At 64.2% G+C, this 107,912-nt stretch carries 93 protein-coding genes, 3 pseudogenes and 2 riboswitches; of the genes and pseudogenes, 45 read left to right on the top strand and 51 right to left on the bottom strand.

Going from position 1 to position 107,912, the window contains the following annotated elements; translation table 11 throughout:
• The 3 genes from G3N62_RS02940 to G3N62_RS02930 form a co-directional block, all read left to right on the top strand.
• A partial coding sequence (locus tag G3N62_RS02940; protein ID WP_206141137.1) for an alpha-E domain-containing protein occupies window positions 1-613 on the top strand: 613 nt, incomplete at its 5' end.
• A gap of 8 nt (window positions 614-621) precedes the next feature.
• Window positions 622-1,428, top strand: a complete 807-nt coding sequence (locus G3N62_RS02935) for a transglutaminase family protein (protein ID WP_124671164.1) — start codon at window positions 622-624, stop codon at window positions 1,426-1,428.
• Window positions 1,429-1,463: 35 nt separating this feature from the next.
• Window positions 1,464-2,285, top strand: a complete 822-nt coding sequence (locus G3N62_RS02930; RefSeq protein WP_124671163.1) for an IclR family transcriptional regulator — start codon at window positions 1,464-1,466, stop codon at window positions 2,283-2,285.
• A 293-nt stretch (window positions 2,286-2,578) separates the two neighbouring features.
• Here G3N62_RS02930 and G3N62_RS02925 read toward each other — a convergent pair whose 3' ends face one another.
• Together G3N62_RS02925 and G3N62_RS02920 are read right to left on the bottom strand one after the other, a co-directional pair.
• Window positions 2,579-4,057, bottom strand: a complete 1,479-nt coding sequence (locus G3N62_RS02925) for a catalase (RefSeq protein ID WP_034190467.1) — start codon at window positions 4,055-4,057, stop codon at window positions 2,579-2,581.
• A 209-nt stretch (window positions 4,058-4,266) separates the two neighbouring features.
• Window positions 4,267-5,253, bottom strand: coding sequence for an alpha/beta hydrolase (locus G3N62_RS02920; protein ID WP_124671162.1), 987 nt, complete (start codon window positions 5,251-5,253; stop codon window positions 4,267-4,269).
• A 280-nt stretch (window positions 5,254-5,533) separates the two neighbouring features.
• On the opposite strand from G3N62_RS02920, the gene G3N62_RS02915 reads away from it, so the two are divergent.
• From G3N62_RS02915 to G3N62_RS02905, 3 genes and pseudogenes are all read left to right on the top strand, one after another.
• Window positions 5,534-6,517, top strand: a complete 984-nt coding sequence (locus tag G3N62_RS02915) for a GlxA family transcriptional regulator (protein ID WP_124671161.1) — start codon at window positions 5,534-5,536, stop codon at window positions 6,515-6,517.
• Between the two features lie 127 nt (window positions 6,518-6,644).
• A pseudogene (locus tag G3N62_RS02910) lies at window positions 6,645-6,794 on the top strand (integrase core domain-containing protein); the annotation flags it as partial.
• A gap of 217 nt (window positions 6,795-7,011) precedes the next feature.
• On the top strand, window positions 7,012-9,279 hold the full coding sequence (locus tag G3N62_RS02905) for a LamG-like jellyroll fold domain-containing protein (protein ID WP_124671160.1): 2,268 nt from the start codon (window positions 7,012-7,014) through the stop codon (window positions 9,277-9,279).
• Between the two features lie 129 nt (window positions 9,280-9,408).
• Here the strand turns inward: G3N62_RS02905 and G3N62_RS02900 are convergent, their stop codons facing one another.
• Window positions 9,409-10,341: a LysR family transcriptional regulator gene (locus G3N62_RS02900; RefSeq protein ID WP_034190464.1), complete on the bottom strand. Its 933-nt coding sequence runs from the start codon at window positions 10,339-10,341 to the stop codon at window positions 9,409-9,411.
• A gap of 81 nt (window positions 10,342-10,422) precedes the next feature.
• Between G3N62_RS02900 and G3N62_RS02895 the strand changes: the two genes are divergently transcribed.
• From G3N62_RS02895 to G3N62_RS02860, 8 genes are all read left to right on the top strand, one after another.
• Window positions 10,423-11,373, top strand: coding sequence for a 2-dehydropantoate 2-reductase (locus G3N62_RS02895; protein ID WP_034190463.1), 951 nt, complete (start codon window positions 10,423-10,425; stop codon window positions 11,371-11,373).
• The gene (locus G3N62_RS02890; RefSeq protein ID WP_034190462.1) at window positions 11,370-11,762 is read left to right on the top strand and encodes a VOC family protein; all 393 of its coding nucleotides are present in this window, start codon (window positions 11,370-11,372) and stop codon (window positions 11,760-11,762) included. The genes G3N62_RS02895 and G3N62_RS02890 overlap by 4 nt, the downstream gene beginning before the upstream one ends.
• 2 nt (window positions 11,763-11,764) lie before the next feature.
• A complete protein-coding gene (locus G3N62_RS02885; protein ID WP_034190461.1) occupies window positions 11,765-12,223 on the top strand; it encodes a MaoC family dehydratase in 459 nt (152 codons plus the stop codon).
• Entirely contained in the window at window positions 12,223-13,443 is a 1,221-nt protein-coding gene (locus G3N62_RS02880; protein ID WP_124671159.1) for a CoA transferase, read from the top strand. The genes G3N62_RS02885 and G3N62_RS02880 overlap by 1 nt, the downstream gene beginning before the upstream one ends.
• Complete coding sequence (gene aroE / locus G3N62_RS02875) at window positions 13,443-14,276, top strand: shikimate dehydrogenase (protein ID WP_059562215.1); 834 nt, start codon at window positions 13,443-13,445, stop codon at window positions 14,274-14,276. Before G3N62_RS02880 ends, aroE begins: the two co-directional genes overlap by 1 nt.
• Before the next feature lie 19 nt (window positions 14,277-14,295).
• Window positions 14,296-14,739: a type II 3-dehydroquinate dehydratase gene (aroQ, locus tag G3N62_RS02870; RefSeq protein WP_034190458.1), complete on the top strand. Its 444-nt coding sequence runs from the start codon at window positions 14,296-14,298 to the stop codon at window positions 14,737-14,739.
• 206 nt (window positions 14,740-14,945) lie between these two features.
• The gene (locus G3N62_RS02865; RefSeq protein ID WP_049033994.1) at window positions 14,946-16,373 is read left to right on the top strand and encodes an MFS transporter; all 1,428 of its coding nucleotides are present in this window, start codon (window positions 14,946-14,948) and stop codon (window positions 16,371-16,373) included.
• 144 nt (window positions 16,374-16,517) lie between these two features.
• A complete protein-coding gene (locus G3N62_RS02860) occupies window positions 16,518-17,711 on the top strand; it encodes an MFS transporter (protein WP_124671167.1) in 1,194 nt (397 codons plus the stop codon).
• Between the two features lie 29 nt (window positions 17,712-17,740).
• Here the strand turns inward: G3N62_RS02860 and G3N62_RS02855 are convergent, their stop codons facing one another.
• The 6 genes from G3N62_RS02855 to G3N62_RS02830 all read right to left on the bottom strand — a co-directional run bounded on the left by G3N62_RS02855 (window position 17,741) and on the right by G3N62_RS02830 (window position 26,640).
• A complete protein-coding gene (locus G3N62_RS02855; RefSeq protein WP_049028185.1) occupies window positions 17,741-18,652 on the bottom strand; it encodes an ABC transporter ATP-binding protein in 912 nt (303 codons plus the stop codon).
• A gap of 45 nt (window positions 18,653-18,697) precedes the next feature.
• The gene (locus G3N62_RS02850) at window positions 18,698-19,672 is read right to left on the bottom strand and encodes an ABC transporter permease (protein WP_059562099.1); all 975 of its coding nucleotides are present in this window, start codon (window positions 19,670-19,672) and stop codon (window positions 18,698-18,700) included.
• A 65-nt stretch (window positions 19,673-19,737) separates the two neighbouring features.
• On the bottom strand, window positions 19,738-21,606 hold the full coding sequence (atzF, locus tag G3N62_RS02845; protein WP_034190454.1) for an allophanate hydrolase: 1,869 nt from the start codon (window positions 21,604-21,606) through the stop codon (window positions 19,738-19,740).
• Complete coding sequence (uca, locus tag G3N62_RS02840) at window positions 21,603-25,208, bottom strand: urea carboxylase (RefSeq protein WP_124671158.1); 3,606 nt, start codon at window positions 25,206-25,208, stop codon at window positions 21,603-21,605. The genes atzF and uca overlap by 4 nt, the downstream gene beginning before the upstream one ends.
• Window positions 25,205-25,861, bottom strand: a complete 657-nt coding sequence (locus tag G3N62_RS02835; RefSeq protein ID WP_124671157.1) for an urea amidolyase associated protein UAAP2 — start codon at window positions 25,859-25,861, stop codon at window positions 25,205-25,207. Before G3N62_RS02835 ends, uca begins: the two co-directional genes overlap by 4 nt.
• Before the next feature lie 11 nt (window positions 25,862-25,872).
• A complete protein-coding gene (locus G3N62_RS02830; protein WP_034190451.1) occupies window positions 25,873-26,640 on the bottom strand; it encodes an urea amidolyase associated protein UAAP1 in 768 nt (255 codons plus the stop codon).
• 57 nt (window positions 26,641-26,697) lie between these two features.
• Window positions 26,698-26,829: riboswitch (guanidine-I (ykkC/yxkD leader) on the bottom strand.
• A gap of 432 nt (window positions 26,830-27,261) precedes the next feature.
• Window positions 27,262-27,383: riboswitch (guanidine-I (ykkC/yxkD leader) on the top strand.
• Window positions 27,384-27,523: 140 nt separating this feature from the next.
• On the opposite strand from G3N62_RS02830, the gene G3N62_RS02825 reads away from it, so the two are divergent.
• Window positions 27,524-28,546: an ABC transporter substrate-binding protein gene (locus G3N62_RS02825; protein WP_124671155.1), complete on the top strand. Its 1,023-nt coding sequence runs from the start codon at window positions 27,524-27,526 to the stop codon at window positions 28,544-28,546.
• A 136-nt stretch (window positions 28,547-28,682) separates the two neighbouring features.
• On the opposite strand, the gene G3N62_RS02820 is transcribed toward G3N62_RS02825, so the two are convergent.
• On the bottom strand, window positions 28,683-29,441 hold the full coding sequence (locus tag G3N62_RS02820) for a sulfite exporter TauE/SafE family protein (RefSeq protein WP_049035835.1): 759 nt from the start codon (window positions 29,439-29,441) through the stop codon (window positions 28,683-28,685).
• Between the two features lie 477 nt (window positions 29,442-29,918).
• Between G3N62_RS02820 and G3N62_RS02815 the strand changes: the two genes are divergently transcribed.
• Window positions 29,919-31,253: a PLP-dependent aminotransferase family protein gene (locus G3N62_RS02815; RefSeq protein WP_124671154.1), complete on the top strand. Its 1,335-nt coding sequence runs from the start codon at window positions 29,919-29,921 to the stop codon at window positions 31,251-31,253.
• Between the two features lie 304 nt (window positions 31,254-31,557).
• On the opposite strand, the gene G3N62_RS02810 is transcribed toward G3N62_RS02815, so the two are convergent.
• From G3N62_RS02810 to G3N62_RS02800, 3 genes are all read right to left on the bottom strand, one after another.
• Window positions 31,558-34,662: an efflux RND transporter permease subunit gene (locus G3N62_RS02810; protein ID WP_059562112.1), complete on the bottom strand. Its 3,105-nt coding sequence runs from the start codon at window positions 34,660-34,662 to the stop codon at window positions 31,558-31,560.
• Entirely contained in the window at window positions 34,659-35,780 is a 1,122-nt protein-coding gene (locus tag G3N62_RS02805; protein WP_051701044.1) for an efflux RND transporter periplasmic adaptor subunit, read from the bottom strand. The genes G3N62_RS02810 and G3N62_RS02805 overlap by 4 nt, the downstream gene beginning before the upstream one ends.
• A gap of 76 nt (window positions 35,781-35,856) precedes the next feature.
• Complete coding sequence (locus G3N62_RS02800; protein ID WP_049035844.1) at window positions 35,857-36,474, bottom strand: TetR/AcrR family transcriptional regulator; 618 nt, start codon at window positions 36,472-36,474, stop codon at window positions 35,857-35,859.
• A gap of 97 nt (window positions 36,475-36,571) precedes the next feature.
• Here G3N62_RS02800 and G3N62_RS02795 point away from each other — a divergent pair, with 97 nt between their 5' ends.
• The 8 genes from G3N62_RS02795 (at window position 36,572) to G3N62_RS02760 (ending at window position 45,408) form a co-directional block, all read left to right on the top strand.
• Window positions 36,572-38,038, top strand: a complete 1,467-nt coding sequence (locus G3N62_RS02795; RefSeq protein ID WP_124671153.1) for an efflux transporter outer membrane subunit — start codon at window positions 36,572-36,574, stop codon at window positions 38,036-38,038.
• 236 nt (window positions 38,039-38,274) lie between these two features.
• On the top strand, window positions 38,275-39,207 hold the full coding sequence (locus G3N62_RS02790) for an AraC family transcriptional regulator (protein ID WP_080287916.1): 933 nt from the start codon (window positions 38,275-38,277) through the stop codon (window positions 39,205-39,207).
• Window positions 39,208-39,583: 376 nt separating this feature from the next.
• Window positions 39,584-41,053, top strand: coding sequence for a catalase (locus G3N62_RS02785; RefSeq protein WP_124671166.1), 1,470 nt, complete (start codon window positions 39,584-39,586; stop codon window positions 41,051-41,053).
• A gap of 66 nt (window positions 41,054-41,119) precedes the next feature.
• Entirely contained in the window at window positions 41,120-41,761 is a 642-nt protein-coding gene (locus G3N62_RS02780) for an HD domain-containing protein (protein WP_124671152.1), read from the top strand.
• 159 nt (window positions 41,762-41,920) lie between these two features.
• Window positions 41,921-42,667 (top strand): glucose 1-dehydrogenase, encoded by a 747-nt coding sequence (locus G3N62_RS02775; RefSeq protein ID WP_034190443.1) that lies wholly within the window; start codon window positions 41,921-41,923, stop codon window positions 42,665-42,667.
• Between the two features lie 304 nt (window positions 42,668-42,971).
• Window positions 42,972-43,793 (top strand): alpha/beta hydrolase, encoded by an 822-nt coding sequence (locus tag G3N62_RS02770; protein ID WP_124671151.1) that lies wholly within the window; start codon window positions 42,972-42,974, stop codon window positions 43,791-43,793.
• Window positions 43,794-43,909: 116 nt separating this feature from the next.
• Window positions 43,910-44,446 carry a DUF3331 domain-containing protein gene (locus tag G3N62_RS02765; protein WP_185733135.1) on the top strand — a complete coding sequence of 179 codons (537 nt, stop codon included), beginning with the start codon at window positions 43,910-43,912 and terminating at the stop codon, window positions 44,444-44,446.
• Between the two features lie 38 nt (window positions 44,447-44,484).
• Window positions 44,485-45,408, top strand: coding sequence for an MBL fold metallo-hydrolase (locus G3N62_RS02760; protein ID WP_124671150.1), 924 nt, complete (start codon window positions 44,485-44,487; stop codon window positions 45,406-45,408).
• Window positions 45,409-45,783: 375 nt separating this feature from the next.
• Here G3N62_RS02760 and G3N62_RS36365 read toward each other — a convergent pair.
• The 3 genes and pseudogenes from G3N62_RS36365 to G3N62_RS02750 form a co-directional block, all read right to left on the bottom strand.
• A pseudogene (locus G3N62_RS36365) lies at window positions 45,784-46,077 on the bottom strand (VOC family protein); the annotation flags it as partial.
• 692 nt (window positions 46,078-46,769) lie between these two features.
• Window positions 46,770-48,047 carry an ATP-binding protein gene (locus G3N62_RS02755; RefSeq protein WP_124671149.1) on the bottom strand — a complete coding sequence of 426 codons (1,278 nt, stop codon included), beginning with the start codon at window positions 48,045-48,047 and terminating at the stop codon, window positions 46,770-46,772.
• Window positions 48,031-48,780, bottom strand: coding sequence for a response regulator (locus G3N62_RS02750; RefSeq protein WP_185733134.1), 750 nt, complete (start codon window positions 48,778-48,780; stop codon window positions 48,031-48,033). Before G3N62_RS02750 ends, G3N62_RS02755 begins: the two co-directional genes overlap by 17 nt.
• A 313-nt stretch (window positions 48,781-49,093) precedes the next feature.
• Between G3N62_RS02750 and G3N62_RS02745 the strand changes: the two genes are divergently transcribed.
• The 5 genes from G3N62_RS02745 to G3N62_RS02725 all read left to right on the top strand — a co-directional run bounded on the left by G3N62_RS02745 (window position 49,094) and on the right by G3N62_RS02725 (window position 56,169).
• The gene (locus tag G3N62_RS02745) at window positions 49,094-50,338 is read left to right on the top strand and encodes an efflux RND transporter periplasmic adaptor subunit (protein WP_124671148.1); all 1,245 of its coding nucleotides are present in this window, start codon (window positions 49,094-49,096) and stop codon (window positions 50,336-50,338) included.
• 12 nt (window positions 50,339-50,350) lie between these two features.
• The gene (locus G3N62_RS02740) at window positions 50,351-53,548 is read left to right on the top strand and encodes an efflux RND transporter permease subunit (RefSeq protein ID WP_124671147.1); all 3,198 of its coding nucleotides are present in this window, start codon (window positions 50,351-50,353) and stop codon (window positions 53,546-53,548) included.
• Window positions 53,545-54,972 (top strand): efflux transporter outer membrane subunit, encoded by a 1,428-nt coding sequence (locus G3N62_RS02735; RefSeq protein WP_124671146.1) that lies wholly within the window; start codon window positions 53,545-53,547, stop codon window positions 54,970-54,972. The genes G3N62_RS02740 and G3N62_RS02735 overlap by 4 nt, the downstream gene beginning before the upstream one ends.
• A 315-nt stretch (window positions 54,973-55,287) precedes the next feature.
• Window positions 55,288-55,692, top strand: a complete 405-nt coding sequence (locus G3N62_RS02730; RefSeq protein ID WP_049036671.1) for a hypothetical protein — start codon at window positions 55,288-55,290, stop codon at window positions 55,690-55,692.
• A gap of 243 nt (window positions 55,693-55,935) precedes the next feature.
• Window positions 55,936-56,169 (top strand): hypothetical protein, encoded by a 234-nt coding sequence (locus G3N62_RS02725; protein ID WP_124671145.1) that lies wholly within the window; start codon window positions 55,936-55,938, stop codon window positions 56,167-56,169.
• A 183-nt stretch (window positions 56,170-56,352) separates the two neighbouring features.
• Here the strand turns inward: G3N62_RS02725 and G3N62_RS02720 are convergent, their stop codons facing one another.
• The 3 genes from G3N62_RS02720 to G3N62_RS02700 all read right to left on the bottom strand — a co-directional run bounded on the left by G3N62_RS02720 (window position 56,353) and on the right by G3N62_RS02700 (window position 61,023).
• On the bottom strand, window positions 56,353-57,000 hold the full coding sequence (locus tag G3N62_RS02720) for a hypothetical protein (RefSeq protein WP_124671144.1): 648 nt from the start codon (window positions 56,998-57,000) through the stop codon (window positions 56,353-56,355).
• A 184-nt stretch (window positions 57,001-57,184) separates the two neighbouring features.
• On the bottom strand, window positions 57,185-57,682 hold the full coding sequence (locus G3N62_RS02715) for an adenylate kinase (RefSeq protein ID WP_124671143.1): 498 nt from the start codon (window positions 57,680-57,682) through the stop codon (window positions 57,185-57,187).
• Window positions 57,683-60,516: 2,834 nt separating this feature from the next.
• A complete protein-coding gene (locus G3N62_RS02700) occupies window positions 60,517-61,023 on the bottom strand; it encodes a helix-turn-helix domain-containing protein (protein WP_124671141.1) in 507 nt (168 codons plus the stop codon).
• 228 nt (window positions 61,024-61,251) lie between these two features.
• On the opposite strand from G3N62_RS02700, the gene G3N62_RS02695 reads away from it, so the two are divergent.
• The 3 genes from G3N62_RS02695 to G3N62_RS35810 all read left to right on the top strand — a co-directional run bounded on the left by G3N62_RS02695 (window position 61,252) and on the right by G3N62_RS35810 (window position 64,273).
• Window positions 61,252-62,346: an NmrA family NAD(P)-binding protein gene (locus G3N62_RS02695; RefSeq protein ID WP_124671140.1), complete on the top strand. Its 1,095-nt coding sequence runs from the start codon at window positions 61,252-61,254 to the stop codon at window positions 62,344-62,346.
• A 72-nt stretch (window positions 62,347-62,418) separates the two neighbouring features.
• A complete protein-coding gene (locus G3N62_RS02690) occupies window positions 62,419-63,048 on the top strand; it encodes a hypothetical protein (protein ID WP_049036667.1) in 630 nt (209 codons plus the stop codon).
• A 43-nt stretch (window positions 63,049-63,091) separates the two neighbouring features.
• Window positions 63,092-64,273 carry an alpha/beta fold hydrolase gene (locus G3N62_RS35810; RefSeq protein ID WP_049036668.1) on the top strand — a complete coding sequence of 394 codons (1,182 nt, stop codon included), beginning with the start codon at window positions 63,092-63,094 and terminating at the stop codon, window positions 64,271-64,273.
• Between the two features lie 113 nt (window positions 64,274-64,386).
• Here the strand turns inward: G3N62_RS35810 and G3N62_RS02680 are convergent, their stop codons facing one another.
• The 5 genes from G3N62_RS02680 to G3N62_RS02660 all read right to left on the bottom strand — a co-directional run bounded on the left by G3N62_RS02680 (window position 64,387) and on the right by G3N62_RS02660 (window position 69,352).
• The gene (locus tag G3N62_RS02680) at window positions 64,387-65,136 is read right to left on the bottom strand and encodes a glucose 1-dehydrogenase (protein ID WP_034190476.1); all 750 of its coding nucleotides are present in this window, start codon (window positions 65,134-65,136) and stop codon (window positions 64,387-64,389) included.
• An 86-nt stretch (window positions 65,137-65,222) separates the two neighbouring features.
• Complete coding sequence (locus G3N62_RS02675) at window positions 65,223-65,969, bottom strand: SDR family oxidoreductase (RefSeq protein WP_059562228.1); 747 nt, start codon at window positions 65,967-65,969, stop codon at window positions 65,223-65,225.
• A gap of 124 nt (window positions 65,970-66,093) precedes the next feature.
• Window positions 66,094-67,083, bottom strand: a complete 990-nt coding sequence (locus tag G3N62_RS02670) for a zinc-dependent alcohol dehydrogenase family protein (RefSeq protein WP_034190429.1) — start codon at window positions 67,081-67,083, stop codon at window positions 66,094-66,096.
• Window positions 67,084-67,112: 29 nt separating this feature from the next.
• On the bottom strand, window positions 67,113-68,459 hold the full coding sequence (locus G3N62_RS02665) for an LLM class flavin-dependent oxidoreductase (protein WP_124671139.1): 1,347 nt from the start codon (window positions 68,457-68,459) through the stop codon (window positions 67,113-67,115).
• A 56-nt stretch (window positions 68,460-68,515) separates the two neighbouring features.
• Window positions 68,516-69,352 (bottom strand): alpha/beta hydrolase, encoded by an 837-nt coding sequence (locus G3N62_RS02660; RefSeq protein ID WP_059562159.1) that lies wholly within the window; start codon window positions 69,350-69,352, stop codon window positions 68,516-68,518.
• A gap of 180 nt (window positions 69,353-69,532) precedes the next feature.
• On the opposite strand from G3N62_RS02660, the gene G3N62_RS02655 reads away from it, so the two are divergent.
• Window positions 69,533-70,432 (top strand): LysR family transcriptional regulator, encoded by a 900-nt coding sequence (locus G3N62_RS02655; protein ID WP_049036458.1) that lies wholly within the window; start codon window positions 69,533-69,535, stop codon window positions 70,430-70,432.
• A 479-nt stretch (window positions 70,433-70,911) separates the two neighbouring features.
• Complete coding sequence (locus G3N62_RS02650; RefSeq protein WP_051701042.1) at window positions 70,912-71,406, top strand: GNAT family N-acetyltransferase; 495 nt, start codon at window positions 70,912-70,914, stop codon at window positions 71,404-71,406.
• A 160-nt stretch (window positions 71,407-71,566) separates the two neighbouring features.
• Here the strand turns inward: G3N62_RS02650 and G3N62_RS02645 are convergent, their stop codons facing one another.
• The gene (locus tag G3N62_RS02645; RefSeq protein ID WP_049036461.1) at window positions 71,567-72,136 is read right to left on the bottom strand and encodes a GNAT family N-acetyltransferase; all 570 of its coding nucleotides are present in this window, start codon (window positions 72,134-72,136) and stop codon (window positions 71,567-71,569) included.
• A gap of 210 nt (window positions 72,137-72,346) precedes the next feature.
• A complete protein-coding gene (locus tag G3N62_RS02640; RefSeq protein ID WP_124671137.1) occupies window positions 72,347-73,015 on the bottom strand; it encodes a Type 1 glutamine amidotransferase-like domain-containing protein in 669 nt (222 codons plus the stop codon).
• A gap of 729 nt (window positions 73,016-73,744) precedes the next feature.
• Between G3N62_RS02640 and G3N62_RS02635 the strand changes: the two genes are divergently transcribed.
• Together G3N62_RS02635 and G3N62_RS02630 are read left to right on the top strand one after the other, a co-directional pair.
• Complete coding sequence (locus G3N62_RS02635; protein ID WP_011549124.1) at window positions 73,745-73,978, top strand: hypothetical protein; 234 nt, start codon at window positions 73,745-73,747, stop codon at window positions 73,976-73,978.
• 217 nt (window positions 73,979-74,195) lie between these two features.
• Window positions 74,196-74,627, top strand: coding sequence for a GNAT family N-acetyltransferase (locus G3N62_RS02630; RefSeq protein ID WP_034190424.1), 432 nt, complete (start codon window positions 74,196-74,198; stop codon window positions 74,625-74,627).
• A gap of 354 nt (window positions 74,628-74,981) precedes the next feature.
• Here the strand turns inward: G3N62_RS02630 and G3N62_RS02625 are convergent, their stop codons facing one another.
• From G3N62_RS02625 to G3N62_RS02580, 10 genes are all read right to left on the bottom strand, one after another.
• Window positions 74,982-75,713, bottom strand: a complete 732-nt coding sequence (locus G3N62_RS02625) for a transporter substrate-binding domain-containing protein (RefSeq protein ID WP_124609950.1) — start codon at window positions 75,711-75,713, stop codon at window positions 74,982-74,984.
• Window positions 75,714-76,055: 342 nt separating this feature from the next.
• The gene (locus G3N62_RS02620) at window positions 76,056-76,586 is read right to left on the bottom strand and encodes an OsmC family protein (protein WP_049036658.1); all 531 of its coding nucleotides are present in this window, start codon (window positions 76,584-76,586) and stop codon (window positions 76,056-76,058) included.
• Between the two features lie 50 nt (window positions 76,587-76,636).
• Window positions 76,637-77,707: a substrate-binding domain-containing protein gene (locus G3N62_RS02615; RefSeq protein ID WP_034190422.1), complete on the bottom strand. Its 1,071-nt coding sequence runs from the start codon at window positions 77,705-77,707 to the stop codon at window positions 76,637-76,639.
• Window positions 77,708-77,873: 166 nt separating this feature from the next.
• On the bottom strand, window positions 77,874-78,929 hold the full coding sequence (locus G3N62_RS02610; protein WP_049036656.1) for an ABC transporter permease: 1,056 nt from the start codon (window positions 78,927-78,929) through the stop codon (window positions 77,874-77,876).
• Entirely contained in the window at window positions 78,929-80,479 is a 1,551-nt protein-coding gene (locus tag G3N62_RS02605) for a sugar ABC transporter ATP-binding protein (protein ID WP_124671289.1), read from the bottom strand. Before G3N62_RS02605 ends, G3N62_RS02610 begins: the two co-directional genes overlap by 1 nt.
• Window positions 80,480-80,581: 102 nt before the next feature.
• On the bottom strand, window positions 80,582-81,964 hold the full coding sequence (locus G3N62_RS02600; RefSeq protein WP_124671288.1) for an NtaA/DmoA family FMN-dependent monooxygenase: 1,383 nt from the start codon (window positions 81,962-81,964) through the stop codon (window positions 80,582-80,584).
• Window positions 81,965-81,990: 26 nt separating this feature from the next.
• Window positions 81,991-82,758, bottom strand: coding sequence for an ABC transporter permease subunit (locus tag G3N62_RS02595; protein ID WP_034190419.1), 768 nt, complete (start codon window positions 82,756-82,758; stop codon window positions 81,991-81,993).
• Entirely contained in the window at window positions 82,755-83,489 is a 735-nt protein-coding gene (locus tag G3N62_RS02590) for an ABC transporter permease subunit (protein ID WP_049036651.1), read from the bottom strand. The genes G3N62_RS02595 and G3N62_RS02590 overlap by 4 nt, the downstream gene beginning before the upstream one ends.
• A 4-nt stretch (window positions 83,490-83,493) precedes the next feature.
• Window positions 83,494-84,297, bottom strand: coding sequence for a transporter substrate-binding domain-containing protein (locus tag G3N62_RS02585; protein ID WP_049036649.1), 804 nt, complete (start codon window positions 84,295-84,297; stop codon window positions 83,494-83,496).
• Window positions 84,298-84,472: 175 nt separating this feature from the next.
• Window positions 84,473-85,780, bottom strand: coding sequence for an NtaA/DmoA family FMN-dependent monooxygenase (locus G3N62_RS02580; RefSeq protein ID WP_034190417.1), 1,308 nt, complete (start codon window positions 85,778-85,780; stop codon window positions 84,473-84,475).
• A gap of 339 nt (window positions 85,781-86,119) precedes the next feature.
• Here G3N62_RS02580 and G3N62_RS35800 point away from each other — a divergent pair, with 339 nt between their 5' ends.
• Window positions 86,120-86,317: a hypothetical protein gene (locus G3N62_RS35800; protein WP_241012826.1), complete on the top strand. Its 198-nt coding sequence runs from the start codon at window positions 86,120-86,122 to the stop codon at window positions 86,315-86,317.
• A gap of 60 nt (window positions 86,318-86,377) precedes the next feature.
• Here G3N62_RS35800 and G3N62_RS02570 read toward each other — a convergent pair whose 3' ends face one another.
• Entirely contained in the window at window positions 86,378-87,379 is a 1,002-nt protein-coding gene (locus G3N62_RS02570; protein ID WP_124671287.1) for an AraC family transcriptional regulator, read from the bottom strand.
• A gap of 58 nt (window positions 87,380-87,437) precedes the next feature.
• Here G3N62_RS02570 and G3N62_RS02565 point away from each other — a divergent pair, with 58 nt between their 5' ends.
• The gene (locus tag G3N62_RS02565) at window positions 87,438-88,493 is read left to right on the top strand and encodes an aldehyde reductase (RefSeq protein WP_124671286.1); all 1,056 of its coding nucleotides are present in this window, start codon (window positions 87,438-87,440) and stop codon (window positions 88,491-88,493) included.
• A 37-nt stretch (window positions 88,494-88,530) separates the two neighbouring features.
• On the opposite strand, the gene G3N62_RS02560 is transcribed toward G3N62_RS02565, so the two are convergent.
• The 5 genes from G3N62_RS02560 to G3N62_RS02540 all read right to left on the bottom strand — a co-directional run bounded on the left by G3N62_RS02560 (window position 88,531) and on the right by G3N62_RS02540 (window position 92,534).
• A complete protein-coding gene (locus G3N62_RS02560) occupies window positions 88,531-88,992 on the bottom strand; it encodes a MarR family transcriptional regulator (RefSeq protein ID WP_034190413.1) in 462 nt (153 codons plus the stop codon).
• 160 nt (window positions 88,993-89,152) lie between these two features.
• On the bottom strand, window positions 89,153-89,866 hold the full coding sequence (locus tag G3N62_RS02555; protein ID WP_069706427.1) for an SDR family oxidoreductase: 714 nt from the start codon (window positions 89,864-89,866) through the stop codon (window positions 89,153-89,155).
• A gap of 72 nt (window positions 89,867-89,938) precedes the next feature.
• Window positions 89,939-90,313 (bottom strand): hypothetical protein, encoded by a 375-nt coding sequence (locus G3N62_RS02550; RefSeq protein ID WP_124609944.1) that lies wholly within the window; start codon window positions 90,311-90,313, stop codon window positions 89,939-89,941.
• A gap of 33 nt (window positions 90,314-90,346) precedes the next feature.
• Window positions 90,347-91,228, bottom strand: coding sequence for an NmrA family NAD(P)-binding protein (locus tag G3N62_RS02545; protein ID WP_124671285.1), 882 nt, complete (start codon window positions 91,226-91,228; stop codon window positions 90,347-90,349).
• Between the two features lie 382 nt (window positions 91,229-91,610).
• Window positions 91,611-92,534 carry a LysR family transcriptional regulator gene (locus G3N62_RS02540; RefSeq protein ID WP_034190410.1) on the bottom strand — a complete coding sequence of 308 codons (924 nt, stop codon included), beginning with the start codon at window positions 92,532-92,534 and terminating at the stop codon, window positions 91,611-91,613.
• 105 nt (window positions 92,535-92,639) lie between these two features.
• Here G3N62_RS02540 and G3N62_RS02535 point away from each other — a divergent pair, with 105 nt between their 5' ends.
• From G3N62_RS02535 to G3N62_RS02505, 7 genes are all read left to right on the top strand, one after another.
• The gene (locus tag G3N62_RS02535; protein WP_124609942.1) at window positions 92,640-93,374 is read left to right on the top strand and encodes an SDR family oxidoreductase; all 735 of its coding nucleotides are present in this window, start codon (window positions 92,640-92,642) and stop codon (window positions 93,372-93,374) included.
• A gap of 12 nt (window positions 93,375-93,386) precedes the next feature.
• The gene (locus G3N62_RS02530) at window positions 93,387-94,154 is read left to right on the top strand and encodes an SDR family oxidoreductase (protein ID WP_034190409.1); all 768 of its coding nucleotides are present in this window, start codon (window positions 93,387-93,389) and stop codon (window positions 94,152-94,154) included.
• A gap of 27 nt (window positions 94,155-94,181) precedes the next feature.
• A complete protein-coding gene (locus G3N62_RS02525) occupies window positions 94,182-94,778 on the top strand; it encodes an NAD(P)-binding domain-containing protein (protein ID WP_124671284.1) in 597 nt (198 codons plus the stop codon).
• A gap of 330 nt (window positions 94,779-95,108) precedes the next feature.
• Window positions 95,109-96,062 (top strand): transporter substrate-binding domain-containing protein, encoded by a 954-nt coding sequence (locus G3N62_RS02520; protein ID WP_185733145.1) that lies wholly within the window; start codon window positions 95,109-95,111, stop codon window positions 96,060-96,062.
• Window positions 96,059-96,793, top strand: coding sequence for an amino acid ABC transporter permease (locus G3N62_RS02515; protein ID WP_124671283.1), 735 nt, complete (start codon window positions 96,059-96,061; stop codon window positions 96,791-96,793). Before G3N62_RS02520 ends, G3N62_RS02515 begins: the two co-directional genes overlap by 4 nt.
• Window positions 96,783-97,568: an amino acid ABC transporter permease gene (locus G3N62_RS02510; RefSeq protein ID WP_124671282.1), complete on the top strand. Its 786-nt coding sequence runs from the start codon at window positions 96,783-96,785 to the stop codon at window positions 97,566-97,568. The genes G3N62_RS02515 and G3N62_RS02510 overlap by 11 nt, the downstream gene beginning before the upstream one ends.
• Window positions 97,555-98,394 (top strand): amino acid ABC transporter ATP-binding protein, encoded by an 840-nt coding sequence (locus tag G3N62_RS02505; protein WP_124671281.1) that lies wholly within the window; start codon window positions 97,555-97,557, stop codon window positions 98,392-98,394. Before G3N62_RS02510 ends, G3N62_RS02505 begins: the two co-directional genes overlap by 14 nt.
• Before the next feature lies 1 nt (window position 98,395).
• Here G3N62_RS02505 and G3N62_RS02500 read toward each other — a convergent pair whose 3' ends face one another.
• The 9 genes and pseudogenes from G3N62_RS02500 to G3N62_RS02460 form a co-directional block, all read right to left on the bottom strand.
• Entirely contained in the window at window positions 98,396-99,727 is a 1,332-nt protein-coding gene (locus G3N62_RS02500) for an LLM class flavin-dependent oxidoreductase (RefSeq protein ID WP_034190403.1), read from the bottom strand.
• Window positions 99,724-101,091 (bottom strand): MmgE/PrpD family protein, encoded by a 1,368-nt coding sequence (locus tag G3N62_RS02495; RefSeq protein ID WP_124671280.1) that lies wholly within the window; start codon window positions 101,089-101,091, stop codon window positions 99,724-99,726. The genes G3N62_RS02500 and G3N62_RS02495 overlap by 4 nt, the downstream gene beginning before the upstream one ends.
• A 214-nt stretch (window positions 101,092-101,305) precedes the next feature.
• Complete coding sequence (gene ssuD, locus G3N62_RS02490) at window positions 101,306-102,427, bottom strand: FMNH2-dependent alkanesulfonate monooxygenase (RefSeq protein WP_124609936.1); 1,122 nt, start codon at window positions 102,425-102,427, stop codon at window positions 101,306-101,308.
• Window positions 102,428-102,608: 181 nt separating this feature from the next.
• Window positions 102,609-103,406 carry an ABC transporter ATP-binding protein gene (locus G3N62_RS02485; RefSeq protein ID WP_124671279.1) on the bottom strand — a complete coding sequence of 266 codons (798 nt, stop codon included), beginning with the start codon at window positions 103,404-103,406 and terminating at the stop codon, window positions 102,609-102,611.
• Window positions 103,407-103,408: 2 nt separating this feature from the next.
• Complete coding sequence (locus G3N62_RS02480; protein WP_124671278.1) at window positions 103,409-104,773, bottom strand: ABC transporter substrate-binding protein; 1,365 nt, start codon at window positions 104,771-104,773, stop codon at window positions 103,409-103,411.
• A gap of 53 nt (window positions 104,774-104,826) precedes the next feature.
• Window positions 104,827-105,867: a branched-chain amino acid ABC transporter permease gene (locus tag G3N62_RS02475; RefSeq protein WP_124671277.1), complete on the bottom strand. Its 1,041-nt coding sequence runs from the start codon at window positions 105,865-105,867 to the stop codon at window positions 104,827-104,829.
• Window positions 105,868-105,877: 10 nt separating this feature from the next.
• Window positions 105,878-106,759: a branched-chain amino acid ABC transporter permease gene (locus G3N62_RS02470; RefSeq protein ID WP_034190398.1), complete on the bottom strand. Its 882-nt coding sequence runs from the start codon at window positions 106,757-106,759 to the stop codon at window positions 105,878-105,880.
• 26 nt (window positions 106,760-106,785) lie between these two features.
• Window positions 106,786-107,565: an ABC transporter ATP-binding protein gene (locus G3N62_RS02465; RefSeq protein WP_034190397.1), complete on the bottom strand. Its 780-nt coding sequence runs from the start codon at window positions 107,563-107,565 to the stop codon at window positions 106,786-106,788.
• Between the two features lie 15 nt (window positions 107,566-107,580).
• Window positions 107,581-107,912 (bottom strand): annotated as a pseudogene (locus G3N62_RS02460) (dimethyl sulfone monooxygenase SfnG); the annotation flags it as partial.

Below are 107,912 nucleotides of genomic sequence, written 5' to 3'. Positions count from 1 at the left end.
GAACGGCGCGTGGCTCGCGCTGCGCCGCGCGCTGGCGCAGCCGGTGCCGGAGAGCGAGCTGCCGGCCGTGCTCGACGAAGTGAAGCGCGAAACCGCGCTGATCCTCGGCAGCTTCTACAGCACGATGCTGCGCAACGAGATCTTCGATTTCGCGCAGATCGGCGCATTCATCGAGCGTGCGGACAACACCGCGCGGATCATCGACGTGAAGTACCACCTGCTGCTGCCGTCGGTATCGCACGTCGGCACGATCCTCGATACCAACCACTGGGAATCGATCCTGCGATCGGTCGAAGCGCACAACTCGTACCGCTGGGTGTACGGCGTGAAGTACAAGCCGATGAACATCGCCGACTACCTGCTCCTGAACGGCCGCATGCCGCGCTCGCTGCGCCATTGCTACGGGCGCGTCATGTCGAGCCTCAACTTGCTCGTGAAGGAGCATGGCACCGCTCACGCGTGCCACGACACCGCCGCGCAGACGCTCACGATGCTGTCCGACAGCACGATCGAACGCATCTTCAAGAACGGCCTGCACGAGTTCCTGACCGGATTCATTCGGCGCAATCAGCAACTGGGGCTCGACATCGCCCAGGCCTACAATTTCGATTGAGTACCGCAATGCATATCGGAATCGCCCACACCCTGCGTTATACCTTCGACACGCCATTGCCGCAGGCACTGCAGCGCCTTCGACTGCGACCGTTGTCGAATCCCGGCCAAACGGTCGGACGTTGGGAATTGCTCGCAAACGACAGGCAGCCGGAATTGTCGTACATCGACGGATTCGGAAACCATGTCGACCTGGTGCGTCGCCCGAACGACGACCCGGAGATCGTCATCGTTTCACGCGGCGAAGTGACGACGCACAACAAGGACGGCGTGCTGGGCTCCGCGGACGATCGGACCAATCCGTGGCTGTTCCTGCGCGAATCGCCGCTCACGCGCCCCGGGGACTCGCTGATCGAACTTGCGTCGGCCCTGAAGAGCACGCAGAACCGTCTGCTGCAACTACACGAATTGATGGACATCGTGCACGATCGCCTCGCATCGGGGTTCGAGAACGGCGACGACGCCACCGATGCGGAAGCGGCGTGGATCCGTTCCGGCGGGACATGTCGCGACCATGCGCATGTCTTCATCGCCGTGGCGCATCGGCTCGGCCTTCCCGCGCGCTTCGCTTCCGGTTATCTGATCAGCGACGATGACGAAACCGGAGCCGCTGATCATGCGTGGGCTGAAGTTTACGTCGACCCGCTCGGATGGATCGGCTTCGATCCGGCGAACAACCTCTGCCCGGACGAACACTACGTGAAGCTGGCGACCGGCATCGACGCTTGCAGCGCCGCGCCCGTCACCCGCATCCGGTCGAATTCGGGCGCGGAAACGCTGGCTGTGGACATCGCGGTCACCCTGCCGGCCCGATGAGTCGAGCGACGAAAATCCCGGCACTCGCACCGACGATGCAAACGACCCGCGCCCTGCCATCCGACTTCGAGCTGCCGGATTCGATCGACGCGATCGACCGCTATCGCGCCCCGGCGCTCGACAAGGGACTCGACATTCTCGAACTCCTGTCCGAGCAGAAGGAAGGCCTCACCCGCACCGAAATCACGAAGGAACTCGGCCGCAACGCGAGCGAGATCTACCGGATGCTCGAGCGCCTCGTCGCACGCCGCTACGTGATGCGTTCGACCGGCGGCGATCGCTACACGCTCGGCCTCAAGCTGTTCGCGCTCGCGCACCGGCATCCGCCGATGAGTCGGCTGATCGCCGATGCGTTGACGCCGATGCAACGCTTCGCCGATGCGGTCGAACAGTCGTGCCATCTGACCGTCTACGACCGCGGCAACCTGCTCGTGATCGCGCAGGTCGACGGCCCCGGCACGTGGGGTGTATCCGTGCGGCTAGGCTCCCGTATCGCGCTCGCCGATACCGCGTCGGGGCGCGTGATGCTGTCGTTCCAGGGCCCCGAGCAGCGCGCGCACATGCTGGCCGAGCATCGCAAGGTCAAGGGAGAGGCGCCGCTGAACGAGCAGGAACTCGCGTATGCATGCCAGTCCATCCGGCAGTCCGGCTACCTGCGCCAGGACAGCCGTCAGGCCTATGGCGTGACCGATCTGAGCGCGCCGATCCTCGGGTCGTCCGACCATGCGATCGCGGTGCTGACCTGCCCGTACATGCGCCGGATCGACGCGCACATGGCGCCGACGGTCGACAAGGTCGTTGCGGCCTTGCTCCGCACGGCCGATCATCTGTCGATACCCCAAAACACCTCCTGCTGACGGGAAACCCTGCGCGGGAGCCCGGCATGGCGGAAGGTAAGTCGCTGCAAATATATTGCGCAACCTCCATAGGGTCACCTGACACGGCAAAGTACGCCCCCCGCCTACTTTCACACATAAAAATCTACCGAATTTTCAAGATTGAAATTCGACCATCACTTTCATCATAGCATTTACATAAAAAAACCCACCCCAAATCCGATTAAACCCTGGCATAGGGGCGGGGACAGAAAAACAGTAAATATACTAAAAAATAGTGTGTTTCCTCTGTGGATGGTCGAGTATAAATTCGATTATTGTTCAGCGCCATCCAAGGAAATAGCGCTATCGCGCTCTAATTGCAGCAGCGCTGCGGCCACGCCGCCCCCGTATGCAGGGTCAGCCTTGGCACAATTCGCGATGTGGCGCTCTTTGACGACCGTGCTTGCGTCGCCCAAGGCTCGGGCAGTATTGTCAAATAGCTGTTGCTTCTGGTCCTCAGTCATCAACTGAAATAACGCGCGAGGCTGTTCATAGTGATCGTCGTCAACATAGTGATCGAAGCGTCCAGCTGGCCCATCGATCGATAACGGCGGCTCCGCGAATTCCGGCTGATCTCCCCACATTCCTTCAGTGCTCGGCTGGTACGCCGTCGTTCCACCAAGGTTTCCATCCGTTCGCATCGCACCGTCTCGATGGTAGCTATGAAAGGGGCACCGCGGTGCGTTGACCGGAATCTGATTGAAATTCACTCCAAGGCGATAGCGTTGAGCATCACCGTATGAGAACAGTCGAGCTTGTAACATACGATCCGGAGAGTATCCGATGCCAGGAATGATGTTGGCTGGTGAGAACGCGACCTGCTCGATCTCTGCGAAATAGTTTTCCGGATATCGGTTCAATTCCATTACACCGACCTCGATCAACGGATAGTCCGCCTTTGGCCATACCTTCGTAAGATCGAATGGATTGTGTTTGTGGTGTTGTGCCTGCTCCTCGGTCATGACTTGAATATAAAGTGTCCACTTCGGAAAGTCACCGCGCTCGATCGCGTTGAACAAATCGCGACCATGGCTTTCGCGATCAATCGCGATGACTGCCGCAGCCGCCTCATCGGTCAGGTTTTCAATGCCTTGCTGGGTACGAAAGTGAAACTTGACCCATACGCGCTCATTGACAGCATTAACCATGGAAAAGGTATGGCTGCCAAACACATGCATATGCCGAAAGCTTCTGGGAATTCCACGATCAGACATAACGATCGTCACCTGATGCAACGCTTCTGGCAGCAGTGACCAAAAATCCCAGTTACTATTGGCCGATCGGAGCCCCGTTCTGGGGTCACGCTTAATCGCATGATTCAGATCTGGGAAGCGCAACGGATCCCGGAAAAAGAAAACCGGGGTATTGTTGCCTACGATATCCCAATTACCTTCTTCCGTATAAAACTTGACTGCGAAACCACGGATATCACGCTCAGCATCGGCGGCGCCGCGCTCCCCTGCCACGGTTGAGAAACGAACAACCAAGTCTGTTTTCTTCCCAACCTCCGAAAAAATCTTGGCTTTGGTATAACGTGTCACATCACGGGTAACGGTGAACGTCCCATAACATCCCCATCCCTTCGCATGCATGCGTCGCTCGGGGATGACTTCTCTGTCGAAGTGAGCGAGCTTTTCGATCAACCAGACATCTTCCAGAAGCGCTGGTCCACGCCGGCCGGCGGTCAAAATGTTGGTGTTATCTGCTACGGGCGCGCCAGTGGCGTTCGTGAAAACCTTCCTGCTACTCATAATCTGCTTTCCCTTACAGAGATCGAATGCATACGACACCGTGACACCCGTACATCAAGATTGACGACAGCTGCCATAGCGAACTACAGACCAACCACGGTGCCGGTCCTTGAGCAATGAGGACTCGCCCCGGACGCGCCATGATTGCAACGCCGCCTCAGCTACACCAGCGCCGCGCCGGGCACCGAAATACTGTGGCGGCGTCGGCATTACTTGGAATGAAGCGCGGTCTTAAGAGCATCGATCGCGAGCTTACGAGCGACATTCGCCGCTCTTGTGTCGCGCAAGCTATCGAGCAACATGAAGTCGTGCGTTGTGCCGGCAATACGGACTGCAGTCACGTCGACTCCCGCTTCGCGGAGTTTCGACGCGTAGTGCTCGCCCTCGTCACGCAGCACGTCCGCTTCCGCCGTAATCACGAGCGTAGTCGGGAGTCCTTCGAGTTGCTGCAAGGTCGACTGAAGCGGTGCAGCGTGGTGCTCGGTTCGCTGTGCCGGATCGGAGTAGTGGTCCCAGAACCATTTCATGCCATCGCGAGCGAGATACCAGTGCTCGGCAAACTGAACGTACGACGCCGTCTCGAAATCGGCATTGGCGACGGGGTAGAGAAGTACCTGCGCCTTGAGTTTGAGCCCGCCGCGCTCTTTGTTCATCAACGCGAAAACAGCAGACATGCAGCCGCCCACGGATTCCCCCGCTACTGCAACGCGCGACGTGTCCAGACCGTACTTCGCGCCATTCTGGGCAAGCCAGAGACCGACCGCATAGTTTTGCTCGACTTGCGTCGGATATCGAGCCTCGGGGGCGTTTGTGTAGACCGGGAATACGCCGGCCGCCCCCGCTCCGACAGCAAGCTCACGAAACAGTCGGTCATGCGTCTTGTCGTCGCCGAATACCCAACCAGCACCATGGATATAGAAGACAACAGGCAGCGGCGCGGTAGCGCCAATCGGTCGAATGATGCGAGTGGGCACTTTCCCCCACTTTCCGGCATCGATGGTAACCCATTGCTCTTCGACATCCGGTCGATCAACGTTTTTCCCGCTCTGCAGATCACGAAGAATTGCTCGGCCACGTTCGGGCGGCACTTCATAGATGCGGGGATGCGGATCCGTAGCGTCGCAGAGCGCACGAGCTGCGGACTCAAGATACGGTGTGGGCGGAAGAGGGATGGATTCCTGCTTGGTAGTACTCATTTTATGAACTCCTGAAACGACGTTCTGTATCCCTCACGCATCGGCGCAAGGATGACACCGCACTCGCCGAGCCGACCAAAATCGGTCGACAAGACCAACCAGACTTAGTCCAAGAGGAGGTAGAATCTTTGCGTCATGCTCGTCTACGCCCCGTCCACTTTGCTTCGTCACTCGGTGGGTCCAAGTAGAAAGAAGTCCGGTGTGGTGTCAAAAATTCTACGTGAGGGACATCAAGATGGGACGCGTTAATACTGCCAAAAATAGAGTCGAATCTGACAAAATGAGTGCTGCTCCTGAACAAGTGGCAGAAGTTGGTCTACTGATCTATGCGGACTGTCAGATGGCGGCAATTCACGGACTGACAGACCTGTTTAGGATCGCGACCGAGTGGTCCACCCACCTCGGCGCTGCGCTTCGCGGGCGATACATTCGGGTATCGCATTGGAAGTTCGATACGGCCCTGGGCACTGTTTCCTGCGTATGGGACAGCCACCCTGAGCAAGACCATCGGCTAACACACGTTATCCTTCCGCCGAGCGTTGTTATGCCCGACAGAATGCCCTTGACACCTGTAATCGCCTCATGGATGAAGGCCCGTCATGCTGAGGGAGTGACAGTGTGCTCCGTATGTGCCGGCGCCTTCGTTCTGGCACAAACCGGTCTACTGAATGGTCGAACAGCTACGACTCATTGGGCCTTTGTAGACTTGCTCTCAAGCCGCTTTCCTGAGATTGATCTCGTAACACACGATATGGTGATAGACGACGGTGACGTCATTACAGCTGGAGGCATCCTTGCCTGGACTGATCTTGGATTGGCGCTTGTCTCGAAATTGATGGGACCGGCCGTAATGCTTTCGACCGCACGCTTCCTATTGAGCGACGCACCGCGCCGAGACCAACTCGCGTTTCGCACATTCTCACCAAGGTTCGATCACGGCGACACGGAAATAGTCCGTGCACAACATCATATGCATGCCCATCCGGCACAAGATCATTCCATCCAAAATCTCGCTGCTCGAGTACATCTCACGGAGCGAACATTCATACGCCGCTTCACGAAGGCGACCGGGATGCGTCCTACTGAATATATTCAGCAGATCCGCATCATGAAGGCGCGCGAGGAACTGGAGCTCACGAATAAAACAATCAACGATATTGCCTGGTCGATTGGATATTCAGATTCATCGGCCTTCAGGAAAATATTTCGGAAAATAACTGGAGTCCTTCCTAAAATATATCGAGATAAGTTTCGACCACGATAAAGGCCGGGTGACCTGAGACGTTTCTTGTAGCCATCCAGCAAGTGAGTTCTCTTTTATCCCAGGGACGAGGAGGACTCGATGAAGAAGCGATTTATCGACGAGCAGATGCTGGTAATCGACGGCCTGCAGCCGCGCCGATGCCAGGATGCTCATCGAACGCTGGCGGCAGTTCTATAACGAGCGCAGGCCCCACCGCGCTCATCGCTACCAACCTCCGGCCACGGTCCGTCGAGCCTGGCTGGATTCCGACAATATCGACGCGAGACTCACTGCCTGATTGGCTACAAAATCCCGCCGCAGATCAACGTCCCCGCGCGTCTCGATGCCGCTACGTCGCCGACATGACAAACACATGTCATCAGTGAATTCGTTATTTACCTCTTGATCGCCCCCCTGCCCTGCTGGATAGAATATCCAGCCGCTCATAACAAAATACGGAACAGTTAGTACATTTACTAACAATTCGATTACATCAAAAGAAAAGGAGTCCATACATGAGAGACAAGGACACGGCGACACCCTTATCGGAGGAAGTCGCCGGGCTCGGTATCATCGAAAACATTGCGCGGCGCCATTTCCTGATGGGACTCAGTGCAACGCTTCTGGCAGGATGTGGCGGAGACAGTGAAAACGCGTTTGCCGAGGGCGTGCGCGCAGCGCCGACCAGTAGCGGTCAGTCGTCGGGCGCCGTGCCCGCATCGAACGGTAGCGAGGGCGGTACGCCGTCGACCGGCGCCGCTCGAATCCGCACCTTTTCCCATCCCGGCCTACTGCATACCGAAGCGGATTTCGCACGCATGCGCGCCAAGGTCGGCGCACATGCTTCCCCGTGGATCGACAGCTGGAACCTGCTTCTCTCCAACTTCCATACCCGCCTGACGAGCGTCCCGAACCCGCAGCCCGAGATCAGGCGCGGCGGGAGCAACGAGAACTACTGGATCCTCTACGGCGACATCGCCTTCGCCTATGGCCATGCACTGTGCTGGCGGGTATCGGGCGACAAGCGTCACGGCGACAAGGCGGTGGAGTACCTGGACAGGTGGTCGTCGACGCTCACGGCGCTCGGCGGCAACAGCAACGTGGCGTTGGCTGCCGGCATCTACGGCTACGAATTCGCGAACGTGGGCGAGATGATGCGCGGTTACGACGGCTGGAGTGCCAGCGGCCTCGCCGCGTTTCAGAAGATGATGCTCGATGTCTTCCATCCGATCAACCACGAGTTCCTGCACCGCCCCGTCGACCGCCAACGCACGCATTACTGGGCCAACTGGGAACTGTGCAACCTCGCGTCGATGCTGGCCATCGGCGTACTGTGCGACAACGCGGATATCGTCGACGATGCCGTCTCGTACTTCAAGAACGGCGCCGGCAACGGCAGTATCGGCATGGCCGTCTATTTCGTACACCCCGGTTACCTCGGCCAATGGCAGGAAGCCGGCCGCGACCAGGGCCATACCCAGCTCGGCATCGCGCTGACCGGCGCGATCTGCGAGATGGCGTGGAATCAGGGCATCGATCTGTACGGTTACGACAACAACCGCTTCCTGGCGGGCGCCGAATACGTGGCGAAGTCGAACCTCAAGCAGGCGGACGGCTCGTTCTTCCCCGTGCCGTTCGCCACCTACCAGAACGTGGACATCACGCAAACGGCGTTCGCGACCGGTTCGCAAGGCGGCGGCCGCCCTTGCTGGGCCCTGGTGGCAAACCATTACATCAATCGAAAGGGTCTCGCGGCACCTTACACGCAACGCTTTGCCGAATTCGTTGCGCCGGAAGGCGGCGGCGGCAACTACGGCAGCGCCAGCGGCGGCTACGACCAGCTCGGCTACGGCACGCTCACGTGCACGCGCGATCCGGGCGCGCCGGCCCCGACGCCGAGCGGCCTCACCGGCTACACAAGCGCAGACAAGGTCGTGCTGTCCTGGTGGGGATGCAGCAATGCGAGCGGCTACAACGTCAAGCGCGCGACGATCGCCGGGGGGCCGTACACCACCCTCCGCACCAGCGTAACCGATTGGCTGACGCACACCGATACGCCGCCCGGGCCCGGCACGTACTTCTATGTCGTCACGGCGCAAACGCCGGCGGGCGAATCGGCAGCGTCGAACGAGGTGAAGGTGGCAACCTCGACGCTGTTGCTCGCGCACCTGACGTTCGATGAGGGCAGCGGCCTCACGGCCGCCGACCGGTCGGGCAACGGCCACCACGGCACGCTGAACGGGGCGACATGGGCCCCGGGACGCCGCACCCATGCGGTGTCGCTCAACGGAGCCGGCGCGTACGTCGAACTGGCGGGCGAGATTCTGTCCGACGTAGCGGATTTCACGATCGCGGTGTGGGTGTACTGGAACGACCGCGGGCAAAGCTGGGCGCCGATTCTCGACCTGAGCGGCCGCTTCGGCAGCTACGTCACGCTGATGCCGCGTACCGACTGGCGCACCGACAATCAGTCGATGCGCTTCGCGATCGCGGTGAACGGGTTCGGCGACCAGATGGTCGACGCACCGACGATGCCGGACAAGCAATGGGTGCACGTGGCGGTCACGCTCGCCGGCCCGACGGCGACGCTTTACATGAACGGCAAGCCGGTCGCCGGCAACACGGGCATGTTTCTCGCGCCGTTCCGGCTCGGCGGTCTCACGCATAACTGGCTCGGCAAATCGCAGTACCCCGTCTCGACCTTCAACGGCCTGCTCGAGGACCTGCGCATTTACCGCGGTGCGCTCGGCGCCGCGCAGATCGTGGCACTGATGAACGGTTGAGGCCGCCAAGCGCACGCCGTCCGGCCACACGGCGGCACGATCGGTGCATGGAGAACCGGTCGTGCCGTTCGTGGCTGCCGTCCGGCGGTGACGTTCGGTCTCCAGGCACCGCCGAACACGCGCACTTCCCTACGCCGTGGAAGGATGCGATGCACCGAACAACCGGATCACGACACCGCGCAGCCATCGATTGCCGGCCTCGTGGTGATAGCGCGCATGCCAATGCTGCCGAACCGCGAAGCCTTCGACCGGGATCGGGCAGGCATGAACCGCCAGATCGCTCGCCTGAGCCAGGGTCTGGCCGATATGGCGCGGTAACGTCGTGATCAGGTCGGTCGTCTGGACGATCGCACCCAAACCCAGGAAACCCGGCAACTCCAGCACGACGTCTCGCTCGATGCGCGCCTGCCGCAGCGCCTGTTCGAGCAGTTGCGCCCCCGTTCCGCCCGTAATGGCGACATGGCCTTCGGCACGGTACTGCTTCGCGCCGAGGCGGCCGCGAATCCTCGGATGATGCCGGTTGGCCAGACAGACCCAGTCCTGGTCGTACAGTTTCTGCTGATAAATACCGCCGCCCAGCCACGGCACGTAGCCGATCGCGAGATCGGCTTCGCCGGATTCGAGCGCGCGTTCCGTATTGCCGTCGATCCGTGCGGCTTCCAGCCGGACGCCGGGCGCCTGCGCGCGGACATGGGCCAGCAGCCGCGGGAGCAGCGTGACGTGACTCGCGTCGGTCATGCAGATGCGAAACCGTCGCTGGGCCGTCGCGGGATCGAACGCGATCTCCCACGCGGTGAAGCGCCGCAGGGATTCGAGAATTTCCCGGCAGGGCCCGATCAGCGCGTCGGCTTGCGGGGTCGGCGCCATGCCGCCGGGCGTGCGAATGAACAGCGGATCGTGCAGATGTTCCCGCAAGTGCCCGAGCCAGATGCTGACCGTCGGTTGGCTCTGGCCCAGTTGCTCGGCGACGCGCGTGACGCTGCGCACGTCGTACAGGAGATCGAAAAGCTGAAGCAGCTTCAGGTCGGGCAGGTCTGCGGGCATCGTGGCGTTATTGTCCATGGCAATGACGACATTGTATCCATTGCATTGTCGGCATGAGCGGCGACTCCTATCGTGACGCCATACGTCAAGGAGAAGCCATTGAAAATAGCGATTCTGGGGGCCGGCGCACTGGGCTGCGCGATCGGCGCCACCCTCACCCAAGGTGGCCACGAGACCTGGCTGATCGACCGCTCGCCCGCGCACGTCGATGCGATGCGCGATAACGGCCTGCGCGTCGACGATACCGGCGGCACCCGCCACGTACGGGTCCACGCGACGACGCGGGCTGCCGATGTCGGCGTGGCCGACCTGGTGGTCGTGCTGGTCAAGTCGTTCCACACCGATGCGGCCATCCGCGGCGCCCAGTCGCTGGTGGGGCCCGATACCACCGTGCTGTCGCTGCAGAACGGCCTCGGACACGAGGACATCCTGATCGACGTCGTCGGCCGCGAGCGCGTCCTCGCGGGCAAGACCTACGTCGGCGGCGTGCTGCGCGGCGCGGGTCACATCGAATCCGGCGTGATCGGCAAATACACCTATATCGGCGAACTCGACGGCCGCATCACGCCGCGCGTCGAGGCAATCGCCGCCGCGTTCAATGCCGCGGGCCTCGCCACGACGATCAGCGACAACATCGTCGGCACGATGTGGGACAAGCTGCTGGTGAATGTCGCGACGGGCGCGCTGACCGGCCTGACCGGCCTCACCTACGGGCAGCTTTACGACGAGCCGCTGTTGAAGGCGACGTCGCTCGCGGCCGTGGCCGAGGCGATCGCGGCCGCCCAGGCGGCGGGCGTGAAGCTGTCGATGACCGATCCCGAGCAGGCATGGACGTTGGCCGCCGAGGGGCTGCCCGCGAGCTTCAAGACGTCGATGCTACAAAGCCTCGAGAAGGGCTCGATCACCGAAATCGACTTCATCAACGGTTCGGTCGTGCGCTGGGGGCAGCGCTACGGCGTGCCGACCCCGGTCAATGCCACGCTCGTCGCCTGCATCAAGGGGCTGGAACGCGCGATGGCCGACCGTCAACGGAAGGAGACCGCCGCATGAGCGTCCCGAAAGCCTATCTCGAACACGTCGCGATCTGGGTGAAGGACATCCGCTGGCACATCCGTTTCTTCGAGGACGTGCTCGGCATGACCCTGCGCGAAGTGGACGGCACGCTCGACGCGCCGCGGCAGTACTGGACGCTCGGCGGCCTGCAGTTCATCCACGCGCCGGAACACGACGGCCCGGAAGGCCGCCTCGCCCATCTCGGCGTGATGTGCGAGGACCTGGAGGCCGCGCTGGCCGCGGCACAACGATTCGGCGTGACGGAAATGCCGCAGGGACGGAACTGGCTTCGCCTGCCCGACGGGCTGGCGGTCGAACTGATCCAGGCCAGGCCGGCTTCCTGCGTCGCGCAGGCACTGGCGATCAACCCGCGCGCGGAGGCATGACCATGACGATCGTCGAAAAATACTGGGACGACGCCCGCGAGGGCGACACGTGCACGAGCCCGACTTACACCGTGACCAAGGCGCGCATCCTCGCGTACGCCGACCTCACCGGCGACCATACGCCCGTCCACGTGGACGAGGAATACGCGAACGCCAGCCACTTCGGCTGCCTCGTCGCGCACGGGCTGTTCGGCCTGTCCATCGCCGACGGCCTGAAGACGCAGAGCGACTATCGCTTTCTGCCGGGCATGTCGCTCGGCTGGACCTGGGATTTCCTGCTGCCGATCAAGGTCGGCGACGTGCTTCACGTCAAGTTTCGCGTCGGCTCGATGCGGGCGAGCAAGAGCCGCCCGGGCTGGGGCATCGTCGTGCTGCCGTCGGAGCTGATCAATCAGGACGGTCAGGTCGTTCAACACGGCGAGCATCGCCTGATGGTGCCGCGCCGCCCGGAGGCACTGTAATGCAGGCTCGCCCACTCGAAGGCATTCGCGTCGTCGACTACAGCCACTTCCTTGCCGGGCCGTATGTCGGACGCTGTCTGGCGGCGCTCGGCGCCGAAGTCATCAAGGTCGAGCGCCCCGGGTCAGGCGACGCCGGACGGCAGCACGCGACCGTGCTCGACGACCAGCAAAGCGGCTACTTCCTGCAGCTCAACATGGGCAAGCGCGGCGTGAGCGTCAACATGAAGGACGCGCGCGGCAAGGCATTCATGCAGCGGCTGTGCGACTCCGCCGACGTGTTCATCGAGAACTATCGGCCGGGCGCGCTGGACAAGCTTGGGCTCGGTTATGACGAACTGTCGGCGCGCAATCCGGGCCTCGTCTACTGTTCGATTTCGGCGTACGGGCATACCGGTCCCGATGCGCATCGCGCGGGCTTCGGGCTGATCGCCGAGGCCAAGAGCGGGATCATGCAGATGGTCGGCACGCCGGGCGAACGGCCGCCGCTGCTGCGCATCTCGCTCGGCGACATGTACACCGGCATCCATGCGGTCGCGGCCATCAACGCCGCGCTGCTGGGGCGCGTGAAGAGCGGCCGCGGGCAGCACATCGACATGGCGCTGTACGACACGCTGGTATCGATGCACGAATATGCGGTGCAGTGCTACACGCTGCAGGGCGTGCTGCCCGAGCAGACCGGGCACGACATGCCGACCTCGACGCTCTACGGCGTGTTCCGCGCGTCGGACGGCGATCTCGTGATCGCCGCGCAAGTCGACGACGCGTGGAAACGCTTCGCCGAGCTGATCGCGACGCACGGCGGGCCGGCGGATTTCGGCGCCGATACGCGCTTCCACGACAGCGTCGGGCGCAATGCGTACCGCGCGGAGATTCTGTCGGTCGTCGAGCCGTGGGTGGCCGCGCGCTCCGTCGCGTCGGTACTGGACCTGCTGGACGGCATCGACGTGCCGTGCGCGAAGGTGCAGCGCATCGACGAAGTGCTGAACGATCCGCAGATCCAGGCCAGAGGCATGGTCGTCGAGCAACAACATCCGCGCTACGGGACGCTGCGCCTGCCCAACCTGCCGTTCCGGTTTTCCGATTGCGACACGACGATTCGCGACGTCGCGCCCGATCTCGGGCAGCACAACGCGGAAGTCGCGCGCGCCCTCGGGTTCGATTCGGCCGAGATCGACGCGATGCAGGCCGACGGCGTCCTCTATTCAAAAGCGAGCCAATGATGACCGACCAATACGCGGTGATCGGCAATCCGATCGGGCACACGAAATCCCCGTTGATTCACGGGCTGTTCGCGAAGGAAACGCGGCAGGACATCAGCTATACGGCGATCGAGGGGCCCGTCGCGCCGGCAGGCGCGTTCGCGGCCGCGGTTCGGGCGTTTTTCGAGGGTGGCGGCAAAGGCATCAACGTCACCGCGCCGTTCAAGCTCGACGCGTTCGCGATGTCGGACGAACGCAGCGAGCGCGCGCGGCTGGCGGGCGCGGCCAACGCGCTCAAGTTCGACGGCGGCCGCATCCTGGCGGACAACTTCGACGGCATCGGGCTGGTGCGCGACATCGAAGCGAACCTCAACCTGCCGATGGCCGGCAAGCGTGTGCTGGTGCTCGGCGCAGGCGGCGCGGCGCGCGGCGCGCTGTTGCCGTTCCTCGAAGCGGGACCGGCCGAACTGGTCATCGCGAATCGCGACGTCGACAAGGCGCGCGCACTGGCCGAGCAGGTCGCCGGACGCGGTCCGCTCGTCGCCAGCGGCTACGCGGACCTCGCCCGGATGGGGCGTTTCGACCTGGTCGTCAACGCGACGTCGGCCAGCCTGACCGGCGACCTGCCGCCGGTCCCGCCGAGCGTGTTCAGCCCGGCCGGCACGGCCTACGAACTGGCATACGGCAAGCGTCTGACGCCGTTTCTGCGGCTCGCGAAAAACGCAGGGGTCCACGGGATCGCGGATGGCGTCGGCATGCTGGTCGAGCAGGCGGCCGAAGCATTCGCGTGGTGGCGCGGCGTACGCCCGCAGACCAGCGCGGTGATCGATCGTCTGGCCGTGCCCTTTGATTGAACCCGCGACGGAGATTCGCATGAAGAAGATCCTGATGCTGCACGGCATCAATCACAACATGTTCGGCAAGCGCGATCCCGCGCAGTACGGGACGATCACGCTCGCGCAGATCGATGCGCGGCTGCAAGCGCTGGCGACGGAACTGGGCGTACAGGTGGAGTCGTTCCAGACCAACGGCGAAGGCGCGATGTGCGAGCGCATCCATCGCGCTTTCGAGGAACGCCAGGACGCGGTGCTGATCAACGCGGGCGCATGGACGCATTACAGCTACGGCATTCGCGATGCCCTGGCGATCCTCACGTGCCCGATCGTCGAACTGCACATGTCCAACATTCATGCACGCGAGCCGTTCCGGCATCACTCCGTCCTGGCCGAGATCGTCAGCGGGCAGATTTGCGGGTTCGGGGTCCAAAGCTATCTGCTCGCACTGAGGGCCGCGGTTTCGGCGCTCGGCGACGAATAAGCCGATTCCCGCATCGGCTGCCGATGCGGGACCGACGCGCATGCGCAGCCGTCGCCAGCGCGCGGCGTTGCGCACCGCGCGTGCTCGCCGCGCGCCGTATCGACGGGCCGCGGTCTGGTCGCACGACGGAGTCGACACATCGGGCAGTGACGACGCCGCGCATCACCCGCCTTGCCCGGCACGCATATCAATATCCGGAGACGACGATGACCACGACCTTGCGAGACGAGCCCAGGGGCAGGCACCAATCGAGAAAAGCCGCCATCAGCGGCTGGATCGGATCGGTGCTCGAATACTACGATTTCTTCATCTACGCCACGGCATCGGCGCTGATCTTCCCGCAGATATTCTTTCCGCACGGTAGCCCCACCACCGCCATCATCGCGTCGCTGGCCACTTACGGCGTCGGCTACGTGTCCCGCCCGATCGGCGCGTTCGTGCTGGGCCACCTCGGCGATACGCGCGGACGGAAAACCGTCCTGCTGTTCTGCATGTTCCTGATGGGCATCTCGACCGTCGGCGTCGGCCTCCTGCCGACCTATCAGCAAGCCGGGCTGATCGCGCCCGCGTTGCTGGTGACGCTTCGCCTGCTGCAGGGTTTCGCCGTGGCCGGCGAGATCACCGGCGCGAGCTCGATGATCCTGGAGCACGCGCCGTTCGGCCGGCGCGGCTACTTCGTCAGCTTCACGCTGCAGGGCGTGCAGGCCGGGCAAGTGCTGGCCGCCGCCGTGTTCCTGCCGCTCGCCTACTACATGCCGTCCGCGCAATTCGACAGCTGGGGCTGGCGCATTCCGTTCCTGCTGAGTGCGCTGGTCATCGTCGCGGGCCTGATCATTCGCCGCGAGGTCGACGAGTCGCCGGCCTTCGACGAAGCGGTGCGCAACCGGTCGCAAGCCGGCTCGCCGGTGGCCGACGCTTTCAGGCACCACTTTCCCGACATGCTGCGCGTGGCCTGCATGTCGATGATGAACGTGATTCCGGTGGTCGCGACGATCTTCGGCGCGGCCTATGCGGTCCAGCCGGCGTATGGAATCGGATTCCAGAAGGATGTCTATCTCTGGATCACGGTGATGGGCAATATCGTTGCGATGATCGTGATTCCGTTCGTCGGCACCCTGTCCGACCGCGTCGGCCGCCGGCCGCCGATCATCGTCGGCTCGCTGGCCGCCGGGCTGCTCGCGTTCGCCTACCTGTATGCGATCAGCATCCGGAACGTGCCGCTTGCCTTCGTGATGTCGATGCTGATGTGGGGCGTGGTGTACCAGGGCTACAACGCGGTATTTCCCGCCTTTTACCCGGAACTCTTCCCGACCCGCACGCGCGTCTCGGCGATGGCCATCGCGCAGAACCTCGGTACCGCGGCCACGGCGATGCTGCCCGCGCTGTTCACCGCGGTCGCGCCGCCGGGTGCCCATCACGTCTGGCTGATCGTCGGTGCGATCGCGTTCGGCATCACCTTGATCGCGTCGCTCGCGGCCTGGAGCGCACGCGAGACCAGTCGTGTCCATTTGAACGATTTGGGGCGAGCGAACGCGCAACCGGTCGGCAAGGCAGAATACGACCTGCTGCGCGCCGAGGCACTGTCGCACGATCGCGTCGTGCGCGAACCCGTGCCCCGATCCGTCGGCGGCTAACCAGCGTTCGGCGGGGCGTCGGGTTCGGCGCCCCTTCCGTCCAGCCATTTCAGCTCGCCGCGGCCGCCCTCGCCGCACGAGCAACCTTGCGTAACCGCTGCCCTTATTCGAAGCTCGATGCCCGATACCGTGTCGAAAACCGCCATGCCGGACACCACGCGACCCGCTCGCCTGAACTTCGCGCTCATGTTGCCGCTTCTGCTGGCGGCCCAGCCGGTGGCGACCGACAGTTACCTGCCGGCGCTGCCCGAAATCGCCGCCACGCTGGGCTCCGCCAGTGTCAGCCTCACGGTTTTCGCGCTGATATTCGGTGTCGGGCAATTGCCGATGGGCAGCCTTGCCGACCGGTTCGGCCGCCGCCCCGTGCTGCTGACCGGCCTTGCGCTCTATGCGCTGACCGCGCTGGCCGCTGCGCTGGCCTCGACCGCGTCGATGCTGGTGGCCGCTCGCGCGATGCAGGGGCTGGCCATGGCCGCGATACTGGTATGCGCGCGTGCGACGGTGCGCGACCGGTATTCGGCGGGCGACGGTCCGTACGTGATGGCGCGCGGTTTCATGGGGATGGGGATGATGGCGTTCCTCGCCCCGCTCCTCGGTGCGTATGTCGCCCAGCAAGCCGGATGGCGATGGGTGCTCGCCGGGATGAGCATGTATGCGTTCGGATTGCTCGTCATGTGCTGGTACGGCTTCGAGGAAAGCTTCGTGCGCAGCCCGCCGAGCCGGAACTCGACCCAGGAGGTGCGCGAGATACTCGGCAATGCCCCGTTCAGGGTATGGACGCTGCTGGCCGCGTCGACGTACACCGGCATGTTCTGCTTTCTGCTGCTGTCGCCGACGATCTACATCGGGCAGCTCGGCATCTCGCCCCAGCGTTATGGCTGGATACCGGCAACCGGGACGCTCGTCTACGTGCTGAGTACGTTTGGCTGCCGCGTGTTGCTGCGCCGCCAAAGCATGTTGCGAACGGTACGACAAGGCGCGACGTTGAGCCTGTCCGGCGCGGTGATCCAGGCATTGGGGTGCGCGCTGCTTCCCGGCAGCATCTGGCCGCTGCTCGTCGGGCATGGCGTGTATTGCCTCGGCCACGGCATTCATCAGCCGTGCGGACAGGCTGGAGCAGTCAGCGGCCTGCCCCACCTTGCAGGCCGCGCCGTCTCCTGGTCCGGCTTCATCATGATGTTCTTCGCGTTCAGCGCGGGCCAGACGGCGGCGAGCTTCACCGATCCGCGCTATCACCTGGGCGCGTGGCCCATGGTGGTGCCGATGCTCGTGGTGGGCGTGACGCTGGTGACGATCGCGTTTGCATGGCTGCCTCGAATCAACCACGCAAGCGCGTGACCGCGTGACATGTCGCGGCACGCTCGCCGCTACTCGACGTTGTCCGAAACGTCCGTCATCCGGATCATGTGCGGCTTGACACCCTCGTCTTCCGCCGTGACGGCCTCCTTCGGATGGATCAGTGCCTCGAGCCGCGCTTTCGTCGCGATGAACTCGGGCGTATTGACCTGCGAGAGGTCGCGCGGCCGCGGCACCGGCACCTCGATCAGTTCCTGCACTCCGCCGGGGTTCGCTTTCAGCACCAGGATCCGGTCGGCCAGAAAAATCGCCTCGTCGAGGTCGTGCGTGATGAACAGGATCGTCACGTCGATGTTGCGCCAGATGTCGAGCAGGTGCGCCTGCATCCGCGCCCGCGTCTGCGCGTCGAGCGCACCGAACGGTTCGTCCATCAGCAGGATCCGCGGACGGTTCGCGAGCGCGCGGGCAATCGCCACACGCTGCTTCATGCCGCCCGACAACTGATGCGGATACACGTCGGCGAAACGCGTCAGCCCGACGAGATCGAGCCACTGCAGCGCCTCGCGCTCGGCCTCGCCGCTGCTGCTGCCGTTCATGCGCAGGCCGAACATCACGTTCTTCTTCACCGTGAGCCACGGAAACAGCGTATAGCCCTGGAACACCATCCCGCGATCGGCGCCCGGCCCCTGCACCGGCTTGCCGTCCAGCAGCACCTCGCCGCTCGACTGCGCCTCGAGCCCGGCCAGAATCCGGATCAACGTCGACTTGCCGCAGCCGGACGGGCCGATCACGCACACGAACTCGCGCCGGTGCGTGCGGAAACTGATGTCGTCGAGCGCGATGCATTCGCCTTGCGGCGTCGCGAAACGCTTGCCGACGTGCCGCACGTCGAGTATCACGTCGCGGGCCTTCAGCCGCGCGAAGCGCTCGCGCACCGCGTCGGATTGAACCAGGTAATCGGGAACGGCCTGGGGGTTCTGCATGATGCCCTCTGCGAGAAACGGTCGATGGGGTTGCGTCAACGGATGTCACGCCTTGAGCGTGCGGTCCCACGGAAAGAACCGGCGTCCGAGCAGCCCGAGCACGATGTCGGTGCCGAGGCCGATGATCCCGATCATCAGGATCGCCGCATACACGTTGTCGAAATGCTGGTAGCGCGCCTGCTGGCTGATGTACCACGTGATGCCGGAACTGGTGCCGACGAGTTCGGCGACGATCAGGTAGGTCCATGCCCAGCCGAGCAGGATCCGCTGATCCCGATACAGGTCCGGCAGCACGCCCGGAATCACGACGTGCGTGAGCAGCTTCAGCTTCTTCGTGCCGAGCGTCATCGCCGCCTCGAACAGCCCGTATTCGAGCTTGCGCGTGGTATTCGCGATGATCAGCACCTGCTGGAACAGCGTGCCGATCACGATGATCGCGATCTTCGGCGCATCGTAGATGCCGAGTATCGCGACCATCAGCGCGCCGAACGCCGGCGCCGGCAGGTAGCGGAAGAACTCCAGGAACGGCTCCTGCAGCCGCGCGAGCGCGCTGAAGGTGCCGCAGACGATGCCGAGCGGCACGCCGATCGCGGACGAGATCACGAAGCCCCAGAAGATGATGCGGATGCTGTGCCACAGGCTCTCGTGCAGCCATACGCCGTCGCGGGAGGCCGGCGGCGTCGTGAACGCCGTGTAGAACGCACGCAGCACCTGATGCGGCGCCGGCAGGTAGACCGGATTCGCGCGCACGCCTTCGGGCACCGCGGCGTGGGCGGCCCGCGCATGCGCGAGCTCGTCGTCGAACACGTCGCGATCGACCTGCATGCCGGTCTGGAAATAGTCGACGCTGCCCGGATTCGTCACGCGCATTTGCGGATGCCAGACGAACGGCACGTAGCTGATCAGGCACCAGACGGCGAACGGCAGCAGGAACGACGCCAGCCCGAGGGTCCATTTGCCGCGCGTCGTCAGCTCGCGGCGCACCGCGAGCCAGCCGGTCGTGTTGCGGGTCGTTGTCATGGGAATCTCCATTTCGGTTTCGGGTACCGGTCGCGCGGCTGCCGCGGCAGCGCGCGACCGTGCAATCAGTGCAATGCGCCGCCGGACTGCGCGCGGTAGGCCCGCCAGCCGCCGAAGCGCGTGATGTCCTGCGCGTCGCCCAGCGCGACGCTCTCGCACAGGAAGCCCTGCACCCGCGAATCGTCGGCGAGCGTAAGCGTGCCGATACCGAGCGGCGCCGCGATGCCGGCGACGAAGCTGCCGTATGCCTCGACCGGCATCTCCCAGATCTCGACCGCGATCGGCGCGCCGCCGTCCGGCACGCGCACGAGGCCCGGCTTCGCCACGCCGCCGCTCGCCTCGGCGGAGAGCGCATAGAGGCGATAGGCGGGCGCCGTCGTGGTGGCGGCGACGAAGCGCGCGCCGCGTTCCGTGAGCTGGCCGTTCAACGGTTCGCCGCGAAGATGCGCGCCGACGACGGCCAGCCGCACGACGCCGGCCGATGCAGCACGCGGCGTGACCGCGGCTGCCGATGGCCGGAGGTCGCCGGCGCTCGCGGCGCCGTCGCCCCACGCGTGCGCGAGATCGAGCAGCCGCGCATCGTCGTGCGCGCGACCGACGAACGTGATGCCGAACGGCAGCCCCGCGTGCGGCCCGGTTTCGCACGTGCCCGCCGGCACCGCGATTGCCGACAGGTCGAGCAGGTTCACGAAGTTCGTGTAGTAGCCGAAGCGCGAATTGATCGCGATCGGATCGGCTTCGAGCGCGTCGACGGTGGCCGTCGTCGCCGAGGTCGGCATCACGATCGCGTCGAGGCCATCCCACGCGCGGGCCGCGTCGATCCGCAGCGCGGCGAGCCGGTCGAACGCGGTGAACGCATCGGCGGCGCTGAAGCGCGACGCGCCGCCGACGATTTCGCGGATCACCGGATGCAGCGCATCGGGTTCGCGCGCGGCGAACGCGCCGATCGCGGCGAGCCGCTCGGCCACCCACGGGCCTTCGTACAGCAGCCGCGCGGCGGCCAGGAACGGGCCGAAGTCGATCTCGACGAGTTGCGCGCCGGTCGCGCGAAGCCGCTCGAGCGCCGCCGCCCAGGCCGCGCGATACGATGCGTCGCCGAAGAATTCGAGCTGATCGGCCCGCGGCGTGCCGAAACGCACTTGCCCGAGCGGCCGCGCCGCGTGCGCTCGCAGGCCGTCCGCGCCCAACAGCGGTTGCCACGCGCGCCCGTACGGGTCGCCTTCGGTCACGCCGTGCGCGGCGGCGAACACCGTGCGCGCATCGTCCGCCGAACGCGCGAACACCGATACGCAATCGAGCGACCGGCAGGCCGGCACCACGCCAAGCGTGCTCAGCACGCCGCGCGTCGGCTTGAGCCCGACCAGCCCGTGGAACGCGGCCGGCACGCGCCCCGAGCCGGCCGTGTCGGTGCCGAGCGAGAACGCTGCGACGCCGAGCGCGACCGCCACGGCCGACCCCGAGCTGGAGCCGCCCGACGCGTAGCGCGGATCGAGCGCATTGCGGCACGCGCCGTAAGGCGAGCGCTGCCCCGAGAGCCCGGTCGCGAACTGGTCGAGATTGGTCTTGCCGACGGGAATCGCGCCGGCCGCGATCAGCCGTTCGACGACGGGCGCGCTGCGTGCCGGCGTGTAGGCGTACGCGGGGCAGCCTGCCGTCGTCGGTATGCCGGCGAGGTCGATGTTGTCCTTGATCGCGAACGGCACGCCGTAAAGCGGCAGCGACGCCATGTCGCGACCGGCCAGCGCGTCGGCATACGACGACATCTCGTCGCGCGTCAGCGGCCGGATCCACGCATGGTGCGGATCGCCCGCGTCGAAATGCGCGGCAATCGCATCGACGAGCGCATGCGGCGTCAGGTCGCCCGCCGCGTAGCGCGCGCGCAGCGCGGCAATCGATTGCAGCCCCGGCAGGATCGAGTGCTCCGTCGTGCTCATGCCACCTCCTCGGCGGCACCCGCCTTCATCACCATCAGCCGCTGCCCGGCCACCACCGCCGCGCCGGGCGCGCAATCGATCGTCTCGATCGTGCCGTCTTCCGTTGCCGTCACCGCCACCTCCATCTTCATCGATTCGACGATCGCGACGACCTGCCCTTCGGTCACGCGCTCACCGGCTTCCACCAGCACCTTCCATACGCTGCCCGACACGTCCGCGGCGATCGCCCGCTGCGTATCGTCGAGCGTGGCTGCCGCCGGCGCCGCATGCGCGTCGTCCTGCTCCGTCTCGCCGACGTATTCCGCATGGCCGGCTGCCCGCCACCGCTCGCGTTCGGCGTCGAATGCGGCCTGCTGCGTCGCCTTGAACGCCGCGATCGAGTCGGCCTCGTCGTGCAGGAAGCCGTTGTAGGCGCGCAGATCGAACACGGAATCCTCGATCTTCAGCGTCGCGCGGCCCGCGATGAAATCCGCGCGCAACTCGCTCAATTCGGCCTCGCTGACTTCATAGAAACGGATCTCGTCGAAGAACCGCAGCAGCCACGGCTTGCCGGCTTCGAATTCGCGCGTGCTGCGGTGACGGTTCCACATCTGCACGGTACGGCCGACGAACTGATAGCCGCCGGGCCCTTCCATTCCGTACACGCACAGATACGCGCCGCCGATGCCGACCGCGTTCTCCGGCGTCCAGGTCCGCGCGGGGTTGTACTTGGTCGTCACGAGCCGGTGGCGCGGATCGATCGGCGTCGCGACGGGGGCGCCGAGATAGACGTCGCCGAGCCCCATCACCAGGTAGCGCGCGTCGAACACGATGCGCTTCACGTGGTCGATGCTCGCGAGGCCGTTGATGCGCCGGATGAACTCGATATTGCTCGGACACCACGGCGCGTCGGGCCGCACCGACTGCATGTAGCGCTCGATCGCGACGCGCGTCGACGGGTCGTCCCACGACAGCGGCAGATGCACGATGCGGTTCGGCACGCGCATGTCGGCCACGTCGGGCAATTCGCGCTCGGCGGCCTGCAGATGCGCGAGCAGTGTTTCGAGCGACAGCACGCTTGCATCGAACTGCACCTGAAGCGAACGGATGCCCGGCGTCAGGTCGAGCATGCCGGGCAACCGGTGCGCGTCGAGCCAGCACATGAGGGCGTGCACGCGAAAGCGCAGGTTCAGGTCGAGCACGAGCGGCCCGTATTCGACCAGCACGTTGCGATCGCCCGAGCGCCGATAGACGACGCCGACGCCGCCGGCCGACGGGTCGCGATGCAGCACGCATTCGCCGGGCGCCGCGCAGGCCGCAGCGGCGACGTCGCGCGTCGGCTGCACGATCTCGTCAGCCGGTTTCCCGACCGACGCGCCCCCACGCACGAACTGCACGGTATCGCCCGGCCGCAACTGCCCGAGCTTCCACAACTCGTCGCGCACGACCGTCACCGGACACACGAAACCGCCGAGGCTCGGCCCGTCCGGGCCGAGAATCACCGGCATGTCGCCGGTGAAGTCGACGGCACCGATCGCATACGCGTTGTCGTGGATGTTCGACGGATGCAGCCCAGCCTCGCCGCCGTCCGCACGCGCCCACCGCGGCTTCGGCCCGATCAGCCGCACGCCGGTGCGGCTGGAGTTGTAGTGGACCGTCCATTGCGTGCCGTGGAGCATCGCGATGTCGTCCGGCGTGAAGAAATCCGGTGCGCCGTGCGGGCCATCGAGCACGCCGAGCGTCCACGCATGCGTCAGCACGGGAACGTCGGCCGTCGACAGCGCCGCGCCCGCGTCGCCGCGCCCGGCGTCCGCGTGCAGATGCAGCACGTCGCCCTTGCGCAGCGCGCGGCCCGCGTGGCCGCCGAACTGGCCGAGCGTGAAGGTCGCCTTGCTGCCGAGATAGTCGGGCACCTGCAGCCCGCCCTTGACGACGAGACACGCACGCACGCCCGCGCCCGTCACGCCGCCCAGTTTCAGCACCGCGCCCGCCCGCGCGCGGACGACCTGCCAGAACGGCACGGGCTCGCCGTCGAGCGTGGCCGCGAGCGGCGCGCCGCCGAGCGCGAACAGCGTCGCGGTATTGAAGCGCAGCGTCGCGCCGACCATCGTGAACTCGAGCCCGGCCGCGTCGCGCGGGTTGCCGATCAGCGCGTTGGCGAGATCGAACGCGCGATCGTCCATCGGACCCGACGGCGGCACCCCGACACTCCAGTAGCCGACGCGCCCCGGGGACTGCTGCACGGTGGTCTGCACGCCGCCGTCGAGCACGTCGATCGTGTGCGGCGCGAACGCGAAGCGCGACAGAAAGGCGGTCGTCGGCGCGCCGCGCGCAAACGTGTCGGAGCCGGCCACGGCACGCAGGTAGTCGAGATTGGTCTCGATCCCGTACAGCTCGGTCTGTTCGAGCGCGGCCCGCAGCGCGGCCAGCGCGTCGCGCCGCGTGTCGCCGCGCACGATCAGCTTCGCGAGCAGCGGATCGTAAAACGCGCTGATCTCCGTGCCTGCCTCGATCCAGCCGTCGACCCGCACGTTTTCGGGAAACGCGACGTGCGTGAGCAGCCCGGCACTCGGCTGGAACTGCTTGTGCGGATCCTCCGCATAGAGCCGCACCTGGATGCTCGCGCCGCGCGGCGCGACGGCAAGCGTGTCGAGCGGCGGCAGGTCGCCTTCGGCCTGCAGGATCATCCATTCGACGAGATCGACGCCGGTCACCGCTTCGGTCACGCCATGCTCGACCTGCAGCCGCGTGTTCACCTCGAGGAAGTAGAACCGCCGCGCACTCGCGTCGAACACGAACTCGACCGTGCCGGCCGACGCGTAACCCACCGCGCGCGCCAGCCGCACCGCGCTCGCGTGCAACGCGTCGCGCTCGGCGTCGGTCAGGTCGGGCGCGGGCGTTTCCTCGATCACCTTCTGGTTGCGACGCTGCACCGAGCAATCGCGTTCGCCGAGCGAAATCGCGCCGCCGCGGCCGTCGCCGAAGATCTGCACCTCGATGTGCCGCGCGTGTTCGACGAACTTCTCGAGATACACGCCCGCATGCGCGAAGTTCGCGGTGCCGAGCCGCACGACGGATTCGAACGCCGCGGCGAGCTGCGCGGCATCGCGGCACAGCGACATGCCGATGCCGCCGCCGCCGGCGGTGCTTTTCAGCATCACCGGGTAACCGATCGCGTCGGCTTCGGCGAGCGCCGTCGCCACGTCGTCGAGCAGCCCGGTGCCCGGCAGCAGCGCGACGCCCTGCGCGGCGGCGAGTTCGCGCGCGGTGTGCTTGAGACCGAACGCGCGCATGTGATCGCCGCGCGGCCCGATGAAGCGCAGGCCGGCCGCTTCGCATGCGTCGGCGAAACCGGCATGCTCGGACAGGAAGCCGTAGCCGGGGTGCACCGCCTGCGCGCCGGTCTCGCGCGCGGCCGCGAGGATCGCCGCGACGTTCAGATAGCTGTCGGCCGCCGGTGCCGGCCCGACTCGCACGGCCTCGTCGGCGAGCGCCACGTGGCGCGCGTCGCGATCGGCGTCCGAATAGATCGCGACCGACGCGATGCCGAGGCGCTTCAGCGTGCGGATCACGCGGCAGGCGATTTCGCCGCGGTTCGCGACGAGCACTTTGGAGAATCTCATGCGGCCTCCCAGATCGTCAGCCGCACGGGCGTCGGGTTGTAGCCGTTGCACGGATTGTTGAGCTGCGGGCAGTTCGAGATCAGCACCGTAACGTCCATCTCCGCGCGCATCTCGACGTATTTGCCGGGCGCGGAGATGCCGTCCTCGAACGTGAGCCCGCCGCGCGGCGTGACGGGTACGTTCATGAAGAAATTGACATTGCCGACCAGGTCGCGCTTGGTGAGCCGCGCGCCGGTTCCGCACGTGCAGTGCGCGATCGCGTTGAGGAAACTGTCGCGGCAGCTGTGCATGTAGCGTTTGTCGAGCGCATAGCGCACCGTGTTGCTCTCGGCCGCGCAGGCACCGCCGAGCGTGTCGTGGCGGCCGCACGTATCGGCGACGATCGTCGCCATCGGATTGCCGCGGCTCGAGACGAGCACGCTGCCCGCGCTCAGGTACAGGTTGCGCTGCGCACGGATCGTGTCCTGCGCACTGTAGCGCTCCTCGGGATCGTCGGAGCGGTAGAACAGCGTATCGACGGCCTGGTTGCCCTCGAGGTCGAGAATGCGCAGGACCTGCCCGCGCTTCAGGTCGTACAGCCACGGGTCGCCCGCGTTCAGCGTGACGTCGTGGATTGCGTCGCGCGGGTCGAGACGGCTTTCGATGATCGGCATGGCCTCGCTCCTTATGCGAACAGACGGTCGGTGTTGGCGAAGCCGCGCGTGTTCTCGGCGCACGCGCGCCGGCACGGGTCGTCGTCGGGCGCCGCGCCATCGGCCGGATACGCGCGGTACGCGATCAGCTTCACGGCCTTCGGCGCATAGTCGGGGCGCGGATCGAACGGATGCGGCGCGGTCGAGAACGCCGCGAGCGTGTTCATCTCGAAGCGCAGGTCCAGCGCGCTGCCGGCCGGCGAATGTCCCGCGACGAAATCGAGCGCGCCGTCCTCGCGCGTGTCCAGCTTGCTGAAGAAGTTGACGTTCGCGGCCAGGTCGCGCGCCGACAGCCCGTATTTCGCGAGCTCGAGCACGAGACTGTCGCGGCCGTTGCGGATCATCGCGTTGCGATCGGCCTGGTACGACGTCGTGCCGTACTTGTGCGCAAACAACCGCGCATCGCCGACGCCACCGAGCGGATCGTGCCAGCCGAGCGTATCGGCGGTGATCGACGCGATCACGCGCCCCATGTCCGTGTACAGCGCATGGCCGCGCGTGAGATGCGCGGTGTGCTGCGCCTTCAGCGTGTCGGCCATGTTGTAACGTTCGAGCAGGTCTTCCTGGCGATGAAAGACGGCAGACAGGTTCGCGCCGCCGTCGACGTCGACGATGCGCAGCGCGAGACCGCGGCGCAGGATGCCGGACCAATGGGTTCCGGCAGGAATCAGCGTTTCCCACGCGACGTGCGGCGGTGGCGCGAGGACAGAGACGGGGGTGGCTTGGGGGCTCGGCGACATGGCGGCTCCGGGGTCGGTTGGACAAAAGGCGTGAGAGGGCGACCGAACGACATCGCGACCTCCCGGGCTTTTATCCCTCCGTGGAGCCTCGCCGTTTCCTCGCATCGAGGCAAAGGCAAGACCGGATTGCTCTCGGACCAGGCATCGCGCGGCGTACGCCGCACGACCGGAACCCTAGCGATCCTGAAGATGATGCAAATTGCTTCGCACCTCTCGAACGTCGATCAAGCGAATTGCGTGCCAACGTCCTCGCCCTGACCGTACGACGCCGCACGGCGGCGCGCCGACGCCCGGCATGCGCGAAGCCGCCGCGTACGGTTGCCCCCGCACCGGGCGCGCGGCGCACCACGCACACGCGAACGCGCACCGGCGCAGTGCGTGCAATGCGATTGCGCATGGTGCGATACACGGTGGCACGGGCATTGCTGAATCGGCACACCGTCACTCGATGTCCCGCCCCTCATGAACAAGCTCGACCTGCTCCGGCGCGTATTGACCGCGCTGTTCGCCGCCCGCTTCATCGAACTTCAGCGCGCCATGCGCCGCCGCTGAAACGCGCCGCCGCGTGCCGTTGGCACGCTTCTCGCTCGGCATGACGCCGAGAGGTGCGGCGGCGTCGCATCTTAGGGGTGCTAGGGTTCCGGTTCACCGAACGTCTGGTCCGAGAGCAGCCCGGCGCAGGTTCGTCCGATCGCGAGAGCGGACGCGCATGCGCTACACGGCGGGACAAAAGCCCGGGAGATTGGCGATGGCAACGGCCATCGTGCCTCTCCGTGGCCGCTTTTTCCGTTCCGCATCCGCAGGAACCGGTCACGCAGTCGGACCGTGCGTTCACGCGCGGTCCGTATCGACGATCCCGATCCCGGTCTCCTGGAGAACAACGATGACCCGTCCCGCCCCGGCGTTCCGCCGCCTGTCGTCCTTCCGTTTTGTCCGCCACGCAGTGGGGGCCGCCGTCGCGGCTGCCGCGCTGTGGGCGGCCCCCGCCGCGCAAGCCGCCGCCCCGCTGAAGATCGGCTACAGCGACTGGCCCGGCTGGGTCGCGTTCCAGGTCGCGCTCGACAAGGGCTGGTTCAAGGAAGCCGGCGTCGACGTCGATTTCGAATGGTTCGATTACTCGGCGTCGCTCGACGCGTTTTCGGCGGGCAAGCTCGACGCGGTCGCGGCGACCAACGGCGATGCGCTCGTCACCGGCGCGTCCGGCGCGAAGAACGTGATGATCCTGCTGACCGACTATTCGGCCGGCAACGACATGATCGTCGCGAAACCGCCGTTGCGCACCGTCGAGGCGCTGAAGGGCAAGAAGGTCGGCGTGGAACTCGGCCTCGTCGACCACCTGCTGCTTGAAACCGCGCTGCAGAAGCACGGGCTCAAGAACAGCGACGTCACGCTCGTGAATGCGAAAACCAACGAACTGCCGCAGGTGCTCGGCTCGTCGGCCGATATCGCCGCGGTGGCCGCGTGGCAACCGAATGCGGGCGAAGCGTTGAAGCGCGCACCGGGCGCGCGGGCGATCTTCACGTCGGCCGATGCGCCGGGGCTGATCTACGACGCGATCACGGTCGCGCCGACGAGCCTCGCCGCGCGCCGGGCCGACTGGGCGAAGGTGGTCAAGGTCTGGTATCGCTGCGTCGCGTACATCAACGATCCGAAGACGCAGGGCGACGCGGTCAAGATCATGTCGGCACGCGTCGGACTCGCGCCGGAACAATACCTTCCGCTGCTGAAGGGCACGCACCTGCTCGACGAGGCCGCCGCGAAACGTGCGTTCCGCAAGGGCGACGGGCTCGACTCCATCTACGGCTCGACGCGCAACGCGAACGCGTTCAACGTGCGCAACGCCGTGTACAAGCAGTCGCAGGACGTCGACGCGTACATCGATCCGCGGTTCACCGCGCCGCATTGACGGCGGCCGGCCCGCGTGCCGCCCCGGTTACCGATCCGGCCGTTCCCGACGAACGGCCGCGCGGTGGCCGCCGCGGGCCGACTGTCGAATCGGCGCACGCTGCCACCAGCCGGTCGCGAGCAACAGCGCAGGATCTCTAACGCAGAAATCCGGATGCACCATCCCACAGCAGTTTCAGGGCCGTGACCATCAGCAGGCCATAACAGGCTCGGTACATCTGACGCTGGTTCAGCCTGTCATGCAGGCGCCAGCCCAGCCAGACGCCCGCGGGAATGGCGGGAAGGCAGATGGCCATCAACGCCCAGACAGCGCCCGTCGGCCTTGCCAGCGCCAGCCAGGGCAACGCCTTGAGGAGGTTGCCTACCGTGAAAAACATGCTGGTCGTCCCCGCATACATCTGCTTGCCGAGACCGAGCGGCAGCAGGTACATCGCCAACGGCGGCCCTCCGGAGTGCGCAACCATCGTGGTAATGCCCGAGGTCATGCCGGCTGCGACCGCTTTGCGCGACGAGCGCGCACGCACCACGACTTCACCCCCTCGCATGAACCACATTCCGACGAACGTCAGTGTCACGATGGCCATCACGATGGCGATTGCCCGGTGGTCCAGCCCGCGAAACAGCACATAACCGATCCCGATGCCGACGACCAGTCCGGGCACCAGCCACACGAGGTCGGGCTTGGACCAGGTCGACGGCTTCCAGTACCGCAGACCGAACAGATCCATTGCAATGAACAGCGGCGCAAGCAAGCCGCCCGCCGTGACGGGATCCATGACGAGCGACAGCAGCGGGATGCCGACGATGGCGAAACCGCCACCGAAGGCGCCCTTCATGAAGCAGATCAGGAAAACACCGGCGAAAGTGATGAGGATGACAGTGACGTTCAGTTCCATGTTGCCTCCCTTCCCTTCACCTCGGTAACGGGAAGCGTATTCAGTGAGATCGCCCCCGCAAACGACGGCGCATGCAGTCCGGCGCGCCGAGTCGGTGTGACGTTCGCGCTGACCGCCAGTGCGGCGATCTGCCGGAAATCACGGGTCTGGCTTGAATCGACAACGCATCGTAGTTCGCCATGTCAGTACAATCAAATTATTGTCATGGATACATCCGGCGATGTCTTGGACGTGCAGCAGCCTGCCAGGCCGGCTCCCTTCAGGTCTTTTCCGGGCCGGCAAGCGTCATCCGGATCGCTGGTTTCGGCGTATGTAAATCTGTCGAATTGCGCCGTAATTTCCGATCCTGGAGGCGCGTGAGCTGCACAAATGTCGATGCGTAAAGGCGAGCGACTGCGACAAGACGCGAGAAGCGTTGGTATCACGCGCGATGTTTGGAAGATAATCGGTACATTCAAACGATTGTATTGAATCGACATGCCTCGACTTCGCTACAAGGAAGTGGTTGACCGGTTCGCGGCGGACATCCACGAAGGTCGACTGCGTCCTGGAACCCGACTGCCGACCCACCGCGATCTCGCCGCGCGAGAGGGGCTGTCGCTCGCGACCGCCACGCGCGTCTACGCCGAGCTCGATGCAATGGGATTGGTCAGCGGTGAAACCGGCCGCGGCACGTTTGTGAAGGAAGTGCTTCCGCGCGGTCATGGCGTCGATCTCCAGGCCTGGAACGACGGCGCGATCGACCTGAACTTCAACAACCCTTCCATGCCGGGTCAGGGCGAGCTTCTGAGAACGGCGCTGCGAGAGCTGGCGGGGTCGGGCAACCTGGAAGCGTTGCTTCGCTACCATCCCCATGGCGGACGGCCGCACGAGCGGGAGACCATGGCCCGCCATCTGACGAGCCGCGGCTTGTCGGCGTCACCCGAGAACACGCTGCTCGTGAGCGGCGCACAGCACGGGCTCACCGCGACCGCCATGGCATTGCTCGACCCCGGCGACGTCGTCGCGGTGGACGCGCTGACGTACCCCGGTTTCAAGCTGACCGCCGAGGCTTTCCGGCTTGAACTCGTGACGATTCCAGGTGCGGCAGACGGCCCCGATCTGGATGCCCTGGCGAAATTGTGCCGGCGAAGACGGGTGCGCGCGATGTACACGATGCCGACCCTGCATAACCCGCTGGGATGGGTGGTGAGCGCCCGTCAAAGGCGTCATCTGGTGTCCATTGCCCGGCAACACGGACTGATCCTGATCGAGGATGCGGCTTATGCCTTTCTGGAGAAGCGTCCACCGCCGCCGCTTGCGATGCTTGCGCCCGAACTGACGGTGTACGTGTCCAGCTTGTCGAAGAGCGTCGCGACGGGGCTGCGCATCGGCATGGTCAGCGCACCGCGCGACTGGGTCGGCAAACTGGAACGCACGATCCGGGCGACCGTCTGGAACACGCCCGCCGCCATGACGGCGATTGCCTGCGGCTGGATCGAGGACGGCACCGTTGCAAGGCTCGAAGCGGAGAAACGGCGTGACGCTTCCCTGCGCCAGGCCGTCGTGAGCGAAGTCCTCGGTCATTTGAAGCTGGTCCGTCACTCCTCGTCGTACTTCGTCTGGCTGCCGCTGCCACACGAGGTTCGGGCGGATGCCGTTGCGAAGGCGTTGCTGCGTGAGCGCATCTCGGTGTCGACGGCACATCCCTTTGCTGCGTCGAGACACGTTCCGCACGCCGTTCGCCTGGCACTGGGTTCGGTCGACCTCGACACGCTCCGGCGTTCCCTCGAGACAGTCGCGAACGTGGTGAAAGACCATACTGATCGGTAGTCCGTCTTGTCCCGGCCGGCATTGCCGGCCTGCGAACGCCGGATCTCGTCCCACCTGCCTGTCACCTCCCGCCGCCGCATCGAGTCGCCGTCCGGCGTCGGTCCGATTCCGTGCCACGGCCCGACGCCCCGAAGTCACCGCGCAAAGAACAAACGGGGCGCACCGGATCGCCTCTCCCGATCTCGACTGCAAGCCATGGCTCGCCTTCCCGCAGCGTCAATCCGTTCGCCGCCGGACTCGCAACCGGACGCAGGTCGACTCCGCGTCGCGAGGCGCCGGGCGATACCTTCATCGCCCGGCGCGCTCATGCCTCCGTCGTCACGCTGGCGCTGGGTTCGAGCGCGGAACGGCTTTCTCCTGCCGCGGGCCGGATCTTGAACCAGATCGAGTACATGGCCGGCAGAAACACCAGCGTCAGAATCGTTCCGGCGAAGGTTCCTCCGATCAGCGTATAAGCCAGCGTGCCCCAGAACACGGAATGGGTCAGCGGAATGAACGCCAGCATCGCGGCAACCGCCGTCAGGATCACCGGCCGCGAGCGCTGCAGGGTCGCCTCCACCACCGCATCGAACGGCATCATGCCCGCGTGCGTGTTCACCTCGATCTGGCCGATCAGGATCAGCGTGTTGCGCATCAGGATGCCGGACAGCGCAATGAGCCCGACCAAGGCGTTGATGCCGAAGGGCTGATTGAACAGCAGAAGCGTCGGCACCACGCCGATCAAACCCAGCGGACTGGTCGCGAACACCATCATGGTCGCGGCAATCGAGCGCGTCTGGAAAATGATGATGAGCAACGTCAGCGCGATCATGATCGGAAACAGCGGCGCGAGTGCATTGGTCGCCTTGTTGGCCTCCTCGATGGAGCCGGCCTCCTCGATCCGGTAGCCGCCCGGCAGCTTCGCGATGATGGGCTGCAGCTGCGCGAGCATCGCGGTCGACACATCGGGCGGTTGCAATCCTTCGGCGATATCGCCGCGCACGGTGATCGTCGGCGTTCGATCGCGACGGCGCAGGATCGGATCCTCCATGCGGATGTCGACCTTGCCGACCTGCGAGAGCGGCACCCGCTGCCCCGCGGTACCGACCAGCGTGAATCCTTCGATCCGTTGCGGGTCGAGCCGGGTGTCGCCCGCCGAACGCGCGACCAGTTCCACCGAACGAATGTCCTCGCGCACGTGCGTGACGGGAATCCCGGTCAGCAGGAATTGCAGTTGCTGCGCGACCGAGCTGGACGTCAGCCCGAACGACCCGAGACGAGTCTGATCGAGCGTGAAGTGCACGGTGGGTACGCGCGGCCCCCAGTCGGCGTTCACCGTTCGCATCATCGGGCTGGCGTTCATCGTCCGTTCGACCTGTGCGGCGATCGTGCGCAACGTCCCCGCGTCCGGGCCCATGACCCTGAACGCGACGGGGTAAGGCGAGTAAGGGCCGAACACCAGCTGCGTGACGCGAACCTGCGCCCCGGGCACCAGGCCTGCGGCGACGACCTTGCGCAGACGGAATTTGAGCGCTTCACGTTGACGCTCGTCGTTCGTGCGGATCACGATCTTCGAGAAGGACGAATCCGGCAGCTCCGGAGACATCGCCAGATAGAAGCGCGGCGCGCCCTGCCCGATGTACGAGGTCACGATCTGCGCTTCCGGCTGCTTCGCGAGCCACGCCTCGACCTTTTCCGTTGCCGACGCGGTCTGCTCGATCGAAGTCCCGTAGGGCATCTGCACTTCGACGAGCACTTCCGGGCGATCGGACGTCGGGAAGAACTGCTTCTTCACCAGTCCCATGCCCATCACGGCGATCACGAACGATGCCACCACGATCCCGGCGACCATCCACTTGCGGCCGATCACGCGCCCGAGGAAACGGCGAAAGCGCTGGTAGTTCCGCGTGTTGTAGATCGCCTCGTGGCCGCCTTCGATCACGGCGATGTCGGGCAACAGCTTGACGCCGAGGTACGGCGTGAAGACGACGGCCACGACCCACGACGTGATCAACGCGATGCCGACGATCCAGAACATGTTGCTCGTGTATTCGCCCGCCGTCGAGCGCGCGAAGCCGTTCGGCATGAAGCCGACCGCCGTGACCAGCGTGCCCGACAGCATCGGCGCGGCCGTGTGGCTCCACGCATAAGCCGACGCCTGGACGCGGTTGTAGCCCTCCTCCATTTTCACGACCATCATTTCGATGGCGATGATCGCGTCGTCGACGAGCAGGCCCAGCGCGAGAATCAGCGAACCGAGCGTGATGCGGTCGAAGCTCTTGCCCGTGGCGGCCATCACGACGAAGACCCCCGCGAGCGTCAGCGGCACCGCCGCCGACACGACGATGCCGACGCGCCATCCCATGCTCGCGAAGCTCACGACCATCACCACGAGCAGCGCGACGAAGAACTTGACCATGAATTCGTCGACGGCCGAATGGATATTGACGGCCTGGTCGGTCACCTTCGTGAGGCTCATGCCGAGCGGCATCCCGCCGTTGATCGATGCGACCTCCGCGTCGAGCGCCTTGCCGAGGTTGAGCCCGTTCCAGCCGTCCCGCATCACGACGCCGAGCAGCAACGCCGGTTCGCCGTTGTTGCGAATCTGGAACGTGGCCGGGTCTTCGTAACCGCGTTCGACGGTCGCCACATCGGAAAGCTTCAGCGTGCGGCCCTGAACGACGATCGGCGTGTCACGAATGGTCTGCAGCTTGTCGAACGCGCCTTCGACGCGAATGAAGACCTGCGCGCCCGCCGTATCGATCGAACCGGCCGGCGTCAGAACGTTCTGGTTGTTCAACGCGGCGAAGATCTCCTGCGGCGTCACGCCGAGCGTCGCGAGCCGGTCGTGCGAAAACGAGACGTAGATCCGTTCCGCCTGCTCGCCGATGATGTTCACCTTCTTGACGCCCGGCACATGAAGAAGCCGCTGGCGCAATCCCTCGGCGTCGCGCACCAGCACTCGTTGCGGCTCGCCTTTCGCCTTCAGCGCGAACAGCGCGAACGTCACGTCGGAGTACTCATCGTTGACGAGCGGGCCGATCACGCCGGGCGGCAGGTTGCCCGCTTCGTCATGCAGCTTCTTGCGCGCCTGATAGAACTCCTCGGGCACGTCCGCGGGCGGCGTACTGTCGAGCAAGGTCACGGTGGTGAAGGCCAGCCCCGGACGCGTATAGGTCTCGGTCCGGTCGTACCAGCGCAGTTCCTGCATGCGCTTTTCGAGCGGCTCGGCCACCTGGTCCTGCATTTCCTGCGCGGTCGCGCCGGGCCACGCCGTGATGACCGTCATCGACTTGACGGTAAAGGGCGGATCTTCGGCCCGCCCCAGTTTCAGGAAGGCCACCACGCCGGCGATCGAGATCAGGATGATCAGAAACAGCGTGACCGAGCGCTCCCGCACCGCGAGCGCCGACAAGTTGAAGCCGCTCATCGCGCCGCTCCTTGCGCGGAGACGGATGCCGCGATCATCTTGTCATTGGCGAGACGCACCTGCTCTCCGTCGTGCAACAACTGGGCACCGAGCGCGACGACCTGGTCGCCGTCGCGAAGGTCGCCCGTCACCGTCGCACTGTCGTCGCTCAATGCGGTGACGCGCACCTTGCGCCAGGTCACGCGCGACTGGGCCCGGTCGACCGTCCAGACCCCGGTGCCCGTGCCCGGATCGAACACCGCGCCGACCGGTACCACCATGGCGGCGGGTGCCTGGCCGGCGTCGCCTGCGAGATCGAGCGTCACGGTCGCGCCGAGCGGCGCATTCGACAGCGCGCCCTGGAGAACGTACCGCGCCTCGTAGGTCCGTGTCAGCCGATCGGCGGAGTCGGAGAGCTGGCGCAGGACGGCGGGAACGGGCTTCTGGGCCGCGCCGTACAGCGTCGCCTCGGCGATCGAGCCGGATGCGGGACGCAGCGTCTCGGGAAGCTGGACGACGGCCTCGCGGGGGCCGGCATGCGCGAGCCGCACGACGATTTGTCCCGGCGCGACGACCTGGCCGGGCTCCGCCAGCGTCTCGACCACCACGCCGTCGGCGTCCGCCATGACGACGGCGTAGCCGGACGCGTTGTTGGCGAGCACCGCCTGCGCCTGCGCCGCGACGAGCTGGGCCTTGGCGGAGTCGGCCGCCGCCTTGAGCTGGTCATAGGTCGATGCCGAAACCGCGCCGGCCGCGACGAGATCCCGATAGCGCGCCTCGTCGGCGGCCGTCTGCGTCGCGCGCGCCTGGGCGGCATCCACGAGCTTCTGCTGCGCACGGGCCTGCAGCCCCAGGTCGATCGGATCGATGCGCATCAGCGGCTGGCCGCGCTTGACCGTCTGGCCCGCGTCGACCAGCCGCTCGATGACCTTGCCCTGAACCCGGAAACCGAGATCGCTCTGAACGCGGGCGCCCACGACACCCGAAAACGACCGGCTCGCCCCCGCCGCGCCGTGAACGGCGCTCGTACGCACAAGTGGCGCCTCGGTGCGCGGATCGGCGGCCGGATGCTCGCCGCATGCCGCGAGCGCAAGCGAAGCCACGCCCAATGTGTAGACAAAATGATGGCGCCGGAACATGAGGTCCCCTCTCGCAAAGAACAGGAGCTCTCATTCTGATACTAGTGACCAATTCAGTCAACAGTCACAACAAGATTCATGGCGCGAGACTTCTGAGTACCAGGTTCGCAAGTTGGGTCGTCGCCTCTTCCGCACCCTCGAGGTTGTACTGGAGCAGCAGCGGATTGAAATAGGGCTTCATCACCAGAAAGATCCCGTTCACCGCCTCGTCTTGCGGCGTCTTGCGTTCGAATTCGCCGGTTTCGCGCCCGAGCCGCAGGATCTCGGCGACGAGTTGCCGGATCTGGTCCTCATAACCCTGGACCGATGGCCAGGGCGATGCGGCCGACACGGCGGCGATGTCGTAAAGCTTGCGATCCTGGAAGAAGAGCTCGCTTCCGGACGAAAGCAAGGTCTTGAACATACAGCGAAATTTTTCCGTCGCGCTGTGCGCGCCGTCGATGTTTTCCTTGACGGCGGTGATCATCGCGGCGAGGCGATTCGCGCAGATGACTTGACCGATCGCCTGCTTGGAATCGAAGAATTTGTAGATATAGGCTTTCGAAAACCCGATTTCCTTCGCGAGGTCGGAAACGGTGGTCTTTTCGTAGCCGTAGCGACTGAAGTATTCCGTTGCGGCGTCGACGATCTGCGCGCGAACTTCGTGGTCCGAGGGGCCGCGGGACGGGGAGGCGGAGGGAGTCGGTTTGTTCATGTCTCAAGCTTAGCCGCTCACTCGCGAGTTGACAACTTGTGACCATATTGTATATTGGTCACACTATCCGCTCTGCCGTTGCGCTCCCGAGATGATCATGCCCCTGCACCGTCCACTTGTTCTCCTGGCCAGCGTCGCCGTCCTTTCGGCGTGCGCCGTGGGTCCCGACTACCACCGCCCGGATGCGCCGCTGGCGCAGCACTACCTGACCCAGCCGTCCGCCGGCACGGCACAGGCTCCGGTTGCCGATCTCTCCGCCTGGTGGGAAAGCTTCAACGACCCGCTGCTCACGCGTTACGTTTCGCTGGCGCTGGCGCAGAACCTGGACCTGGCCCAGGCCGTCGCGCAAATCACTCAGGCACGCGCACGCCTGGGCACGGCCAACGCGGCGCTCCTCCCGTCGGCCTCGGTTTCCGCGTCGGCGGCCCGCGCCTATCAGTCCGTCGACACGCCGTTGGGGCAATTGCTCAATGCCACGCCGGGTTACGCGCGCTGGGGCACCGAGTACGAAACCAACCTGGAGGCCGGTTGGGAGATCGACATCTTTGGCGGTCTGCGCCGCCAGCGTGAAGCCGCGCTCGCCGATTACTCGGCGACGCAGGCGGCGGCGGTCGCCACCCGCCTTGCCGTCGCGGCCCAGACCGCGGACCTCTACGTCACGATCCGGGGGCTCCAGGCCCGTCTGGACATCGCGACCCGGCAGGTGCAGACGCAGCAGACACTGCTCGCGGACGTGAAACTCCTGTATTCGAAAGGTGCGGCGGCCGACTATCAGGTTCAGCAGGCGCAAGGCGCGCTCGATCAGGTTCAGGCCGGCGTGCCCGTCCTGCTCGCGGCGCTCGACGCGGCGTCGAACGCCCTCGACGTGATGCTCGGCACGCCTCCCGGCACGCACCGCGCGGAGCTGAGCCCGCCCACCGTGATCCCCGTTGCGCCGTCGCTCGCGGAAATGGGCACGCCGGCCGATCTGCTGCAAAGACGTCCCGACCTGATCGCCGCCGAACGTCACCTCGCCGCGGCCAATGCGCGCATTGGCGCCGCGATCGGCGAGTACTACCCGACGGTCTCGCTGAACGCCTTCCTCGGCAGCGCGACCGCCGCCGCCACCGGTACGTTGTTCTCGGGCGGCGCCAACCAGGCGGCCGGCCTCGTCGGGCTGCGCTGGCGCCTGTTCGATTTCGCGCGCATCGGCGCCGATGTCGAAGCGGCGAAAGGCGCCGACGCGCAGGCACTCGCGGCCTATCGGCAGGCCGTCCTCCGCGCGTCCGAGGACGTCGAGAACTCGCTCTCGTCATTGGTGAATCGACAGGCGCAGGCGGCCACGCTGTCGCATGCCGAGTCGTCGTTTTCCCGCGCCAAGGATGCGTCGATGACCGCGTACCGCAGCGGTGCGGCGAGCTTCATCGACGTATTGCACGCGAACGAGACGCTGCTGCAGGCCGCCGACGCGCGCGCGCAAGCACAGACGGAATCCGCGCGGGCCGCGATCTCGACGTTCAAGGCGCTCGGCGGCGGCTGGGACCCGGCATCGCACGTCGGTCAGACGTCGTTGAGTTCACGCTGACGAAGCCGCCCTGCGTTGGCGCGCGCAACGACGCCCGCGCACCGTCCGGTTCCGCGCGAGTGCGAATCGCACCATTGCCGTGCGCGTCGCACCCGCGATCGGACAGCGTCACGCGCGTGACTGCACGCATCGCGCGGCCGTCATCGAATTGCGCTAAATTGGGCCTGATTTCATTTGAACCCGCCGTCGGGCAAAGGCACGCCACGCCCGACCGGGCGCACTCCAGGGCGCGATGAATGAACGACAAGGATCCTGTCGATTTCGGTCAACCGGTTGCAGACGACACGCTCGCCAGACGGTTTCTCCTGCGAGACGCACCGACCGTGCGGGCCGGCGTTTTCTCCCACGGGCAACCGATTTCGTTCACCCGGTTGATCAACCCGCGGCCCCAGCCGGGGCGCTCGCTCACGCCGCAACCGGAGGAAGCCTTCGTCTTCCAGATGCCGCTGATACTCGGCCCCGATCCCGGCCTCCGTTATTCAAGCGGCAATCTCGACGCGTCCGCGTCGTGCAGTCCGGGCAGTTGCTTTCTGCTCGACCTGCGCTCGAGCCCGACGCGCCGTCTCGACATGCCGTTCGATACCATGCGGCTCTATCTGGCCCAGGGCGCGATCGAGGAATTCACCGATCAAAAGCGGCGCCGGCGCATAGGAGGACTCGTGCAGCCGCATCTCGGCGCCAGCGACCCGGTACTGCTCAGTCTGTCGCATACGCTGCAGACGGTCCTGCAGCAGCCCAACCTGACGAGTGCGCTGTTCATCGATTACCTCGCGCTGGCGTTCTGCGAACACGTCGTCACACGCTATGGCCGAGCCGATCCGGCGCTCCGGCCGCGCCGCTCCGGACTCGCTCCTTGGCAGATGCGGCGCATCGAGGATTATTTCGCGTCCCACCTGCACGACAATCCGTCGATCGCCGATCTCGCGCGCGAGTGCAATCTCTCCACCAGCTACTTCGGCGAAGCCTTCAAGCAGACCACCGGCAGCACGCCCCATCAGTGGCTGCTCAAGCGCCGTATCGAGCGTGCGAAATCGCTGTTGCGGGACACCGATGCGAGCCTGGCCAGCATCGCGTCGGACTGCGGATTTTTCGACCAGAGCCATTTCTCGCGCGTGTTCTCGCGTCTCGAGGGGTGCGGGCCGAAAGACTGGGCGCAGCGCAACCGATAGCCCCGCACCGGTGCAAACGTCACGGGCGGCGCATGTGCGTGCGCTCGACATGCGCCGACGCACCCCGCACCGCCGCCTCCTGATCCGGATTCAGCCCCTGCCCCCGGTATTCGACGGTCGTCCGCGAATCGTCCAACGAACCGGTGTTTTATACAAGATCGCGCGGGCACCCCGCGGGTACGCTTCTCTCACATCGACTCGTCGATGCCTCCGTGGCGCGTCACTCGTCGAACGGGTGGCCATCGCGGTCCGGCCGTTTCATGTCGGCGCACCTGCCGAAATTGCACGTTGATTTTCCCGTAAAGCCTCGCGCGGCCGCCCGCCCCGAAACGGCATGGCGCTGCGCCGGTCCGCCCACCCCTCCTGGAGTCGACGCATGAAAAATCGCGATACGTCTACGCGTCTCGATCACGCAACCGGTGCACCCGTCGCCGACAATCTGAACATCGAAACGGCCGGCCCGCGCGGTCCCGCGCTGCTGCAGGATATCTGGCTGATCGAGAAACTCGCGCACTTCGACCGCGAGGTCATTCCCGAACGACGCATGCACGCCAAAGGATCGGGCGCGCATGGCGTATTCACGGTCACGCACGACATCACGCGCTACACCAAGGCGAAACTCTTTTCGGAAATCGGCAAGGCAACGCCGGTATTCATGCGCTTTTCGACAGTCGCCGGCGAGCGCGGCGCCGCCGATGCCGAACGCGATATCCGGGGCTTCGCGGTGAAGTTCTATACGGAAGAAGGAAACTGGGACATCGTGGGCAACAACACGCCCGTGTTCTTTTTCCGTGATCCGCTGCGTTTTCCCGATCTCAATCACGCGATCAAGCGCGACCCGCGCACCGGACTGCGCAGCGCAAACAGCAACTGGGACTTCTGGACGCTGCTGCCGGAGGCGCTTCATCAGGTCACGATCGTCATGAGCGACAGGGGCATCCCGCGCAGCTATCGTCACATGCATGGATTCGGCAGCCATACGTTCAGCCTCGTCGATGCCGACAACCAGCGGACGTGGGTGAAATTCCACTTCCGTACGCAGCAAGGCATCGAGAATCTGACCGACGGCGAAGCCGAACAGCTCGTGGGCAAGGACCGAGAAACGCATGGCCGCGACCTTTACGAAAGCATCGAACGCGGCGAGTTCCCGCGCTGGACCCTCTTCATTCAGGTGATGAACGACGACGAGGCCAGGGCGCTGCCGTTCAACCCGTTCGACCTGACCAAGGTCTGGCCGAAAAGCGATTTCCCGCTGATCGAGGTCGGCGTGCTCGAATTGAACCGCAACCCGGGCAACTACTTCGCCGAGGTCGAGCAGGCCGCGTTCTCGCCCGCGAACGTCGTGCCCGGCATCGGCTTTTCGCCGGACAAGATGCTGCAGGCGCGGCTCTTCTCTTATGGCGACACGCAACGTTATCGGCTGGGCGTGAACTTCAATCACATTCCCGTCAATGCGCCGAAGTGCCCCTTCCACAGCTACCACCGCGATGGCGCCATGCGCACCGACGACAACCTCGGCGGCACGCCGTCCTACTACCCGAACAGTGCCGGCGAGTGGGAAGCGCGGCCCGATCTTCACGAGCCGCCGCTGCGAATCGAAGGCGACGCCGCACATTGGGACCACCGCGTGGACGTCGATCACTTCGCGCAGCCCGGGAATCTGTTTCGCCTGATGAGTCGGGCGCAGCGACAGGTGCTGTTCGACAACACCGCCCGGCAGCTGGCCTCCGTCCACGCGCCTATCCAGGAACGCCACATCCTCAATTGCGCGAAGGCGGACCCCGAGTACGGCGCGGGCGTTCGCGAGGCCCTCGCGAGAATCGGGGCGACGGCTGCGGCGAAGTAACCGGCCGTTCGCGTGCGGCGTCCGCCAGGACGCCGGCATCCGCTCACATTTCGATGGAGAACCGTCATGTCGCAGGTCATTCAGGATGTCGCCGTGCCCGACAGTCAGCTTGCGCGGGAAATTACCGAGTTCGTGCGCGACACGTCCACCCCGCTGCTCTTTCATCATTCGAGCCGCGTCTATTTGTTCGGCGCCCTGGAAGGCGTGCGTCGCGGCCTGAAATTCGATCCGGAACTGTTGTACGCGGGCGCCATGTTCCATGACATCGGCCTCACCGGCGCGTACAGCAGCGCCACCGAACGCTTCGAAGTCGACGGAGCCAATGCGGCCCGCGACTTTCTCTCGGGCCGGGGCATCACCGCGGCCGACATCGATCTCGTCTGGACGGCCATTGCGCTGCATACCACGCCCGGCATTCCGCGCCATATGCACCCGGTCGTTGCGCTGGTGACCGCCGGGGTCGAGATGGATGTGCTCGGCCTTTCGTACCACGCGTTCTCGCACGAGGAACGCGAAGCCGTCACGCATGCGCATCCGCGCCCGCCGCACTTCAAGGAAGAGATCATTCAGGCGTTCTACAACGGCATCAAGCATAAACCGGAGACCACGTTCGGCAACGTGAAGGCCGACGTGATCGCCGACAAGGAGCCTCACTTCCATCGGGGGAATTTCTGTTCCGTCATCCGCGATTCGGCATGGCCGGGTTGACGATGCCATGTCCCGCGCATCGATGCCCGGCCAGTCGCGCCGCGCCAGGCGATCGCGACCGCATGCAGGTCCGCACAGGCAGAAAACACCGGCGATCGCATCGTGCGAGACGGCTGGCCGGTGTCCATCAACGGAATCATTCACACTGAGGTGAACATCATGGGCAAGCTTGCAGGAAAAGTGGCCGTTGTAACCGGTGCGTCGAAAGGTATCGGCGCCGCCATCGCCAAGGCGCTCGCGGCAGAGGGCGCGTCGGTCGTCGTGAACTACGCCAGCAGCAAGGCCGGCGCGGACGACGTCGTGTCCGCCATCACCACGGCCGGGGGAAAAGCGGTTGCCGTGGGCGGCGACGTGTCGAAGGCGGCCGACGCGAAAGGCATCGTCGACGCGGCGATCGAAACGTATGGGCGCCTCGACATTCTCGTCAACAACTCGGGCGTCTACGAGTTCGCGCCGATCGAGGCGTTCACGGAAGCGCAATACCGCAGGCAATTCGACATCAACGTGCTCGGGGTCCTGCTCACGACACAGGCCGCCGTCCAGCACCTGGGCGAAGGCGCCAGCATCATCAATGTCAGCTCGGTCGTCTCGACGCTCACACCGGCGACGACCGCCGTCTACAGCGGCACGAAAGGCGCGGTGGATTCCATCACAGGCGCGCTCGCGCGCGAACTCGGGCCGCGCGGCATTCGCGTGAATACGATCAACCCCGGCGTGATCGTGACCGAAGGTGCGCAAAGCGCCGGCGTGATCGGATCGGAGTTCGAGAGTTCAGCGGTCAGCCAGACGCCGCTCGGACGCGTGGGCCGGCCGGACGACGTTGCATCGATTGCGGTTTTCCTCGCTTCCGGCGACGCAAAGTGGCTGACGGGCGAACACATCATCGCCAGCGGCGGCATGCGCTGACGCGGGTTCGCTCGCGTACCGTCGGCCCCGCCATCGACGCAATGCATATGACGATCGCTCCGGATTTCCCGCGGCTCAGCGGGTTGCCACGTCGATTCGGAGCGTGACGACTGCAGTCACTGAAACGAAACGACGATGCCCGCACTTCGTGAGTGCGGCCCGCATGCGCGGGTCGCTGCTCACCGCCACGCCGGAAACCAGCGGGCGCCGGTGCGACGCGCCGTTCGCGATCGCCAACTCGACACGATGCTCCGTATTGCCCTGCCCGAGACTTCCTTCAAATCAACCTGATCAGGAACGTGCCATGAGCTATTTCAACTCCACGGACGGTACCGAGATTTTCTACAAGGACTGGGGGACAGGCACGCCGGTCGTCTTCTCCCATGGGTGGCCGCTCTGTGCCGACGCCTGGGATGCACAAATGCTGTTCCTCGGCACCCGAGGCTATCGTGTCATTGCACACGATCGCCGCGGCCACGGCCGTTCCGGTCAAACGTGGGACGGGAACCACATGGATCAGTATGCCGACGATCTCGCGGCACTCCTGAACCATCTCGATCTGCGCGGCGCGGTGCTGGTCGGGCATTCGACCGGTGGAGGCGAGGTCGCACGCTACATCGGCCGCCACGGAACCGGACGCGTCGCAAAGGCGGTGCTGATCGGCGCGGTTCCGCCGATCATGCTCAAGACCAACGATAACCCGGGCGGTCTGCCGATCGATGTATTCGATGGACTGCGCGCCGGCGTGGTGAACAATCGTTCGCAGCTCTACAAGGATCTCGCCGTACCGTTTTACAACTTCAACCGCCCGGGTGCCGACGTGTCACAAGGCACGATCGACGCCTTCCAGGTGCAAGGCCTGATGGGTTCGATCAAGGGGCAATTTGATTGCATTCGTGAATTCTCCGAGGTCGACTACACCGAAGACCTGAAAAAAATCGACGTTCCCCTCCTCATTCTGCACGGCGACGACGACCAGATCGTGCCGATCGACGCATCGGCACGACGGTCGGTTGAAATCGCCCCGAACGCACGGCTCAAGATCTATCCCGGCGGCTCGCACGGCATGGCGACGATCAACGCGAGCGCAGTCAACCTCGATCTACTCGATTTCCTGCAAAGCTGAATCGTCTGTCTGCGATGTGCCTGTGCAGCGCTTTGCACAGGCCCCGCGCAAAAACCGCCCGCCTGGCAGCACCGTTTCTCACGCTGCATCCAGCATCCAACGGCGATATTGAAGCTATGGAAAACACTCCAGGTATCGACGACGTCGCAAACGACATCAGCGACCGGAATCGTTGGGACAGGATCCTCGATGCCCTGCGATCGCCTCCGGCTGCACCGCTTTCAGCGGGAGCGGACGAGCGTGCGTGCAGGACCGATTCGAACCTCGGGGCGGTCCGCATCGTGATTCTCGAGCGCCCGTCAGCCGACACCGTGCTCGTCTCGTGGAGCAGTTCAACGACGTGTCGATACGGCGAGCAGACCTGGCAGAGAGTGATTGCCCGGAAGGACGGCGTTTGCATTCTGAGCGGCGACTCGATTGCTCGAGGGGACGCGGTCTTTCGTCCAAAGCGCGCGCGAAACGCGATGTGCAGCAACGCGACGGCAATGATCAAGGCGTCGGCCATCGATTCGCCGCCTTGCCGGGGCGGTCAGACATCAGTCGGGTCGGTCTCTGAATCCAGGGCCTCGACGCCGAACCGGCCTGGCGATCGGCACGCGGATGCTTTTCCCGAACTCGAACCGCACTTTGCCCAACTCGTCTCCGAGGCTTGAATCGGAGACGGACGGGGGCAAGAAAAAGGAGACATCGCGTGGATCAATCGCTCGAACGCGCCATCGCGGGCATCGTTCGGACGCGTGCCGGAAAACATCCGGTGCCGGTTGTCCATTCCTTTTTTGACGAGGCGACATCTACCGCGAGTTATGTCGTTCACGATCCGATCTCGCTTGCCGCAGCAATCATCGACCCGGTCCTCGACTTCGACGCACCGACGTGCCGATGTTCGGAGACATCGGCCCGCGCTATCGTCGCTTATATCGAATCGGAAGGCCTCTCGATCGTATGGCTGCTCGAAACCCATGTCCATGCGGACCACCTGAGCGCCGCGTCCTTTCTGCAGGCGCGTGTCGGCGGTGCGCTCGCAATCGGACGCGCGATCACCGCGGTACAGCGACGCTTCGGCAGCTTGTTTAACGCCGGACCGGAGTTCCTGCGCGACGGCTCGCAATTCGATCACCTGTTCGATGACGGCGAGCGATTCAACATCGGGGCGATCGAGTGCAGGGTTCTCGACGTTCCCGGACATACGCCCGACAGTGTCGCCTACGTCATCGGCGATTCGGTGTTCTGCGGCAACACGATGTTCATGCCGGACTACGGGACGGCGAGAGCCGACTTGCCGGGCGGAGACGCCAGGCGGCTTTTCCGCTCCATTCGGCGACTGCTTTGCCTTCCCGACGAAGCAAGACTGTTCCTGAGTCACGACTACAAGGCGCCCGGACGGGACGCCTACGCGTGGGAAACGACAATCGGGGCCGAACGCACCACGAACGTACACGTTCGTGACGGGATTACTGAAGACGCGTTCGTCGCGGCACGTACCGCACGAGACGCGACGCTGACCTTGCCGAAGCTGATTCTTCAAGCGATGCAGGTGAACATGCGGGCCGGCGCCCTTCCGCCTTTGGAAAACAACGGCAAGCGCTATCTGAGAATTCCGTTGAATACGATCTGATGCAATCGGCGGTGAACCTGGCGTTCGGCGGGTCGGTGCTCCTGGGCTCTCTCGGAGCGCGGGTTCACTGGATCTTGAGCCACGGCTGGACTGGACCCTGACCGTGTATGCGAGCTGAGCCTGGCATGCACGGCATGCGGGGCGCTACCGTGATTGAAGTTCGAGTCGATACGCCTGAAAATAAGCGGCATTACTTCGTTATCCTTCCGTTATGTGGCATCGACAATCAGCGGCACATGATGTCGAGCGGCCGTTGTGTGGTCGCGCGAAGGATGCTTTGCGACCCGGGCGACATTCGTCGCGGCTCCTGCAACGGCCCTTCGTCGCCGCCAAGCGGTCGTTCGCGGGACATACGACGAACTGCAAAGCCCGTGGTTAGTTGCGGCACATGCAAAGCTCGAACTCGTGTCCGTCGGGGCTGCTCAATACAATGCTTTTCATGGACGCGATCTTCAATCCGTCCATCACGATGGCGGCGCCGTTTTCTGTTGCCCGTTTCACGAATTCGTGAAGTGCACTTTCTTCGAACTCAAAGACCGGGACGGAGCTGCTACCTTTTATCTCGTCTCCAAAATCGTTTAACAAAAGGCCCAGTCTGTTTGTGCCGATCAAGAATTCAGTCCACTTGCCGGACCGCTTCAGCGGTTCATATCCGAGAAGTCGCTCCCAGAAAGAAGTGGACGTCTACATATCACTCACCTTCAAATACACGGTCCGAAGTTTCATGACGTGCCCCCGAAATGGATGCCAACGGAATGTATCAGATGCCAAAATAATTGGCTTTCAACAGCATCGGCCAGATTCATGCAGTGATTGAAGCTTGACTGAGCTTGAGGTCGAAAGCGTACTGTCTGAACTCGGTGCTTCGCCCGGCCGGCCGCCCGGTACGCCGGGAATCGGTCTAGAAATCAGGGGGTACTGCCGGAACGCTTGGTCCACTGCGTGAGTGGACAAATTTAACGCGGACGTAGACGAGTTGTGTCATTCGCGCCGAGCTATGGGGAATTCGATTCGACTCTCGTCGTCCGGTCGAATCGCCGTCTGGCCGCCCTGCTGAACAGCCATGAAGCGCCCGTATCCTGTCACGTCGAAAAGGGTCTCGATCACTTCGACGTGCACTCACGCTGCACGATCCGCACAGTCATCGGTATCGAACACTGGAAGCGATGATGAAGGGGAAACATATCGTGAACGGAGTCATCGATGTCGGGTTGCCGTTCCTCCCTTCCGCCAACACCTGGTGAACACACCACCGAGGACCTCAACGAAGGCGCCCTCACGCTTGCCGAAGCGGTGGGCGCAGGGAAGCTCGACTAGACACCGCTGCCCCCCGGACGAGCGGCGACAGCGCATGCGGCACTTCATCGCGCGGCGCTGTGCTTCGGAAACCTCATCGCTATGACAAGGCCGCCGTCGGCCGCGTTGGAAATCTGCAGCGTGCCGCCGTGATGGCGAACGAGGCGGCGGACGATGGCGAGGCCCAATCCGCTGTGCGCGGTGCCGCCGCGCGCGGGATCGAGCCGGACAAACGGACGCAGCACGCGGTCCAGGTCAGGCTCGGACACGCCGGCCCCGTGATCTCGCACCACGATTTCGTAGTGCTCGTCATGCGCTCGCGTGGCGATCTCCACGGGCGGCTCGCCGTAGGTCAGCGCATTCTCGACAAGGTTGGAGAGAATGCGGTCGATATCGACCATGGGCAGCATGAAGTCGAGCCCCGCGTGCAGATCGAGCGTGACAAGTGCATCGGTATGCGCTTCGCCGCCCGGACTCGGTGCGTCGGTGTAATCGCGACGACAATGCGTGTCCACGCTGATTTGCGGCGACCCTTCGGGGCTCTCGTGCGCAAAGTCGAGAAACTGCGTGATGACACGCGACATGGATTCGGTATCGCGCAGAAAGCCCTCGCGATCGCTACGGTCGGTCAGCAGGTCTGCCCGCACCTGCATGCGTGTGATCGGTGTCCGCAGGTCGTGCGCGATGCTCGCGAGCATCACGGCGCGCTCGCGCTCTGCCTCGGCCAGCTCGCGCGTCATGTCGTTGAAGTCGCCAATCAGCTCGCGCAGTTCGCGCGGCCCGCGTGTGCGCACGCGGTTCAGGTGATGGCCAGTGCGATGCTCACGCGCGGCTGCGGCAAGATCGCGGATGGGGCGGTTCAGGTGCCACGCAAGCACGACGGCAACCACGATAGCGAACACCAGCGTCAACGCCAGCACCCCGGTGAAACGACTCAGTGGCACCTCGGCCCGCGGGAGCACGATGCCACGCGTGCTGCCTGCGGGGAGCACGCGCAGCGTGCCGTCGCTATCCATCGCCACGTGGATGCCCGACGGCAGCACGTGCCGCAGCTGCCGTTCGATGGGCCCGAGCGTGTCGATGCGAAAGCGCTGCGCTTCGGCGGCCGGCAGTTGCTTCAGGTCCACGAACGAAATACCGAGAATGTTCGCCACAGACCGTTCGCTGCCGCCATCGTGCTCGCCCATGCGGGCGGCTGCCTCCATGACGCGCGAAATATGGAAAGCGGTGAGGCTCGCGCGGGTTCGGTCGATCAGCAGCAGCGACGTGAGGTGAACCAGCACGAGCAGGCCCACCGTCGTGATGACGAGCCGGCCGAACATCGAATCAAATGGATTCTTCATCGGCCGGGATGTCGGGAATGAACATGTAGCCGACGCCGCGCATGGTTTGCAACCGCCGGGGATTGGACGGATCGTCCTCGATCAGGCGACGCAGGCGCCATACCGGCACGTCGATGCCGCGCTCCGTCACCTCGGCATCCGGACCGTGGAGCAGCTCGATGAGCCGCGCACGCGAAAGCGTCTCCATGGGGTGCGAGGCCAGCACCTCGAGCAGCGCGTACTCGCCGCCCGTGAGCTTCACGGGTGTGCCTTCCCTCAGCAGCGTGCGCGTCGAGAAATCCAGTTCGAAACGGCCGAACCGGCACGGGGCGCGCTTCTCCTGCACTACCGTGGTTGGCGGCTGGCCTTGGCGGCGCAGCACCGCGTGGATGCGCGCGAGCAGTTCCTGCGGCATGAACGGCTTGCCCAGATAGTCGTCCGCACCCAGTTCGAGCCCCAGCACGCGTTCCACGCCTTCGGCGCGCGCGGTCAGCATGATGACGGGAATCGTGTCGCCGCGCGCGCGCAATTGCTTGAGCGCGGTGAGGCCATCCACGCCCGGCATCATGAGGTCCATCACGATGATGGACGGCCGCTCACGTTCGAGCCGCCGCGCCAGATTGGTGGCGTCGTGCAAGACGGAGAACGCGCTGCCGCGTTGCTGGAAGAACTTGCGCAGCAGGTCGCGCAGCTCGGCGTCGTCATCAACGAGCAGGACCTGCAGCGTGGAATCGGGAAAGGGGGGTGCGTGCACTTCGGGTATTCGGGTGGTATGAGAACGGATTGATGGTAGCCCGGAGAAGGCTCGACTGGCTTTCGAAATATTACTGAGTATTGGCGCTCGCCAGATGTATGTGCCGCACCGCCTGGTGTTTCGTTTCGTACACAGCAAGCATCCCCGTCTCTTTCGTCTGTCTTCTCGGGTCACCGGACAGTAAGTTTCCGTAAGCACGGAAATAGGCGACGTCGGTAGCGTTACGCCTTGCCCAGCACCGGTTCCGCTGAGCTGCCATTGAAGCGCTCGGTGCCATCCCGTTCCCGCATCGCGATGTCCAAACAGGTCAAAGATGAAGACGTCAATCCTCTCTAACCACGCGCACCACCGCACGATGTGCAGGCCGCGGCGCTTATTTTCCGCGCTCTCGATATTCGCCATACTCGGCACCGCGGGCTGCAACAAGCCGACAGGCGCGCCCTCCGGCTTTGCCGCACAAACCGCCGCGGTCGGCGTACTCACGCTCGCGCCGCAGCGCATCGTCGAAACCACCGAACTCTCCGGCCGCCTTTCCTCGCTGAAGGTTTCCGACGTCCGCCCGCAGGTGGGCGGTATCGTCTTGAAGCGCCTGTTCGTGGAAGGCAGCGACGTGAAGGCGGGCCAGGTGCTCTACCAGATCGACCCGGCCACCTACCAGGCGACCTACGACCAGGCCCGCGGCACGCTCGAAAAAGCGCGCGCCACGCTGGCCTCGGCGAAAACGAAAGCGGATCGCTACACGGAACTCGTGAAGATCAACGCCGTGAGCAAGCAGGATTACGACGATGCCGTCGCCGCCGTTCGCGAAGACGCAGCCGACGTCACGGCCGACGAGGCGTCGCTCGAATCTGCGCGCGTCAACCTCGAATACACGCGTGTGCGCGCCCCAATTTCCGGGCGCATCGGTGCATCGAGCGTGACCGAGGGTGCGCTCGTCACCTCCGACCAGACCACTGCGCTTGCCACCATCCAGGCGTTCGACCAGATGTACCTCGACGTCACGCGCCCCAGCACGGAATGGCTGAAGCTGCGCAAGGCCTTCGCTTCGGGGCGCCTGAAGAAAACGGGCAGCGACAGCGCCGCCGTCACGCTCGTAATGGAAGACGGCACCGAATACGCGCACCCCGGCGCGCTGCAGTTCTCCGGCGTGACCGTGGACGCCACGACGGGCTCGGTCACGCTGCGCAGCACGTTCCCGAACCCCGAACGCGAATTGCTGCCCGGCATGTTCGTCCGCGCCCGTCTGGAAGAAGGCGAAAACGACAACGCGATACTCGTGCCGCAGATGGCCGTGACGCGCACATCGGACGGCAAGGCGAGCGTCTACGTGGCGGACGCGACCGGCAACGCGCAGCAGGTGCAGGTGGTGGCCGACAACGCATTCCGCGACCAATGGATCGTGACGTCGGGTCTGCACACCGGCGACCGCGTGATCGTGAGCGGCCTGCAGAGCGTGCATGCGGGCGCGCCGGTCAAGGTGGCGGCCGATACGCCGCAGACACAGGCGAACGCGGCACCCGCGACAGACACGGCCTCGTCCGTGTCGGCACAACGCTAGGCGGAGAACGGCATGGCAGAGTTCTTCATCAAGCGTCCCATTCTCGCGTGGGTGATGGCCAGCGTCATCATGCTGGTGGGTGCGGCGGCGGTCACGAGTCTTCCCGTCGCGCAGTACCCCACCATCGCGCCGCCCTCGGTGCAGGTGACGGCCACCTACCCCGGCGCCTCCGCCGACACCGTCGCCGCAACCGTGACCCAGGTGATCGAGCAGAAGCTGAGCGGCATCGACAACGTGCTGTACATGTCATCCACGAGCAGTTCCGCCGGGCAGGCCACCATCACGCTGACGTTCAATCCCGGCACGAATCCCGACATCGCGCAGGTGCAGGTTCAGAACAAGGTGACGCAGGCCACGCCTACCTTGCCCGAAACGGTGCAGGAGCAAGGCGTGCAGGTGGCGAAGGCGTCGACGAGCTTCCTCATGATCGTCGCGCTCTCGTCGCCGGGCGGCACCTGGAATTCGGTGGATCTCGGCAACATCATCGCGACCCGGATCGAAGATCCGCTCGCACAGTTGAACGGCGTGGGCGACGTGACGCTGTTTGGCGCGCAGCACGCCATGCGCATCTGGCTCAACCCGGTGAAGCTCCACAGCTTCGGACTCACGCCCTCCGACGTGACCACGGCTATCACGAACCAGAACGTCGAGCTTTCCACGGGACAGGTAGGCGGCTCGCCGGCAACGGACTCGCAGGCCATCAACGCAACCATCCGCTCGTCGAGTCTGCTTACGACCGCCGACCAGTTCGCCAACATCCTGCTGCGTGTGAACAGCGACGGCTCGCGCGTGCTGCTGAAGGACGTGGCGCGCGTGGAGGTGGGCGGCGACAGCTACGACACCTCGTCGCGTCTGAACGGTAAACCGGCATCCGCACTCGCCATCAAGCTCGCCACCGGCGCCAACGCGCTGGACGCAGCCAACGCGGTGCGCGCGAAGCTCGCCGAAATCCAGCTGCAATTGCCGCAGGACGTAGCGATCAGTTATCCGTACGACACCACGCCGTTCGTGCGCATCTCGATCGAAGAGGTAGTGAAGACGCTGCTCGAAGCAGTCGTACTGGTTTTCCTCGTGATGTACCTGTTCCTGCAGAACGTACGCGCCACGCTGATTCCGACCATCGTGGTGCCCGTTGCGCTGCTCGGCACGTTCGGCGTGATGTCGATGATCGGTTTTTCGATCAACGTGCTCTCGATGTTCGCGATGGTGCTCGCCATCGGCCTGCTCGTGGACGACGCCATCGTGGTGGTGGAAAACGTCGAGCGCATCATGAGCGAGGAGAAACTCGGCCCGAAGGAAGCCACGCACAAGGCGATGGGGCAGATTACCGGCGCGCTGGTCGGCGTGACCACCGTGCTCACCGCCGTCTTCATTCCGATGGCGTTCTTCGCGGGCTCCACGGGCGCGATCTACCGGCAGTTCTCCATCACCATCGTCTCGGCGATGCTGCTGTCGGTCATGCTTGCGCTCACGCTCACGCCGGCGCTGTGCGCCACGCTGCTCAAGCGCGCCGACGTGGAGCACCACGAAAAGCGCGGCTTCTTCGGCTGGTTCAACCGGTGGTTCGCGAGGAGCAATGCGGGCTACAGTTCCTCGCTCGCACGCGTGGTCGCGCGGCCCGCGCGTTACATGCTCCTCTACGGCGTGATCGCCGGCGTCGTGGCGCTGCTCTACGTCACGTTACCCTCCTCGTTCCTGCCTGACGAAGACCAGGGCTACTTCATCGTGTCGATCAGCGCGCCCGCGGGCACGCCGGCCTCGCGCACGCTGAAGACGGTAGAGACGGTGGAACAGTACGTGCTGAAAGACGAGCCGGGCGTCAAGCAGGTCATCGCCATCAACGGCTTCAGCTTCAACGGTCAAGGGCAGAACAACGCCATCGCGTTCGTGACGCTCAAGGACTGGAGCCTGCGCGGTTCGCGCGACAGCGCGCCGGCCATCATCGCGCGCGCCAACCAGCATTTCGCCGGCAATCGCGACGCGCGCATCTTCGTGCTGAATCCGCCCGCCATTCAGGAACTGGGTACGCAAAGCGGCCTCGACTTCGAGATCGAAGACCGCGGCGGCGCAGGACACGACAAGCTGCTCGCGGTGCGCAACCAGTTTCTCGGCATGGCGTCGAAGGAACCGACGCTCGCCATGGTGCGCCCGTCCGGCCTCGAAGACACGCCGCAGTTGCAAGTGGACATCGACCGCGAAAAAGCCAACGCGCTGGGGCTTTCCATCTCCGACGTCAACGACACGCTGCAGACCGCGTTCGGTTCGTCCTACGTGAACAACTACATCGACACGGGGCGCGTGCAGAAAGTCTACGTGCAGTCGGACGCGCCGTATCGCATGATGCCCGCCGACCTTGGCGACTGGTATGTGAAGGCAAGCAGCAGTTCGTCGGGTTCGTCATCCTTATCGTCTTCGAGCACCGCCACGAGCACGACAGGCTACGACTCGACGATGGTGCCCTTCTCGTCGTTCGCCAAGAGTCACTGGACGTTCGGGCCGCCGCAGATCGAGCGCTACAACCGGCAGCTCGCCACGGGCATTTCGGCTGCCACGCGGCCCGGCGTGAGCACCGGCGAGGCCATGAACGCGGTCGAGCAGCTCGCGCACAAACTGCCGCCCGGCTTCGCTCTGGAATGGACCGGACAGTCCTACCAGGAGAAGCAGGCCGGCTCCCAGGCCACGACGCTCTATGCGATCTCGCTCGTCGTCGTGTTCCTGTGCCTCGCGGGACTCTACGAAAGCTGGTCGATTCCGCTCGCGGTGCTGCTCGTCGTGCCGCTCGGCGTGCTGGGCGCGTTACTTGCCGCTCACGGGCGCGGACTTTCGAACGACATCTACTTCAAGGTGGGGCTGCTGGCCACCATCGGGCTTTCCACGAAGAACGCCATTTTGATCGTCGAGTTCGCGAAGGATCTGCAAGCGCAGGGGCACCGCCTCGTGGACGCCGTACTCGAAGCCGCCCACATGCGGCTGCGCCCCATTCTCATGACTTCGCTCGCGTTCGTGTTCGGCGTCCTGCCGCTCGTCATCAGCACGGGTGCCGGCGCCGGCGCACGCCATGCCATCGGCACGGGTGTGACGGGGGGCATGATCGCGGCCACGGTGCTTGCGATCTTCTTCGTACCGGTCTTCTTCGTCGTGGTGCGCAGACTGTTCAAGGAACACGGTCACGCCACGGACTCCGCCGACATCAACGAGGGCAACGCATGAAACGCACACTGATCGCCCTTCTTTGCGCGGTCGCACTGGCAGGCTGCACGCTCGACCCGACGTACCGGCGCCCGGCCGCGCCCGTCGACAGTGCCTGGTCCACCGTCCTCGTGCCGACGCAACCGAAAGCGGCACAGCCCACCGCTGAGGCACCGCTGGGTGCCGACCTCGGCTGGCGCGACTTCTTCAGAGACCCGCGCCTGCAAAAGCTGATCGAAGTCGCACTCGCGAACAACCGCGACATGCGAGTGGCCGCGCTCAACGTGGCGCAGTACGAAGCGCAGTACCGCATCGCGCGCGCCAACATCGGGCCCGCCATCAGCGCATCCGGCTCGGTCACGCGCGAACGCGTGGAAGGCTCCACGAGCTCATCCAGTTCGAGCAGTGCGAACGTGGGGCTCACGTCGTGGGAAATCGACTTCTTCGGCCGCCTGCGCAGCCTCAAGCGCCAGGCGCTGGAGCAATACCTCGCCACGGACGCGGCGCGCACGAGCACGCAGCTCAGCCTGATCGCGACGGTCGCTACCGACTATCTGCAGTTGCTCTCCGACGAAGCTACGCTGCAGGTCACGCAGAACACCGTGGATGCGGACCAGCACACCTACGACCTCACGGTGCGCATGATGAAGATCGGCAGCGCGTCGCTGCAGGACGTGCGCCAGGCCGAAAACTCGCTGGCCAGCGCGCGCTCGAGCCTGGCCTCGTACACGCGTGCGGTGGCGCAGGACCGCAACAACCTGGTGGCCGAAATCGGCGCGCCGCTGCCCACCGATCTGCCGCAAAGCGGTGCGCTGATGGAAAGCGAGAACATGTTCGCGGACATCGGCGAAGGCGTGCCGTCGGATCTGCTCACGCGCCGCCCCGATATCGTCGAAGCCGAGCACACGCTGAAGGCCGCCAACGCCAACATCGGCGCGGCGCGCGCCGCGTTCTTTCCGAAGATCGAGCTGACGGCTTCCGCGGGCACCACGAGCAGCAGCCTCTCGAACCTCTTCAAGGCGGGCACGGGTGCGTGGACATTTGCGCCGTCCATTTCGGTGCCCATCTTCGACTTCGGCTACAACCGCGCCACGCTCGACGTAGCGAAAGTCGAGAAGGATATCGACATCGCCAACTATGAGAAGGCCATCCAGACGGCGTTCAAGGAAGTGTCGAATGCACTCGCGGGACGCACGACGTACGTCACGCAGGTGGCTGCGGACCGCGACTACGTGAACGCCGCGCAGCAGTACTACGACCTCGCGCAGGCACGCTACCGCAGCGGCACCGACAGCTTCCTGACCCTGCTCGACGCGCAGCGCACGCTCTACACTGCGCAACAGCAACTGATCACGGACATGCTCGCCAAGCAGTCGAACCTCATCACGCTGTACAAGGTGGTGGGCGGCGGCTGGTCGGAGACGAGCGCGATGGCGCAACGATAGTCATACGAACGGTCGATGGGTCGTTTGCTTCGACAATGACCCATCCGATTCGCCCACACGCCTTGATCCTGCCTCGATTCCACGGCCCGTTTACCGGGCCGGTCTCGGCAGCCGGCCGCCGAGCGGGTGATCGGGCATCGTTGATTTTCACGGGGCATCGCTGCATGTCGAACGGATAGGTGTACGGATTCCTAGTGTGCGATCAGGCCGCCTCGATCTGGCATGACGAGAGACACGATTCAGTCACGAGCGAGCAAATTGGAAAACAAGAGACGATCAATGCGACGAGTCGGTCGATCGCGCCTAACGAGAGAAATGTTTCTGCCGTTGCCAACGGAAAAGATCCATGCGCTGTCACTGGAGAACCACCTCGCCCTGGCCACCGTGCGGGGTGGGCGCGGAGACCTCGACCAGGTCATTTGCCTGGTTCGCGTGGTGTACCTCGCGTTCTATCTGCGGGATGCGACCTCGACTGGCACGGACCTTGATCTGTACCGGCGCGCGGAAGCAGCGCTCAATGCATGCGTCACGCGTGTGGATCGAGGGGAGCGCTGCCTGCTGCTCGATCACGAACTGGCGATCGTCGAGCAGATCCTCGTCATCCATGACGAGCAGTTGGCCGCCATCCCGTGGCATCGCTACCTGGACGCTTGGGAGCGACTGCGATACTACATCGCGAACGGAAAATGCTCGCCAATCGCAGCCGCAGCGAGCATGTGACCCCATCGACCGAGAGGGAATTGTCTGCATTTGAACGAGTATGGGCCTGACCCGCGGCGGGATTTTGTAGCCACACTCGCTGAGTATCTTGGCCTCGGTGCGACTGCGGAATCATTCCCGATTAAATCGCTTCTCGCGCAGCGTGCCGTTGGAACCTTCAACGGAGTCGTTCTGCCAAGGGCGGCAAGAACGGACACAGCGTGTACGATCTGGTCTTCAAGAAAACCATCCAAGGAGAGTGGAATGAATCCGGAACAGGCCCGAGCCGAAGAAACCCAGGCGATGGAGCGCATGGTGGCCGCCACGCTGCGCGTGCAGAGCACGTTCGCCTCGATGCAGAAGCAATTTCCGCCGCAAGCCAGCGGCGAGCCTTCGCCGTTCGCGCTGCAAACCTTCGATGCCGCCCTGCAGGAACTTGAAGACGCACAGGCCGCGTTCGATGCGCTGCTGAACGATCTGATCGACGGTAACCGCTAAAGGCTACGCCCTTATCTGCACCGATTGTCGACGATCTAAAAAGCTGTGTCGAACGGCCGTTCGTGGCCGAATGCTGCCAGATGTGGCCGGCCGTAGCCGACCCGAAGCAGCCATCGGGCTATCCCGGAAGCAGCCGTTCGCGGGACGCAGAGCAGCGACAGGAGCAATCGTGGCTCCCCTTTCTTACGAGCTACTCGTTCCTCCATTCAGCTGGCTCAAAGAACCCCAGATATAGAAAGTCGGGGTGCGCCGCCGAACCCCTAAACGATAGATGCCGATGCCGCTCGTGAGATGGTGATCACCTAGGTGCGGGGCCTGCAATTGCCACGCGTTCCATAGAACTTCTGATTCGTTGAACGCATAGCCGTCCTGCGCATAGCATACCGTCGGCGGCTTCTGGCTGCCCTTTGGACCGAAAGGCGCGAGGTAGATGGCTGATGTTTCTAGAAGCGAAGCATCATCGCTCGGGTTTTGATGGCCTCGTGCTTGGGCGATCTGTTGAGCCAGTTGCGATAGAGATTCGGGCCTTTGGTCATACCAGTTCAACGATTCGAACTGCGCGTAGGCCAAGGGAAGATCTGGCCTGTGAATGCTAGCCTCGAGCTCAGTGTATTCATCGGTTCGCAGATAATGCACTCGTGACAAGAACAAGGTGCGTCCCACGCGGTAGTAGCTAAAGGTGCCGGACAGGTTCTCCATGCCCCAGGCTTGCTTGTGTGGCCACCAAGCGTCATACATGACCGCATCTGCATCAAACGCGATCACGCGAATAGGATGCTCTGTCCAGTCCGTTTGGAAAACAGCACCAAGTTCAAGTGGAGGGTAGTTCATGTATGACTAGGCATCTCACACGGTTTTGTGACTGGGAGTGGCCAAAGACCCATACGCAATTGTCAACGATCTGGACGTTGAAGTCGACCGACCGCTTGTGGCCGCTATCCGCCAGATGGACGACTGTCACCCCAGAAGGGGCGGCCACAGGCGGGAGATCGGAACATCACGAAATCGACATTCGTCAGAGCGGCAACTGACCGATGAACTCAGTTACTGCATCACGCGACAAAAGAATTTTCTTGTCTCCACTAAAGCGATCGAAAATAGACCGGTGGGCAACATACGAGCTTGACCCGGTCCGGGATCGGTAAGTCGCGGCCCACACCTGCAATGCGTCGAAAGCCTCCGGGGATCCGTTGCGGCGAACGCCTCGCCGACGAATATTCGCCACGCATTCGGCTTCGTCGAGGCGCAACCAGATCAACGCGCTCGCGTCTGCCAGAACCTCGCTGACGAGCCATCCGTAGATGCCTTCGATCACCCAGCGATCGGCCTCGGCAGCAAGTTGCAACCGGCGAATCGCTTCCGTGCGCTCTCGAGCAACGTCGTACCCGCCAGGAAGCCAATGAATCAGGTCGAGATCGACGTAGGCGGCACCGGAATGGCCGGCGATGCGCTCCGCCAGCCAGCTTTTGCCGGAACCCGAATTTCCGATAACGAGCGTTCTAGTCAGGTCCATTCGGTGCAAGTGCATGAAAGTCTTTCAGCCGGATTTCAAAGTGTGCGCGCCCATGAATCTCTGCGATCAGGCGAAATCCGCATTTTTCCGCTACCCGAACAGAGGCCCGATTCCCAACCGAGCATGAGGCTGCCATGCTTACGATCCCGCCAGAGCCAAACGCCCGTTGCAGCAGTTCGCGAACCGCCGGAGCCGCATAGCCATTTCCCCGAAAGGCGGGTAACAAGAACCGTCCACAATCAGCCGAACCGGCATCCCGAACTGTATATCCGACGCTTCCGATCATCCCGTCCACGTGCTGAAATTCAACGGCATAGAAGAACCGTACCCGCTCCGCAGAACGTTGCTGTGCTATCGCGTCAGCCAGAGCCCTCTCGCATTGCTCTCGCGTTCGTGGGAGCCATGACACATAACGTGCAACCGGAGAGCTCATTTGCAATTCGCAGAACCGATCGGCATCAGACGGTGCGTGCTCACGGAGTCGAATACGGTATGAGTTCATCCTGATACGCCGACGTTCGGGAAGCCAAATTGCCAACGATTCATCCGTGTGCGTCGATTGTCAGTTTCTGGTCGAAATGAAGCGGACACCACGTTACGAACCGCGGACGTCGGCGCGAGGAAAAAATCCGCGACTTCCGAATAAACGCTCCGAAGCGACATTTCCCTGGGTAACTATCGCACAGCATTCGGAATGACCGAGCGCGGATAATGTAGCCATTGCGGCGTCAAGCAACATTCCGGCTGTGCCTGCCCCCTGATTGGCGGGTGCTGTGGCCACAACAGCTATTACCGGACATCCATAAGGCTGATAGTCGCAGACGAGGCACGCTGACTGGAGACCGTCCGTCTGCTCAACTATCCACGATGCTTCGAAGATCCATTCGCCATACCGGCCGCTAAGAATCGCTGTTGCCATTAACGCATACTGAGTTTCAGTGTGTCCAGCATCGTCGATCGTTCCATGAAAGGCCGCGAAGAAAAGCAGCCCGAGCGCCGGTACGTCACCAGGCTGTACGTGGCGGACAACGGCTGACAACGCAACAGGCCGATGGCGGCTGTCGGACAGTGTGCACTTCCAAAGTTGCGCGCTACGCTCGCGGGTCGCGTTTTGCATCGCCGGACCTTTTACATGAGAAGGTTACTTTGACGATTCGGGGATTGTCGACGATATAGAGGCCGTCGTCGACGGTCTCTTTATGGCCGACCTCGGCCGGCGGCCGGGCCACCGCCCTGTGACGCGCAACCGGCCGCTACCGGCCGGATGGCGAACTTCGTGCGATCCCGTCCGGCCCACTGGTAAACTCGGCCGGCCAAAGCAACTTTTTCCGTTCACATGAGCACCTAACTCGCAGCAGCACCTGCAACCGTCACCCCAACGATGCAGCAGTACCTGCGCGTTATCTGACAGGGGCCAGCTAGAAAAGCTACGTCCAAAGCTACGCGTATTCCTTGGGAATTGAGACTCTTGATCTATTTCGGCCCGTCTGTCCCCGTGTACGACTTCAACCAGGCCAAAAAAGAGCGATCTCAACCGAGACAACGGATTACAAGTGAAAACAAGGACAAATACGCGGATGTCCATCATCGTCTGGACAACTCTAGTTCTGGCGGGGAGTGTCATCGTCTGGATCGGAAACGCGACCGCGTCGCGAGTCTATTTCGTGATAGTAGAGCGGTCATGGTCCTCGACCGACGCGACCGTTCTATCATCGGAAACAATTTCTCGATCCCAGAAGAGCGGGAGGATCTGGACACCGTCGTGGACATACTCGTATATCGTGCACGGTCGTCGATATGTGAGTCAAAGTAGCAGCACCATTTACGGTTACAACGCGACATGGTACGGATCGCAAGAACTTGCCAAGCGAGCTGCGCTATCCCGCCCTGCTGGCTACACGCTGCCAGCTTACTTCGACCCGGCCGATGCCAGTCACTCGGTCTTGGACCGAGCAACGTGGCGAGGAGAGGACTGGATCACGCTGGTTCTTCTTCTGCTGCTGCTCGCTTCAGTTGCGAAGGGGCTTCAAAGCTTCTGGCGGGCCGATTCGAAGAGGGACGGGTAGACTACGCGCAACCGGTTTAGAGGCAGTCATCGTCGATCAAGGCGGAGCTCACGCCACACTTGCATTCCCCGATACCAACCGACAATGGGTATCAGTGTCGCCGCGCCGAAAGTTAAAATCATTGAAACGGCAAGTAGATGCTCGCCCGCAACCGGCCTGCAAACAAACCCTAAAACGACGACGGACGCGAAAAGCGCACCAAACAAAATGGCGGCAAATCGCAGAGACGCTATTGAGGCAACGCCCTCAATGCGCCCACTCTGATGGTCGCGCCAACCCTCCAATGTTTGCCAATCGTTCGGATTCCGGAGTACTGCGGTTACGATCATTCCGCTCTCAACTCGAACAGTTCCGAGAATCTGCACAGCGTATTGTCGCTGACCGTCTATGGTGGCATTGAATGTCGTGTTCGTCCCGAACCTTGTTCGGGTCGTTGCCGCGCCCGACACATCATCGATTGCCGCTGTAACTCGGTAGAGCTTCACTTTTCTAACGCCCCAGTCATCCATCGACACTGATTGTCGACGATTCAGGCAATCGCGTCGAGCGACGCTTCATGGCCGAACGCGGCCGGCCGCCGCCCCGAGACGCGCGCCGAGCGCAGATCGCCCCTCAGTTGCCATTCGAACCCGCGCATTCGTAAAGGCCAGTTCCCAGGGTGCAGCTCCTTTGAGCCGGCTAGTCTCGAACCGGCGCGGGCTCGGTGCACTTACGCACCGACCCACCAACGGAGCCGGCGTGTATCGCGAGAGATCGGGTTGGTCTTCATCATGCCCGCTGGCGGCGGCGCGCACCTTGCGCCAAGCGCCAACGCAGCAAATCGTCCGCCCCGGGGCCTTCCTCGATGATCAGATCAGCGGCGCCGACCTCCTCGCCCGTGTTTTGATCGATAAAGCCCAACCGTATCTCGGCGCCGGTCTTCCGGTTCACGAACTTCATCGGCGGCGCCGACGCTCCGGAAACCCCCAGGCTATCTCCTATCTCGGCGAGCACCGGCATGACTCGAGCGATCTGCCAACCTTTCCGGGTCAACAGATATTCAAAGCGATCCGGGTTGACCTGATAGCGCTTGCGCTCGACGAGGCCGTTGGCCTCCAGATGCTTGAGCCGATCGCTGAGTGTCGCATTGGTGATGCCCGACGACTGGCGAAACTCGTCATATCGGCTGAGGCCAAGGACGAGATCGCGCAGGATCAGCAAAGCCCATCGGTCGCCGATCACCGCCATCGCTCCGGCGATCGGGCACACCATTCCATCGAAACCCTTCGAGCGCATGCGCTGTATCCCAAATAGTCCGACGATCGTCGTCGGGTAAGTCTCATTATAAGAGTAACAACGCCTCGACAGAACGATCCCGCGGGCACCACGGCCTCGCCCTGCTTCCGGGAACCGAAAAGCACTTGTCGGGCAGGCCAGTAACTCTCATAATAAGAGTTACTGGCCTGCCCCGGGTTGGAAGATGCCGGTCCGGATGCCCGTTCAATCAAACTCGAGGAAACGAACATGACTTCCCACGCCACTTCCAGGATTTTCGTCGTGGGCGGCACCGGCGCGCAGGGGCTGCCCGTCGTCGGCGCGCTCGTCGCCGACGGCAAGTATTCCGTCCGGGCCTTGAGTCGGGACCCCGATTCCCGGCGGGCCAAGGCGTTGCTTGCACTCGGCAACGTATCGATCCTGAAAGGCACATTCGCCGATGAAGCCATCCTGCGAGAAGGTTTCCGCGGCTGCGACGGGGCATACATCAATCTCGACGGATTCAACACCGGAGAGAAAACGGAGATCTATTGGGCGATCCGTTGCTACGAAATCGCGCTCGAGGAAGGCATCCAGTTCTTCGTGTACGGCAACCTCGACTACGCACTCAAGAAAGCCGGCTACGACTCCCGTTTCCGCGCGGGCCACTATGACGGCAAAGGCCGCATCGGCGAATGGATCCTGTTCCAGAACCAGACGAACCGGGACCGTATGGGCGCCGCCGTATTCACCACGGGACCGTACATGGAGATGGCGATCTCGGCGATGACGCCGATGACGCCGTTCGTGGAGGACGGCGTGGTGACCTGGCGCGTGCCGCTCGGCAACGGCGCGGTGCCGCATGTCGCGTTGGACGATTGCGGCTATTACGCACGCTGGCTGTTCGACCATCCGGAGCGCGCGAACGGCTTGGACCTCGAAGTCGCGATCGAGCAGGTCGAGTACCAGAAACTGGCCGAGGCGTTCGAGCGGGTGACCGGGCATCCGGCGCGCTATATCGACACGGATCTGGACACCTACTGGAACGGCCCGCTCAAGATGGCCGCGAGCCGGCCCGCTGGATACAACGCGGATCCGAATGACAAGAGCACGATGAGCTTCCGCGACAACTTCACCGGGTTCTGGAACATCTGGAAGCACGGTGTGATCCGGCGTGATTACGAGCTGCTCGATGAAATCCATCCGAATCGAATCAGGACGGTCGAACAGTGGCTACGCCGTGAAGACGAACGCGGCCGGCAGCAAGGGATAGGCAGCCTCTGGGAGCGCGTACAGCCGGAAAACCTGTTCAAGTCGACACCGCTTCTGAAGCTGTCCGAAGACGGCGGAAAAGGCGCGCTGTAACGCTTGGGCAACGCATCCGGATCTTGGCCTGAAAGCAAGCTAGAAAATTAGGTTAACTAATAGAAAGTTAAAATGGATCAGCCAATTGAAACACAAAAGAGCCGCGGAACGCGCGTCCTGCTGGGCGTACTGCTCGTCTGGGGGCTGGCCGTTGCCGTCGCCGCCGAATTCGGCATCTTCCGTGCCGTCTACCCGCTGTGGCTCGCAGGGCTGATCGCGTTGGGCATCGTGGCACCGGTCGTCGTATACGCACTGTCCGGAAGGTTTCGCGCCTACATCGAGGCCATTGGGCTGCGAACGCTGACGGCATTCCATATCTGGCGCATCGCGGCCGCGCTGGTCTTCTTCTGGTACGGAGCGCACGACCTCTTGCCGGAAGCCTTCGTGCGAAATGCGGGATGGGGCGACTTCATCGCCGGATGGCTGGCCCTCGGCGTCACGCTGCTGCCGAAGACGCGCAACCGATATCTGGCGTTCCATCTGTTCGGGTTTGCCGATTTTGTCGTCGCGGTCGGTACCGGGCTGACCTGCTTCCTGCTCAACGATCCACGCATGTCCGGCATCCAGACGCTGCCGATGGCATTGATCCCGTTTTACGGCGTGGGTATTTCCGGGGCGAGCCACATCATGGCGTTCGACCTGCTGCGTCGCCAACCCGTCGTGCCGGACTCCGCGGTAAAGCATGCCAATCCAACGGCTTGAGCCGGACCAGGGCGCACACGCCCTCTTCAACCAGGAAATCATCATGAAGTCTCGTCTTACCCGTGCCGCAGCCGGCACGCTGCTTGGCTTGTTGCTGTCAAGCTCCCTGTGCGCGGGTACCGCAGCGGCCCAGTCCAACGTGCCGTCCGCTGCTTCCGCCAACGGAGCCACGCCTTGGGACCAGCGCGTGAATCCGGCGGCTGTCCAAAGCGATGCCTGGTTCGACAACTACAGGTTCCGGGACGGCGAGACGCTGGCCCGGCTAAAGCTTCACTACGCGACGCTCGGCACGCCACATCGCGATGCACAGGGGGCCATCGACAACGCCGTCCTGGTCCTGCACTGGACCGGTGCGGACAGCCGCACGCTGCTGAGCCCGACTTACACGAAGGCGCTGTTCGACGCGGGGCGTCCGCTCGACGCGCGGCGCTACTATCTGATCTTTCCCGACAACGTGGGCCATGGGCAGTCGAGCAAACCCAGTGACGGACTGAAGGCGAAATTTCCGAACTATGATTACGGCGACATCGTCGATCTTCAGCACAAGCTGGTCACCGAAACCCTGGGCATCGGGCATCTGCATGCGATTCTCGGCATGTCGATGGGTGGCATGAACGCGTGGCAATGGGCGGAGACCTATCCCGGCATGATGGACGGCGTGATGCCGGTGGTCTCGCTGCCGATTTCGGTCTCAGGTCGCAATCTGCTGTGGCGACGCATGGTGATCGACGACATCCGCTCCGATCCGGACTGGAAGAGCGGCGACTACACGCAAACGCCACGCGGCTGGGTCGATGGTTTCAGGGTGCTGCGGATGATGATCGACAGTGCGCCCGCACTGCAGCAGGAAATTCCGGATGGCGTGGCAGCGGACAAGTTTCTCGCGGCCACCCGCTTCCAGGCGGAGCACGTCGACCCGAACGACATCCTGTATTCGCTGAAGTCGTCATTCAGCTACGATCCCGAGCCAGCGCTCTCGAGGATCAAGGCCAGGCTCTTCGCCCTGAATTTTTCCGACGACGAGTTCAATCCCGACACGCTACAAGTCCTCGAGAGACTCGTCCCGACGCTTCCGCAGGGCCGGTACGTGGTGCAACAGGGCACGTCATCGTCGCCCGGCCATTTCACCATGACGCGTCCCGACCTCTGGGCGCAACACGTGGGTGAATTCATGCAGTGGCTCGGTGACATGCCTTTGCAACCGGGCAGTACGAAGCCCGGTTGATAGCCGATTCATCCAGGCCATGACGTAATCCACGCGGTGGGAGGCTGCAACAACCGTGTCCGAACGTCTATGCAACAGATGAACGTGTCCATGGAAAGACCAGGCCGGAGCGGTTAAGCAGCAGTTCGTCCGCCGTTAACTCTCAGAACTTCTCCGGTCATGAAACTCGCTTTTTCCGACGCCACAAAAATGATTGCGTCCGCAATCTCTTCAGGCGTTCCCGCACGTTTAAGCGGCACGGTGGCGAGCATCGCGGCCTTGCTCGATTCGGAGCCCGTTATGCGGTCGAGCATTTCAGTCTGGATGGGCCCCGGAGCGACTGCATTGACTCGAATATTGAATGCGGCTGTCTCGAGCGCGGCGGATTTCGTCAGACCCTCGACCGCATGCTTGCTGGCGACATACAGTGCGTTCCTGGGGGCGCCGCGAATACCCATCGTCGACGATACATTGACGATGCTCCCGCCGCCCTGGGCTGCCATGGCGCGGATCTCGTGCTTGAGCGCCAGCCACGTGCCGAGCACATTCGTATCGAAAACGAAAGCGTATTGATCGACGTTCTGTTCAACTATCGGTGCCGGGTCGCCCTCGTAACCGGCGCTGTTCACCGCAATATCCAGGCGGCCAAAGCGGGAAATGACGCGGTCGACCAGGCCTTGGACCTGGTCCTCGAAGCGCACGTCTGCCTGCACAAATTCCACTTCGGCACCAGACGAACGCAGTTGGTCTGCGAGCTTCCTGCCCTCTTCGAGTCGACGGCCCGAGATGACCAGCCGAGCTTTCTCTTTCGCGAAGGCAATCGCGGTTGCGCGACCAATTCCAGAAAGCGCTCCCGTCACGAGTACTACGGGCGAATCATTCATTTTCCGACTCCTTTTGCAGTCCATAAAAATTCTTGGTTATCGGAGCCACGAAACGGCAAGCATTGCGTCACGTGGCTCGTATTGCGTTACGCGCTGTAGCCACCGTCGACAGGAATAATCGCGCCGGTAATGAAGCTCGCCGCAGGGCTGGCGACGAAGGCGACCACGGAGGCGATCTCTTCAGGCCGACCGAAGCGTCCGAGCGCAGTGGCGGCTGCCTGCGCCTCGGCAAAGGGACTGTTATCAGGATTCATCTCGGTATTCGTCGAACCGGTGCCGATAACATTCACGGTAATCCCCTTCGGGCCCAGATCCCGCGCGGCGCCTTTGCTGTAGCCCTCGATCGCGCGCTTCGTTGCGCTGTAGTCAGCAAGGCCGGGCCATGTCGATCGCCAGGCGAGCGCCGACGAAATCGAGATAATCCTGCCGCCGCTCGCCATCACCCGCGAGGCTTCTCGAATAGCGGTTACCACGGCTTCGTAATTGATCTTCTGTTGTCGCTCGAAGCCCGATGTATCGGTGGTCTCGGCCACCGTGCCCGTCACGAACACGGCGGCGTTATTGACAAGGATGTCGATCCGGCCGAACCGTTCGACAACTTCCGCAATCAATGCCTTGACCGCTGTTGCGTCCGCCTGGTCGGACTTCAGGGCAATCGCCTTGCCACCGGACGCTTCGATCGTTGCAATGACCTCTCCGGCTGCGATCTCGCTGCTGGAATAACTCAGCGCGACGGTGGCGCCTTCCGCAGCGAGCTGGATGGCGGTTGCGGCGCCGATACCGCGCGAGCCGCCGGTCACAAGCGCAATCTTTCCTTGAAGTGTACTTGCCATGATTTTGTCCATTAAGTAGAGGATGAGTCGCGGGCACCTGGATCGCCCGGATGTTTTTCATAACGCCAGAACTACAAGTTGAAACTTCGTCGAGCGGAAGTTCGCTACAAGTGGCAACCGCAAGCTACAGCGTGACGACGATCCTGCCGATGTGCCGGTTCTTCTCCAGCTCGCGATGCGCGTCGACGATTTGTTCGAACCGGAAGTACTTCGAGATGGTTGCCGTCAGCTTGCCCGCTTCGAGATTGTCGTAAACGAATCGGGCAACCTTGGCCTGACGGGCCGGAGTGGTCGTAATCGAGAACAGGTTATAACCTCGGATCACGACCTCCTTTGCGAGCGCGCGGAGCATGGGAAGCGGCGTCACTTCGTCGCTTAACGCGCCATAGATCATGACGGTGCCACCCGGCGCCAGGGCGTCGATCAGCTTGGGGAAAGCGGGACCGCCGACCGGATCGAACGCGACAGTCGCACCCGCACCGCCGGTTATCCGTTCGACCTCGGCCACCAGGTCCTGGTCGTCGGTGACGACGACATGGTCCGCGCCCGCCATGCCGATTTGCGCGGCCTTTTCCCTGGTGCGCGTCGTTGCGATGACCTTCGCGCCCGCAAGCTTCGCAACCTGGATCGCACCGATGCCCACGCTGCTCGAACCGGCAGTGATGATCACGGTATCCTTGTCCGTGACGATGCCGCTTTCGATAAATGCGCCCCATGGAGTGATGAAGGGATTCCAGATCGAAACCGCTTCTTCGAACGAAATGGACGATGGCTTCTTCACTGCCGCACTTGCTGGCGCCAGCACATGATCGCCGTACAGGCCGTAGTCGTTCATCGAGAAGGCCGGCATGGTGGAAACCTCATCGCCCACCGCGAGGTGCGTGACGTTTTCTCCCACGGCCTCCACGACGCCCGCGGACTCATAGCCCAGCCGGCCGGGGAGATTGACCGGTTCAACATAGACGCCCGTGCGCCACATCGATTCCGCACGGTTCAATCCGATCGCCCTGACGGCAATGCGAATCTCATCCGGCCCTGGTTCCGGCAATGCGACTTCCTCGATCTTCAGAACATCGGGGGCGCCATATTCGGCAAAGGTGACGATGCGTGCCATGGAGAAATCCTTTATCGAAAAATGAAAGATCAGACAACCGCGCCGGGCTCGTACGGAAAGAAGCGGTTGGACGGCCGCGAAAGGCCGAGATGCTCCCTTAGTGTTCGCCCTTCATATTCGCGTCTGAACAGACCGCGCCGCTGAAGCTCCGGAACGAGCTTGTCGACCACTTCGTCGAGGCCGCCGGGAATCCACGGAAACATGACGTTGAAGCCATCGGAGGCCTCTGTCTCCAGCCACTCCTGCATCTCGTCGGCGATCGACGTCGCGGTGCCGACGAACGCGAAGCCCGAATAACTGCCGGCGGCTTGCGCGAGTGCCCGGATCGTCAGACCTTTCTCCCGGGCGAGATTGACCATGCGCTCGCGCTGCGAACGACCGGCTTCCGTCTCCGGGATCTCCGGCAGTGGCCCATCGGGGTCATGGCCGGAAACGTCGAATCCCAGCATCGAGTTCAGGGAGCCGATACCACTGTCGTAGTGGACGAGACTGTCGAGCGTCGCGCGTCGCTCGAGCGCCTCATCCATGCTGTCGGCTACGACGACAAAAGCACCGGGCAGGTAACGCAGCATGTCGGGTGTGCGCCCGATCGCAGCCATGCGCGCACGAACATCGGCATTGAAGCTGCGTGCGGCCTCCATCGTCGGCGGAGCGCCGAAAACGACCTCCGCGGTTTCCGCCGCGAGCTGACGGCCTGCCGGCGACGCCCCGGCCTGAACAATCACGGGCCAGCCCTGCGGAGGCCGTGCGATGTTGAGCGGGCCGCGTACTGTCAGTAACGGGCCTTCGTGACCAATCGCATGAATGCGTGCCGGATCGACGAAGACCCCACTCTCCGTGTCCCTGACGAAGGCGTCATCAGCGAAGCTGTCCCACAGACCGGTGACGACATCCACGAACTCGCGTGCAAGCTCGTAGCGCTCGTCATGATCCATCTGGGCCTCGTAGCCGAAGTTCAGGGCCGCGTCGGGGTTCGCCGTCGTCACCACGTTCCAGCCGGCCCGGCCACCGCTGATGTGGTCGAGCGACGCGAACCGCCTGGCGATGTGATACGGCGCATCGAAGGTTGTCGAGGCTGTGGCGATCAGCCCGATCCGCTCGGTAACCGCCGACAGCGCCGAGAGCAGCGTGAAAGGTTCGAATGACGTCACCGTGTGGCTCCTCATGAGCGCCGCGATCGGCATATTCAATAACGCCAGATGGTCGGCCATGAAGAAGGCATCGAACTTCGCCTCTTCCAGTCGCCGGATCGAGCGCCGCATCTGGTCGAGGCTGAAATTCGCCTGCGGGTCGGCGCCCGGATAGCGCCACGCGCCCGTGTGGATGGCTGCGGGGCGCATGAATGCACCGAGGTGGAGTGGGCGATGACGAGCCATCTGTCGCTCCGTCGCGTCAGGTGCCGCTGGCCCGATTGACGGGTCAGCGGCTGGTTTCAGGCGTCGAGGAACGTCGTCGCATTGGCGACGAACGTGTCCGGATACTGATAAATCGACCCGTGATTGGAGTCCGGATAGACGATCAGCTGCGCGTTCGGCAGATGCTGCTGGAGCGTGAACGAATGCCTCGTCGGAATAATGACGTCGTTGCTGCCCTGGACGACCAGCACGGGCTGCCGGATCGATTTCAGATACGCCAGCGCGCTATCGTTCGGCACATGCCACTTGCCGATCGCCTCGCCTTGGGCGGCAATGGTTTGCGCGCTCACTTGCGGATCGCGATCCTGACGACGCAGCTTCCGCTCGAGAAAGGCAAGGCCGGCCTTCTGGCTGGCTTCGGAAGGCCCGAAATGGACAGCAAGCCACAGATGTTCGGGCGGGTCATAGCTGCCGGCGAAGATTTCCGCGGAGCGGCTTTCCGACATGTCCTGCGAACGATGCCCGGTGCCGACGAGGATGATCTTGCGGACAAGGTCACCGCCCTGCAGCGCGATCTCCTGCGCAACGAAGCCCCCAATCGAAATGCCGAGTACGTCGACCTGAGTCAGGCCCAGCGCGCGAATGAACGCAATCGCATTGGCCCCCATTTCCTGGAAACTCGTCGGCGTGTCGCCCGAGGAGCTGGAGACGCCAGCATTATTGAAAAGGATCACTTCGCGATCCTTGGCAAAACCGTCGGTCACTGCCGGATCCCAGTGATCCAGGGTGCCGGTGTAGTGCTGATTGAAGACGAGCGGCAAGCCGCCCGGCTTGCCGAACCGGCGGTAGGCGAAGCGGATGCCGTTGGCCTCGACGAACTGCGTCGGTGCCGTATCGTGACTGATGCTGTTCATGGTTCAATCCTCTGTTCACCGACGCGCTCACCAGGGTGGTGGCAGCCTGCCGGAATTGACGGTTTCTTGCTGCGTTGGAGTCAATATAGAGGTCGGGCACGCCGTGCACTAGCCGTGAAATCCGGTTATGATCTATCCGGAAATTGCATAGATAGAACGTCAGGCGCCACGAGGAATACGATGGACATCAACGCGTTGCGGATTTTCTGCCGGGTGGCTCGACTGCAAAGTTTCTCGGCCGCCGCGCGGGAGCTGTCGATCTCGCAATCGCAAGCCTCGCGCGCTGTCGCCGATATCGAGGCCGAGTTGGGCACGCTTTTATTGGCCCGGACCACACGCGCCGTGATTCCGACCGAGGCGGGTGCCGACTATCTCATTCGCGTCGAGGGGGTGCTCGATCAGCTTGACGATGCAGGACAAAGCGTCCGGCAGGACGAGCTTCGTGGAACGCTTCGCGTTGGGATGCCGACGAGTGCCGGCGTGCGGGAAATCATTCCCCGACTTCCCCGTTTTACTGAACGTCATCCGCTGCTACGGATCGAGATCGTGCTCGACGACCGTCGCCAGGACCTTGTCCGGGACGCAGTCGATGTCGCCATCCGTATCGGAACCCTCCCGGACTCGAACGCGACGGCGCGTCTGCTCACGAGCTACGCACGACTGATCGTCGCCTCCCCTGCATATCTCGCCCGATGCGGCACGCCCGTTTCGCCGGACGCGCTCGTCGGTCACCGGATCGTCTATGGGCCCGCGGCCACCGTCAGTACCGCCTGGACATTTACGCAAAAGGAGATCACCACCAACGTGCCGATAGAACCCAACCTGTCGTTCAGCGACAACGAGGGCGCAGTTGCAGCTGCGAAGGCTGGCTTGGGTATTACTTCGATAGGATATTGGGCGTGCCGCAGGGAGCTGGAGGAAGGATCACTCGTGCCGATCCTCACCGACTGGTCGATGGTCGGCACCAAAGTGCACGCCTATTTCCCCCTCGGCCGTGCGACCCGGACGGCGGCCCGTGCCTTCATCAATTTCTTGCTGGAAGAATTTAGCGAAGGCGTCGACGTGACACGCGTCGGATGATGTCGCTGCATCTCCGTCATGCGTATGCCGTGTGTCGATACGTGAAGGGTTGGGTTACCGCTCGTCGAAGAGCACAGCGGCCCGGAAACGTTCAGACGTCAATGCTCCCCGGCGCGAGGCGCGGCCGCATGAAGGTTCACGAGCAAAAATAGAGCATCGCCTGGCGCTTCGTCAGGTTCCGTTTATCTTCTGATTACTGGACGGCGCCCAAGTTTTAGTCAGCTCGCGGCTCAAACCTCGGCGGCACATGAGACATCGATACCCCGGTTATCTCGTGGCCAACGAAAACACGCTCGATTTCCATGACAATCTCCTTTCACGCAAAGGGAGATTGAGTGTGCGCCTCTACCGGCGGCCGCTATCCGACCCGGAAGCGACCTTCAACTTCCCATGAAGCGGATGCTAGCGCCATGTTGTGCTGCGTGTGTTCATGGGTAAATCGACTTAGAATTGCGCCTCACACTTCGAACAAGCGCCAGATGGTCACAGTCCGCCCTCTCAGCATCGATTCGGATAGCGATTACGCGAATGTATCGCGCGTCTTTATCGAAGCCGCCTCTTATACTCAACTGGTCGAAGGACGGTCGCCCTCCAAAGAAGATGTTGATGATTTCTTCCACGGCAAGCCTGCAGGTAAAGATGGGGGAGATAAATCAGTCTTCGGGTTTTACGTCGGGCCAGACATGGTTGGCTGTGCCGACGTGATTCGCGCCTATCCAACTGACGACTGCGTCTGGATCGGACTGCTGTTATTTTCCGATGCGTACCGGAGTCGTGGTTACGGAAAGACCGCGTTAGCGTTGCTCGATGCCCTGGCGCGTGAGTGGGGCTTCCGCAGGGCGCAACTCGCGGCCGTTTCGACGAATCCGCGTGCGTTCGCATTTTGGCAGCGCGAGGGATTTGAGGAAATCCGACGGACGACCAATCCGCGATTTCTCGGAGAGTTGATCGTCATGGAGCGCCCCATTCGATAGCTGCGTCGAATGGCTCAAACGGGTGGCGGTTTGAGGCAGTGCAGGCGGAAATTAGCTGCCGAACAACGACTATTGAGCGAGGGCTGACGTGGCCTTGGTTAGCCAAAGTGGAGGCGGCCTCGACCGGCCGCTCCTGGCCGAAAAGGGTCCGACAGCCCGCTCAGTCGTCCAATTCGATGCGATAGCGAAGCGTCTCGGCGAATCCGTAGGCCGCCGGTTTTCTGAAACGCTCGATCAATACACCATTGCACGCAGCGATTACCTTCTGCGAGGCGATATTCTCCGGATCAACTGTTAGTTCGACATAGGGGAGACCTTCCCCCTTTGCTTCGCCCAGCATCAAATTGAGCGCCTGCTTGGCGTAGCCGTTACCCCTCTTCCACGGCACAACCGAAAAGCCGATATGTCCGAGTACGTATGATGGCAATTCGGCGGTTCCGACCTGCCAACGAAATCCGATTGCACCGCTGAAATCACCGTCCCATATCCAACGGACAATGCTCGGGAGCCGCGCGACAATCGAGCCATCAGGTAAAGGAATTGGACCACCCGATGCAGCTGGATCGTCCAGTCCGTCCACGAATCGCTCAGCATCTATGTCAATCGCATCCAATTGTTCACGCGCAGCGATCTCCTTACGCACGTTGTCGGGCGACCATCCGGCCTCAAGCGCCGAAACGTAGCTCGGCAGCAAAGCGGTCGTCGGTCTCAACAGTTTGATTGTGCTCATGCTGATCGGTGCGTGTCTGGGAAAGATGATTGTCGGCAGTTTAATCGGCGGCGGCGGGCGTCTCAAAATGGTCGAACGTGGCCGGCCGACACCCTGTGATACGCGACCGGCGGAGATCGACCCGCAAGGGACAGTCGCTTTTCTACGAAGCAAACATTCAAAAACCGAACACGGTCCATCCGCACAATTGATGCGAGAGAAGGGGCAACTTCAATCCTCATGCGACGTAGGACGAATTTCTCCGAAATCGTATCGATGAACCTGTCCGAATAGCTCGACTTCGTTGCCATCGATGACAATCCCTGCACCGTCAGGACATGCATAGAGATCCGGGATTGTAGAAGACAATCTCAACTGATCTTGGGTAACACTGTCAGAATTGAAGTGTGGCCAAAAATGGAAATCGACAAGGCCAAGTCCCGCATGATCGATTAACGGCTCATCCCGAACGTCGCCACACAGTAACGCCGAATCCACGCTTGGTGTCATCAAGATAGCACCCGCGCTTACACCGACCAGCACGCCTCCTTCCGATACGTATCGGGTCAGGATCGGCAGTACGTTTTGTCGCTGTAGCCACGATAAGAACGAGAACGTATTTCCGCCTGAGAGATGGATCGCATCACATGACAACAGAGTTTTCCATTCTGCTTCCGATGTCTCTTGACTAGGGTCTACGTACACAGCCAAATTCGCACCGATCCCAGCATAGTAGTCAGCTTTACGCTGGAAGTAAGCGCGCTCGAGATCACTGGTCGCAGGGATATACCCAATCCTTGGCTGCGGTCGCCCGATCAACCGTAGAAGGCGATCATCCATTTCTTCATTAGCTGGAATCTCCTGGTCACTGTATAACGCCAGTTTTCGATAAAAGGACATGCGGTTCCCGAATTCGTTTCGAACTGGTTGGATTTTGTTGCCGAGGCACGCGACGCGCTCACGTCACCGTGAAGTGTCGTTCATCCTAACACTTCGGTCGAATGGCTCTTAGTGGCCGGGAGCAGGCGGACGCAGTTGACCCCGATCCAGCATAGATGACCGAGCTTGAGACAGAGAGCGTCCTGTCTGAAGTCAGCGCTTCGACCGGCCGCGCGGTGGGCCGGGAATCGGTCCAGAAATCAGGACGTTACCACCGGAACCCTTGCTCCACTACGCGAATTGACAAATTTAATGCGGACGTAGGCGAGTTGACGGCATTATTTTGATGGGACCGTCAATAAAGTCGTCAATTCGCGGGACGGAGGCCTTGATCCATGAGAATTCTGGAGTGACGGAATTATTTTGCTCTACGCCAAAGCGGTCGTTCAAAACCTCTGGTTCGTCGGGGTGTTAGTGGCTCCGTGGTCAGCACACGTCTTGCGACCCGATCATGCCACCCGGTCGCAAGACGTTGCTCAGAGCGTCACTTCGACGCAAGGCGGCGCTGACCTGAGGCGGGATTTTGTAGCCACGCTCGATGAGTACGCGACTGCGGAACCATTCCCGATTCAATCGCTTCTCGCGCAGCGTGCCGTTGGAACCTTCAACGGAGTCGTTCTGCCAAGGGCGGCAAGAACGAACACAGCGTGTACGATCTGGTCTTCAAGAAAACCATCCAAGGAGAGTGGAATGAATCCGGAACAGGCCCGAGCCGAAGAAACCCAGGCGATGGAGCGCATGGTGGCCGCCACGCTGCGCGTGCAGAGCACGTTCGCCTCGATGCAGAAGCAATTTCCGCCGCAAGGCAGCGGCGAGCCTTCGCCGTTCGCGCTGCAAACCTTCGATGCCGCCCTGCAGGAACTTGAAGACGCACAGGCCGCGTTCGATGCGCTGCTGAACGATCTGATCGACGGTAACCGCTAAAAGCTACGCCCTTACCTGCACCGATTGTCGACGATCTAAAAAGCTGTGTCGAACGGCCGTTCGTGGCCGAACGTGGCCGGCCGACACCTTGTGATACGCGACCGGCGGAGATCGACCCACAACAGTCCTTCGTCTTTCTCGCTAGCGGATATCGGGCCGTGAGATAAGGCAGATTTGTGTGTAAGAATTCACATCCTTTAAACCCGGGTCACACGCCATGAGTCAGAGTCGTCGCACCAATGTCAACGTTCGACGGCTTACCCCGGCAGAATGGGCGCAAGCCTTTCCAGTCATTTCCCAATTGCGCTCACTGGACGAAGCGGAGTTCTTGAAGCGAGTGCAGCGGCAATCGCATTCTGGTTTCGAGCTCGTGGGAGCGTTCGAGAACGGCGAGCTTCTCGGCGTCATGGGGATGAGGCCGGTCCACACGCTGGCGCGCGGAGCGCATCTGCACATCGATGATCTTGTCGTAACTGCCAAAGCTCGGGGAAGCGGTACAGGTCACGCGTTGATGGCATATGCAGAAGCCGACGCACGGGCTCGCGACATGAGTGCCGTGTTTCTCGACGCGAGACCAGAGGCTGTTTCCTTCTATGAGCGTCAGAACTTTGTGCTTCACACCGCACCGTCGATGAAAAAAGTGCTCTAGTCGAGCGACGAGACGCAGGAATGTCGAACCCGGGCCTCCGACCGCCGCAGTCGGTCGTCGTTCGTCCCGCGTCGTCGAACTTCCGCAAACGATCCGCTCGAAACCCGCCCCCCAGCGAAACAACACGCGCCGATTGTCAACAAACTGGTTGCTCGTGCCGAACGGCCGCTTGTGGCGCCGGCTGCAGCCCATCATGACCGATTGAATCCGCAACCCGAAGCGGCCATGCGGTTTCCTCCCGGGCAGCCATTCAATTCGATCAGTTCGAGATCGATTGTTGGACGGGCGCCCGAGAATTGACGGCAATCCATCAAGCTCTCCCGACTGGCGATTATCGGTCGACAGCCGCCATGCTCACCGCTCGAGAGCGGGGTCGATCTCGTTGGACGACAAGCCGAATACCGCCATTCTGGCCCGATGGTCCGGCGAACCCAAATAAGAACGGAGTTGCCGGTTTACCGCATTGCGCAACTCGCTGTTTTGCGGGTCGAACGAGAATGCGCCGAGTGGGGGCCTCTGTCGCTTGCCATTCGCTTCCGGCTCGTGCGGCACGGCCTCAAGCGCTGAGGCTCCAATCCGATCCGCAACAATGCGATTTCCCAACGCCGTACTCGCGTACGCGTCGATCGTGCCGGAGAGAACCGCATCAATCGCGTCGGCTTGGTGCGCGAAGACGGCTATCTGGTCATCGCTTATGCCCGCCTCTTTTGCCGAGTCGTGCTGAACCTGTCCGGCAATGATGCCAAGGCGGGCGTCGGAGCGTTTGGCGAGTGACGTGTAGTTGTTGAGGCCCTTCGGGTTACCGGCCCGAACCAGAAAGCCGTCGCCGATCCCCCATACAGGTTCGCTGAATGCGACCGATCTGGCGCGTTCAGGCGTAATGAAGAGCGGAACGTTCATATCCCAGCGTCCAGTTGCAACGCCGGGCAGCAGTTCACTGAATGTCGTCAGGCGATGCTCGATCCGCGTGACGCCAATCGCCCGAAGAACGACACCGGCCAATTCAATATCGGCACCCGAAGCAGTTCCTCCGGGTTCCGTCCATCCAAAAGGGGGTTCGTCGATGTACGCAATCGTTACCTTCATCGCCATGTCTCGCGAAATGGGACGGCCACCGCATCTGGCGCCGATTGGTCATGATTCTACCCATACACACGGATGTTCGTTCCTGAGCGGAATCCATCAGTAAAAGCCAAGCCAATACTGCCCGACAGTCCTCCCAGGTGGGTCGGATTGCGACGCTTCTCCTTAACGATTCGCATACCGAATCGTATATGGATCATGCCTCGACGGTTGCCTATCGAACGCCGACACACCGACTCGATCCGCACCATGTTTGCCGCGCCCGGCACGACGAAACGCGAAATCACAATGAAACCCGCATGCGAATGCCGCGAAGCTGCATGAACGAATCGTCAGTCCGGCGCGTCAACCTTGCGTATGCCTCAATTCGCCGCCGATATCTTGCGGCAGCCTCAGCAAGTTGAAGATCGGACAGACCGCCTCGACCGCCTGGTGCAACGCGCGAATGGCTTCGGGCGGCTCGGGCGACACGATGTCGAGCGTATAGCGGATGTTGTGCGGGAATACCGGAACATGCTCGAACCCCGGCTGCTGTGCGAGCGGATGCTGGTCGCCGGTGACCTCGACCGCGATCGAGTCGACCTTCAGGCCACGCTCCGCGGCCTGAATCAACGTGATATGCGTGAGGCAACTGCCGAGCACGCCAAGCTGCAGCTCCGGCGATGCGGGCCCGAGGTTATAGCCCGCGAAGTCCGGCGGACTGTCGCTGATCACCTGGAAGTCGCGAATCCGGATCTCGCGCACGCCGCTGCGACCGAGCGCGCGCACGGTCGCCTTCAGCGGCGTCGCCTTGAATTCGGGATCGTTGCGGGCCGCCTGCTGCTTCGCGTGCCACGCATCGCGCTTTTGTACGAGATAGTCGTTGAGAGTCGTCATGGTCGAATCATGGGTAGATTGCGCGGATCGCTCGCTGCATTCGCACGCGATCAGTCGACCGCCGGAATCCATGCGGCAGTCGCCGCGTCGCTTGCCCGGAATGCGGGGAACTTCGCGCCGAGCTCGGCCACGGTGCGAATGTCGTTTTTCACGAGATCGTCGCGCGTGATCAGCGTCGGCTTGACCGCGATGCGCGCGCCCGGGTTCTGGCCGGCGACCAGCAGTGCGGCCGCGCGCACCGACACGGCGCCGACGACCGCAGGATTGGTCGCGGCCGTCGCGACCCACGCGCTGTTGGGCGCACGAATCGCCTCGATGTCGGCCGTCGAGATGTCGGCACTGTAGATGCGGATCTTCGACGACAGCTTCGCTTCGTCCGCGGCGAGCTTCGCGCCGCGCGCGAACTCGTCGTAAGGCGCAAAGACGACGCGAATATCCGGATTCGCTCGGTACGCCGCGGCCGCCTGATTCGCGACCGATTGCGCGATCGGCGTGTCGACGGTGCCCCAGCGCGCCTTCTCCTGCACCTTCGGGTGCGCGCGCTTGAAGTCGCGCCACGCGGCGTCGCGGCGGTCGAGCGGCGCAAAACCGGCAACGTAGACGTACCCGGCCGAAAACGCGTCGCCGTTGTCCTTGACGGCCTGCCCGAGCAGCAGGTTCGCGAGGTCGCGATCGTTCTGCTCGATCTGCGGCACCTTCGGGTTGCCGAGATCGACGTCGAACGCAACGACCTTGATGCCCTTGTCCAGCGCACGCTGCACGACGTCCTTCAGCGACTCCGGCAGGCCGTGATTGACGATGATCGCGGACACCCCGACGCTGATCGCCTGCTGGATCTGCTCGCGCTGCTCGGCCGCATCCTGCCGGCCCTCGTAGATGCGCAGGTCGATGCCGAGCGCACGCGCCTGCTTCTGCGCGCCGGCCTCGTACGCCTGGAAGAAGTCGCCGGTGGACAGATAGTTGACCAGCGCGATCTTCACGCCGCCCTTGTCGAACGGCGCGGGCGCCCCCTTGAGCGGACCGGCCTGCACGGCGGGTACGCCCAGCGCAGTCGCGAAACACAGCACGAGCGCACCGATCTTCAGATCGACGCGCGATTTCCGGCGAAGCAACGAGCGCATGGCGAGCCTGTCTCCACATTGGACAATATCGGCTCAATCTATCAGCGCCGCATGCAAACTCAAACCGAGCGATTCGAAAATGGATATCACTTCGGATGGCAAACCGTTACCGTTCCGCGAGCCGGCCGATCCATGCGAGCCGCTGCGACGCATGACGGCACGTGCGTCACGCGCGCGCATCCGTCCGACGCCCGATGCCGAACGTGAACGCCAGCGCGAGCACGAGCAGCGCCCCCTTGATGAAATCCTGCATGTAGTACGGGGCATTCAGCATCGTCAGCCCGTTGAGCAGCACACCGACGAATACCGCGCCGACGACGGTCCCAAACACGTTGGGCCGCTTCGCGCCCCATACCGCGTAGCCGATCAGCGCGGCGGCCACCGCATCGAGCAGCAGCGAGTGGCCGGCGCTCACGTCGCCTCGACCGACCCGCGCGGCGATCAATACGCCGCCCAGCGACGCGATCGCACCCGATACGACATACGCGGCCACGCGGTAGCGCGCGGCGGGCGCACCGGCAAGCCGCGCGGCCGTTTCGTTGCCGCCGATCGCATAGATCACGCGGCCCCATCGGGTCGCCTCCATCGCGACACATGCGACTGCCGTGATAGCGACGAGCAGCAGCACCGGCAACGGCACCACGTCGAACACGCGCAACCGGCCGAGCGCGAGAAACGCGTCGGGGAACACGCCGGTTGCATCCGTACCGTCGGGCAGCACCGAGCCGGTCGCGAGCGAACGGCCACCGGTCGGAATCAATTGCAGGCCGGCCATCAGGAACAAGGTGCCGAGCGTCGCGAGCTGGTCGGGCACGCGCAGGCGCGTGATCAACACGCCGTTGAACCACCCGGCGGCCATGCCGAGCGTCACGCAGGCGATGACCGCCGCCAGCGTGCTGCCGTGCCACACGACCAGCACATAGCTGGCGGCCATCTGCGCGGTCGCGGCCACGCTGCCGACCGACAGGTCGAAACCGCCGGCCGCGAGCGTGATCGTCACGCCGACGCCGAGCAACGCGACGATCGACACCGACTGCAGGATACTGAACAGATTGTCGACGTTCAGGAACGCGGGTTCCCTGAGCGCGAAGCCGATCACCAGCAGGACCAGCACGAGCAGGATGCCGGTGCGCTCGAGAGCGTCGCGGATGCGGGCCGGCGCGGCGCGCGGCCGTTCGACGGGTGCGGCATCGTGCTCGGTGGAAGAAGTCACGGTTTTCATCAGGGGGCGCTCAGGGTGGAGGATGTCGAAGGCAGGTCATCGAGCGTCGCGCGATCGAACCGCACGATACGGTCGGCGATCTCGGCAGCTTCTTCCACATCGCTGACGAACACGATCGTCGCACGGGCATGCGCGTGACGCCGCAGCGTATCGACGATATCGGCCCGCGCGCCGGCATCGATGCCCTGAAACGGCTCGTCGAGCAGCAACAGCCGCGCGGGTTCGGCATGCCAGCGTGCGAGCACGACCTTCTGCTGATTGCCGCCCGACAGGCGGACCACGCGATCGTCCGGGCCGGTGCAGCGGATGCCGAACCGTGCGATCGCCTCCGCGGCGGCCGCGCGTTCACGCGCCCTGCCCACCGGGCCGCGCGCGAACCAGCGCGCCAGAAACGGAAAACCGATCGTGCCCGCGATCGACGCGAACGGCACGCTGTCGGGAAACAGCGACGTGCGCCAACGGTCCTCGCCGGCCAGGAAGACGCCGGCGCGAATCGCATCGGCCGGCGAACGCGGGCGCCACGGGCGGCCGTCGAGCGTCATGTCGCCGGACACCGCCCGCGCGGCGCCGAAGATCGTGTTGGCAAGACGCGACTTGCCGCCGCCGACCGGGCCCGCGATCGCGACGATCTCGCCGTGCCGGACATCGAGGTCGAACGGCGTGCTGGCCGGCGTCAGCCGAATACGCCGCATGCTGAACGCGGCGTCCGACTCGGGCGCCGCGGCGCGGGCCGGTGCCGGCTCACGCGTTTTCGGCAACGGCCGTCCGATCATCGTTTCCACCGCCGCATCGAAATCGACGGGCGCGGGCAGATCCGCGACGATCCGGCCATCGCGGACGATCGCCACGCGGTCGGCCATGCGGCGCAAATCGCCGAGCCGATGCGACACCAGCAGGATCGCCACGCCATCGCGGCGCAACGCGTCCAGCAGCGCGAAGAGCCGCTCGGCCTCCGGTGCGGACAAGCTGGCGGTCGGCTCGTCGAGTATCAGCAGCGACGGCTGTCCGCCAAGCGCGCGCGCCAGCGTCACACGCTGCTGGTCCGCCAGCGACAGCGACGCCAGCGGCGCGGCCAGGTCGACGTCGAGCCCGACCCGCTCGGCGAGCGGTCGCGCCGCGGCACGCCGTGCGGCCGGCGTCGCACGCCACGGTGACGCCCGATCGCACAGCCGGTCGAGCAGCAGGTTGTCGGCGATCGACAGCGTCGGCACGACCGCGTCGACGACCGACTGGTGGACGGTCGCGACACCAAGCCGCTTGGCGGCGTGCGGCGACGCCGGTCGATACGGTTCGCCGCGCAGTGTCAGCGTGCCGCCGTCCGGGCGCAGCGCGCCGCTCAGGATCTTGACGAAGGTCGACTTGCCCGCGCCGTTCGCGCCCATCAGCGCGACGACTTCGCCCGCGTCGATCGACAGATTCAACGCCGACAGCGCGACGGTCGCGTCGAAACGCTTCGCGATGCCAGCCGCGCGCAGGACCGGCGGCGACGCCGATCGATGTGATCGACTTTCGCGCGTCGCACCGGCAATCCCGTTCGCCGTCGCATTCATGCCGGATACCCCTGTCGGGCACGGCGTGGTTGAAACCGGAACAGCACGTCGTGATTCACGTCACGTACCTCCCCTGGTAGCAGCTCGGTATCGCCCGGCTCGTCACCGTTCGTCGGATGCGGATTGCCGGAACGACGCGCCATGCGCGGTGTCCGGCAGACGGTCGCGGCCGCTCAGCCGCGAGCGGAAGGTACCGGCCGGCGAAGTCGTCCGGTACAGGCCGCGCTTTTTCAGTTCGGGCACGATCAGTTCGGCGAAATCGTCCAGCGTGCCCGGGCTGATCAGCGGATTGAGCATGTAGCCGCTCGTGGTCGACTGCCGTGCATGCTCGGCGAGCTGATCCGCGACTTCGTCCGGCGCGCCGACGAGGATCAGGTCGGTGCCGCGCGTGACGCTCGCGAACTTGCGCCGCACGTCGCCGGCCGTGAGCGGCTTGCCGCCGCCGTCGGGCCGCACGACGTAGGACGTGAGCCCTTCCGTGCGCGTCGTCAGCGGTTCGTCGTCCGCGTAGCGGTCGATGTCGATACCGGTGTCGCCCGCATAGCTGACGAGTTGTGCGTGCTGATGGTAGTGCTGCTGCAGCGTGTGGTATTTCTCCTTCGCGTCGCTCGACGAGCGCGCGGCCACGATCCGCAGCACGGTCAGCGACTTCACGTCGTCCGCCGCCCGGCCGCGTTCGACCGCCAGCCGGCGAATCTCGTCGAGGCCGGCGCGGATCTCGTGCGGATTCGACTTCGCGACGAATACCACCTCCGCGTGCTTCGCCGCGAACTCGCGCCCGCGCCCGGACCAGCCGGCCTGGATCAGCACGGGCGAGCGCTGCGGCGACGGCGCACAGACGTGCGGCCCCTGCACGCGATAGTGCGTGCCCTCGTGCGCGATCGGCCGCACGCGGTCGCCACGCGCATAGCGCGGCGCGTGCTTGTCGGCCACGACCGCGTCGTCCGCCCAGCTCCCTTCCCACAGTTTGTACACGACGTCGAGAAATTCCTCCGCGCGCGCGTAGCGTTCGTCGTGGCCGACCATCCGGTCGAGCCCGAAGTTGCGCGCCGCACTCGTCAGGTAGGACGTCACGATGTTCCAGCCGATCCGGCCGTTGCTCAGATGATCGAGCGTGCTGAAGCGGCGCGCGAGCGCGAACGGATGCTCGTAGGTCGTGCTCGCCGTCACGCCGAACGCGAGCCGCTCGGTCTGCGCGACAAGTGCCGGAATCAGCATCATCGGATCGTTCGCGGGCGCCTCGACCGCCCATCGCAGTGCCGCGTCGGCCGACCCGCCGTAGACGTCGTACAGACCGAGCACGTCCGCGAAGAACAGCATGTCGAGATCGGCCTGCTCGGCCGTGCGTGCGAGATCCGACCAGAACGCGAGCGTATTCGCGCGCAGCCGTTCGTCGGCCGGATGGGTCCACAGGCTCGGCGCGCCGCCGCAGCCGACGCTGGCTTGTTCGTACAGGGAAAACAGCAAGGGGCGAGGATCGGACATCGTGGGGTTCGTTACCAGGGCAGGAATCAGTTGGGTGCCGCCCACGCGTTGGGCGACGCGCGGCGACGGCGTGCAGGCACGCGAGCGTGGGGGGCGCGCGCCAGATGGCGATTGACATGCCTCTCGAGACGAGAGGCTGGAATGGTAAGGAGCGCGACCAGCACGACATAGACGACGGCCGCGCCGGCCAGCGGCTCGTAGACGCGCAACGTCTCGAAGCGCAGCGTATTGGCCGTTCCCATCACGTCGAACACCGTCACGGTCGACGCGAGGACGGTCGATTTCAGCAGCAGGATCGCCTCGCCGATGAGCGCGGGCAGCGCGAGCCGCCACGCGCGCGGGCCGACGATGCGGCGCAGCACCTGCACGCGCGTCATGCCGTATGCGTACCCGGCTTCGATCTCGCCGGCCGGCACGCCGGCGATCGCGCCGCGCAGAATCGTCGCGACATACGCACTCTCGTTCACGCTCAACGCGACGATTGCGTACCAGAACGCGTCGCGCAGCAGCGGCGATGCCCAGCTGTCGCGCATCCATTCGCGCGGGACGATCTGCCCGAATCCGTAGTACAGCAAATACAGCTGAACGAGCAGCGGCGTGCCGCGAACGAGCATGATCCAGCCGCGCGCGGACCAGCGCAGCGGCGCATGGCGCGCACCAGCGGCGAGCGCGAGCGGCACGCCGAGCAGCACGCTGGCCGTGCCCGACAGCAGCGTCAGCGCGAGCGTCGTCGGCACCGCGGCGAGCAGCTTCGGCATCACCGTATCGAACAGGAACGGCAGCGAGAAGATCATGCGGTCGCGCGCCTCGTGCCACGGTTCGCGTGCCGCTCGAGCACCGCGAAGATGCCCGTCGACGCGATGCTCAGCAGCAGGAACAACGCGGCCGTGACGAGATAGAAGAATACGTAGTGACGGGTCGCGCCGGCCGCGAGCTGGCTCGCCTTCAGCAAGTCCGTGAACGAGCCGAGCACGCTGATGAACGACGCGTCCTTGGTCGCGTTCAGCCACACGTTGCCGACGCCCGGCAATGCGAGCCGCGCGGCGGCCGGCAGCCGGATGCGCGTGAACGTCTGCCATGGCGTCATCCCGTATGCATGCGCGGCTTCGATCTCCCCGATCGGCACGTTGACGAGCGCCGCGCGGAAAATGTCGGTCAGATACGCGCCCTGGATGAAACCGAGCGACAGCGCAGCAACGGGGAACGGCGGGAACGCGAAGCCGTCGGGCACCAGGCCGCCGCGGTGCAGCGCGACCTCGACGGCAGGCGCGAGCGCATAGAACGCGAGCAGCAGGCACAACAGCTCGGGCAGCGCACGCACCAGCGTCGTGTAGAGCCGCGCGAGCCATGCGAGCGGCGCGTGGCGCGACAGCTTGCCGAGCGCGCCGGCGATGCCGAGCAGCACGCCGGTGCAGAACGACGCCGCCGCGACGCCGAACGTCAGCGCGAACGCGCCCGCGAACACACGGCCATATCCACCGTCGTCGAATGCAAGCAGCGCGAGCAGCGAGTCGTCCGCGGCCATCGGGTCAGCGGCCCTTCTCGATCGTGCCCTTCAGGTTCGGATAGCGGGCGGTGATCGCATCCCACGTACCGTCCTGCTGCAGCTGCGCGATCGCGGTCGACAGCTTGCCGCGCAGCGCATCGCCGCGGCGCACGCCCGCGCCGACCCCAAGGCCCAGCAGCGGATTGTCCGCGCAGGTCGCCTTGACCTCGAAGTCCTTGCCGTCGCGCGACGCGAGGAAGGCCGTGAACAGCCCCTTGCCTTCCTGCACGTAGTCGACACGGCCGGACACCAGATCCGCGAGCGCGTTGTCGAACTTGTCGAATGCCTTGATCTGCGCGTCCTGCTTGAAGCGGGCATCGAGGAACGCCGAGAAGTTCGTGCCGGCCTCGACACCGATCACGCTGCCCTTGACGCTCGCGGGCACCGCGCAGTCGACGCGGCGCCGGTCGCTTTTCGCGCCGACGAACACCGTCGGCGATTCGTAATAGGCACGGCTGAAATCGATCGCTTTCTGCCGCTCGCCGGTGATCGTCATCGACGACCAGATCACGTCGATCTTGCGGTTCTGCAGTGCCGGAATCAGGCCGTCCCACGCAATGTCGGTGAGCTCGCACCGCACGTTCAGTTTGCCGCACGCGGCATCGAGCACGTCGATTTCCCAGCCCTTCCACTTGCCGCCCGCGTCCTTCGAAAAGAACGGCGGATACGACTCGGCGTCGATGCCGACGCGCAACGTCGGCTGGGCCGCATGGGAAGCCGGCACGAGGCCGAGCACGAACAGCGCGGCCGCGGCACGGCGGACCCTGGAACGCATCAAACGATTCATGTGGCGAATTTCTGAAATAACGTCGGAACGACCGGCGTCGCGGCCGGCAGGAGGCGAGACTGTAATGCGTGCCGAAGCGTGTACCAAATGGTTATTTTTTCGATGAATATCTGATCGCGCGATATGGCGGAACGGCGCACCGCCGAACGCGACGCACGGTGCATCGTTCGCCCGCTCACGCCTCCGCTGTTTCGCGCCGCAGCGCCGGCAGCTCCAGATTCGCGCGGAAATCGCCGCCCACGTAGTCGGTATCGAGCAGGCCGCGACGCCGCAATTCAGGCAGCAGGCCGTTGAGCAGCAGGTCTTCCTGGTCCGGCTGGCCGAGCCCGTGCAGCGACAGCACGTCGACGAGCCCCTCGCGATAGCGCGCCTCGATCGCATCGGCGAGCTGCTCGGGCGTACCGGCGACGAACCAGTGGCCGGTCTCCTGTGCGCGGATGATCAGTTCGCGCAGCGTCAGCCGCTGGCGCGCATAGGCGACGAAGATGGCGACACGCCCTCGCCGGCGATGGACGCTGTCGATAGCAGGCAGCAACGCCGCCGGCAGCGGCTGATCGAGCGGCAGGTCGCGCAAGTCGACGCTGCCGCCGAGCATGTCGGCGAGCTTCAGCCTGCCTTGTTCGTAATCGATGCGCTCATGCTTGTCGCGCAATCGTCGCGCGACGTCGGCATCGGACTCGCCGATCACCGAATGAAACGAGTTCATCACGAGCGGCGGCCGGTCGCCGCGACCGAAGGCGGCGGCCTGCCGGCGCAGCTCGGCGACGAACGCGCGCGCATCGTCGTGCGTCGGCTGAGACGTGTAGACGACCTCCGCGTACCTCGCGCCGAGCGATACGCCGCTGGCCGACTGCCCGGCCTGAAACAGCACCGGCCGGCGCTGCGGTGACGGCGGCACGTTCAGCGGCCCCCGCACCTGGAAGTGCTCGCCGTGGTAGTCGATCGCACCGAGCTTGCGCGGGTCGACCGAGAGGCCGCCGCCCTGCGCGCGCCGCGTCGCACGCGGATCGTTCGCATCGAACAGCGCGTTGACGACTTCGACGAATTCGGCCGCACGGGCGTAACGCCGTTCGGGGTCGGGCAACGCCGCGTCGCCGAAATTCTCCTCGCCGACCGACGACGTGACCGCATTCCACGCGGCCCGCCCGCCGCTGACGTGATCGAGCGTGCCGATCAGTCGCGCGAGGTTGTACGGATGGTGATACGTGGTCGACACCGTCGCGACGAGCCCGATCGACGAGGTCGCCTGGCTCAATGCCGCCAGCGCGACGATCGGCTCCTGGCTGCCCGTGGTGCCGGCCAGGCCAGCCGCGTCGGCCTGCAGCAGGTCGGCGGTAAAGAGGCCGGTGATCTTCTCGGCTTCCGCCTTGCGTGCGAGCGACGCCGCGCGGCGCACACCGTGCACGACGTCCGGGTCGCCGGGCGCGTACAGCACGCTCGCCGCACCGACGAGCGTCTTCAGTCGTCTGCGCGCGCCGCTCATGACGCGGCTCCGTTCGTCGCGCCACGGCGTGCGCTGCGCGTCGCGTATCGTTCGCGTGGATCGTTCATCTGCATTCCTCGTGATTCCGTTCGATCGGTGGCGGCATGCCGGCATCGCGACGGCGAGCACGCTCGCGCCGGGCCGTCCTGCATGCGCCGGGAACGCGCCGCGGGGGGCGCAACCACTGACCATAACGCAAGCGCCCGGGGCGGCAGGAACGAATATTTTCGGCTTTCGATATTCTTCTTGATTGTTTGACCGTGCGAACGGCGCCGCAAAATAATTCGGCATGCCAAACCCGTTGATCAGGACGCTTCGACCCGCGCCGATCGCCTCATCATGACGTTCGACGCCATCCGCTCCCACTCCGATTTGTCTGCGCTGCCGTTCCGCTTGAGCGTGCTCGACAAGAGCCCGGTAGCATCGGGGGACACGCCCGCCGACGCGCTGGCGCACCCGTACACCGCGTCGCTGCTCGATGCGCTGCCGGCGCTGCCTAGCGTGCATGCCGCGGCGCCGCACGCCGTGCCGGCATGAACCTCGACCGCTCTCATTGAAGCGCCGCCATGAGACGGCGGCAGTGCCGAACCGGCAGCGTCAGCTTTCCCCGCGAACGCCGCCGCGTTCACTGCCGATGTTTTCGGCAGCCGTTCGCGCGATATGACGATAGGCCGTCGGCGCATGTCCGGACATGCGCTTGAACGCGTTACTGAATGCGCTTTCGGACGAATAGCCGAGCGACTGCGCAAGCAGGGCGACCGGGATGCTCTCGTCGCGCAAACGGCGTTCCGCAACCCGCATGCGCCACTGGCCGAGATAGGTCAGCGGCGCGACGCCGGCGCTCGCCCTGAAGTGCGCAGCGAACGTGGTTCGTGACATCGCGCACGCGGCGGCAAGCTCGTCCAGATGCCACGCGCGTGCGGGATCACCGTGCATCAATCGCAGTGCCGGTGCGATGCGTGGGTTGCTCAACGCACGCAACCATCCCGCCAACGGCGCGGACGCGTTCAGATGGGCGCGCAGTATCTGAATGAAAAGCAGTTGCGAGAGCTGGGCCGATACGAGCTGCGCGCCGGGCAGATCGGCCGCACGCTCTTCCACGAGTTGTTCGAGAAGCCAGCGCACCCTCACTGCCTGCGGCGATGCGGCCGGTACGTGAATCCAGGGCGGCAGTACGTCCGACAGCAAGTTGCCGGTTACCGGATCGAGCAGGACGTGTCCTCCGATGTGGGCGAAATCATCGCCGTTGCCCAGTGTCGCCGACGACTTGCCGGCGCCCGAGAACAACGCCATCGCATCGACGGGTGGAACGCCAGGATCACTGGCGAGGACAAAGGATCGTTTTGCCGTCAGCAGACCGACATCACCGCTTCCAAAGCGGATCGGCGTTTCCTCTTCGTCGATGCAAACCCAGCACGTGCCCTTCACCACCGCAAAGAATTTGATCTTGTCGGGTGCCGGAAAGCGAATGGCCCAGGCGCCGCCGGCCGAGAAACCTCCCGTTGCCAGCGATTCGGCGTTAGTGAGTCTCAGGATGTCGGAGAAGGGATCGTCGCTCATCATCGTACTGTCGCGCAAGTAAATCGCACTATAAAGCATTAACAAGCGGCAGACCGGCCCTTAACCTTCCGGTTCTTCGTCCCAGACATTCAACGACATGAACAGCAATACCAGCCTCGAATCGGTTCTCGTAACGGGCGGCACCGGCTTCATTGCACAACACTGCATCCTGGCGCTGCTGCATCGCGGCTATCAGGTACGAACCACCGTCCGCTCGCTCGCTCGCGAAACGCAGGTGCGCGCCCAGCTCGAAAGAGGCGGCGCGGAACCCGGAGATCGTCTGTCATTCGTCGAGGCGGATCTCCTCGCCGACGACGGCTGGCAACGGGCAACCGCCGGCTGCGCCTACGTCGTGCATGGCGCGTCGCCCACGCCCACCGGCACGCAGACGAGTGAAGACGATTGGGTCAAGCCCGCCGTGGCAGGCACGCTGCGCGTGCTGCGTGCGGCGCGGGACGCGGGTGTCCGGCGCGTCGTGCTGACCTCCGCTTTCGGTGCGATTTGCGCCGGACACGGGCCAATGAACCGCCCCTTCGACGAAACCGACTGGAGCAACCTGACGGCCGCCGATGTCTGGCCTTATCAGAAGTCGAAGACGTTGTCGGAACGCGCGGCATGGGACTTCGTCGCGCGAGAAGGGCACGGCATGCAACTGTCCGCGATCAACCCGGTGACGGTTGTCGGGCCCGTGCTCGGCGACGACTATTCGCACTCCATCCGCCTGATCAGGGGCATGCTGAACGGCCAGCCCGGCAATCCGCGCATCAATTCCGGCTTCGTCGACGTGCGCGACGTCGCCGACCTGCATGTGCGGGCGATGATCCACGACGCCGCGAACGGAGAGCGCTTCATTGCCATTGCCGGCGAAAGCATGTGGCTCGCCGAAGTCGCGCAGGTGCTCAAGACGCGCATGGGCGATGCCGCGCGCCATGTGTCCACCCGGGTGCTGCCCGACTGGCTGGTGCGCATCGGCGCGCTCAGGGATCCGGCGCTGCGAGGATCGCTACCGCTGCTCGGCCGCAACCTGAACGCCACCAGCCAGAAGGCCATCGGCTTGCTCGGCTGGTCGCCCCGCCCGCGCGAGGACGCCATTGTCGCCACGGCCGAAAGCCTCGTGCGCCTCGGACTGCTGCGCGATGCAGGCCAGCGATAACGACAGCGGATTTCATCGCCCTTCGTCGAATGACTGCTCAGTCTTGCGACGAGCGCATCGACACGTCGCCGATCTGCACGCCTCTCAACCCTTCTCGCAACGCCGTCACATTGGCCACACCGTTCAGTTGCTCGAACTCCCGTTGCGCTTCCTGCCAGAGCGGGGAGGCTCTTTCGTGCAGGCGCCGTCCCTCCTCGGTGAGTTCGACGAGGCGGCTGCGGCCGTCGGTGGGCGACGGCTTGATCGTGACGAAGCCGTCGCGCTCCAGGAAGCCAACCATCTTCCCCATCGCCGTTCGTTCGATATCGAGCCGTTCGGCAAGGGCGTTGACCGGCGTACTTCCCACTTCGCGCAGGGCGGCCAGCGTGAGGAATTGCGTGATGCGCAAGCCCGAGGGCTCGAGATGACTATCGTAGAGTCGGGAGATCTGCCTGCTCGCCTTCCTTACGGTGAAGCAGTTGCATTGATCGATGCCAAGCGGCTGGTTGACGGGCAACATCGGGTGCACTCCTGATTTCGGTTCCTTGCGCGAACGCGACGCACACGTCGCGCAAGGGTATGGTCGTATCCATCGATGATAGCCGGGAGCGACAACGCTGGCGCACGATCCGCGCACCTCGTGTCTCGCCGCCCAATCCGGCCCGTGTCGACCGCGGTGTTCAAAGCCCTGCCGGCGGCGTGATGTAGCCGGGTATCTCGGCCGCGAGCGTGCTCTTCAGCACCGCGGTCCCCTCGTCGGCCATGACCTCGCTCTTGCCGGCGGCGAGCGCGTCGTAGGTCCGTCGTACGACGTCGCCGGGACTGGCTTTGGGCACGTCGATGCCGTTGGTCAGATCGGTATCCACGAACCCGACGTGCAGGCCGAGAACCTGGATGCCGCGCTCGCGCAGGTGAAAGCGAAGCTGGTTCGTGTAGCTCCAGGCGGCGGCTTTCGACGCGGCATACGGCGTCAGATAGGGCCGAGGGAGCCACACGATATCGGAGAGCACGTTGATGATCGCGGCATGCGGCTGGGCCGCGAGGATCTGTTCGAAGGCCTGTGTGACGCGCACCACGCCGTAGTAGTTGGTATCGAACAAGCGGGCGGACTGCGCTTGCATGTCGGCCGCCAAAGGCCCGTCGATCAGCGCGGCGATGCCCGCGTTGTTGATCAGCAGCGTCGTGTCGGCCGCCCGTTTCGCGGCCTCGGCGATCGACGCCGGATCCGTGACATCGATCCTGACCGGCACGATGCCCGGCTCGTCGAAACCGCTCGTGTTGCGCATACCGGCGTACACTTTCGCCGCCCCGCGCCGCAGCGCCTCGCGTGCAAAAGCGAGGCCCAGGCCGCGATTGGCGCCGGTGATGAAGACGGTGGCGTTCTTGATATCCATGACAAGCTCCTGTTTCAAAAGCCGCGTGTCGGGGGCGTGTCGACGCCCGCCACGAGAACGCGGGTGCCTGGCTCAGAGAAAGACGTGTTCCGGCAACTGTTTCGAAAGCGACTCCCGCAGATGGGTCGCGAGAGTCAGTACGGCGCCAAGCGGGCTCATTCGCACGCTGACTCGCGGCACCGAGCCGTCGGCGTTGCGATCGACGACCACGACCGCGCTCAGCATCTCGCCGCTCGTCAGTACGGCCTCGTATTCGAGAAAGAGCCGCGAGCCGACGGCCTGAACGAACGTGGGCGTCTGCGAAACGTAAAAGGTCCCGACGGCGTCGACGGCGAGCCGGATTTCGTCGCGCCCGGTCACGGGCGTGCGCAACACCGAGCTGACCAGTTCGGCATCGGCCGTCAGATCATCGAGAAACGGGTGACGATCAGGCTGGATGGGTGACATGTTCAAACCCCTCGATTCGTTTCAGGGACGTGTTCACACGAATGCGGCCCGATATTTCTCGACGAACTGCTGGACCGACAGCGGCGGCGTTCCGGTGATCTTCTCGACGGCGTCGTTGGTGCCCGAGAAGATGCCGTCTCGGTAGTTCTGCGCGACTTCGACCAGATGCTGCGTGAGGAACGGCGGAAACTTGTAACGGGTCTCCATCTTGATTCGGAATGCCTCGATGGAAATCGGCGCGTATTCGATCCGGGCGCCGAGAACCTCGCTCATCGCGTCCGCGATCTCGACGTGGTTCATCTCGACGGGGCCGTGCAGCGTGTAGGTCTTGCCCCCGTGGCCTTCGGGTTTGGCGAGGAGGTGGGCGATCACGCGTCCCTGGTCGTCGCTGGAGATGGGCGCGTGACGGCCGTTGCCAAACGGAAATTCGATCTTCTTCGTGGCCCATATCTCCCGCGCAAAATGCGGATAGACGAGCCAGTCGGCAAAGAACGTCGGGCGCAAATGCGTCGTCGCGACGCCCGACCAATCGAAGACCTGCTCGGAGACCCAGTGATCCTGTGCCGCGTGGCTCAGCGACGCCCGGCGCGCGGAAATCTGCGACATGTTGACGATCGCCGTGACCCCCGCCTCCTTTGCCGCCTGTGCGAAATAGGCTGCGGCCCCGATGATCCCCGGCGCGATCGGATGAAGGAAATACGCCGATCGGATGCCTTCCATCGCTGCCCGAATGTCGTCGATGCCGGTGAAGTCGCCGACCGCGACATCGACACCGCGCCGCCTCAGGGCTGCCGCCCGATCGTCATCGGTGCGCACGTAGGCACGCACGCGTTTGTGCATCTTGAGCAGTTCGTCAATCGCCATACCTCCGGTGCGTCCGGTTGCACCGCTCACAAGAATCTCAGGCTCGTTCATCGCTTCGCTCCGTTTGAAAATGAGAGCATATGCTCCTTTGAGACAAAGAATAGGAGCATATGCTCTCACAGTCAAGTTTTTGGTTGGCGGGGCGACGGCGTTGGAGTTCATCAGTCAGGAGCCCGAGTATTCGACCTGCCCGCCGATTCGGCCGGGCTGCAAACCGCAAATCGCCGTTCGCGCTGGCCCTCGCCAACGATTCGCTCAGCGACGATGCGACTCATCAGCGGGATGGCCAAGGGATCGCACCATCTCTGGAGCCGACAGTTGAGTGCGCATCCGGCGGGCGCGAGCGAACAAATGAAAATGGCAGGAATCAACCGACAGCCGCCCTCCGACTGGCGACTTTCGATTGCGAATTCAACCCGTCAGCGGCCGCACGTTACGTCGACTTCCCTCTTCCCGCCTTTTGTGGCGCCCGATTGCCGAGCAGTTCGACCAGCCGCGCCTCGCATCCGGAAAGCGCGTACCCGCGCCGCTGCGAGATCATGAACGTCAGGGGACGCATGTGCCAGGCACGCCGCTTGAGCTCGACAAGGGCGCCGTTGGCGAGGTCCGCCTCGACCATGTGGCGCGGCATGTGCCCCCAGCACAGGCTGCCTTTGAGCAAGTCGTGCTTCGCGCCGAGGTCGTTCACCCACCATTGGCGTTCACTGGCGACCCCCTGCTGAGTCTTTTCCGCATCGGGCTGGTTGTCGGTGACGACAAGCTGGATGTGCCGGCCGAATTCCTCGCGCGGGATCGGCATCGCCATCGCGGCCAGCGGGTGCGATGGCCCGCAGACGGTCACCATCTGCGCATCGCATAAATGATGCCGTTCCACGGTGCCTGGGCTCAGCTCGGGCACGTCCGTGATCGTGACCGCCAATGCGCACGTCCCGTCGAGAACCAGACGCTCGCCGCCCTGCATGGTTGTCATGCGCAGATTGATTGCAACCGTCGGAAAGTCCGCCTGCACGGTGTGCAGGCATTCAATCAGGTGCGCCCGCGAAAAATAGGTGTCCACGGCGATCGAGACCTGCGGGACGCCGGTCTCGGCAATCGCCACAGCACGCATCTTCATTTCCTCGGTGCGCGAGATCACCCCGCGTGCATCAGGCAGGAGGCTGCGGCCCGCGGCCGTGAGCGTCGCTTTGCGCGTGTTGCGCTCGAACAGCACCACGTCGAACGCGCTCTCGAGCGCGCTGATCGCATGACTGACCGCCGACTGTGCACGCCTCAGCTCCCTCGCGGCGCCGGAAAAGCTTCCCTGGTCGCACACGGCAACGAACGCCCGAAGTTGATTGATGGTGACGTTGTCCAGCATATCTATCTATAAAGTAGATGGTACTTATAGATATTCAGTCAATTGGCTTCATGAATCAAGTGCTCCAGAATCGGCGTGTCACTTTTGTTTCGAAGGATGCACGACATGAACAGACTGAATGGCAAGACTGCCGTGATCACCGGCGGCGCAACCGGCATCGGCCGCGCCGCGGCGCAGCGCTTCATCGAGGAAGGCGCTTTCGTCTACCTATTCGGCCGCCGGCAGGCGGCACTCGACGCCGCGGTGGCCGAGCTGGGGCCCAATGCCCGCGCGGTGAAGGGCTCGGTCGCCGATCCGGCCGACCTCGACCGGCTCTACGCGGCGGTCAAGGCGGAGCGCGGCACCCTCGACATCGTCTTTGCCAACGCCGGAGCGGGAAGCCCGCTTCCGCTCGGCCAGCTCACCGCCGAGCACATCGACGAAATCTTCGACACCAACGTGAAGGGTTCGATCTTCACGGTCCAGAAGGCGCTGCCGCTGATGGGCCAGGGTGGTTCGATCATCCTGACCGGATCGAGCGCCGGCACCACGGGAGCCCCGGGATTCACGGCCTACAGCGCGAGCAAGGCCGCGGTGCGCAACCTCGCGCGGACCTGGGCAGCGGACCTGAAAGGCACCGGCATCCGGGTCAACGTGCTGTCGCCCGGGGCGACGGCGACCGAACTCGCCAAGGAGGCGCTGGGCGAAGCGGGCCAGAAGGCCTACGGCGCGCTGACGCCGCTCCAGCGTATGGCCGATCCGGCCGAGATCGGCGCGGTGGCGGCCTTTCTTGCGTCGTCGGACAGCAGCTTCATGACCGCCAGCGAGGTCGCCGTTGACGGCGGCCTGGCACAGCTCTGAGGAGAAAAACAGATGACGCAATCACTGAAGGGCAAGACCGCGCTCGTGACCGGGGCATCACGAGGCATTGGCCGCGCCATCGCCGAACGTCTGGCAAAGGACGGGGCGACCGTCGCACTGACCTACAACGCCAGCACATCCGGCGCGGACGAAACGATCGTGGCCATCGAGAAAGCGGGAGGCAAGGCGTTCGCCGTCCACGCCGATCTCGTTGATCCGACGACCGTCCCGGCATTGTTCGAAAGACTCGACGACGAGTTCACGAGGCGGAACGGAAGCAAGACTCTCGACATTCTGGTCAACAACGCCGGCAATTCCGGCTGGCTCGGCTTCAAGGAAGCGACACCGGAGAGTTGGGACACCCTGATGGCGGTCTACGCCCGCGCGCCCTTCTTCATCATTCAAGCCGCACTGGATCGCCTCGCCGACGGCGGACGCATCATCAACATATCTTCCGCGGCCGCCACGAAGCCCGTGACGGCCGCGCCCGTCTACTCGATGGCGAAAGCAGCCATCAATACCCTGACCCATACGCTCGCAATCGAGCTGGGGCCGCGTGGCATCACCGCGAACGCCGTGGCGCCGGGCTTCACGCGAACGGATGCGAACGCCGCCTTTCGGGAGAATCCCGAACTCGTCAAGGCGGCCGAGGCCCAGATCGCGCTGGGCCGCTTCGGCGAGCCTGCGGAAATCGCCGCTGTCGTGGCGTTCCTGGCGTCCGATGAGGGCCATTGGGTCACCGGCCAAACGATTGAAGCGAGCGGCGGTTACAAGCTCTGAGCACACCGGGAAACGAAGGAGAAACCCATGCGTTACGCAATCGTCGGCTTCGGCAAGATCGGCCACGCACTGGCCAGGGCGTTCGCCCGCAACGGCATCGACGTGGCCGTTGCAAGCACGCGCGATCCGGCAAGCTTCGCGTCCGATGCGGCAGCGATCGGGCGTTCGATCATTCCCGCCACGCTGGCGGAAGCGGTCAAGGCGGACATCATCTTTCTGGCGGTCCGTTTCGAGTCGCACCCGGCGGTCGCGAAAGCGCTGCCGGACTGGACGGGCAAGATCATCGTCGACGTGACGAACACCTTCGCCCCGCCCGAGGAACTGGACGGTCGTCCCTCCTCTGCGTTCGTCGCGCACGCGTTCACCGGAGCCAGGCTGGTGAAAGGCTTCAATCATCTGGCGGCGGCCATTCTCGGCCAGGACCCGGCCGTACAGGGCGGCAGGAGAGTCGTGTTCCTCGCGAGCGATGATGACGGTGCCGCGGCGGAGATCGGCGCGCTTGCGGAAAAACTGGGTTTCGCGCCGATATCACTCGGCGGACTTTCGGACGGTGGACTGCTTGTTCACGCGCGCGGAAACAACTGGGGAAAACTGATCTTCAAGGACTTGATCACGTTTGACTGACGGTCAACGGTTTCCGGATGTTCCCTGAGCCGACGAGTCGGAGGGCACCCACGACAGAATTATTTTGATTCGCATGACGAATCACCTCCTCCACCGATTCCAGGTCGACGACGCCATTTCGCCGGTCGTCGTCGACCGAGGGAATTGAAACCACCGTGAGCTCAAGCGGTTGTCCGCCACGCGCGCAAGTCGTCTTCCGGCAGGCATCGCCCCCGAGCCTCAGGGCAGCATGCGCGTGCGTGATCGCTCGCGCGAGCCCTCCGCTAAACCGCCATTTTGGCCGCGAAAACGTCGCGTTCCTCTGCGTAAATCGGAGGATCAGATAACGGTATGAGAATTTGTTGGTTCTTGGATACGTTCCCCGTCCCGAGAATACAGGCTCCCGACAACCGGGCGCGCGACGCTCCGCCCCGTGTCGCTCAAACAACGTACCTCTTTCCCATGTTCAGCAGATCGTTTCGCACCACGTCGGGCCACGCGCTTTTCCTCGCCGCCCTCCTTTCCGCTTTTTCCGGTGTCGCTCGCGCGGACAGCACGCTCGATCGCATCCATCAACGTCACAAGATCTCGATCGGCGTGATCCTGTCGGGCCCGCCGTTCGGCTCGCTCGATCCCGCGACGCAAAAACCGGTCGGCTTCAACGTCGATCTGGCGAACGACGTCGCGAAGCGGCTCGGTGTCGACGCCGAGCTGACACCGGTGCAGCCGTCGAACCGCGTGCAGTTCCTGCAGCAGGGCAAGGTCGACGCGCTGATCGCCAACATGGAGCTGACGACGGAGCGCGCGGAGATACTGTCGTATGCGCCGACGCCATTCGAATCCATCGGCGGCGCGCTGATCGCGCGCAAGGACAGCGGTATCAAGTCCTGGGCCGACTTGCGCGGCAAGCCGGTCTGCGTGTCGCAAGGCAGCAACTACACGAAGCCGCTCGCGACGGAATACGGCGCGCAGGTGAAGGCCTTCCGCGGTCAGCCGGAATCGCTGCTCGCACTGCGCGGCAACAACTGCGTGGCCGCCGTGCACGTCGCACCGACGTTGCGCATGCTCGTCGCGCGCAACCCCGACTGGAAGGACTATACGACCCCGCTGTCGAGCGACCTGATTCCGTCGCCGGCCGTGATTTGGGTCCGCAAGGGCGAGACCGATACCCAAAACGCGCTCGACCGGATCGTCCAGGACTGGCACCGCAGCGGCTGGCTGCTCGACGTCGAGCGGAAGAACGGAATGACGCCGTCGCAAGCCGTGCTCGACCTGCACGCGAAGCTCAAGGCGCAGCGCACATGACGGTGGCCGCCGCCGTCGATGCACTCCGCACGTTCGGCCTCGATTACAGCTTCGTGCTCGCCCCGGACGAACGCGCGTCGTTCGTGCACGGGATGGGCGTGACGCTCGAACTGTCGATCGCGACCGCGTTCGGCAGCCTCGCCTGCGGCATCGTGCTCGCCGCGCTGCTGGTGTCGCCGAGCGCGGCGCTCGCTCGCCCTGCGCGTGCCTTCGTCGAAGTCACCCGCAACACACCGACGCTCGTGCAATTGTTCTGCGCATTCCTCGTCGTCAACATGCTGATCAGCGCCGCGCTGCGCGATCTGGGCGGCAATCCGCTGACGCCGTTCCTCTGGAGCGTCATCGTGATCTCGCTGCACAAGGGCGCGTTCCATGCTGAAGCGCTGCGCGCCGGCCTCGAAGCGGTCCCGCGCGCAACGCTCGAGGCAGCGCAATCGCTCGGCTACAGCCGCCGCCAGCGGCTCTGGCACGTGCAACTGCCGCTCGCGGTGCGCTTCGCGCTGCCCGCGCTCGTCAACAACCTGGTCGACCTCGTGAAGATGACGACGGTCGCCTCGGCGATCGCCGTCGGCGACGTCACCTATGCGTCGATCATGATCTGGACGCAGCGCGACAACGTGCTCGAGCTGATGATCCTGATCCTGCTCTTCTTCGGCGCGCTCACGTTCGCGGTCAACCTCGCGGGACGCTGGCTGGAACACCGCCTGAGGATACCCGGCTATGGCCATTGACTTGCGCGCACAGCCCGTGCGCGTCGTACGATGGCCCGCCGTCGCGGCGACACTGACCGCACTGGCCGTCGTCGCGCTGGCCGTCGCGGCCCGCCATCACCCGACCCTCGTCGCGCTCGCCACGTGGCTGCCGGCGCTCGGCAAGGCGATGCTGGTCAACATCGGCATCAGCGCGATCGCGATCGCGATCGGCACGCTCGCCGGCCTCGTGCTCGGCCCGCTGACGCTGTCGCGGCTCGGCATCGCACGCGTCATGGCGCGCGCGTACGTGCAAGTGTTCCGCAACGCGCCGCTTCTCGTGCTGATTTATTTTTCGACCTACGTATTCCCGTTCGAGATCAGGTTCGGCCATGCGGCGCTGCCGTTTCCGGACTGGTTCAAGGTGACGCTCGGCCTCGCGCTGCCCGCGAGCGCGAACTTCGCGGAAATCTTCCGCGGCGCGATCCAGTCGATTCCGCATGCGCAGTGGGACGCCGCCCGCTCGCTCGCGTTCAGCCGCGTGCAGGTGTTCCGCTGGATCATCCTGCCGCAATGCGTACGCCGCATGCTGCCGCCGTGGATGAACCTGTATGCGAGCATTGCGATGGCGACCGCGCTCGCGTCGCTGGTCGGCGTGCACGACCTCCTCGACACCGCGCAGGTCGCGAGCAACACCGTCGCGCGTGCCGACTTCACCGTCGTCGTCTATTTCACGGTACTCGGCCTGTTTTTCGCGTACTGCTACCCGATCGCCCGTTTCACCCGCCTTCTCGAACGACGTCATGCATTCCACTGAAACTCCGCGCGGCGCGGACGAGCCGCTCGTCCGCCTGCGCGACGTGCATCTGTCCTACGGTACGACGCCCGTGCTGCGCGGCATCGATCTCGACGTGCACCGCGGTCAGGCCGTGTCCATCATCGGTCCGTCCGGCTCCGGCAAATCCACGATCCTGCGCTGCATCACCGGGCTGTTGCGGCCGCAGCGCGGCCTGATCGACGTCGACGGCACGCGCGTCGACCGGCTCGCATCGGAGCGCGACGAAATCGCGCTGCGCAAGCGGGTCGGTTTCGTGTTCCAGCAATACAACCTGTTTCCGCACCTGAGCGTGATCGACAATCTCGTCGTCGCGCCGGTACGGATTCTCGGCCGCGATCGCACCGACGCGGTGCGCACCGCACACGCACTGCTCGAACGCGTGCGTCTCGCGGACAAGGCGCATGCCTACCCCGGCGAGCTGTCGGGCGGCCAGCAGCAGCGCGTCGCGATCGCCCGCGCGCTCGCGATGCAGCCCGACCTGATCCTGTTCGACGAGGTGACGTCCGCGCTCGATCCGGAAACCGTCGGCGACGTGCTGGCGGTGATTCGCGATCTCGTGCGCGACGGCATGACCTGCGTGCTCGTCACGCACGAGATGCGGTTCGCCGAGGAAATCAGCGACGTCGTCTACTTCACCGAGGCGGGCGTGATCGTCGAGCACGGGCCGGCCGCGCAACTGTTCCGCGCGCCGCAAAGCCCGCGCACGCGGGCCTTCCTCGCCCATGCGCTCGGCCCGACCAGCCGCGCCCACGCAAGCCGCGACGACGCGCCGATCGCCCTGGACCTGACGCGCTTCGCGGTCTGACTCAACGCGCGGCGTAGCGGCTCGGCGGGCGCGCGAGCCCGAGATGGTCGCGCAGCGTCGTGCCCTCGTATTCGGTGCGGAACAAGCCGCGCCGTTGCAGTTCCGGCACGACATGCTCGACGAAATCGTCGAGTCCGCCCGGGAAATAGGGCGGCATGATGTTGAAGCCGTCTGCGGCGCCGCCATCGAACCACTCCTCGAGCGCGTCCGCGACCTGCGTCGGCGTGCCCCACACGATCCGATGCCCGCGTGCGCCGGCGACGAGATAATAGAGTTCGCGCAGCGTGAGGTTCTCGCGGCGCGCGAGATCGGTCAGCAGCTTCGCGCGGCTCTTCAACTGGTCGGATTCGGGCAGGTCGGGCAGCGGGCCGTCGAGCGGATACTTCGACACGTCGTGGCCGAGACGGTCCGACAGCAGCGTCAGCGCGCCGGACGTATCGGTCCATTGCTGGAGCTGCGCATATTTGTCCTTGGCTTCCTGCTCGGTGCGGCCGATCACCGGGAATACGCCCGGCATCACGGCAATTGCGTCCCGGGCGCGGCCGTATGCCGCGAGCCGCCCCTTCAGGTCGCGATAGAAAGCCTGCGCTTCCTCGAGCGTCTGCTGCGCAGTGAACACGACTTCCGCGGTGCGCGCGGCTAGCTCCTGGCCGGGGCCCGACGAGCCGGCCTGGATCACGACCGGATGGCCCTGTGGCGGGCGCGACGCGTTGAGCGGCCCCTTCACGTTGAAGAAGTGTCCGGCGTGATCGAGCGTGTGCACCTTCGCCGGGTCGAAATACACACCGCGCGCCTTGTCCCTGACGACCGCGTCATCGTCCCAGCTGTCCCACAGCCCCTTCACGACATCGACAAATTCGCCGGCCATCTCGTAGCGCTGCGCGTGATCCGGATGATTGCCGCGCGTGAAATTCGCGGCGGTGCGGTCGTATGAAGTCGTCACGACGTTCCATGCCGCGCGCCCGCCGCTCAGGTGGTCGAGCGAGGCGAACACCCGCGCGATATGGTAAGGCTCGCTGTACGTCGTCGACGCGGTCGCCGCCAGGCCGATGCGCCGCGTATGCATCGCGAGCGCCGACAGCAGGCTCAGCGGCTCGAAGCGCATGGCCATCGACGGATGCGCGTCGGGGCCGCTCGTCAGGCCGTCGGCCAGGAAGACCATGTCGAACTTCGCGCGCTCGGCGGTCTGCACGACGCGGCGCATGAGATCGAAGTTCTCGCTGCCGGATTCGGCATCGGGGTGGCGCCAACCGGCGACGTGGTGTCCAGCGCCCTGGAGGAACAACCCGAGACGCATCTGGCGGCGGGAAAGTGTGCTGCGATCGGTGCTCATGATTGAAGCGGCGTAAAGGTGTGGAAAAGCCGGGCGAGATCGGCCGTGCTTCGCATCGTGTCGATCAGTGCCGGGACGAACGCGAGTGCGGGATCGTGAGCGGTCGCGTCCGCGAACTTCGCGGCAAGGTCATCGGCACCGACGAGGCGTTCGGTGCGTTGCCGCAGCGTGTCGCCGTTGCGCAGCGCAATCTCGACGACCGAGAAACGCGTCGCGGGATCGGTCGACGCGCGCGGCGCCGCGGCATCGTGGCGCCGCGTCACGCGTGTGGCGAGCGCGGTCAGGTCGCCGCGCACGGGCACGTCGGCGAACGTCGCGACACCGGGCGGCCCGTCCGTCAGTGCGGCGGCCACCGCGTATTCCACGCTGAAGCGCGCTTCGAGGCCGGTGGCCGGTAGTCGGTTCGACAGCGGCGTATCGCCGCCGGGCGGGAACGTGACCGCGATGCCGTCGATGTCCGCCGGCGCGATGCGATGGCGGGCGCGCAAATCGAGCGCGGCCTGCACGGCGTAATGAGTTGCCGTGCAGCACGGCCACGGCTTGAAGTACAGCCCCGGCGCCACGATCTGCCACGGCGCGCCCCAGTCGGCCAGCACGCGCGCCGGTTGCGACGCGCCGCCGCCGAACACGGCGAAGAATCCCTCCGGGCCGTCGAGTGCGCCCGGTGCGCCGGCCAGGCCGGCCTCGGCGAGTTCCGCGGCGAGCAGCCCCGCGCGCGCCGCCAGGCCCGCGTGCAACGGCTTGACCTCGCTACCGAACTGCAGCCGCAGCCCGGCCGATTGCGTCGCGGCGATGCCGAGCGCGTTTTCGGTGGCCGCCGCATCGAGCCCGAGCAGACGTGCGGCGGCCGCCGCCGCGCCGAGCGTGCCGAGCGTCGCGGTGTTGTGGAAACCGAGTTCGTAGTGGCGGCTACCGAGCGCGAGACCGATTCGCGCCATCGTCTCGACGCCGACGACGTATGCATCGAGCAGTTCGAGCGCGCTGCGGGCGCGCACCTGCGCGAGCGCGAGCAGCGCCGGCAGCAGCACGGTGCCTGGATGGCCGCGCACGCTGCTGTGCACGTCGTCGTAGTCGAGCGCGTGGCCTGCATAACCGTTGAGCAGCGCGGCATGTTGCGACGATGCCGGAATCGCACTGCCGATCACCGCTGCCGCGCCGGTCGATTCTCGAGCGCACACCGCCAGCAGCTTGCGGTAACCGTTGTCGCGAGCGCCGGCGAACGCGGCGGCAAGAAAGTCGAGCAGGCCGCGCCGCGCGGCAGCGATCGCGGACGGATCACGCGCGGGTTCGGCGCACGCGATCGCCTCGGCCAGCCGGCGCGTGATGTCGCCGGCCGTGCCGTCGGGAATCAAGTGGGAAGACATGTCGGCAGTTGGAAAGTCGCGAATCGCCGCAACGGGCGGCGCAACCGGGAACCGTCCGGTTCCCGCTCGAATGGGAGCGTTGGATACTAGCGAAGCATCCGTGCGCGCCCAACCAAGTATTCGAGCTTTCTATATCGCGTAATCAGCGTTGCCTGGACGGAGGCAGGCTGTCGCAAAACGCGCGATCGCATCCGTCCGGGCTTCCCCAAGCGGGTCAGTTGGCCCGGATATCGAACGCGCCACCGGTGAGCGTCCGATCGCGCAACGTGACCGGTGTTTTGCCGGGCAGCAGCGGAAACACCAATTCCGCGAAACGAATCGCCTCTTCCAGATGCGGATAGCCGGACAACACGAAACTGTCCACACCGAGGTCCGCATACTCGTTGAGTCGCGCGACCACCTCTTCCGCGCTTCCGACCAGCGCCGTGCCCGCCCCTCCGCGCACGAGGCCGACGCCGGCCCACAAATTGGGACCGACCACCAGTGTTTCACGGCTGCCGCCGTGCAACGCCGCCATCCGTTTCTGCCCGACTGAATCCATGCTCGCATAGTTGCGCTGTGCCGCCGCGATTTCCTCGTCGGTCAGGTGACTGATCAGTCGATCTGCGTCCGCCCATGCCTCCTCGCTGGTTTCGCGCACGATGACATGCAGCCGCACGCCAAAACGAATCTCGCGACCATACTGCCGGGCGCGCCGACGCACGTCGGCGATCTTCTCCGCCACGGCATCGGGCGGTTCACCCCAGGTCAAATAGGCATCGACATGCTTCGCGGCCAACTCGTGCGCCGCTGGCGAGGAGCCGCCGAAATACAGCGGCGGATAAGGCTTGCTCGCCGGTGGGAAGAAGTTCTGCGCGCCCTGCACCTTCAGGTGCTTGCCGTCGAAATCGACTTTCTCGCCCAGCAACAGACGACGCCAGATCGTGAGAAATTCGTCGCTGGCCTCGTATCGCTCGTCGTGGCTGTAAAACACGCCATCGGCAGCAAGCTCGGTTGCGTCGCCGCCCGGCACGACATTCAGCAACAGCCGCCCCGCGCCGAGGGCCTGGTCCAGCGAGGCCGCCTGGCGTGCGGATGCCGTCGGATTGCCAAGTGATGTCCGCAGCGCCACCAGCAGCTTGATACGCTGCGTGACCGGAATGAGGCTGGCCGCCGTCACCCACGGATCGAGACAGGAAGCGCCCGTCGGAATCAGCAGACCGTCGTAACCGAGTTCGTCGGCCGTAACCGCAATCCTGCGCAGGTAAGCGTTCGTTGCCTGACGGCCGAAATCCGATCTGCCGAGATAGCGCGTATCGCCCGAAGTGGGCAGAAACCAGAAAATATCGAGACTCATCATGTATTCGTGAAATCATCATCCGCAGCGCGCGCGGGTCGATGCAATGCCGGGTTCTCGCACGATCGGCGCCACGGCTGTCGAAACGCGGCAAGCAGGAGCGACGACGGCGAGCTCGGGACATCGCTCGGCCCGATGCTGTCGATTGCGCATCCTGTCCGACTTCCGAACGGCGGCCCCGTCATGCCGAAGTCGTCACCAACGTCCGTTGTGCCCGTCTGGCCGCATATTCGACCGGCGTACCGCCAAGATAGGCATCCCGTAAAGCATCGAGCTCCCTGAGTTCCGCCGACGTGCCATGCGCGACGACTCGACCGCTTTCCAGCACGTAGCCATAACCGGCAAAGCGCAACGCAATCGACGCGTTCTGCTCGGCGAGCAGGAAACTCACGCCCTCGTCACGGTTGAGCGTCGCGACGACCTCGAAAATCTCCTCGACAACCAGCGGCGCAAGTCCCATCGACGGCTCGTCCAGCAACACGAGTGACGGGTGCGCCATCAGCGCCCGGCCAATCGCGAGCATCTGCTGTTCACCGCCCGACGTATAGCCGGCCAAGGCTTTCCGCTTCAACTTCAGGCGTGGAAAGATCGTGTAGATCCGCTCCAGATCCGTGTCGATCTCGATCCGCTTCGAGCGCCGCGCGAAAGAACCGATCCGCAGGTTCTCCTCGACCGACAGGTGTCCGAAACAGCGACGCCCTTCGAGTACCTGGACCAGACCACGCTCAACCAGCGTCCACGGCTCGACACGCGTGACGTCCTCGCCGCGATAGACGACGCGGCCGCTCGTCAATTCGCCGCGCTCGGCATGCACCAGGCTCGACAGTGCCTTGAGCGTCGTGGTCTTGCCCGCCCCGTTGCCGCCGAGCAGCGCAACGATCGCGCCCTCGGGGACCGTCAGCGACACCCCGCGCAACGCGGGAATGATCTGGCTGTAAGTTACGGCAATCTCGTCGACCTGCAGGATCGGGGCGCTCATGCTCACGGCTCCTTGCTGCAATCGCGCGGCGTGATGCCCTTTTCCTTCGCATAGGCGAGCGCCGACTTCTCGATGATCGGGCGCAGCAGCGCGCGATCGGCCTGCACCCAATCGCTGATCACGTGCCACTTGGCACCATCCCATTGCTGAAAACGCACCGCGCCGCCCCCTTCGTGGTCCGCGCAGGACAGCTTGAGCGGCTGCACGAGACCGAGCGCGCCGAGCTGCTTGAGCCGGGCGTCGTCGAGATTCAGATGCTCGAAGCCCCAGCGCACCTGCTCGCCCGTCAGCGGCTTGTTGCCGTACTTGCGCTGCGCGACGCGCACCGCCTCGACATTCAGGATGCCGTTCACCACGCCGAGGTTGTAGTACACGGTGCCGAAGCGCGCGGGATCCTTGAGGTTGCCGTTACCCGGTTTGATCACGAACTGGTTGATCGCCTGCAGCACCGGGTAATCCGTTCCCGACGGGTGCGTGGTGATCGAGATGAAGCCCTTGGCCGCATCGCCGGCCGGGCGCACGTCCTCCTCCGAATTGCTCCAGATGTTGCCGATGATGTGGTCGACCGGATACCCGACCTTCTGTGCGGTCTTGATCGCCACCGGGTTCATCACGCCCCAGCCGCGCAGGATCACCCAGTCGGGATTGATCTGGTGAATCTTCAGCCACTGCGAACCCTGCTCGTTACCCGGGTGCGGAACCTCGATCTGGGTCACGATGAAGCCGTATTTCTTCGCCAGCAGATCGACCACGGGAATCGTCTCGCGGCCATACGGCGAGCCGTGATAGAGCACGACGATCTTCTTCCCCTTCAGGCTCGCCAGTCCGCCCGAGCGCTGCCCGACGTAGTTGACGATCGCCGACACCTCGCTGTACGGATTCAGCTGCAGCGGAAACACGTACGGGAACACGGAACCGTCCGTGGAGTCGGTACGTCCGTGGTTGATCGTAATGAGCGGGATCCTGTCGGCCGTGGAACGGTCGAGCGTCGCATACGCGATACCAACCGACAGCGGATTGGTGGCCGCGGCCGGAGCGCCGTCGGGACCGCTGTTCTTCAGGCGTTCGTAGCACTCGACACCCTTTTCCACGACGTATTCGGTCTCGCACTCCTTCCACACCAGCTTGACACCATTGACGCCGCCGTCGCGCGCATTGATCAGCTGCAGGTAGTCGATAAAGCCGCCGAAGAAGCCGCTGCCGCCCGCCGCGTACGGACCGACACGGTAACTTTGCAGCGGGAAGTATTCCGCGCCCGCCGCTCGCGCCTGCGGCACGGCCGCCGGAGAGAGCGCAAGCACGGCGGCAAAGGCGCCAACCCATTTTCTCCACGCCAACCCTGAAAATCGTTTTCTAATATTTCTCATATGCTTAGCATTCCTTGTTGATATAACTAAAAAAATTCCCCGTCGACACGGCTTCATTTCCTGTGCAGGAATCGCGCCCACGCCACCTGGACCAATCGTACAAGCCCGTCCGGTTCCTTGACCAGGAACACGATGACGAGGCTGCCGAATACGATCTTCTGCAGGTTCTGCAACTGTTCGCCGCCGATTCCGACTCGCGCGAGCTCGCCGCCCGCGTTCGACAGCAGGATCGGGAGCAGCACGATGAAGGCGGCGCCGAGGAAATTTCCGCCGATGCTGCCCATGCCGCCGATGATGATGATGAACAGGATCTGGAACGACAGGTTGAGGCTGAAGCCGTCCGGTTCAATCGTGCCGAGGTAAGCGAAGGCCCAGAGTGCGCCGGCAATCCCCAGCACGAAGGAACTCAGCGCAAACGCGAGCAGTTTGGTCCGACCGATCGGAATGCCGATCACGCGCGCCGCCGTATCCATGTCGCGCACCGCCATCCAGCGCCGCCCCAGCTCGCTTTTCACGACGCTCGCTCCCAGTGCGAATAGCACCGTCGCGACGCCGAGCACCAACAGATAGCGCGACGCCGGCTTGTCGATGTGCCAGCGACCGATCTCAAGCAGCGGCGCGCTCAGCACACCCGACGTATCGTTGTTCGAAAACCAGCTCACGCGGGTAAACAGCCAGACCACGAAAAATTGCGCGGCCAACGTGGAGACGATCAGATAGAAACCCTTGATGCGCAGGCTGGGCAACCCGAATAGCACGCCGACCGCGGCACTCACGCCCCCGCCAAGCAGCAGACTCGCCGGCAACGGCAGCGCCGGCACGCGCACGAGCAGGTTGTAGCTCGCGTAGGCCCCGATCGACATGAATGCCGCCGAACCCAGCGAAAGCTGCCCCGCATAGCCGGTCAAGAGGTTGAGGCCGAGTCCCGCGATCGACAGGATCAGAAACGGCACCAGAATCGCATTGAGCCAGTAATCGTTCGCCCACAGCGGCACGCCAACGAACGCGACGAGCGCAAGCACACCCGGCGCGATCCACCGGCGCGGGTTCACGCGACGCGATACGGGGACCGAAGCGGTATTCGTCAATTCCATGTGACTTCCCTCAGACACGCTCGACGGGCGGCTCGCCGAACAGGCCGTACGGCCGCGCCAGCAGGAACAGCATCGCCATCAGATAGGGGAACCAGTTCTCGATGCCGTCGCCGATCAGCCCACCCGCGTAAACCTCGGCCAGCTTCTCGGTGGCACCGACCAGCAGCCCTCCCGCGATCGCGCCGCCGATCGACGAAAAGCCGCCGATGATCAGCACCGGCAGCGCCTTGAGCACGACCAGCGAAAGCGAAAACTGCACGCCGAGCCGAGCGCCCCACAATAGCCCGGCGACGAGACTCGTGAACCCCGCCAGCGCCCAGACGACCGCCCATACGCGCGGCAGACGCACGCCAACCGCCAGTGCGGCAAGCGGATCGTCGGCCACCGCACGCAGCGACAGGCCAAGGCGGGTTCCTCGCGCGAACAGCGACAGTCCAAGCACCAGCGCGCCCGCCGTCGCAGCCGCGAACAGATCGAACTGGCTGACCATGACGCCGGCCAGATGCAGCGGCTTGTCGTCGATGCCGAGTTCGAGACCGTGCACCTGCGCGCCCCAGAGCAGTTGCGCCCCGCCCTCGAGCACCAGGCTCAGGCCAAGCGTCGCCATGAACAGCACGATGGGCGGCCGGTTCACGAGCGGGCGCAACACCAACCTCCCCGTCAGGATCGCGATCACGACCAGCGCGCCGAGCGTGGCGACAAACGCGAGCCATCCGCTCCAGCCGCGCTCGACAAGGCTCACGTAGGTCAGCGCGCCGAACAGCACGAGCGCGCCCTGCGCAAAGTTGAAAATGCCGGACGCCTTGTAAATCAGCACGAAACCGATCGCGACAAGCGAGTACATCACGCCCGCAAGCAACCCGCCGGTCAGCACCTCGATGAAGAACTCCATTACCCCCCCGTTGTCGTCCGTTCCCGTCAGTGACGGGTGCCCAGATAGGCCGCCAGCACATCCGGATGCCTGCGCACCTCGTCGGGCCTGCCGTCGGCGATTTTCCTGCCGTAATCAAGCACCACCACGTGATCGGACACGCCCATCACGACGCCGATGTCATGCTCGATCAGCACCACGGTCACCCCGAGATGCGCGTTGGCATCGAGCACGTATTCGGCCATCGCATGCTTCTCGTCGGCGTTCATCCCGGCCATCGGCTCGTCGAGCAACAAAAGGCGCGGCGCGGCCGCGAGCGCGCGCGCCAGTTCAACGCGTTTTTGCAAGCCATACGACAGCGTGCCGACCACCGTGTCGCGATGGGCCTGCAGGTCGAGTTTCTCGATCACACGTTCCGCGTACCTGCGTTGTTCGGCCTCGTCATGGCGTGCGCGTCCGACATGCAGCGTCTGCTCCAGCCAGGTGCTGCGTCGATGCAGGTTGCGCCCCGTGAGCACGTTGTCGAATACGCTCATCCGGCGAAACAGCGCGAGATTCTGGAACGTGCGCGCGATGCCTCGGTGCGCGGCGCGATACGGATCCATGCGCCGGTACACCTGCCCGTCGAACCGGACGGCACCCTGCTCCGGCCGATATACGCCATTGATCACGTTGAGCAGCGAACTCTTGCCCGCGCCGTTGGGTCCGATCAGCGCGCAGATTTCGCCCGCCGCCACCTCGAAACTGATGTCGGTGACGGCCTTGACGCCCTTGAACGACAGCGAGATGCGCTCGAGTGCGAGCAGCGGCGGTGCGGTCTGAGTCATGCGTCTCGCTCCGGGTCAGGCCGCGACCGGCTGCTGGCGGCTTTCGAGTTCGCGCACGAGCGGCAGCACCTTCTTGCCGAAGTACTCGACTTCCTCGATGAAATGCAGGAACCCGGCCAGCACCAGATCGACGCCGATCGCCTTCAGCGCGACAATGCGCTCCGCGATCTGCCGCGGCGTGCCGATCAGGTTCGTGCGGAAGCCGTCGTTGTACTGCACCAGATCCTCGAACGTCGATTTCGCCCAGTTGCCCTCGCCTTCGGGCGACGCCTTGCCGGCCTCCTTCACCGCATCGCCGAACGCATTGACCGCCTCGACGTGCGCGTGCGCAATGATGTCGTCGAGCA

This window comes from Burkholderia sp. Tr-20355 (assembly GCF_017104685.1).
GTDB classification, from domain to species: domain Bacteria; phylum Pseudomonadota; class Gammaproteobacteria; order Burkholderiales; family Burkholderiaceae; genus Burkholderia; species Burkholderia seminalis.
This window is presented reverse-complemented; position numbering and strand designations above follow the sequence as displayed.

Coding starts and splice junctions, on each gene's coding strand:
- G3N62_RS02935 (WP_124671164.1), top strand. CDS start 622: ATGCATATCGGAATCGCCCACACCCTGCGTTATACCTTCGACACGCCA.
- G3N62_RS02930 (WP_124671163.1), top strand. CDS start 1,464: ATGCAAACGACCCGCGCCCTGCCATCCGACTTCGAGCTGCCGGATTCG.
- G3N62_RS02925 (WP_034190467.1), bottom strand. CDS start 4,057: ATGAGTAGCAGGAAGGTTTTCACGAACGCCACTGGCGCGCCCGTAGCA.
- G3N62_RS02920 (WP_124671162.1), bottom strand. CDS start 5,253: ATGAGTACTACCAAGCAGGAATCCATCCCTCTTCCGCCCACACCGTAT.
- G3N62_RS02915 (WP_124671161.1), top strand. CDS start 5,534: ATGAGTGCTGCTCCTGAACAAGTGGCAGAAGTTGGTCTACTGATCTAT.
- G3N62_RS02905 (WP_124671160.1), top strand. CDS start 7,012: ATGAGAGACAAGGACACGGCGACACCCTTATCGGAGGAAGTCGCCGGG.
- G3N62_RS02900 (WP_034190464.1), bottom strand. CDS start 10,341: ATGGACAATAACGCCACGATGCCCGCAGACCTGCCCGACCTGAAGCTG.
- G3N62_RS02890 (WP_034190462.1), top strand. CDS start 11,370: ATGAGCGTCCCGAAAGCCTATCTCGAACACGTCGCGATCTGGGTGAAG.
- G3N62_RS02885 (WP_034190461.1), top strand. CDS start 11,765: ATGACGATCGTCGAAAAATACTGGGACGACGCCCGCGAGGGCGACACG.
- G3N62_RS02880 (WP_124671159.1), top strand. CDS start 12,223: ATGCAGGCTCGCCCACTCGAAGGCATTCGCGTCGTCGACTACAGCCAC.
- aroE (WP_059562215.1), top strand. CDS start 13,443: ATGACCGACCAATACGCGGTGATCGGCAATCCGATCGGGCACACGAAA.
- aroQ (WP_034190458.1), top strand. CDS start 14,296: ATGAAGAAGATCCTGATGCTGCACGGCATCAATCACAACATGTTCGGC.
- G3N62_RS02865 (WP_049033994.1), top strand. CDS start 14,946: ATGACCACGACCTTGCGAGACGAGCCCAGGGGCAGGCACCAATCGAGA.
- G3N62_RS02860 (WP_124671167.1), top strand. CDS start 16,518: ATGCCGGACACCACGCGACCCGCTCGCCTGAACTTCGCGCTCATGTTG.
- G3N62_RS02855 (WP_049028185.1), bottom strand. CDS start 18,652: ATGCAGAACCCCCAGGCCGTTCCCGATTACCTGGTTCAATCCGACGCG.
- G3N62_RS02850 (WP_059562099.1), bottom strand. CDS start 19,672: ATGACAACGACCCGCAACACGACCGGCTGGCTCGCGGTGCGCCGCGAG.
- atzF (WP_034190454.1), bottom strand. CDS start 21,606: ATGAGCACGACGGAGCACTCGATCCTGCCGGGGCTGCAATCGATTGCC.
- uca (WP_124671158.1), bottom strand. CDS start 25,208: ATGAGATTCTCCAAAGTGCTCGTCGCGAACCGCGGCGAAATCGCCTGC.
- G3N62_RS02835 (WP_124671157.1), bottom strand. CDS start 25,861: ATGCCGATCATCGAAAGCCGTCTCGACCCGCGCGACGCAATCCACGAC.
- G3N62_RS02830 (WP_034190451.1), bottom strand. CDS start 26,640: ATGTCGCCGAGCCCCCAAGCCACCCCCGTCTCTGTCCTCGCGCCACCG.
- G3N62_RS02825 (WP_124671155.1), top strand. CDS start 27,524: ATGACCCGTCCCGCCCCGGCGTTCCGCCGCCTGTCGTCCTTCCGTTTT.
- G3N62_RS02820 (WP_049035835.1), bottom strand. CDS start 29,441: ATGGAACTGAACGTCACTGTCATCCTCATCACTTTCGCCGGTGTTTTC.
- G3N62_RS02815 (WP_124671154.1), top strand. CDS start 29,919: ATGCCTCGACTTCGCTACAAGGAAGTGGTTGACCGGTTCGCGGCGGAC.
- G3N62_RS02810 (WP_059562112.1), bottom strand. CDS start 34,662: ATGAGCGGCTTCAACTTGTCGGCGCTCGCGGTGCGGGAGCGCTCGGTC.
- G3N62_RS02805 (WP_051701044.1), bottom strand. CDS start 35,780: ATGTTCCGGCGCCATCATTTTGTCTACACATTGGGCGTGGCTTCGCTT.
- G3N62_RS02800 (WP_049035844.1), bottom strand. CDS start 36,474: ATGAACAAACCGACTCCCTCCGCCTCCCCGTCCCGCGGCCCCTCGGAC.
- G3N62_RS02795 (WP_124671153.1), top strand. CDS start 36,572: ATGCCCCTGCACCGTCCACTTGTTCTCCTGGCCAGCGTCGCCGTCCTT.
- G3N62_RS02790 (WP_080287916.1), top strand. CDS start 38,275: ATGAACGACAAGGATCCTGTCGATTTCGGTCAACCGGTTGCAGACGAC.
- G3N62_RS02785 (WP_124671166.1), top strand. CDS start 39,584: ATGAAAAATCGCGATACGTCTACGCGTCTCGATCACGCAACCGGTGCA.
- G3N62_RS02780 (WP_124671152.1), top strand. CDS start 41,120: ATGTCGCAGGTCATTCAGGATGTCGCCGTGCCCGACAGTCAGCTTGCG.
- G3N62_RS02775 (WP_034190443.1), top strand. CDS start 41,921: ATGGGCAAGCTTGCAGGAAAAGTGGCCGTTGTAACCGGTGCGTCGAAA.
- G3N62_RS02770 (WP_124671151.1), top strand. CDS start 42,972: ATGAGCTATTTCAACTCCACGGACGGTACCGAGATTTTCTACAAGGAC.
- G3N62_RS02765 (WP_185733135.1), top strand. CDS start 43,910: ATGGAAAACACTCCAGGTATCGACGACGTCGCAAACGACATCAGCGAC.
- G3N62_RS02755 (WP_124671149.1), bottom strand. CDS start 48,047: ATGAAGAATCCATTTGATTCGATGTTCGGCCGGCTCGTCATCACGACG.
- G3N62_RS02745 (WP_124671148.1), top strand. CDS start 49,094: ATGAAGACGTCAATCCTCTCTAACCACGCGCACCACCGCACGATGTGC.
- G3N62_RS02740 (WP_124671147.1), top strand. CDS start 50,351: ATGGCAGAGTTCTTCATCAAGCGTCCCATTCTCGCGTGGGTGATGGCC.
- G3N62_RS02735 (WP_124671146.1), top strand. CDS start 53,545: ATGAAACGCACACTGATCGCCCTTCTTTGCGCGGTCGCACTGGCAGGC.
- G3N62_RS02730 (WP_049036671.1), top strand. CDS start 55,288: ATGTTTCTGCCGTTGCCAACGGAAAAGATCCATGCGCTGTCACTGGAG.
- G3N62_RS02725 (WP_124671145.1), top strand. CDS start 55,936: ATGAATCCGGAACAGGCCCGAGCCGAAGAAACCCAGGCGATGGAGCGC.
- G3N62_RS02720 (WP_124671144.1), bottom strand. CDS start 57,000: ATGAACTACCCTCCACTTGAACTTGGTGCTGTTTTCCAAACGGACTGG.
- G3N62_RS02715 (WP_124671143.1), bottom strand. CDS start 57,682: ATGGACCTGACTAGAACGCTCGTTATCGGAAATTCGGGTTCCGGCAAA.
- G3N62_RS02700 (WP_124671141.1), bottom strand. CDS start 61,023: ATGCGCTCGAAGGGTTTCGATGGAATGGTGTGCCCGATCGCCGGAGCG.
- G3N62_RS02695 (WP_124671140.1), top strand. CDS start 61,252: ATGACTTCCCACGCCACTTCCAGGATTTTCGTCGTGGGCGGCACCGGC.
- G3N62_RS02690 (WP_049036667.1), top strand. CDS start 62,419: ATGGATCAGCCAATTGAAACACAAAAGAGCCGCGGAACGCGCGTCCTG.
- G3N62_RS35810 (WP_049036668.1), top strand. CDS start 63,092: ATGAAGTCTCGTCTTACCCGTGCCGCAGCCGGCACGCTGCTTGGCTTG.
- G3N62_RS02680 (WP_034190476.1), bottom strand. CDS start 65,136: ATGAATGATTCGCCCGTAGTACTCGTGACGGGAGCGCTTTCTGGAATT.
- G3N62_RS02675 (WP_059562228.1), bottom strand. CDS start 65,969: ATGGCAAGTACACTTCAAGGAAAGATTGCGCTTGTGACCGGCGGCTCG.
- G3N62_RS02670 (WP_034190429.1), bottom strand. CDS start 67,083: ATGGCACGCATCGTCACCTTTGCCGAATATGGCGCCCCCGATGTTCTG.
- G3N62_RS02665 (WP_124671139.1), bottom strand. CDS start 68,459: ATGGCTCGTCATCGCCCACTCCACCTCGGTGCATTCATGCGCCCCGCA.
- G3N62_RS02660 (WP_059562159.1), bottom strand. CDS start 69,352: ATGAACAGCATCAGTCACGATACGGCACCGACGCAGTTCGTCGAGGCC.
- G3N62_RS02655 (WP_049036458.1), top strand. CDS start 69,533: ATGGACATCAACGCGTTGCGGATTTTCTGCCGGGTGGCTCGACTGCAA.
- G3N62_RS02650 (WP_051701042.1), top strand. CDS start 70,912: ATGGTCACAGTCCGCCCTCTCAGCATCGATTCGGATAGCGATTACGCG.
- G3N62_RS02645 (WP_049036461.1), bottom strand. CDS start 72,136: ATGAGCACAATCAAACTGTTGAGACCGACGACCGCTTTGCTGCCGAGC.
- G3N62_RS02640 (WP_124671137.1), bottom strand. CDS start 73,015: ATGTCCTTTTATCGAAAACTGGCGTTATACAGTGACCAGGAGATTCCA.
- G3N62_RS02635 (WP_011549124.1), top strand. CDS start 73,745: ATGAATCCGGAACAGGCCCGAGCCGAAGAAACCCAGGCGATGGAGCGC.
- G3N62_RS02630 (WP_034190424.1), top strand. CDS start 74,196: ATGAGTCAGAGTCGTCGCACCAATGTCAACGTTCGACGGCTTACCCCG.
- G3N62_RS02625 (WP_124609950.1), bottom strand. CDS start 75,713: ATGAAGGTAACGATTGCGTACATCGACGAACCCCCTTTTGGATGGACG.
- G3N62_RS02620 (WP_049036658.1), bottom strand. CDS start 76,586: ATGACGACTCTCAACGACTATCTCGTACAAAAGCGCGATGCGTGGCAC.
- G3N62_RS02615 (WP_034190422.1), bottom strand. CDS start 77,707: ATGCGCTCGTTGCTTCGCCGGAAATCGCGCGTCGATCTGAAGATCGGT.
- G3N62_RS02610 (WP_049036656.1), bottom strand. CDS start 78,929: ATGAAAACCGTGACTTCTTCCACCGAGCACGATGCCGCACCCGTCGAA.
- G3N62_RS02605 (WP_124671289.1), bottom strand. CDS start 80,479: ATGAATGCGACGGCGAACGGGATTGCCGGTGCGACGCGCGAAAGTCGA.
- G3N62_RS02600 (WP_124671288.1), bottom strand. CDS start 81,964: ATGTCCGATCCTCGCCCCTTGCTGTTTTCCCTGTACGAACAAGCCAGC.
- G3N62_RS02595 (WP_034190419.1), bottom strand. CDS start 82,758: ATGATCTTCTCGCTGCCGTTCCTGTTCGATACGGTGATGCCGAAGCTG.
- G3N62_RS02590 (WP_049036651.1), bottom strand. CDS start 83,489: ATGGCCGCGGACGACTCGCTGCTCGCGCTGCTTGCATTCGACGACGGT.
- G3N62_RS02585 (WP_049036649.1), bottom strand. CDS start 84,297: ATGAATCGTTTGATGCGTTCCAGGGTCCGCCGTGCCGCGGCCGCGCTG.
- G3N62_RS02580 (WP_034190417.1), bottom strand. CDS start 85,780: ATGAGCGGCGCGCGCAGACGACTGAAGACGCTCGTCGGTGCGGCGAGC.
- G3N62_RS35800 (WP_241012826.1), top strand. CDS start 86,120: ATGACGTTCGACGCCATCCGCTCCCACTCCGATTTGTCTGCGCTGCCG.
- G3N62_RS02570 (WP_124671287.1), bottom strand. CDS start 87,379: ATGCTTTATAGTGCGATTTACTTGCGCGACAGTACGATGATGAGCGAC.
- G3N62_RS02565 (WP_124671286.1), top strand. CDS start 87,438: ATGAACAGCAATACCAGCCTCGAATCGGTTCTCGTAACGGGCGGCACC.
- G3N62_RS02560 (WP_034190413.1), bottom strand. CDS start 88,992: ATGTTGCCCGTCAACCAGCCGCTTGGCATCGATCAATGCAACTGCTTC.
- G3N62_RS02555 (WP_069706427.1), bottom strand. CDS start 89,866: ATGGATATCAAGAACGCCACCGTCTTCATCACCGGCGCCAATCGCGGC.
- G3N62_RS02550 (WP_124609944.1), bottom strand. CDS start 90,313: ATGTCACCCATCCAGCCTGATCGTCACCCGTTTCTCGATGATCTGACG.
- G3N62_RS02545 (WP_124671285.1), bottom strand. CDS start 91,228: ATGAACGAGCCTGAGATTCTTGTGAGCGGTGCAACCGGACGCACCGGA.
- G3N62_RS02540 (WP_034190410.1), bottom strand. CDS start 92,534: ATGCTGGACAACGTCACCATCAATCAACTTCGGGCGTTCGTTGCCGTG.
- G3N62_RS02535 (WP_124609942.1), top strand. CDS start 92,640: ATGAACAGACTGAATGGCAAGACTGCCGTGATCACCGGCGGCGCAACC.
- G3N62_RS02530 (WP_034190409.1), top strand. CDS start 93,387: ATGACGCAATCACTGAAGGGCAAGACCGCGCTCGTGACCGGGGCATCA.
- G3N62_RS02525 (WP_124671284.1), top strand. CDS start 94,182: ATGCGTTACGCAATCGTCGGCTTCGGCAAGATCGGCCACGCACTGGCC.
- G3N62_RS02520 (WP_185733145.1), top strand. CDS start 95,109: ATGAGAATTTGTTGGTTCTTGGATACGTTCCCCGTCCCGAGAATACAG.
- G3N62_RS02515 (WP_124671283.1), top strand. CDS start 96,059: ATGACGGTGGCCGCCGCCGTCGATGCACTCCGCACGTTCGGCCTCGAT.
- G3N62_RS02510 (WP_124671282.1), top strand. CDS start 96,783: ATGGCCATTGACTTGCGCGCACAGCCCGTGCGCGTCGTACGATGGCCC.
- G3N62_RS02505 (WP_124671281.1), top strand. CDS start 97,555: ATGCATTCCACTGAAACTCCGCGCGGCGCGGACGAGCCGCTCGTCCGC.
- G3N62_RS02500 (WP_034190403.1), bottom strand. CDS start 99,727: ATGAGCACCGATCGCAGCACACTTTCCCGCCGCCAGATGCGTCTCGGG.
- G3N62_RS02495 (WP_124671280.1), bottom strand. CDS start 101,091: ATGTCTTCCCACTTGATTCCCGACGGCACGGCCGGCGACATCACGCGC.
- ssuD (WP_124609936.1), bottom strand. CDS start 102,427: ATGAGTCTCGATATTTTCTGGTTTCTGCCCACTTCGGGCGATACGCGC.
- G3N62_RS02485 (WP_124671279.1), bottom strand. CDS start 103,406: ATGAGCGCCCCGATCCTGCAGGTCGACGAGATTGCCGTAACTTACAGC.
- G3N62_RS02480 (WP_124671278.1), bottom strand. CDS start 104,773: ATGAGAAATATTAGAAAACGATTTTCAGGGTTGGCGTGGAGAAAATGG.
- G3N62_RS02475 (WP_124671277.1), bottom strand. CDS start 105,867: ATGGAATTGACGAATACCGCTTCGGTCCCCGTATCGCGTCGCGTGAAC.
- G3N62_RS02470 (WP_034190398.1), bottom strand. CDS start 106,759: ATGGAGTTCTTCATCGAGGTGCTGACCGGCGGGTTGCTTGCGGGCGTG.
- G3N62_RS02465 (WP_034190397.1), bottom strand. CDS start 107,565: ATGACTCAGACCGCACCGCCGCTGCTCGCACTCGAGCGCATCTCGCTG.